This window comes from uncultured Marivita sp., assembly GCF_947488135.1.
Classification (GTDB): Bacteria; Pseudomonadota; Alphaproteobacteria; order Rhodobacterales; family Rhodobacteraceae; genus Marivita.
Genome location: NZ_CANKYW010000005.1, coordinates 1 through 110616 on the forward strand (window position 1 = coordinate 1; position 110616 = coordinate 110616).

Annotated in this window: 110 protein-coding genes, 2 tRNA genes and 2 riboswitches (1 of these 114 only partly in view); of the genes, 64 read left to right on the plus strand and 48 right to left on the minus strand. The window is 62.8% G+C overall.

The annotated features are described in order from the left end of the window. Positions 1 to 234: 234 nt before the first annotated feature. Both Q1B16_RS14185 and Q1B16_RS14190 read left to right on the plus strand, forming a co-directional pair. Positions 235 to 774 carry a YaeQ family protein gene (locus Q1B16_RS14185; RefSeq protein ID WP_299789927.1) on the plus strand — a complete coding sequence of 180 codons (540 nt, stop codon included), beginning with the start codon at positions 235 to 237 and terminating at the stop codon, positions 772 to 774. A gap of 183 nt (positions 775 to 957) precedes the next feature. Continuing rightward, a complete protein-coding gene (locus Q1B16_RS14190) occupies positions 958 to 1227 on the plus strand; it encodes a hypothetical protein (protein ID WP_299789930.1) in 270 nt (89 codons plus the stop codon). A gap of 200 nt (positions 1228 to 1427) precedes the next feature. Here the strand turns inward: Q1B16_RS14190 and Q1B16_RS14195 are convergent, their stop codons facing one another. Continuing rightward, the gene (locus Q1B16_RS14195; protein ID WP_299789933.1) at positions 1428 to 1562 is read right to left on the minus strand and encodes a hypothetical protein; all 135 of its coding nucleotides are present in this window, start codon (positions 1560 to 1562) and stop codon (positions 1428 to 1430) included. On the opposite strand from Q1B16_RS14195, the gene Q1B16_RS14200 reads away from it, so the two are divergent. Both Q1B16_RS14200 and Q1B16_RS14205 read left to right on the plus strand, forming a co-directional pair. Beyond that, the gene (locus Q1B16_RS14200; protein ID WP_299789936.1) at positions 1563 to 2285 is read left to right on the plus strand and encodes a Crp/Fnr family transcriptional regulator; all 723 of its coding nucleotides are present in this window, start codon (positions 1563 to 1565) and stop codon (positions 2283 to 2285) included. A gap of 241 nt (positions 2286 to 2526) precedes the next feature. Continuing rightward, positions 2527 to 3504, plus strand: a complete 978-nt coding sequence (locus Q1B16_RS14205) for a homocysteine S-methyltransferase family protein (protein ID WP_299789939.1) — start codon at positions 2527 to 2529, stop codon at positions 3502 to 3504. 139 nt (positions 3505 to 3643) lie between these two features. Here the strand turns inward: Q1B16_RS14205 and Q1B16_RS14210 are convergent, their stop codons facing one another. Together Q1B16_RS14210 and Q1B16_RS14215 are read right to left on the minus strand one after the other, a co-directional pair. After that, positions 3644 to 7087 carry a pyruvate carboxylase gene (locus Q1B16_RS14210; RefSeq protein WP_299789942.1) on the minus strand — a complete coding sequence of 1148 codons (3444 nt, stop codon included), beginning with the start codon at positions 7085 to 7087 and terminating at the stop codon, positions 3644 to 3646. An 81-nt stretch (positions 7088 to 7168) separates the two neighbouring features. After that, positions 7169 to 8317 (minus strand): alpha-hydroxy acid oxidase, encoded by a 1149-nt coding sequence (locus Q1B16_RS14215; RefSeq protein WP_299789945.1) that lies wholly within the window; start codon positions 8315 to 8317, stop codon positions 7169 to 7171. A gap of 151 nt (positions 8318 to 8468) precedes the next feature. Here Q1B16_RS14215 and Q1B16_RS14220 point away from each other — a divergent pair, with 151 nt between their 5' ends. The 7 genes from Q1B16_RS14220 to Q1B16_RS14250 all read left to right on the plus strand — a co-directional run bounded on the left by Q1B16_RS14220 (position 8469) and on the right by Q1B16_RS14250 (position 18349). After that, a complete protein-coding gene (locus tag Q1B16_RS14220; RefSeq protein WP_299789948.1) occupies positions 8469 to 10832 on the plus strand; it encodes a UvrD-helicase domain-containing protein in 2364 nt (787 codons plus the stop codon). Between the two features lie 143 nt (positions 10833 to 10975). Next, positions 10976 to 11052, plus strand: a riboswitch (SAM riboswitch). 56 nt (positions 11053 to 11108) lie between these two features. Continuing rightward, positions 11109 to 12287 carry an O-succinylhomoserine sulfhydrylase gene (metZ, locus tag Q1B16_RS14225; protein ID WP_299789951.1) on the plus strand — a complete coding sequence of 393 codons (1179 nt, stop codon included), beginning with the start codon at positions 11109 to 11111 and terminating at the stop codon, positions 12285 to 12287. Positions 12288 to 12407: 120 nt separating this feature from the next. Further along, on the plus strand, positions 12408 to 13505 hold the full coding sequence (gene folE2, locus Q1B16_RS14230) for a GTP cyclohydrolase FolE2 (RefSeq protein WP_299789954.1): 1098 nt from the start codon (positions 12408 to 12410) through the stop codon (positions 13503 to 13505). Between the two features lie 266 nt (positions 13506 to 13771). Next, positions 13772 to 14017 carry a hypothetical protein gene (locus Q1B16_RS14235; RefSeq protein WP_299789956.1) on the plus strand — a complete coding sequence of 82 codons (246 nt, stop codon included), beginning with the start codon at positions 13772 to 13774 and terminating at the stop codon, positions 14015 to 14017. A gap of 70 nt (positions 14018 to 14087) precedes the next feature. After that, positions 14088 to 15248: a benzoate/H(+) symporter BenE family transporter gene (locus tag Q1B16_RS14240; protein WP_299789959.1), complete on the plus strand. Its 1161-nt coding sequence runs from the start codon at positions 14088 to 14090 to the stop codon at positions 15246 to 15248. 57 nt (positions 15249 to 15305) lie between these two features. Further along, positions 15306 to 16754, plus strand: a complete 1449-nt coding sequence (locus Q1B16_RS14245) for a TrkH family potassium uptake protein (protein ID WP_299789962.1) — start codon at positions 15306 to 15308, stop codon at positions 16752 to 16754. Beyond that, the gene (locus Q1B16_RS14250) at positions 16754 to 18349 is read left to right on the plus strand and encodes a 5-guanidino-2-oxopentanoate decarboxylase (protein WP_299789965.1); all 1596 of its coding nucleotides are present in this window, start codon (positions 16754 to 16756) and stop codon (positions 18347 to 18349) included. Before Q1B16_RS14245 ends, Q1B16_RS14250 begins: the two co-directional genes overlap by 1 nt. A gap of 424 nt (positions 18350 to 18773) precedes the next feature. Here Q1B16_RS14250 and Q1B16_RS14255 read toward each other — a convergent pair whose 3' ends face one another. Both Q1B16_RS14255 and Q1B16_RS14260 read right to left on the minus strand, forming a co-directional pair. After that, positions 18774 to 21941, minus strand: coding sequence for a valine--tRNA ligase (locus Q1B16_RS14255; RefSeq protein ID WP_299789968.1), 3168 nt, complete (start codon positions 21939 to 21941; stop codon positions 18774 to 18776). A gap of 358 nt (positions 21942 to 22299) precedes the next feature. Then, positions 22300 to 22518, minus strand: coding sequence for a DUF1127 domain-containing protein (locus tag Q1B16_RS14260; protein WP_299789971.1), 219 nt, complete (start codon positions 22516 to 22518; stop codon positions 22300 to 22302). A 226-nt stretch (positions 22519 to 22744) separates the two neighbouring features. On the opposite strand from Q1B16_RS14260, the gene Q1B16_RS14265 reads away from it, so the two are divergent. Further along, positions 22745 to 23812, plus strand: coding sequence for an Mrp/NBP35 family ATP-binding protein (locus Q1B16_RS14265; protein WP_299789974.1), 1068 nt, complete (start codon positions 22745 to 22747; stop codon positions 23810 to 23812). 49 nt (positions 23813 to 23861) lie between these two features. On the opposite strand, the gene Q1B16_RS14270 is transcribed toward Q1B16_RS14265, so the two are convergent. Genes Q1B16_RS14270 through Q1B16_RS14300 form a run of 7 tightly spaced genes read right to left on the minus strand, consistent with a single transcriptional unit; the run spans position 23862 to position 28717 of the window. Further along, on the minus strand, positions 23862 to 24848 hold the full coding sequence (locus Q1B16_RS14270; protein WP_299789977.1) for a TonB family protein: 987 nt from the start codon (positions 24846 to 24848) through the stop codon (positions 23862 to 23864). After that, a complete protein-coding gene (locus Q1B16_RS14275; RefSeq protein ID WP_299789980.1) occupies positions 24848 to 25231 on the minus strand; it encodes a biopolymer transporter ExbD in 384 nt (127 codons plus the stop codon). The genes Q1B16_RS14270 and Q1B16_RS14275 overlap by 1 nt, the downstream gene beginning before the upstream one ends. Further along, positions 25228 to 25602 (minus strand): biopolymer transporter ExbD, encoded by a 375-nt coding sequence (locus Q1B16_RS14280; RefSeq protein WP_299789983.1) that lies wholly within the window; start codon positions 25600 to 25602, stop codon positions 25228 to 25230. Before Q1B16_RS14280 ends, Q1B16_RS14275 begins: the two co-directional genes overlap by 4 nt. Before the next feature lies 1 nt (position 25603). Continuing rightward, positions 25604 to 26224, minus strand: coding sequence for a MotA/TolQ/ExbB proton channel family protein (locus tag Q1B16_RS14285; protein WP_299789986.1), 621 nt, complete (start codon positions 26222 to 26224; stop codon positions 25604 to 25606). Continuing rightward, complete coding sequence (locus tag Q1B16_RS14290; protein WP_299789989.1) at positions 26221 to 27006, minus strand: cobalamin-binding protein; 786 nt, start codon at positions 27004 to 27006, stop codon at positions 26221 to 26223. The genes Q1B16_RS14285 and Q1B16_RS14290 overlap by 4 nt, the downstream gene beginning before the upstream one ends. Beyond that, a complete protein-coding gene (locus Q1B16_RS14295; protein WP_299789992.1) occupies positions 27003 to 27761 on the minus strand; it encodes an ABC transporter ATP-binding protein in 759 nt (252 codons plus the stop codon). Before Q1B16_RS14295 ends, Q1B16_RS14290 begins: the two co-directional genes overlap by 4 nt. Next, a complete protein-coding gene (locus Q1B16_RS14300; RefSeq protein WP_299790832.1) occupies positions 27758 to 28717 on the minus strand; it encodes an iron ABC transporter permease in 960 nt (319 codons plus the stop codon). Before Q1B16_RS14300 ends, Q1B16_RS14295 begins: the two co-directional genes overlap by 4 nt. A 127-nt stretch (positions 28718 to 28844) precedes the next feature. Next, positions 28845 to 29027: riboswitch (cobalamin riboswitch) on the minus strand. A gap of 654 nt (positions 29028 to 29681) precedes the next feature. Between Q1B16_RS14300 and mraZ the strand changes: the two genes are divergently transcribed. The 12 genes from mraZ (at position 29682) to Q1B16_RS14360 (ending at position 40761) form a co-directional block, all read left to right on the plus strand. Continuing rightward, a complete protein-coding gene (gene mraZ, locus Q1B16_RS14305; protein WP_299789995.1) occupies positions 29682 to 30191 on the plus strand; it encodes a division/cell wall cluster transcriptional repressor MraZ in 510 nt (169 codons plus the stop codon). Between the two features lie 6 nt (positions 30192 to 30197). Next, positions 30198 to 31190, plus strand: coding sequence for a 16S rRNA (cytosine(1402)-N(4))-methyltransferase RsmH (gene rsmH / locus Q1B16_RS14310; RefSeq protein ID WP_299789998.1), 993 nt, complete (start codon positions 30198 to 30200; stop codon positions 31188 to 31190). Continuing rightward, positions 31190 to 31543 carry a cell division protein FtsL gene (locus Q1B16_RS14315; RefSeq protein ID WP_299790001.1) on the plus strand — a complete coding sequence of 118 codons (354 nt, stop codon included), beginning with the start codon at positions 31190 to 31192 and terminating at the stop codon, positions 31541 to 31543. Before rsmH ends, Q1B16_RS14315 begins: the two co-directional genes overlap by 1 nt. Next, positions 31540 to 33327, plus strand: a complete 1788-nt coding sequence (locus Q1B16_RS14320) for a penicillin-binding protein 2 (RefSeq protein ID WP_299790004.1) — start codon at positions 31540 to 31542, stop codon at positions 33325 to 33327. The genes Q1B16_RS14315 and Q1B16_RS14320 overlap by 4 nt, the downstream gene beginning before the upstream one ends. Before the next feature lie 44 nt (positions 33328 to 33371). Next, entirely contained in the window at positions 33372 to 34856 is a 1485-nt protein-coding gene (locus Q1B16_RS14325) for a UDP-N-acetylmuramoyl-L-alanyl-D-glutamate--2,6-diaminopimelate ligase (RefSeq protein ID WP_299790007.1), read from the plus strand. Continuing rightward, complete coding sequence (gene murF / locus Q1B16_RS14330) at positions 34853 to 36295, plus strand: UDP-N-acetylmuramoyl-tripeptide--D-alanyl-D-alanine ligase (protein WP_299790010.1); 1443 nt, start codon at positions 34853 to 34855, stop codon at positions 36293 to 36295. The genes Q1B16_RS14325 and murF overlap by 4 nt, the downstream gene beginning before the upstream one ends. 7 nt (positions 36296 to 36302) lie before the next feature. Then, a complete protein-coding gene (mraY, locus tag Q1B16_RS14335; RefSeq protein WP_299790015.1) occupies positions 36303 to 37385 on the plus strand; it encodes a phospho-N-acetylmuramoyl-pentapeptide-transferase in 1083 nt (360 codons plus the stop codon). 187 nt (positions 37386 to 37572) lie between these two features. Continuing rightward, a complete protein-coding gene (locus Q1B16_RS14340; protein ID WP_299790018.1) occupies positions 37573 to 38793 on the plus strand; it encodes a Coenzyme F420 hydrogenase/dehydrogenase, beta subunit C-terminal domain in 1221 nt (406 codons plus the stop codon). A 68-nt stretch (positions 38794 to 38861) separates the two neighbouring features. Beyond that, entirely contained in the window at positions 38862 to 39341 is a 480-nt protein-coding gene (locus tag Q1B16_RS14345) for a UPF0262 family protein (RefSeq protein WP_299790021.1), read from the plus strand. Positions 39342 to 39344: 3 nt separating this feature from the next. Next, a complete protein-coding gene (locus tag Q1B16_RS14350) occupies positions 39345 to 39794 on the plus strand; it encodes a low molecular weight phosphatase family protein (protein ID WP_299790024.1) in 450 nt (149 codons plus the stop codon). Further along, on the plus strand, positions 39791 to 40186 hold the full coding sequence (locus Q1B16_RS14355; RefSeq protein ID WP_299790027.1) for a ketosteroid isomerase-related protein: 396 nt from the start codon (positions 39791 to 39793) through the stop codon (positions 40184 to 40186). Before Q1B16_RS14350 ends, Q1B16_RS14355 begins: the two co-directional genes overlap by 4 nt. Further along, on the plus strand, positions 40186 to 40761 hold the full coding sequence (locus tag Q1B16_RS14360) for a GNAT family N-acetyltransferase (protein ID WP_299790030.1): 576 nt from the start codon (positions 40186 to 40188) through the stop codon (positions 40759 to 40761). The genes Q1B16_RS14355 and Q1B16_RS14360 overlap by 1 nt, the downstream gene beginning before the upstream one ends. Positions 40762 to 40767: 6 nt before the next feature. Here Q1B16_RS14360 and Q1B16_RS14365 read toward each other — a convergent pair whose 3' ends face one another. Next, entirely contained in the window at positions 40768 to 41790 is a 1023-nt protein-coding gene (locus Q1B16_RS14365) for an endonuclease/exonuclease/phosphatase family protein (RefSeq protein WP_299790033.1), read from the minus strand. Positions 41791 to 41921: 131 nt separating this feature from the next. Here Q1B16_RS14365 and Q1B16_RS14370 point away from each other — a divergent pair, with 131 nt between their 5' ends. The 8 genes from Q1B16_RS14370 (at position 41922) to Q1B16_RS14405 (ending at position 47547) form a co-directional block, all read left to right on the plus strand. Then, entirely contained in the window at positions 41922 to 42806 is an 885-nt protein-coding gene (locus Q1B16_RS14370) for a carbon-nitrogen hydrolase family protein (protein ID WP_299790036.1), read from the plus strand. An 82-nt stretch (positions 42807 to 42888) separates the two neighbouring features. Continuing rightward, positions 42889 to 43107, plus strand: coding sequence for a translation initiation factor IF-1 (gene infA, locus Q1B16_RS14375; RefSeq protein ID WP_005978431.1), 219 nt, complete (start codon positions 42889 to 42891; stop codon positions 43105 to 43107). Positions 43108 to 43171: 64 nt separating this feature from the next. Beyond that, a complete protein-coding gene (locus Q1B16_RS14380) occupies positions 43172 to 43750 on the plus strand; it encodes a Maf family protein (protein ID WP_299790835.1) in 579 nt (192 codons plus the stop codon). Further along, complete coding sequence (locus Q1B16_RS14385) at positions 43747 to 44769, plus strand: ribonuclease E/G (protein ID WP_299790039.1); 1023 nt, start codon at positions 43747 to 43749, stop codon at positions 44767 to 44769. The genes Q1B16_RS14380 and Q1B16_RS14385 overlap by 4 nt, the downstream gene beginning before the upstream one ends. After that, complete coding sequence (gene yacG, locus Q1B16_RS14390; RefSeq protein ID WP_299790042.1) at positions 44766 to 44957, plus strand: DNA gyrase inhibitor YacG; 192 nt, start codon at positions 44766 to 44768, stop codon at positions 44955 to 44957. The genes Q1B16_RS14385 and yacG overlap by 4 nt, the downstream gene beginning before the upstream one ends. 38 nt (positions 44958 to 44995) lie before the next feature. Then, the gene (locus Q1B16_RS14395) at positions 44996 to 45742 is read left to right on the plus strand and encodes a carboxyltransferase domain-containing protein (RefSeq protein WP_299790045.1); all 747 of its coding nucleotides are present in this window, start codon (positions 44996 to 44998) and stop codon (positions 45740 to 45742) included. Beyond that, on the plus strand, positions 45739 to 46761 hold the full coding sequence (locus Q1B16_RS14400) for a biotin-dependent carboxyltransferase family protein (protein WP_299790048.1): 1023 nt from the start codon (positions 45739 to 45741) through the stop codon (positions 46759 to 46761). The genes Q1B16_RS14395 and Q1B16_RS14400 overlap by 4 nt, the downstream gene beginning before the upstream one ends. 3 nt (positions 46762 to 46764) lie before the next feature. Continuing rightward, positions 46765 to 47547 (plus strand): 5-oxoprolinase subunit PxpA, encoded by a 783-nt coding sequence (locus Q1B16_RS14405; protein ID WP_299790051.1) that lies wholly within the window; start codon positions 46765 to 46767, stop codon positions 47545 to 47547. On the opposite strand, the gene Q1B16_RS14410 is transcribed toward Q1B16_RS14405, so the two are convergent. After that, positions 47523 to 48788 carry a DUF4147 domain-containing protein gene (locus Q1B16_RS14410; RefSeq protein ID WP_299790054.1) on the minus strand — a complete coding sequence of 422 codons (1266 nt, stop codon included), beginning with the start codon at positions 48786 to 48788 and terminating at the stop codon, positions 47523 to 47525. The genes Q1B16_RS14405 and Q1B16_RS14410 overlap by 25 nt on opposite strands. Before the next feature lie 90 nt (positions 48789 to 48878). Further along, positions 48879 to 48962, minus strand: a tRNA-Tyr gene (locus tag Q1B16_RS14415). A 121-nt stretch (positions 48963 to 49083) separates the two neighbouring features. Here Q1B16_RS14415 and rlmB point away from each other — a divergent pair. The 6 genes from rlmB to Q1B16_RS14445 all read left to right on the plus strand — a co-directional run bounded on the left by rlmB (position 49084) and on the right by Q1B16_RS14445 (position 53040). Beyond that, positions 49084 to 49863 carry a 23S rRNA (guanosine(2251)-2'-O)-methyltransferase RlmB gene (gene rlmB / locus Q1B16_RS14420; RefSeq protein ID WP_299790057.1) on the plus strand — a complete coding sequence of 260 codons (780 nt, stop codon included), beginning with the start codon at positions 49084 to 49086 and terminating at the stop codon, positions 49861 to 49863. A 49-nt stretch (positions 49864 to 49912) separates the two neighbouring features. After that, positions 49913 to 50254: a hypothetical protein gene (locus tag Q1B16_RS14425; RefSeq protein ID WP_299790060.1), complete on the plus strand. Its 342-nt coding sequence runs from the start codon at positions 49913 to 49915 to the stop codon at positions 50252 to 50254. Positions 50255 to 50457: 203 nt separating this feature from the next. Further along, positions 50458 to 51585, plus strand: coding sequence for a 3,4-dihydroxy-2-butanone-4-phosphate synthase (gene ribB / locus Q1B16_RS14430; protein ID WP_299790063.1), 1128 nt, complete (start codon positions 50458 to 50460; stop codon positions 51583 to 51585). Further along, positions 51585 to 52133 (plus strand): 6,7-dimethyl-8-ribityllumazine synthase, encoded by a 549-nt coding sequence (locus tag Q1B16_RS14435; RefSeq protein ID WP_299790066.1) that lies wholly within the window; start codon positions 51585 to 51587, stop codon positions 52131 to 52133. Before ribB ends, Q1B16_RS14435 begins: the two co-directional genes overlap by 1 nt. Further along, complete coding sequence (gene nusB, locus Q1B16_RS14440; RefSeq protein WP_299790069.1) at positions 52130 to 52633, plus strand: transcription antitermination factor NusB; 504 nt, start codon at positions 52130 to 52132, stop codon at positions 52631 to 52633. Before Q1B16_RS14435 ends, nusB begins: the two co-directional genes overlap by 4 nt. Positions 52634 to 52710: 77 nt before the next feature. Further along, the gene (locus Q1B16_RS14445; RefSeq protein WP_299790072.1) at positions 52711 to 53040 is read left to right on the plus strand and encodes a hypothetical protein; all 330 of its coding nucleotides are present in this window, start codon (positions 52711 to 52713) and stop codon (positions 53038 to 53040) included. A 200-nt stretch (positions 53041 to 53240) separates the two neighbouring features. On the opposite strand, the gene Q1B16_RS14450 is transcribed toward Q1B16_RS14445, so the two are convergent. From Q1B16_RS14450 to Q1B16_RS14460, 3 genes are read right to left on the minus strand one after another with little or no spacing between them, the layout of a single operon-like run. Further along, positions 53241 to 53984: a hypothetical protein gene (locus tag Q1B16_RS14450; protein ID WP_299790075.1), complete on the minus strand. Its 744-nt coding sequence runs from the start codon at positions 53982 to 53984 to the stop codon at positions 53241 to 53243. Then, positions 53981 to 55276, minus strand: a complete 1296-nt coding sequence (locus Q1B16_RS14455) for a hypothetical protein (RefSeq protein ID WP_299790078.1) — start codon at positions 55274 to 55276, stop codon at positions 53981 to 53983. Before Q1B16_RS14455 ends, Q1B16_RS14450 begins: the two co-directional genes overlap by 4 nt. After that, positions 55255 to 55467: a hypothetical protein gene (locus Q1B16_RS14460; RefSeq protein WP_299790854.1), complete on the minus strand. Its 213-nt coding sequence runs from the start codon at positions 55465 to 55467 to the stop codon at positions 55255 to 55257. The genes Q1B16_RS14455 and Q1B16_RS14460 overlap by 22 nt, the downstream gene beginning before the upstream one ends. Between Q1B16_RS14460 and Q1B16_RS14465 the strand changes: the two genes are divergently transcribed. Continuing rightward, complete coding sequence (locus tag Q1B16_RS14465) at positions 55384 to 55863, plus strand: MmcB family DNA repair protein (RefSeq protein ID WP_299790081.1); 480 nt, start codon at positions 55384 to 55386, stop codon at positions 55861 to 55863. The genes Q1B16_RS14460 and Q1B16_RS14465 overlap by 84 nt on opposite strands. Before the next feature lie 19 nt (positions 55864 to 55882). Here the strand turns inward: Q1B16_RS14465 and Q1B16_RS14470 are convergent, their stop codons facing one another. After that, on the minus strand, positions 55883 to 56077 hold the full coding sequence (locus Q1B16_RS14470; protein ID WP_299790083.1) for a DUF6324 family protein: 195 nt from the start codon (positions 56075 to 56077) through the stop codon (positions 55883 to 55885). 86 nt (positions 56078 to 56163) lie between these two features. Between Q1B16_RS14470 and Q1B16_RS14475 the strand changes: the two genes are divergently transcribed. Both Q1B16_RS14475 and Q1B16_RS14480 read left to right on the plus strand, forming a co-directional pair. Beyond that, positions 56164 to 56649, plus strand: a complete 486-nt coding sequence (locus tag Q1B16_RS14475; protein WP_299790085.1) for a GNAT family N-acetyltransferase — start codon at positions 56164 to 56166, stop codon at positions 56647 to 56649. Positions 56650 to 56701: 52 nt separating this feature from the next. After that, positions 56702 to 56778, plus strand: a tRNA-His gene (locus Q1B16_RS14480). A gap of 888 nt (positions 56779 to 57666) precedes the next feature. Here the strand turns inward: Q1B16_RS14480 and Q1B16_RS14485 are convergent. Continuing rightward, positions 57667 to 57972 (minus strand): DUF6476 family protein, encoded by a 306-nt coding sequence (locus tag Q1B16_RS14485; RefSeq protein WP_299790087.1) that lies wholly within the window; start codon positions 57970 to 57972, stop codon positions 57667 to 57669. Between Q1B16_RS14485 and Q1B16_RS14490 the strand changes: the two genes are divergently transcribed. The 3 genes from Q1B16_RS14490 to Q1B16_RS14500 all read left to right on the plus strand — a co-directional run bounded on the left by Q1B16_RS14490 (position 57971) and on the right by Q1B16_RS14500 (position 61107). After that, positions 57971 to 58996, plus strand: a complete 1026-nt coding sequence (locus Q1B16_RS14490) for an RluA family pseudouridine synthase (protein ID WP_299790089.1) — start codon at positions 57971 to 57973, stop codon at positions 58994 to 58996. The genes Q1B16_RS14485 and Q1B16_RS14490 overlap by 2 nt on opposite strands. Before the next feature lie 154 nt (positions 58997 to 59150). Next, a complete protein-coding gene (gene rpoH, locus Q1B16_RS14495) occupies positions 59151 to 60047 on the plus strand; it encodes an RNA polymerase sigma factor RpoH (protein WP_299790092.1) in 897 nt (298 codons plus the stop codon). Between the two features lie 91 nt (positions 60048 to 60138). Continuing rightward, positions 60139 to 61107, plus strand: coding sequence for a Gfo/Idh/MocA family oxidoreductase (locus Q1B16_RS14500; RefSeq protein ID WP_299790095.1), 969 nt, complete (start codon positions 60139 to 60141; stop codon positions 61105 to 61107). Between the two features lie 577 nt (positions 61108 to 61684). Here Q1B16_RS14500 and phaZ read toward each other — a convergent pair. Then, positions 61685 to 62962, minus strand: a complete 1278-nt coding sequence (gene phaZ / locus Q1B16_RS14505) for a polyhydroxyalkanoate depolymerase (RefSeq protein ID WP_299790098.1) — start codon at positions 62960 to 62962, stop codon at positions 61685 to 61687. Between the two features lie 112 nt (positions 62963 to 63074). On the opposite strand from phaZ, the gene phaC reads away from it, so the two are divergent. The 3 genes from phaC (at position 63075) to phaR (ending at position 66212) form a co-directional block, all read left to right on the plus strand. Further along, positions 63075 to 64868, plus strand: a complete 1794-nt coding sequence (phaC, locus tag Q1B16_RS14510) for a class I poly(R)-hydroxyalkanoic acid synthase (RefSeq protein ID WP_299790101.1) — start codon at positions 63075 to 63077, stop codon at positions 64866 to 64868. A gap of 136 nt (positions 64869 to 65004) precedes the next feature. After that, positions 65005 to 65454: a phasin family protein gene (locus Q1B16_RS14515; protein WP_299790104.1), complete on the plus strand. Its 450-nt coding sequence runs from the start codon at positions 65005 to 65007 to the stop codon at positions 65452 to 65454. A gap of 179 nt (positions 65455 to 65633) precedes the next feature. After that, on the plus strand, positions 65634 to 66212 hold the full coding sequence (gene phaR, locus Q1B16_RS14520) for a polyhydroxyalkanoate synthesis repressor PhaR (RefSeq protein ID WP_299790107.1): 579 nt from the start codon (positions 65634 to 65636) through the stop codon (positions 66210 to 66212). Between the two features lies 1 nt (position 66213). Here phaR and Q1B16_RS14525 read toward each other — a convergent pair whose 3' ends face one another. The 12 genes from Q1B16_RS14525 to rlmJ form a co-directional block, all read right to left on the minus strand. Further along, the gene (locus Q1B16_RS14525; protein ID WP_299790110.1) at positions 66214 to 67518 is read right to left on the minus strand and encodes an FAD-binding oxidoreductase; all 1305 of its coding nucleotides are present in this window, start codon (positions 67516 to 67518) and stop codon (positions 66214 to 66216) included. Between the two features lie 102 nt (positions 67519 to 67620). Further along, the gene (locus tag Q1B16_RS14530) at positions 67621 to 68985 is read right to left on the minus strand and encodes a glutamine synthetase family protein (protein ID WP_299790113.1); all 1365 of its coding nucleotides are present in this window, start codon (positions 68983 to 68985) and stop codon (positions 67621 to 67623) included. Then, a complete protein-coding gene (locus tag Q1B16_RS14535) occupies positions 68982 to 69665 on the minus strand; it encodes a type 1 glutamine amidotransferase (RefSeq protein ID WP_299790116.1) in 684 nt (227 codons plus the stop codon). The genes Q1B16_RS14530 and Q1B16_RS14535 overlap by 4 nt, the downstream gene beginning before the upstream one ends. Positions 69666 to 69728: 63 nt before the next feature. Beyond that, positions 69729 to 71063, minus strand: a complete 1335-nt coding sequence (locus Q1B16_RS14540) for a glutamine synthetase family protein (protein ID WP_299790838.1) — start codon at positions 71061 to 71063, stop codon at positions 69729 to 69731. An 83-nt stretch (positions 71064 to 71146) separates the two neighbouring features. Further along, positions 71147 to 71953 (minus strand): ABC transporter permease subunit, encoded by an 807-nt coding sequence (locus Q1B16_RS14545; RefSeq protein ID WP_299790119.1) that lies wholly within the window; start codon positions 71951 to 71953, stop codon positions 71147 to 71149. Beyond that, positions 71950 to 72834 carry an ABC transporter permease subunit gene (locus tag Q1B16_RS14550; RefSeq protein ID WP_299790840.1) on the minus strand — a complete coding sequence of 295 codons (885 nt, stop codon included), beginning with the start codon at positions 72832 to 72834 and terminating at the stop codon, positions 71950 to 71952. The genes Q1B16_RS14545 and Q1B16_RS14550 overlap by 4 nt, the downstream gene beginning before the upstream one ends. Positions 72835 to 72916: 82 nt before the next feature. Next, on the minus strand, positions 72917 to 73645 hold the full coding sequence (locus Q1B16_RS14555) for a transporter substrate-binding domain-containing protein (RefSeq protein ID WP_299790122.1): 729 nt from the start codon (positions 73643 to 73645) through the stop codon (positions 72917 to 72919). Positions 73646 to 73671: 26 nt separating this feature from the next. Further along, complete coding sequence (locus Q1B16_RS14560) at positions 73672 to 74445, minus strand: ATP-binding cassette domain-containing protein (RefSeq protein WP_299790125.1); 774 nt, start codon at positions 74443 to 74445, stop codon at positions 73672 to 73674. Between the two features lie 122 nt (positions 74446 to 74567). Further along, complete coding sequence (locus tag Q1B16_RS14565; RefSeq protein WP_299790128.1) at positions 74568 to 75305, minus strand: PhnD/SsuA/transferrin family substrate-binding protein; 738 nt, start codon at positions 75303 to 75305, stop codon at positions 74568 to 74570. After that, a complete protein-coding gene (locus Q1B16_RS14570) occupies positions 75302 to 75739 on the minus strand; it encodes a TerB family tellurite resistance protein (RefSeq protein ID WP_299790131.1) in 438 nt (145 codons plus the stop codon). The genes Q1B16_RS14565 and Q1B16_RS14570 overlap by 4 nt, the downstream gene beginning before the upstream one ends. Positions 75740 to 75795: 56 nt before the next feature. Next, positions 75796 to 76482, minus strand: coding sequence for a hypothetical protein (locus Q1B16_RS14575; protein WP_299790134.1), 687 nt, complete (start codon positions 76480 to 76482; stop codon positions 75796 to 75798). Beyond that, a complete protein-coding gene (rlmJ, locus tag Q1B16_RS14580; RefSeq protein WP_299790137.1) occupies positions 76479 to 77246 on the minus strand; it encodes a 23S rRNA (adenine(2030)-N(6))-methyltransferase RlmJ in 768 nt (255 codons plus the stop codon). Before rlmJ ends, Q1B16_RS14575 begins: the two co-directional genes overlap by 4 nt. A gap of 280 nt (positions 77247 to 77526) precedes the next feature. On the opposite strand from rlmJ, the gene Q1B16_RS14585 reads away from it, so the two are divergent. Next, positions 77527 to 78606: a sugar-transfer associated ATP-grasp domain-containing protein gene (locus tag Q1B16_RS14585; protein ID WP_299790140.1), complete on the plus strand. Its 1080-nt coding sequence runs from the start codon at positions 77527 to 77529 to the stop codon at positions 78604 to 78606. A gap of 186 nt (positions 78607 to 78792) precedes the next feature. On the opposite strand, the gene Q1B16_RS14590 is transcribed toward Q1B16_RS14585, so the two are convergent. From Q1B16_RS14590 to Q1B16_RS14600, 3 genes are all read right to left on the minus strand, one after another. Beyond that, complete coding sequence (locus tag Q1B16_RS14590) at positions 78793 to 80436, minus strand: CTP synthase (RefSeq protein ID WP_299790143.1); 1644 nt, start codon at positions 80434 to 80436, stop codon at positions 78793 to 78795. Between the two features lie 224 nt (positions 80437 to 80660). Further along, entirely contained in the window at positions 80661 to 81035 is a 375-nt protein-coding gene (secG, locus tag Q1B16_RS14595) for a preprotein translocase subunit SecG (protein WP_299790146.1), read from the minus strand. Positions 81036 to 81264: 229 nt separating this feature from the next. Continuing rightward, entirely contained in the window at positions 81265 to 81660 is a 396-nt protein-coding gene (locus Q1B16_RS14600) for a DUF6524 family protein (RefSeq protein WP_299790149.1), read from the minus strand. A gap of 250 nt (positions 81661 to 81910) precedes the next feature. Here Q1B16_RS14600 and Q1B16_RS14605 point away from each other — a divergent pair, with 250 nt between their 5' ends. Genes Q1B16_RS14605 through Q1B16_RS14615 form a run of 3 tightly spaced genes read left to right on the plus strand, consistent with a single transcriptional unit; the run spans position 81911 to position 84056 of the window. Next, a complete protein-coding gene (locus tag Q1B16_RS14605) occupies positions 81911 to 83206 on the plus strand; it encodes an adenylosuccinate synthase (RefSeq protein WP_299790152.1) in 1296 nt (431 codons plus the stop codon). 16 nt (positions 83207 to 83222) lie between these two features. Then, on the plus strand, positions 83223 to 83444 hold the full coding sequence (locus Q1B16_RS14610) for a DUF2842 domain-containing protein (RefSeq protein ID WP_299790155.1): 222 nt from the start codon (positions 83223 to 83225) through the stop codon (positions 83442 to 83444). Between the two features lie 24 nt (positions 83445 to 83468). Further along, on the plus strand, positions 83469 to 84056 hold the full coding sequence (locus tag Q1B16_RS14615) for an HAD-IA family hydrolase (RefSeq protein WP_299790158.1): 588 nt from the start codon (positions 83469 to 83471) through the stop codon (positions 84054 to 84056). Positions 84057 to 84155: 99 nt separating this feature from the next. Here Q1B16_RS14615 and Q1B16_RS14620 read toward each other — a convergent pair whose 3' ends face one another. Continuing rightward, positions 84156 to 86540 (minus strand): hypothetical protein, encoded by a 2385-nt coding sequence (locus Q1B16_RS14620; protein WP_299790161.1) that lies wholly within the window; start codon positions 86538 to 86540, stop codon positions 84156 to 84158. A 139-nt stretch (positions 86541 to 86679) separates the two neighbouring features. Here Q1B16_RS14620 and Q1B16_RS14625 point away from each other — a divergent pair, with 139 nt between their 5' ends. Further along, complete coding sequence (locus tag Q1B16_RS14625) at positions 86680 to 87363, plus strand: thiamine diphosphokinase (protein WP_299790164.1); 684 nt, start codon at positions 86680 to 86682, stop codon at positions 87361 to 87363. Here Q1B16_RS14625 and Q1B16_RS14630 read toward each other — a convergent pair. Then, complete coding sequence (locus tag Q1B16_RS14630) at positions 87287 to 88231, minus strand: DMT family transporter (RefSeq protein ID WP_299790166.1); 945 nt, start codon at positions 88229 to 88231, stop codon at positions 87287 to 87289. The two genes, Q1B16_RS14625 and Q1B16_RS14630, sit on opposite strands and share 77 nt — an antisense overlap. A 100-nt stretch (positions 88232 to 88331) precedes the next feature. After that, positions 88332 to 89705, minus strand: a complete 1374-nt coding sequence (locus Q1B16_RS14635; RefSeq protein ID WP_299790169.1) for an L-serine ammonia-lyase — start codon at positions 89703 to 89705, stop codon at positions 88332 to 88334. 326 nt (positions 89706 to 90031) lie between these two features. Here Q1B16_RS14635 and Q1B16_RS14640 point away from each other — a divergent pair, with 326 nt between their 5' ends. Both Q1B16_RS14640 and rpiA read left to right on the plus strand, forming a co-directional pair. Continuing rightward, entirely contained in the window at positions 90032 to 90244 is a 213-nt protein-coding gene (locus Q1B16_RS14640) for a hypothetical protein (protein ID WP_299790174.1), read from the plus strand. Between the two features lie 220 nt (positions 90245 to 90464). After that, positions 90465 to 91247: a ribose-5-phosphate isomerase RpiA gene (gene rpiA, locus Q1B16_RS14645; RefSeq protein WP_299790177.1), complete on the plus strand. Its 783-nt coding sequence runs from the start codon at positions 90465 to 90467 to the stop codon at positions 91245 to 91247. Positions 91248 to 91256: 9 nt separating this feature from the next. Here the strand turns inward: rpiA and Q1B16_RS14650 are convergent, their stop codons facing one another. Continuing rightward, positions 91257 to 91718 carry a GNAT family N-acetyltransferase gene (locus Q1B16_RS14650; protein ID WP_299790180.1) on the minus strand — a complete coding sequence of 154 codons (462 nt, stop codon included), beginning with the start codon at positions 91716 to 91718 and terminating at the stop codon, positions 91257 to 91259. A gap of 72 nt (positions 91719 to 91790) precedes the next feature. On the opposite strand from Q1B16_RS14650, the gene Q1B16_RS14655 reads away from it, so the two are divergent. The 5 genes from Q1B16_RS14655 (at position 91791) to Q1B16_RS14675 (ending at position 97321) form a co-directional block, all read left to right on the plus strand. Next, positions 91791 to 93233, plus strand: a complete 1443-nt coding sequence (locus tag Q1B16_RS14655) for an FAD-dependent oxidoreductase (protein WP_299790183.1) — start codon at positions 91791 to 91793, stop codon at positions 93231 to 93233. A 71-nt stretch (positions 93234 to 93304) separates the two neighbouring features. Further along, on the plus strand, positions 93305 to 94480 hold the full coding sequence (gene hflK / locus Q1B16_RS14660; RefSeq protein WP_299790186.1) for an FtsH protease activity modulator HflK: 1176 nt from the start codon (positions 93305 to 93307) through the stop codon (positions 94478 to 94480). Then, entirely contained in the window at positions 94480 to 95511 is a 1032-nt protein-coding gene (locus tag Q1B16_RS14665; RefSeq protein WP_299790189.1) for a protease modulator HflC, read from the plus strand. Before hflK ends, Q1B16_RS14665 begins: the two co-directional genes overlap by 1 nt. Then, the gene (locus Q1B16_RS14670; RefSeq protein ID WP_299790192.1) at positions 95511 to 95699 is read left to right on the plus strand and encodes a DUF2065 domain-containing protein; all 189 of its coding nucleotides are present in this window, start codon (positions 95511 to 95513) and stop codon (positions 95697 to 95699) included. Before Q1B16_RS14665 ends, Q1B16_RS14670 begins: the two co-directional genes overlap by 1 nt. 203 nt (positions 95700 to 95902) lie before the next feature. After that, positions 95903 to 97321, plus strand: coding sequence for a DegQ family serine endoprotease (locus tag Q1B16_RS14675; protein WP_299790842.1), 1419 nt, complete (start codon positions 95903 to 95905; stop codon positions 97319 to 97321). Positions 97322 to 97478: 157 nt separating this feature from the next. Here the strand turns inward: Q1B16_RS14675 and prpE are convergent, their stop codons facing one another. The 3 genes from prpE to Q1B16_RS14690 form a co-directional block, all read right to left on the minus strand. Next, the gene (gene prpE, locus Q1B16_RS14680) at positions 97479 to 99371 is read right to left on the minus strand and encodes a propionate-CoA ligase PrpE (RefSeq protein ID WP_299790195.1); all 1893 of its coding nucleotides are present in this window, start codon (positions 99369 to 99371) and stop codon (positions 97479 to 97481) included. A gap of 230 nt (positions 99372 to 99601) precedes the next feature. Next, positions 99602 to 100117 (minus strand): peptidoglycan-binding domain-containing protein, encoded by a 516-nt coding sequence (locus Q1B16_RS14685; RefSeq protein WP_299790198.1) that lies wholly within the window; start codon positions 100115 to 100117, stop codon positions 99602 to 99604. A gap of 42 nt (positions 100118 to 100159) precedes the next feature. After that, positions 100160 to 100567 carry an OB-fold nucleic acid binding domain-containing protein gene (locus tag Q1B16_RS14690; protein ID WP_299790201.1) on the minus strand — a complete coding sequence of 136 codons (408 nt, stop codon included), beginning with the start codon at positions 100565 to 100567 and terminating at the stop codon, positions 100160 to 100162. A 225-nt stretch (positions 100568 to 100792) separates the two neighbouring features. Between Q1B16_RS14690 and Q1B16_RS14695 the strand changes: the two genes are divergently transcribed. Next, a complete protein-coding gene (locus tag Q1B16_RS14695) occupies positions 100793 to 101116 on the plus strand; it encodes a 2Fe-2S iron-sulfur cluster-binding protein (protein ID WP_299790204.1) in 324 nt (107 codons plus the stop codon). A gap of 4 nt (positions 101117 to 101120) precedes the next feature. Next, the gene (locus Q1B16_RS14700) at positions 101121 to 101867 is read left to right on the plus strand and encodes a VCBS repeat-containing protein (protein WP_299790207.1); all 747 of its coding nucleotides are present in this window, start codon (positions 101121 to 101123) and stop codon (positions 101865 to 101867) included. A gap of 76 nt (positions 101868 to 101943) precedes the next feature. Here Q1B16_RS14700 and Q1B16_RS14705 read toward each other — a convergent pair whose 3' ends face one another. Continuing rightward, entirely contained in the window at positions 101944 to 102693 is a 750-nt protein-coding gene (locus tag Q1B16_RS14705) for a YebC/PmpR family DNA-binding transcriptional regulator (protein ID WP_299790209.1), read from the minus strand. Between the two features lie 123 nt (positions 102694 to 102816). Here Q1B16_RS14705 and Q1B16_RS14710 point away from each other — a divergent pair, with 123 nt between their 5' ends. Next, positions 102817 to 103551 carry a glutamine amidotransferase gene (locus tag Q1B16_RS14710; protein WP_299790211.1) on the plus strand — a complete coding sequence of 245 codons (735 nt, stop codon included), beginning with the start codon at positions 102817 to 102819 and terminating at the stop codon, positions 103549 to 103551. Positions 103552 to 103567: 16 nt separating this feature from the next. Here the strand turns inward: Q1B16_RS14710 and Q1B16_RS14715 are convergent, their stop codons facing one another. The 4 genes from Q1B16_RS14715 to xseA all read right to left on the minus strand — a co-directional run bounded on the left by Q1B16_RS14715 (position 103568) and on the right by xseA (position 108746). Continuing rightward, complete coding sequence (locus Q1B16_RS14715; RefSeq protein ID WP_299790844.1) at positions 103568 to 105283, minus strand: SLC13 family permease; 1716 nt, start codon at positions 105281 to 105283, stop codon at positions 103568 to 103570. An 85-nt stretch (positions 105284 to 105368) separates the two neighbouring features. After that, complete coding sequence (locus Q1B16_RS14720) at positions 105369 to 106292, minus strand: DMT family transporter (protein WP_299790213.1); 924 nt, start codon at positions 106290 to 106292, stop codon at positions 105369 to 105371. Further along, positions 106292 to 107104 carry a TIGR00282 family metallophosphoesterase gene (locus Q1B16_RS14725; protein ID WP_299790216.1) on the minus strand — a complete coding sequence of 271 codons (813 nt, stop codon included), beginning with the start codon at positions 107102 to 107104 and terminating at the stop codon, positions 106292 to 106294. Before Q1B16_RS14725 ends, Q1B16_RS14720 begins: the two co-directional genes overlap by 1 nt. Positions 107105 to 107195: 91 nt before the next feature. After that, positions 107196 to 108746 carry an exodeoxyribonuclease VII large subunit gene (gene xseA / locus Q1B16_RS14730; RefSeq protein ID WP_299790219.1) on the minus strand — a complete coding sequence of 517 codons (1551 nt, stop codon included), beginning with the start codon at positions 108744 to 108746 and terminating at the stop codon, positions 107196 to 107198. A 73-nt stretch (positions 108747 to 108819) separates the two neighbouring features. Between xseA and purD the strand changes: the two genes are divergently transcribed. Together purD and Q1B16_RS14740 are read left to right on the plus strand one after the other, a co-directional pair. Continuing rightward, positions 108820 to 110082, plus strand: coding sequence for a phosphoribosylamine--glycine ligase (gene purD / locus Q1B16_RS14735; protein WP_299790222.1), 1263 nt, complete (start codon positions 108820 to 108822; stop codon positions 110080 to 110082). Further along, positions 110083 to 110616: the 5' portion of a LysE/ArgO family amino acid transporter gene (locus Q1B16_RS14740; RefSeq protein ID WP_299790225.1), read on the plus strand. It continues 60 nt past the right edge of the window; only the first 534 of its 594 coding nucleotides appear in the window; it begins with the start codon at positions 110083 to 110085; the stop codon falls past the right edge of the window.

Consider the following 110616-nt stretch of genomic DNA (forward strand, 5'->3'; position numbering starts at 1 on the left):
CGGGCGAGGCGATTCGAACGCCCGACCCTAACCTTGGCAAGGTTATGCTCTACCCCTGAGCTACGCCCGCGCTGCCAATCTGGTACGGGCGGATTTAGTGCGTGTCGGGACAGGGTGCAAGAGGAAAATTCGGGCCAATGCGCCCGGCCATGTGCGCCTGCAACGGCTTTATCTGCTTTCGCCCCGCCCCCGGACTCGCTAGGCATCCCAATCCTTGAACAGCCGGGGCCTATCATGGCGCAGAATGCCACCATCTACAAAGTCGACCTCACCGTGTCGGACATGGATCGTCACTATTACGAAACCCATAAACTGACCGTCGCCAAACACCCGTCCGAAACCGACGAACGCTTGATGGTGCGCCTTTTGGCCTTTGCGCTCAACGCGCATGAGCATCTGGAGATGACCAAAGGCCTGTCCACCGATGATGAGCCGGACATCTGGCAAAAAAGCCTGAGCGGAGAGCTGGACGTCTGGATCGCCCTCGGCCTGCCGTCCGAGAAAGTGCTGCGCCAGTCCAGTGCCAAGGCGGGCAAGGTCATCGTCTACGCCTATGGCGGCCGCCCGGCCGAGATTTGGTGGGACAAGGTCAAGGGCAGCACTACCCGGTTCGACAACCTGTCGGTGATCGGCCTGCCCGAAGCTGAGACCACCGCGCTGGCAGGCTTGGCCCGCCGCGCGATGCAGATGCAGGTCAACATCCAGGACGGCGATGTGATGGTGAGCGTGGACGAGGGGATGGTCTACGTGACGCCGGAAGTTTGGAAGGGGTAGGGCGTCACAGACAGCGCCGTCCGCGTCCTCGGATCCTCTGAGACGCTCCATAGCGTCCGGTCAGGATGTTTTTCCCGTGCCCTGTGACCCCGTTCACAGCCAAAAGCGCGCGCTTGCGGCAAGATGGTGATGTGGCACGATGACGAGCCCGCAAATCGCCATTCTATCCGGAGGAGTCTCATCATGACGTATTTCGCATCTGCTCTGACCGGGGTTGCGCTTTTGTGCGCTGCAAGTGCGACTGCCAACACGACCGGAGATATGCCAAACCAGTATTTCGACGGCATGGCGGCAAAGCTCATCATGGTTGGTTTTCGGGATATCCACATGGTGGATGAAAAGACAAATACGCTTTCGGCTTATGATCAGGATGGCGGCGAAGTTCTGATCGTGGTCCATCCCACAAACCGTCAGATTTTGCGCCAGAGTTTCGTTCACGGCGGCGACGAATAGGAATTTCAAGCAGTTATTGACCAAAAATCAATTTAGGCGATGCGGGTCAAACCGCATCGCCACCTTCATTTCAAATTGTTCTCGCTTCGGTTCGCCTCGGTCCTCGCTTTGCTGCTGCGGCGCGGGATTGCGCTCATGTTAAGCTGCGACCCACCACAGTGGGTGCCCCAATCTGTCAGCCTGCGCTGTGACGAAAGCCGTCACGATCCGTGATCCTTCTGCATCTTGTCCTGAGCCATGCTGCCCCCGTCAGCAGCCTCGGTCAAAACGCTTTGGATCAGTGCCATGTCGCGATACGGTGGTCCTTCGGGATGCGTCGAGACGGGGAGGATCACATGACCGCGCTTCGGGACGAACGGGAGACCGCGCTGCGCAAGTGTTACCTCTTTGCGGGCCTCGCCCCGGAAAGCCTTGCACCCCTCGCGCAGGCCAGTTCGATTCAGGTCATTGAACCGCACACCGATATTTTCGCGGCGGGAGATCCCGTCGACGGGCTGCGCGTCGTGATCTCGGGGCAGGTGCGCCTTTGGATCGCAGACCGGGACGGTCGGGAACTGACGCTGCACTTTGCGGAACCCGGGGACTCCTTCGGAGAAATTGCGCTTCTCGACAATCTGCCCCGCACAGCGGCCGCCACGGCTTCCGAGACGACGCGCTGCCTGCTGCTGCCGGTGAACGCCGTCGAGACCGCCCTCGCGGCCGACCCGGTTCTCTCGCGGCACCTTATCCTGTCGCTATGCGAAATCCTGCGACGCAATGTCGACACGATCAGCGGATTCGCGTTCTCCGCGCTCGATGCGCGGCTCGCCCGCCAGCTCTACGATCTGGCCCTTGATCATGCCGAGATCACCGGACACTCCGCACAGTTCACCCGCCGCTTCTCCCAGACCGACATCGCCAACCTGATCGGCGTCACGCGCGAGGCCGTCAACAAGAAGCTCCGCGCGCTGGAACATGATGGGCTTGTCCTGCGCGCGGGCGGTCTGCTGACCCTCCCCAACCTCCCCGCACTCGCCGCCCGCGCGGAGATCGAAAGCACTATGGATCCGAGAACCTGACCAAATGCCAAGCGCGCAACATCCGTGCGCGCGATGCAGATGCAGGTCAACGTTCAGGACGGGGCGGTCAGTGTGGATTAGGGGGTGGTCTATGTGGCGGCGGTGGGGTGAAGGGGGTGGGCGGATTGCGGACCTTCGCTGCGCGACGCACCAAGGTCCGGTGTGCGGACAGTTAACCTTCGCTTCAGTTGCGCCAACGACCTCTCTTGAGAGATTGCATAAGTGACGCAAGGTGCATCGCATGTTACGTTTCGGGGAGATTGAAACTGAGAGGTCCGGTTCGATGGTTGTTTACCGAGACTCTTTTCCTCCCGAAAGCGCTGATTTATTTCTGGCCTATACCGGCATGGAAACCGACTTGATATTCAATAAGGGCGTCGAACTGCAGGGCTTTGCCTCCTACCCACTTATGGAAACCGCTGAAGGTCGGGAGCTTCTCAAAGGTTATCTGAAGGATTTGATCGCACTCGGGAGTGAAACGGATACCGGAGTTATTCTTGAAAGTCCGACATGGGTTGCAAACCGAGACCGAGGGGCGGTAATCGGGTATTCTCCAAATGAACTGAAAAGGCTCAACCAAGACGCCATCGCCATGATGGCAGCGTTGCGGGCCGAGAGCGATCATGCACCGACGGTTATCAGTGCGAATATTGGTCCGCGCGAAGATGCCTATGCCCCGGAAGCACAAATGAGCCCGGAGGAGGCAGAGCACTATCACACAGAACAGCTTTCGGTTCTGGCAGAAACAGATGTGGATGTTATCAGCGGATATACTCTGGCGTACCCATCCGAAGCGATTGGAATTGTACGCGCCGCCCGCCGGTTCGGGCTTCCGGTTGTCATCGCCTTCACAGTCGAAACCGATGGACGGCTGCCTACTGGTGCGTCCTTGCAGGAGGCAATTTCACAGGTCGATGACGCGACTGACAGCTATGTCGCCTACTTCATGATCAACTGTGCGCATCCAGAGCACTTTTCCTCGGTTCTTGAAAATGCGCCATGGATGCAGCGCATCAAAGGTATCATTGCCAACGCCTCACGCTGTAGCCATGCCGAACTTGACGAAGCTGAGGAGCTTGACGATGGCAATCCAACCGAGCTGGGAAGGCAATTGTCCGATATTAGGCGAAGGTTTCCCCACATTCAGGTCTTGGGAGGTTGCTGCGGAACCGACATGCGCCACATGAAAGAGATCGCGACTGCCGCTCGCGGAAACTAAACCACCATTCGCTTGAAGCGCAGCATTTGCTAACGAAGCCTCGGAGATGGTATTCGCTGCGATTGGCATGAAAGACAGTTGAGGGCCGATTTCGGCCAATAGCAGGACAGGCCCAAAGGCCTACACTTCTCCTTAACCTTCACTCCAACTCCACCAACAGATCCTTCGCGTCGATCTGCCCCCCCGGCGACACGTGCACGGCCTTCACCACCGCATCCCGCTCGGCGTGTAGGCCGGTTTCCATCTTCATCGCCTCGATGGTCAGGAGCAAGTCGCCCTCCTTGATCTTCTGGCCGACCTTGACCGCGACCGAGGCGACGACCCCCGGCATGGGCGCTCCGATATGGTTCGGGTTGCCGACCTCGGCCTTGGGCCGGGCGGCGGTCACGGCCTTGGCCTTGCGGTCGGGCACGCGGATCGTGCGCGGCTGGCCGTTCAGTTCGAAGAACACCCGTACCTCGCCATCGTCCTGGGTGTCGCCCACGGCGATCAAGCGGATTTCGAGCGTCTTGCCGGGGTCGATCTCGGCGCTGATTTCCTCGCCCTGTTCCATGCCATAGAAGAAGGTCCGCGTCGGCAGCACCCGCACCGGGCCGTACACCCGGTGGCGGCCCATGTAGTCGAGGAAAACCTTTGGATACATCAGGTATCCGTTCAGATCCTCGTCATCCACCGCCTTGCCTTCCATCTCCGAGATCACCTTGGCGCGGGTCTCTTCGATGTCCACCGGGGCGGCGTGCGCTCCGGGGCGGTCGGTGAAGGGTTTTTCGCCCTTGAGGATCTTCTTCTGGATCGCCTTGGGCCATCCGCCCGGAGGCTGGCCCAGAGAGCCGCGCATCATGTCCACGACGGAGTCGGGGAAAGATACGTCGATATCCGGGTTCTCCACATCCGCGCGGGTGAGGCCCTGGCTCACCATCATCAGCGCCATGTCGCCCACCACCTTCGAGGATGGCGTCACCTTCACGATATCGCCGAACATCTGGTTTACGTCCGCATAGGTCTGCGCGACCTCGTGCCAGCGCTCCTCGAGCCCCATGGAGCGCGCCTGCGCCTTGAGGTTGGTGAATTGCCCGCCGGGCATCTCGTGCAGGTACACCTCGGAGGCGGGGGCCTGCTGGCCGCTTTCGAACGCGGCGTATTGCCCGCGCACCGCTTCCCAGTAGTTGGAGATCTCGCGGATGGCGGAGATATCCAGCCCGGTTTCCCGTTCCGTGTGGCGCAGCGCCTCGACCACCGATCCCAACGTCGGCTGCGACGTGTTGCCCGAGAGCGCGTCCATCGCCGCATCCACCGCATCGACGCCCGCCGCCGCGGCGGCCATGATCGTGGCGATCCCGGCCCCCGAGGTGTCATGCGTGTGGAAATGGACGGGCAGGCCGACCTCTTCCTTCAATGCTTTGATGAGCGGCCCGGCAGCGGCGGGTTTCATCAGCCCGGCCATGTCCTTGAGACCGAGGATGTGCGAGCCCGCGTCCCGCAATTCCTTGCCCATCGCGACATAGTATTTGAGATCGTACTTCGATCGCGCCGGATCGTTCAGGTCGCCGGTATAGCAGATCGTGCCTTCGAGAATCTTGTCGGTCTCCAGCACCGCATCCATCGCGACGCGCATGTTCTCGACCCAGTTGAGGCTGTCGAAAACGCGGAACACGTCCACGCCGGTCTCAGCCGCCTGTTTGACGAAGAACTGCACCACGTTGTCGGGATAGTTGGTGTAACCGACCCCATTCGCCCCACGCAGCAGCATCTGCGTCATGATGTTCGGCATCCGTGCGCGCAGATCGCGCAGGCGTTGCCACGGGCATTCCTGCAAGAACCGATAGGCCACGTCGAAAGTGGCCCCACCCCAGCATTCGACGCTGAACAGCTGCGGCAGGTTGGCGGCATAGGCCGGGGCCACGGTGATCATGTCGATCGACCGCATCCGCGTCGCCAGCAAGGATTGGTGCCCGTCGCGCATCGTGGTGTCGGTGATCAGCACTTCCTTTTGCGCCGCCATCCAGTCGGCCACGGCCTGCGGGCCTTTTTCGTCCAGCAGTGTCTTGGTCCCGGCGGGCGGCGTCTCGACCCGGGCTTTCGGAGCCTTGGCTGGCTTTAGATCGGGATGCGGCATCGCGCGACCCTGCACCTCGGGGTGCCCGTTTACGGTGATGTCCGCGATATAGGTCAGCACCTTCGTGCCCCGGTCGCGCCGCTTGGCGAAATGGAACAGCTCGGGCGTCTCGTCGATGAACTTGGTGGTGTATTGGTTGTTCAAAAAGGTCGGGTGCTTGAGCAGGTTTTCCACAAACGCGATGTTGGTCGACACACCGCGCACCCGGAATTCGCGCAGTGCTCGGTCCATGCGAGCGATGGCCTTTTCCGGCGTCGGTGCCCAAGCCGTCACCTTTGTCAGCAGTGAATCGTAGTAACGCGTGATCACGCCGCCCGCATAGGCCGTGCCACCATCCAGACGAATGCCCATGCCCGTGGCCGAGCGATACGCGGTGATGCGGCCGTAATCGGGGATGAAATTGTTTTGCGGGTCTTCGGTTGTGACGCGGGTTTGCAGCGCGTGGCCGTTCAGGCGGATGTCGTATTGCGACGCCTTGCCGGTGGCCTCGGCCAATGACTTGCCCTCGGCAATCATGATCTGCGCCTGGACGATATCGATACCGGTCACTTCTTCGGTGACGGTATGTTCGACCTGAACGCGGGGGTTCACCTCGATGAAGTAGAACTTGCCGTCATCCATATCCATCAGGAATTCGACCGTGCCCGCGCATTCGTATTTCACATGCGCACAGATCTTGCGGCCCAACTCGCAGAGCTCTTCGCGCTGCGCCTCGGAGAGATACGGGGCAGGGGCGCGCTCCACGACCTTCTGGTTTCGGCGTTGGACCGAGCAATCGCGCTCGTAGAGGTGATAAATGTTGCCCTGCTTGTCGCCGAGGATCTGCACCTCGACATGGCGGGCGCGGATGATCATCTTTTCGAGATACCCCTCGCCGTTGCCGAACGCGGCCTCGGCCTCGCGACGGCCTTCCAGCACTTTCTCCTTGAGCTCTTTCGGGTCGTTGATCGGACGCATACCGCGCCCGCCGCCGCCCCAGGATGCCTTGAGCATCAGCGGATAGCCGATCTCTTCGGCCTCCTTGGCGATGGCTTTAAAATCGTCGCCCAGAACTTCGGTCGCCGGGATCACCGGCACGCCGGCTTCGATGGCGACCCGCCGCGCGCTGGCCTTGTCACCAAGCGCGCGCATGGTTTCGGCGCGCGGGCCGATGAAGGTGATGCCGTTGGCAACGCAGGCGTCCACCAGATCGGGGTTTTCCGACAATAGGCCATAGCCCGGATGGATCGCGTCCGCGCCCGACTGCTTGGCGACGCGGATGACCTCTTCGATGCTCAGGTAAGCGGCCACCGGGCCAAGCCCTTCGCCGATCCGGTACGCCTCGTCCGCCTTGAAGCGGTGGAGGCCCAGCTTGTCCTCTTCGGCATAGACGGCCACCGTCGCTTTGCCCATTTCGTTGGCGGCCCGCATGATGCGGATGGCGATCTCACCCCGGTTGGCGACGAGAATTTTCTTGAAATCTGGCATGGCAGCAGTCCTGACGTGAAAGGGTTGCGCGAGGCTTAGTAAGAATTCGTTACAATCTCAACTGGTCTGGACGGCAAAGCGTCAGGGGATGGCACCGTCGACCCACGCCTTTCCGCGCAGATCGGTCGGCCTCGTGACCCCCAACTGCCCCAAATTTGCGACCATGTCCTTTTGCAGGATCTCTACCAGATGCGCGGGCCCATCCGTGTCCAGAGCGCCCAAGGCGTAATGCCACGCCCGGCCCAGCATCACGAAATCCGCGCCCATCGCGATGGCGCGCAGGATATCGAGACCGCCCTCGATCCCGCTGTCGAAAATGATCGGCAATTTTGTCTCTGCCCGGAATTTGGGCAGAACCTCGATCGGCGCGGGCGAGGCATCGAATTGCCGTCCCGCATGGTTCGAGAGCCAGATCGCATCGACCCCGGCTTTCTCGAGACCGGGCGCATCGTCGGGATTCAACACGCCCTTGACGAAAAACGCCCCGTCCCACGCGTCACGCAGCCATTTCACATAGTCCCAATCGGGTGAGGTGCGCAGCAGATACCCTGCGTGCTGGGTCGAGCTCAGGCCCGTCACCTTGCCCGCGTAATCGTCGATCAGCCGCATCCGGGGCATGCCCATCTGCGCCGTTGCCATCGCCCAGGTCGGGCACATCGCGACTTGCGCCAGAAGGCGTGGCGTGAGTTTCGGCGGCGTGGTCAGCCCGGATCGCACCTGCCGCTCGCGCCGTGATGGAACGGGCACATCGACCGTCAGGATCAATGTCGAAAACCCCGCATCCGTCGCGCGTTTGAGCATATCGGTGCGGATGCCCTCATCGCGCGGCGGGTACATCTGGAACCAGCCATTCCCGTTCAGTCGCGGCGCGACCTCTTCGGGGGTGCGGGTCGCGACGGTCGAGATGCTGTAGGGAATCCCCGCCTTCGTCGCCGCCCGGGCCAGCTTGCGCTCCGCATCCGGCCAGATCAGCCCCGACATGCCCACCGGGCTGATGCCGAAGGGCAGGGGGTAATCGGTGCCGCAGAGCGTCGTGCTCAGATCGACGGGCAGTTCGCCATGCAGGATCGACGGCATGAACAAGACCCGATCCAGCGCCGCGCGGTTGCGGTGCAGCGTCGCCTCTTTGCCCGTGGCCGAGTCGAGATATTCCCAGACGAACTTGGGAATACGCCGCCGGGCGCGGGCCTTGAGGTCTGAAATGGCGGGGTATTTTGCGTGATGGTCCATGATCTGCATTTGTGGCCAGTTGTCGGGAATTGTCCAGAAGCGGATTTTTCGAAAAATCCGACGATTTCCTGCGCAGGAAATCCGCCCGTGACCACGTGAACATTATCGGAACATCTTTATCTCTGGTGTCTCCGGCGCTATCTTGGCGCGCATGAGCAGTTTTGATGAAATGGAGGCGTTCGAGAACGCGTCCCTCTCCGCCCGCGCAATGGCAGCGCGCCCGCAGCCCTATCTGGACGATCTCAACCCGGCGCAACGCAAGGCGGTCGAGACGTTGGATGGCCCTGTCCTCATGTTGGCGGGGGCCGGAACCGGCAAGACCAAGGCGCTGACCACCCGGATCGTGCACCTGCTGAACACGGGCCGCGCGCGTCCGAACGAGATTCTCGCCGTGACCTTCACGAACAAGGCCGCGCGCGAGATGAAGGAACGGGTGGGACGGCTTCTGGGCCAGACGGTCGAAGGCATGCCGTGGCTCGGCACCTTTCACTCGATCTGCGTGAAACTCCTGCGCCGCCATGCAGAACTGGTGGGGCTGAAGTCGAACTTCACCATTCTAGACACCGACGATCAGTTGCGGCTCCTCAAGCAACTCGTGTCTGCGGCGGGGATCGACGACAAGCGCTGGCCCGCGCGGCAACTCGCCGGGATCATCGACAACTGGAAGAACCGCGCGATCACCCCCGACAAGGTGCCCGCCGCCGACGGTGGCGCGTTCAACCATCAGGGTCCGAAGCTCTATGCGCTCTACCAAGCGCGGCTCAAGGAGTTGAACGCGGTGGATTTCGGCGACCTGCTTTTGCACGTGGTTACGATCTTTCAGGCGCATCCGGATGTGCTCGACCAGTATCAGCGCTGGTTCAAATATATCCTGGTGGACGAGTATCAGGACACAAACGTCGCGCAGTATCTCTGGCTGCGGCTGCTGGCCTCGGGCCACAAGAACATCTGCTGCGTCGGCGACGATGATCAGTCGATCTATGGCTGGCGCGGGGCCGAGGTGGGCAACATCCTGCGGTTTGAAAAGGATTTCGAGGGCGCGCATGTGGTGCGGCTCGAGCAGAATTACCGCTCCACCCCGCATATCCTTGCCGCTGCCTCGGGGGTGATTTCCGGCAATCAGGGCCGTCTAGGCAAGACGCTCTGGACCGACGCGCAGGAGGGCGAAAAGGTCCGCCTGATCGGTCATTGGGACGGTGAGGAAGAGGCCCGCTGGATCGGAGAAGAGGTCGAGGCGATGCAGTCCGGCACGCGCGGGATGCGGGCGTTTTCGCTGGATGACATGGCGATCCTCGTGCGGGCGTCGCACCAGATGCGCGCCTTCGAGGACCGCTTCCTGACCATCGGTCTGCCCTACCGCGTGATTGGCGGCCCGCGCTTTTACGAGCGGATGGAGATTCGCGACGCCATGGCCTATTTCCGCCTGGTCGTGTCGCCCGACGACGATCTGGCGTTCGAGCGCGTCGTGAATACCCCGAAACGCGGACTTGGCGACAAGGCGCAGCAGACAATCCAGACGGTCGCCCGCGCCAATGGTGTGTCTTTGGTCGAGGGGGCGCGGCTTGCCGTCGAACAGGGGCTGATCAAGGGCAAGGGCGGCACCGAGCTGGGCCAGTTCGTGCGCGATCTCGACCGCTGGGGCCACATGGCCGACGACACGGACCACGCCGAGCTCGCGGGCATCGTGCTGGATGAGTCCGGCTACACGACGATGTGGCAGAACGACAAAACGCCCGAGGCGCCGGGGCGGCTCGAAAACCTCAAGGAACTGGTCAAGGCGCTGGAGGAATTCGAGAACCTGCAGGGGTTCCTCGAGCATGTCAGCCTGATCATGGACAACGACAAGGGCGGCGATGGCGAGAAAGTGTCGATCATGACCCTGCACGCCGCCAAGGGGCTTGAGTTTCCAGCCGTGTTCCTGCCGGGGTGGGAAGACGGCCTCTTCCCGTCGCAGCGCAGCATGGACGAATCCGGTCTCAAGGGTCTCGAAGAGGAACGCCGTCTTGCCTATGTCGGCATCACCCGCGCCGAGGAAGTCTGCACGATCTCATTCGCCGCCAACCGCCGCGTGTTCGGCCAGTGGCAATCGTCGATGCCCTCGCGCTTTATCGACGAACTTCCCGAAGAGCATGTCGAGGTTCTGACCCCGCCGGGCTTGTACGGCGGCGGTTACGGAGCGGCGGCGATGGCGTCACCGGCGGCGCAGATGATGGCGGGCTCTGACCTGCACGAAAAGGCGGCCGAGGCGAATGTCTACAATTCCCCCGGCTGGCGGCGGCTTCAGGCCCGCTCTCAGCAACGCCCCGTCAGCCAACCTTCCGAGGCGCGCAACACGGTGATCGACGCCACGGCGATCAGTTCCTACGCGCTGGGCGAACGCGTGTTTCACCAGAAATTCGGCTACGGCGCGGTGATGGGGATCGAGGGAGACAAGCTCGAGATCGAATTCGACAAGGCCGGGACAAAGAAGGTTGTCGCGCGATTCATCTGTGCGGCAGACGACGTGCCGTTCTAGGCGGGCGGACGCGTCGACGCGTCCGGGATTTTCAGTCGACTGAAAATCCGGGGGCTCTGCCCCCGGCCTGCGGCCTCCCCCGAGGTGTTTTGGGCCCAAAGAAGCAGGGACGCGGATATTGACCGATCCGTGCCAAGAGCTTAAAGCGGTTCCGTGGCGATTTGTTACCGGATTGCGGGCCACGTTAAACATGCCGCTAAAAGGTCAGCCGAAAGCCCCTTTCGCTTGGCCGGAACGGGGCTTTTTTGATGGGCCGAGGCCCACGCAGGTGAAGACATGAAAGACAAGAAACCACGCACGAAACTGGTCCACGGCGGCACCAAACGCAGCCAGTGGGGCGAGGTCAGCGAAGCCATTTTCCTGACGCAGGGCTTCGTCTATGACAGCGCGGAACAGGCCGAACAACGCTTCATCAAGTCCGGCCCGGACGAATACATCTATGCCCGATACGGAAATCCGACCGTGGCCATGTTCGAAGAGCGGATCGCGATGCTCGAAGGGACCGAGGATGCCTTCGCCACGGCCAGTGGCATGGCAGCGGTCAACGGCGCGCTGATGTCCATGCTCAAGGCGGGCGATCACCTTGTGTCGGCGCGCGCGCTCTTCGGGTCGTGTCTTTACATCGTCGAGGACATTCTGCCCCGTTTCGGTGTTGAGGTGACGCTGGTGGACGGCGCCGATCTGGACCAATGGCGGGCCGCTGTGCGCCCTGACACCAAGGCGGTATTCTTCGAATCCATGTCGAACCCCACGCTGGAACTGGTTGATATCGCAGGCGTTTCCGAGATTGCCCACGCGCGAGGTGCGCTCGTGGTGGTGGACAACGTCTTTTCCACGCCTGTGTTCTCGGACGCTCTGGGCCAAGGTGCGGATGTCATCATCTATTCCTCGACCAAGCATATCGACGGGCAGGGCCGCACGCTGGGCGGTGTAATCCTTGGGACGCGGGATCACATCCGCAAGGTGGTCGAACCCTTCATGAAACATACCGGCGGCTCCATGTCGCCCTTCACCGCCTGGGTGCAGCTCAAGGGGCTGGAAACGCTGGACCTTCGCGTGCGCGCGCAGGCGCAATCGGCGCAGGCCATTGCCGAGGCGCTGGATGGCCATGAGAAGCTGAACAATGTGATCTATCCCGGCCTCCCGTCACACCGACAGTCCGCCTTGGCCGAGCGGCAGCTGGGGTCGGGCGGGACTATGCTCGCGCTGGAGCTTCGGGGCGGGAAGGACGCGGCCTTCGCCTTTCTGAACGCGCTCGATGTGATCGTGATCTCGAACAATCTCGGGGATGCGAAAAGCATCGTCACCCACCCCGCCACCACCACCCATCAGCGGCTCAGTGCCGAACAGCGCGAAACGCTCGGGATAACCGACGGTTTGGTGCGGCTTTCCGTCGGAATCGAGGACACGGGCGACCTGATCGAGGATATTCTGGCCGCGCTCGATGCCGTTTGATCCGGGGGTTTCCCCTTAAAATTGATCTGTCTTCCGCGTTAGGACGTATGCAAGGTTAGTGGAAATGATTGGGCAGATGCTTATCTTGAGGGCATGTCCAACAGGCGAGGGGGCCTGAGTATGAATATCCATACACCTGAGATCGACCGTAAACCAAGCCGTCAGGAGGCCGAGGCGGCACTGGCGCTGCTGCGTCAATGGGCGGGCAAATCGCATGACGCCGAAATCGACCTTGTCGATCCGGTGCTGCGCCGGTTGGTCGATGACGGCTCCGACACCTATCCGGTTTTGTCGCGCGACTATCCGCAGGGGTTTTCGGTCGATGAGGCGTACAAGGCGTCGATGCCTGATCTCCAGAACGGCCCCTCCGCGCTCATTCGCGGGGCCAATCGGGGCATTCAGCACGTGGGCATTTCGAACTTCCGCCTGCCGATCAGCTATCACACCCGCGACAACGGCGATCTGACACTGGAAACCAGCGTCACCGGCACGGTCAGCCTCGATGCCGACAAAAAGGGCATCAACATGAGCCGCATCATGCGGTCCTTCTATGTTCATGCCGACAAGACCTTCAGCTTTGGCGTGATCAAGGCGGCGCTGGACGATTACAAATCGGATCTCGACTCCTTCGACGCCCGCATCAACATGCGCCTGTCCTTCCCGATGAAGGTCGAAAGCCTGCGGTCCGGCCTGTCGGGCTACCAGTATTACGATATCGCGCTGGAATTGGTGGACATGGGCGGCGTGCGCCGGTCGATCATGCATCTGGACTATGTCTACAGCTCGACCTGCCCCTGTTCGCTGGAACTGTCGGAACATGCCCGCCGCGAGCGCGGGCAACTGGCCACGCCGCATTCGCAGCGGTCGGTCGCGCGGATCTCGGTCGAATTGAAAGAGGGCAAATGCCTGTGGTTCGAAGACCTGATCGACATGTGCCGCCGCGCCGTGCCGACCGAAACACAGGTCATGGTCAAGCGCGAGGACGAACAGGCGTTCGCCGAACTGAACGCCGCCAACCCGATCTTCGTCGAGGACGCGGCGCGGCTCTTTGCCGAGCAGTTGCAGGCGGATCCGCGCATCGGCGATTACCGGGTGCTGGCCAGCCATCAGGAAAGCTTGCACAGCCATGACGCGGTGTCAGTCCTGACAGAAGGCGATCTTTTTGCAGCCGACAGCCTTGATCCCAAGCTGTTTTCGACGCTGTTCCACGTCGGTTGACGCGCGGTTCGCAAGTTATTCAAAAGACGGCGGCTTCGGCCGCCGTATTCATGTTTGGGCGGACCACGCCCGATCCGCGCTTTGATCAAAACCGTGGCACCGTGTCCGATCGCTGGGCAATCGCGGCGCATCTTGCGCGCCATTTGTCGTCGTAATCCCACATTCGGCAGGGATCCGCAGACAGACACGCTTTCTTTACCGACGCGCAAACAGTGTGACCTACATTTGTCTGCGGGAGGAAACCGTAACGATCAACGAGGTTTCCAATGTCGTTTGAACCACTGAACCTGAGCTTCGTGCGCCCCGGACTGCGATCCCGGATCGACCTCTACTTTGCGCAGAAGGGGCAGGGCTTCAATCCCTCCGCCTTTGTCCGCCCCCGGCTGCCAAGCATCCTCAGGCTCGAGGCCATGAGCGATGCCGAACTGGCGGAATTGGGATTAACCCGCGACGATATTCTGCCCTTTGTCTTCGAAGATTGTTTTGACGAAGACCTGCACTTTGATGCGTGACCGCCATCCGCCTTGCTAAGGGCGGGTGCGCTGGGTAAGCCACGGCATCGACGTTTCGCAAAGGCCAGCCGTGCGCCCTCCGATCCAGACAGTTTCGACCGGATGCGTCGTCGCGATTGTGGGCTTTTTCAGCTCTTTTCCCATCGTGTTGAAGGGTCTCGACGCCGTCGGGGCCACGCCCGGTCAGGCAGCATCCGGGCTGATGTTCGCGGCACTGGCGATGGGTGTCACAGGCATGGTCCTCGCGCTTTGGACGCGCCAGCCCATCAGCGTGGCCTGGTCGACCCCGGGCGTGGCGCTTCTCGCGATCACGCCCCTTGCGGGGGCCGGGTTTTCCGAAGCGGTGTTCGGGTTCATCGTGGCAGGGCTGCTGACGCTCTTTGCCGGGCTATGGCGGCCGCTGGCACATCTGGTCACGAACATCCCGCCCGCGCTGGCGCAGGCTATGTTGGCGGGCGTGCTGGTATCGCTCTGTATCGTGCCGTTTCAGGCCTTGGCCGAAACGCCTTGGACGGCGGGGCCGATCGTGGCCACGTGGTTCGCGGCGGGCCTCGTCAACCGGCTCATCGCTGTCCCGGCCGCAGTGATTGCGGCGCTTCTGGTGGTCGGGGTGGCGACCGGGTTCGAGATCCCCTTGCCGGATGGCGCGTTCACCGCGCCCGTTCTGATGCGCCCGGAGCCGAGCCTCGCGGCCATCGTCAATATCGGACTGCCGCTTTTCCTCGTGACGATGGCCACCCAGAACGTGCCGGGGATCGCGGTTCTGCGCAGCTACGGCTACACACCCGCGCCGCGACCCTTGCTGGCGGCGGTCGGGGGTGCGAGCGTTCTGACCGCGCCATTCGGGGCGCCCGCGACCTGTCTTGCGGCGATCACGGCGGCGATGTGCGCCAACCCCGACTCCCACCCTGACCCTGCGAAACGGTACTGGTCGGCGGTGGTTGCGGGCGCTGTCTATTGCCTGTTCGGCCTCTTCGCCGCAATGATCACCGCCGTCGCTTCTGCCGCGCCGCCACTGGTCCTGGGCACGCTGGCGGGGGTTGCCCTGATCGGCGTCTTCATGAACTCGGCCAACGCGGCGCTGTCCGATGACGCCAACCGCGAGGCGGCGGCCATCACCTTTCTGACCACGGCCTCGGGCATGGCCCTCCTCGGGCTGAGCGCGGCGGTATGGGGGTTGGTGCTGGGCGGAGCGGTGTATGCGATCAAGTCGCGGATGCGCCGGTCGTGACCCGCTCTGCGCGCGCGATACTTGACACCCCGGCGGTCCGGGGCCAACGGTAGCGCCATGTTCGACATTCGCCCCGTAGCTTACGTGATCGGCCTTCTGGTCGCTGTCCTCGGGGCGACAATGCTGTTGCCGATGCTGGTCGATCTGGCCGAGGGCCGGGGTGAATGGCACGTCTTCCTGCAAAGCTCTGTTCTGACGATGTTTTCCGGCAGCCTGATCGCGCTCGCTTCGGCCAACGGAGTGCAGGAGCGGTTGTCGATCCAGCAGACCTTCCTTTTGACCACCGGCGTCTGGGTGGCGCTGCCGATCTTCGGCGCGATCCCCTTTGTTCTCGGCGACACCGACGCCCGCTTTGTGGATGCGTTTTTCGAAGCCATGTCGGGGCTGACGACCACCGGTTCAACGGTGCTGACAGGGCTTGACGATCTGCCCAAGGGTATCCTGCTGTGGCGCGGGTTGCTGCAATGGCTGGGCGGGATCGGCATCATCGTCGTGGCGATGGTGTTCCTGCCCGAACTGCGGGTCGGCGGCATGCAAATCTTTCGCACCGAAGCCTTTGACACGATGGGCAAAATCCTGCCGCGCGCCACCGAGATCTCGGCCTCGATCTCGACCATCTACATCGCGATCACGATCGCCTGTGCGACCTGCTACTACGTGGTCGGAATGAACTTTTTCGACGCCACCGTGCACGCGTTGACGACGGTTTCGACCGGTGGGTTTTCCAATTACGATGCCTCTTTCAGCACGTTCCAGGGCCCCGCCGAATACGTGGCCGCGGTGTTCATGATCGCCGCGGCATTGCCCTTTGTCCGCTTCGTGCAGATGACCAAGGGCAGCTATCAGGTGCTTTGGAAAGACAGCCAGATCCGCGCCTTCGTGGCGACCATCGCGGTGTTGGTTTTGGTTGCGGCTTTCACGCTGACCCAGATCTTTCCGCATCACCCCGAACAGGCGTTCCGCGAGGCGCTGTTCAACATCGTGTCGATCATGACCGGCACGGGATATGCCAGTGTCGATTATATGGGCTGGGGGCCGTTCCTGATCTCGATCTTCTTCTTCGTCGGCCTCATCGGCGGCTGCGCGGGATCGACCTCCTGCTCGATCAAGATCTTCCGCTACCAGCTTCTTTTTGCGTCGATCAAGGTGCAGCTCCGCAAGATCCGCTCGCCCCATGGCGTGTTCCTGCCGCGTTATGCCGGGCAGCCGGTGGGCGATGATGTCCTGAACTCGGTGATTTCGTTCTTCGTGTTCTTCGTGATTTCCTTGGGGGTGCTTTCCGTGGCCCTCGGCATGACCGGGCTCGATCTGATCACCTCGGTCTCGGGCGCGGTCTCGGCGCTGGGCAATATCGGCCCCGGGCTTGGACCCGAGATCGGACCGGCGGGCAATTTCGCCGGGCTGAACGACACCGCCAAGTGGATGCTGTCCATCGGGATGCTTCTGGGCCGTCTCGAACTGCTCGCGGTCTACGCCATTTTCACCGTCAGTTTCTGGAGAGCCTGATGTCGCAACAACCGCTCGGCGCGCAAATCTCGCAAATGCTCAAGGATCGGGGTGTCGATACGATCTTCGGCATCCCAGGCGTGCACAATGTGGAGCTGTATCGCGGCATCGAACAGGCCGGGATCACCCATGTTCTGGCGCGCCACGAGCAGGGGGCGGGCTTCATGGCCGACGGCTATGCGCGCGCAACGGGCAAGCCAGGCGTGGCCTATGTCATCACCGGGCCGGGTCTGACGAACATCCTGACACCGCTGGGCCAGGCCTATTCGGACAGCGTGCCGGTGCTGGCGATCTCGTCCGGCCTTGACGAAACCGCAGCACGGCGCGGGCAGCTGCACCAGATGCGCGACCAGCGTGCGGCAGCCGAAACGGTCTGCGCCTGGTCGGAAGAGGCCCGCAGCGCGGACGCCGCCTATGCCTTGGTCGACCGGGCCTTCGATCAGTTCGCCAGCGCCCGACCGCGGCCCTGTCACATTCAGGTGCCCATCGCCACCTTGGGCGCACTGGCCGACGCCGCACCCCCGCCGCCAGACACGCGCCCCGCGCCACCGGCGGCGTCTCACGCGGATGTCTACACCGTGGTGGAGGCCGTTCTCGCGGCGAAGAAACCCCTTTTCGTCTTCGGCGGCGGGGCCGTCGCCGGGGCGGCCTCTGTTCCCGATCTCCTGCGCCAGACCGGGGCGGCAAGCGTTGTGACCTATGCCGCACGTGGCGTCGTGCCCTCCGATCAGCCGCTCTACCTGGGCAGTTTCCTCGCCCGCGCCGACAGCGCCGAGGTTGTGGCGCAGGCCGACCTCGTGATCGCCGTCGGCACCACCTTGTCCGAAGTCGATCTATGGCGCCCAACGCTGGGCCATAACGCGCCGATGATCCGCGTCGATATCGACCCCGAGGTGTTCGGGGGTATGGGACCACGCGACACCGCGATCCTTGCCGATGCGACCGCGTTCCTGCGCGCCATGACCATCGCCATCCCGGCCCGAACGCAGGACCAGCCCCCGAAATGGGACGCTGCCACCATCGCCCGCAAACGCGCCGCCTGGCGAGCCGAGGTCGCCACCGAACGCCCCGGCATCGTCCCGGTCTGCGAGGCGCTGCAACAGTTGCTGCCGGATGACACGATGATCTATTCCGACATGACGCAATTTGCCTATGGCGCGAAAGAGATCTGGGACATGCCGCGCCCCGGCCATTGGCACCATCCCTACGGTTTTGGCACGCTGGGCTATGCGCTGCCCGCCGCCATCGGCGGGGCCGTGGCGCGCAGGGGCAAGCCGACCCTCGCCATCGCGGGCGATTACGGGCTGCAATACACGATCCAGGAGCTTGGGACGGCGGTGGAGCTGGGGCTTCGGCTACCCATTCTTGTCTGGGACAATGGCAAGCTGGGCGAGATCGAGGACAGCATGGTGCGCAGCCAGATCGCCCCGAACGCCGTGATGGCGCGAAACCCGGATTTCCTCGCTCTGGCGCGGGCCTATGGGGCAGGGGCGGTAGCACCCACCAGCCTGTCAGAGCTGCAAGACGCGGTTGGTGCTGCCTTGTCCGCCAATGCGCCGACACTGATCCGCGTCACACCTGCCATCGCAGGCTGACCCGTTCCTTCGAAGGAACGGGCAAAACTCTCCGAAGAGTTTTGGCGCACCCGTTCAAACGCCCGCGCGCCGCGCGGTCCATTTCGGATGTGTTAACCGCAAATCGCCAAAACCCCTCGCACGATGCGCATCGAGCGGACAGGGTCACTCCCACACCGCGACACCATGACGACGTTCTTCATGCCCCGGCGACGGGGACGACCATGACAGACCGGTCACTCAGACCCCGTGGCGGGGGTACAGGTCCGGGGCAATAGCCCCGCAGCAGATGGAACGGTCACGGCCCAACGGGGCGGCGCCGCTTCTCTCACTTGCAGAGGGATCACTGACATCCCAAATGATCGAACGCTCCCGGCGGGTTTCGACCCGGCCGGGCGTCCGGCGTGGGTCGGGCAGGCCGTTTCGTCCTGTCCGACCCTTTTCGTCAGCCCAGTTCCGCCAGACGGTTCATCGCGTCCTGCAATTTCGCCGCTTCGTCCTCGCGTGCGGCAAGATTGGCGCGGGTTTCCTCGACCACCTCTTCGGGGGCGCTTTCGACGAATTTCGGATTGTTCAACCGCCCCTTCATGCCGCCGATTTCCTTGGCGAGCTTTTGCAGGGACTTGTCGAGCCGTGCCTTTTCCTCGTCCACGTCGATGATATCCGCCAATGGCAGGCCAAAGGTCGCGCCATCCATCGGCACCGTTGCGCAGCCCTTGGGGAAGGCGTCCACAACCGTCAGATCGTCGATCCGGGCCAAGCGCTTGATCAGCACTTCGTTGCGCTCCCACGCGGCCTTGGCGGTGTCGTTCATGTCCTTGACCACCAGAGGCAGGTAGAGACCCACCGGCACATGCATCTGCTGCCGGGCCGAGCGGATGCCCTCGATCAGCCCGATCACCCAGTTCATCTCGCGGTCGGCCTCGGCGTCGATCAGATCGGTGCCGTAGGTGGGCCAATCCGCATGGATCAGCATCTTCGACCGGTCGCCGGTCACGGCCCACAGTTCTTCGGTGATGAAGGGCATGATCGGATGCAGCAGGATCAGGCATTGGTCGATGACCCAGGCCATCACCGCCTTGGTTTCGGCCGTTTGCGGGCCCTCATCCAGCAGAAGCGGCTTGGAGAATTCCACGTACCAATCGCAGACCTTGCCCCAAACAAATCGATAGAGCGCTGCCGCCGCGTCGTCGAAGCGGTAGGCGTCCAATGCCGCATCCACTTCGCCGCGCACGCGGGCGGTTTCGCCGATGATCCACTGGTTCACCGTGGCAGTGGCCTTGGGAATGTCGGCGCTCGGGGTCCGGTTCTCGAACACTCCGTTCATCTCGGCAAAGCGGACGGCGTTCCAGAGCTTCGTTCCGAAGTTCCGGTAGCCCGCGATCCGTTGCATGTCGAGCTTGAGCACCCCACCAAGCGAGGCCATCGCCGCATTGGTGAACCGCAGCGCATCGGCGCCGTATTCGTCGATGATCTCCAGCGGATCGACCACGTTGCCCAGTGATTTGGACATCTTCTTGCCCTTGGCGTCGCGGACGAGGCCATGCAGGTAGACATCCTTGAACGGGATCTGATCGACCACGGCCAGTTGCATCATCATCATCCGCGCGACCCAGAAGAAAAGGATGTCCTGTCCGGTCACGAGAACCGAGGTCGGGAAGTATCTTTCCAGTTCCGGCGTCTGCTCGGGCCAGCCCAGAGTGCCGATGGGCCATAGCCCGGAGGAGAACCAGGTGTCCAGCACGTCGGGATCGCGCCAGACCGGGAAGACCAGCCGCGTCGGGTCCTGATTGTTGGCCTCGTAGTCCGCAAGGCTCGCCGCGAGCATATGCGCGGCTTCGTCCCGGTTTTCGACCTCAACGACCCGCGCATGGTTGAGCGGTGTCGGCAAACCGCCCAGCACGTCGCCGAACTGTGCCTGCACGTCCTCGAAACTCGCGGCCGCATGGTGACGCTCGTTGCCTTTCAGCAGGCTTTGCGCATCGAGCAGCCGGCCCATTTCCACCAGGTCGAGCGCGCCGTCGCCTTCATCGTCACGGAAACCTTCGCGCGCCAGGTCGAAGCCGTACCAGACCGGAATTTGATGCCCCCACCAGAGCTGACGCGAAATGCACCAAGGTTCGATATTCTCGAGCCAGTGATAATAGGTCCGCTCGCCCGACTCGGGCACGATCCTGACCTCACCTGAACGCACGGCCTCCAGTGCGGGGCCGACGATCTTGTCGGCATCCACGAACCACTGGTCGGTGAGCATCGGCTCGATGACAACTTTGGAGCGGTCACCGAAGGGCTGCATGATCGGTTTGGCCTCGACCAGCGGCACCAGCGTGTCCTCGCGCGCCTCGCCACCTTCTTCGGGCGCAAGCGGCGCTTTTGGGGACCCGAGGCGCGGATCGGTGACGGGCACCATCACCGCGAGACCTTCGGCGGTGATTTCCTCCACCACCCGCTTGCGTGCCTCGAACCGGTCGAGCCCGCGCAGGTGATCCGGCACGAGGTTCAGCGTATCGGTTTCCGCCTCGGTCAGCGTGCGTTCGCCGCGCGCCACGGCACCGGCCACCTCTGCCGCCTCGGCATAGGGAGCACCATCGTCGCGCATATGCGCTTTGGTGTCCATCAGGCGGTAGCAGGGGATGTTGCCGCGTTTGGCGACGCCGTAATCGTTGAAGTCATGCGCGCCGGTGATCTTCACCGCGCCCGAGCCGAAATCGGGGTCGGGGTAGTCGTCGGTGATGATCGGGATCAGGCGGCGGTGCTCTTTCGGACCAACAGGAATTTCGCAGAGTTTTCCGACGATTGGTGCGTAACGCTCATCCGTTGGGTGAACCGCAACCGCGCCGTCGCCAAGCATGGTTTCGGGGCGCGTTGTGGCGATGGAGATATAGTCGCGCTCTTCCTCAAGCACGACGTTCCCGTCCTCGTCCTTTTCGACATAGGTATAGGTCGCGCCGCCCGCGAGCGGGTATTTGAAGTGCCACATATGACCGGGCACTTCGGTGTTCTCGACCTCGAGATCGGAAATTGCGGTCTCGAAATGCGGGTCCCAGTTGACCAGCCGCTTGCCGCGATAGATCAGGCCCTTGTTGTACATATCGACGAAGACCTTGATCACCGCATCATGGAAATTCGGCGCACCTGACCCTTTGTCGGGATCGCCCGCAGCCCCGCCCATCGTGAACGCCTCGCGCGACCAGTCGGCGGAGGCGCCAAGGCGCTTGAGCTGCCCGATGATGGTGCCGCGGGATTTGACCTTCTGCTGCCACACCCGGTCGAGAAACGCCTCGCGCCCCATCTCGCGGCGCGACGGCTCGCCATTGGCGGCCATTTCGCGTTCGGTCACCATTTGCGTGGCGATGCCCGCGTGGTCGGTGCCCGGCTGCCAGAGCGTGTCGAAGCCGCGCATCCGGTGCCAGCGCACAAGAATGTCCTGCAAGGTGTTGTTGAACGCGTGACCCATATGCAGCGAGCCGGTGACGTTGGGCGGCGGGATCATCACGCAGAACGTCTCGTCGCGCGAGGCATTTGCTCCGGCCTTGAAGGCCCCGCTGTCTTCCCACGCTTCATAAAGCCGCGCCTCGGCCGCTTGGGCGTCGAATGTCTTTTCCATCGCCATGGGGTCAATTCCCGCTTTTGTGCCGCCCGAACGGGCCGCAGGTGTTCCGTTGCGCCTCATCTAGCGAATGGGCGGGAAAAGGAAAACCCAAGCGGGCTGCGAAACTGTTGGAGACCCCCGAAAAAGAAAAAACGGTGATGCCAAGGGAGGAGAGGCATCACCGTTTCCAGTTCACGACATCCAGGGAGGAGGAGAGGATGCCGATCTCTTGTGAGTCCGAAGACCCGAAATTTGTGACGGTGACACGAGGGAGGAGGAGACGTGCCACCGTCGATCTCGGAACACCCAGGGAGGAGGAGAGGGTGCCCGATCCGTGTTGGCGAGGGGCCCGTGCGGGGCCATGCTCACCGAATATCGTTCAGCTTTCGTAAGCTGCTTGATACGCAACGCGCTTGATCTCGGAATGGTTCAAACCCAGATCACACAATTCGCGATGCGACAGTGCGCTCAGTTCGCGCAGCGTGTTGCGGTAGATCTTGCGGCGCGCTGCTTTGGCGCGGTATTCTGTGATAAGCGCATTGACCCGATCCAGGATACCGGAGCCGACGGCGCCAAGTGTGTTTGTTTCGTATGCCATGTTTCTGCTCTTTTCGAATTTGCGTGTTTCCGTTCGCTTGAGACAAAGATAGGGAAATGCTGCGCCTGCACAATGGTAAAATCCTTCAATGCTGCCATGCAGCAATTGCATAGGCCAAATGGTTCAAATTTGTGCGTTTTGCTCTAGGGCCGCTATTTTTCGGGCAAGGCGTTGAAGCCCGCCTGCTGGACTGCCATCTCAGTTACGGAACGGTGAAAGGTTGAGCATGTCCGTAACATCTGAGCAGATTCGCGCAGCTTTGGACCGCGTGGCGATTCCGGACGGAAAAACCCTCATTTCAGCCGATCTTGTCCGGGCCATCCAGATCGACGGCGGCACGGTGCGGTTCGTCATCGAGGCACCAACCCCCGAAGTCGCCCGTCTGATGGAGCCGGTGCGCAAGGCGGCTGAGGCCGTAGTGCGCGATTTGCCCGGTGTGTCCGATGTGTCCGTCGCCTTGACCGCGCATGGTCCAGCGGCGACACCGCCCAAGGGGTTGAAGATCGGCGGGCATCCGAAACCGCAGGCCGGATCGCTCAAACCGTCCGGCGTGGCGCGCATCGTGGCCATCGGGTCGGGCAAGGGCGGTGTCGGCAAATCGACGGTGTCCTCGAACCTCGCCGTGGCGCTGGCGCGGGCCGGGCGCAAGGTCGGACTTCTGGACGCCGATATCTACGGCCCGAGCCAGCCGCGCATGATGGGCGTGTCGCAAAAACCCGAAAGCCCGGACGGCCAGACGATCATCCCGCTTCAGGCGCATGGCGTGACGGTCATGTCCATCGGTCTGATGCTGCCCGAAGACAAGGCCGTTGTCTGGCGCGGACCGATGCTGATGGGCGCGTTGCAGCAGATGTTGTCGCAGGTGGCCTGGGGCGATCTGGACGTGTTGCTGGTCGATTTGCCGCCGGGGACCGGCGATGTCGCAATGACGCTCTGCAAGAAGGCGCAACCTTCGGGGGCCATCGTGGTCTCCACGCCGCAGGACGTGGCGCTGCTCGATGCGCGCAAGGCGCTGGATATGTTCGACACGCTCAAGACGCCCGTGCTGGGCCTGATCGAGAACATGGCCGTCTTCACCTGCCCGCATTGCGGTGGCGAGAGCCATATTTTCGGTGCCGGCGGCGTGGTTGACGAAGCGGAGGCGCGCGGCGTCCCGATCCTCGCGCAACTGCCGCTCGATCTGGACACGCGTCTGGCCGGGGATGGCGGTGCGCCGGTGGCTGCGGGGGATGGGCCGATGGCCAAGGCCTATGCGGCGCTGGCGGATCGGTTGATCGAGGGCGGCATGGCCTGAAGCCGGGCGTCGATGCGTTGACGCATCGCACCGCTCGGTCGACCGAGCGTCAGCGCGCCACGGTCAGGCGTTGGCTGAAGCGGTAGGTGCTGTTCGTAAGACCTTCCGGTGCGCGTGGAAACCGCGCGCGGTTCACCGCCGCGAGGGCCGATTGGTCGAGGCGGCTGTTGCCCGAGGACGCCGCCACAGACACCCCCGCGACTTGCCCTGCGGGCGTGATGGAAATCACCAATTGCACACTGCCCCGAACCCCACGAGGTGGCCGATGCGCGCGCCGCAGGGCCGAAGTGATCCGCGCGCCCCATTGCTGTTCCAATTGCGCCAGTTGTGCCTTCGAAGGGCCTGTCGCCACAGGCGCGGCGCGGGCCGGGGCTGCCGCCGTCGCAGGCTTGCCACCCGTTCCCTCGGCTCTTTGCGCGGGTTTCGGCGCGGCTTGTTCCTGTCGCGCGGGGGGCGGCGCTGCGCGGTCAATCGGACGCGGCTCGGGGCGCAAGGACGCGATCGGGGCGATCGGGCTGGCTTCGGGCGTGGTGTCCACTTGGGGCGGCGCGCTTGCGTCCGGCGAGACCGCGTAGAGCGATGGCGCAACAGGGCGCTGCGCGTTTTGCTCCACCGACACCGGAGGCGCTGTCACGGCAGGCAAATCCGGTGCGCTCAGGCTCCCCGGCGCCGTCTGCGCCAACGGTTCGGGCGGCGCGGGAAGCCGGGTTTCGGCACGCGGTCGCGTCGGGGTCGGGGCTGGATCGGGCAAAGCGGCGACGCGCGGTGCGTCGGCGACCGCTTGTTCGGGGCCGGGGCGGTCCGGAATGTGCGCCGCGGACGGCTGCGCGAGGACCGGCGCATCGCTGATCTCTGGCGCACGGTCCCAGTCCTGCACCAGTGCCGCGAGCGTCGGGCTGGCGGCGTGCAATGTGACCTCCGACGCGCCTGAATGTCCGCCGCTGCTGCCTCCCGGAAGTACAGGGGCCACGGCCAGGGTGGCAGCGTGAAGCGCACCCGAGAGGGCTATGAACGCGGTGAGTTCGAGAAGCCGCATCACCCGCCCTCCGTCACAAGCTCGATCCGCGTCGCGCCGAGCGTCGAGAGTTGCGCCAGAACCCGCGCGAGGGTCGCGGCGGGCAGGCTGGCATCGGCGTGGAGGCGCAACGGGCCGTCGCTCTTTGCCGCCTGCATCACGGCCGCGTCGCCGCGTGCGGCCTCGAACGCGATCTCTCCGTCGGCGCTGATATAAAGCGCGGCCTGACCGCTGTCTTCATCACCTGTGGCGCGGGGTAGGGCGACGTCGAGCGGCACGGGTGGGGCGATCTGCGCGGTCATGAGGAAGAAGATCAGCAGCAGGAACACCACGTTGATCATCGGCACCACGGGCTCGCGTGGGGCACGCCGGGGCGGCAGGGCAACGAGCGGACACCGTCTCATTCCAGCACCACGAGGTTTGACCAGCCCGCCGCGCGCAGGGGGATCATGGCATCCAGCAGATGCTGGACCGAGGCGTTCTCGCGCGCGCGCAGGAGGATGATGTCGTCGTCCTTGCCCATCAGCGGGCTCAGCGCCGCGACCGGATCGGTCACGTCGATGCCGTTCACGCGAACCCCATCCGGCAGAACGGTGACAAGGCGCGGCGGGCCATCATATGTCTGAGCCGTGCCGCCGGAAAGGGTCACAGGAATCGCGTCGGTGACGCCGAACCGGGCGGCCAGCATGAAGAACACCAGAAGCAGGAATACAACGTCGATCATCGGGGTCAGCCCGATGCGCCGTCTGCGTGTCTGATGCGTGAGCCCCAGCATGTCAGTCGCGCGTACCCCGTGTCAGAACCCGCGTCACCAGATCGTCGAAATCATGGGCGAGGCGATCATTGATGCTGTCGAACCAGCTCAGCGCCATCGACGCGGGGATCGCCACGGCCATGCCGGCGGCGGTGGTCAGAAGCGCCTCCCAAATGCCTCCCGCCAGCGCGGACGGATCGGCCCGCGCGCCGCTGTCCTGCAACGCCTGGAACGCGTCGATCATGCCCAGAACCGTGCCGAGGAGACCCACAAGCGGCGCGATGGTGGCGATGAGGTCGAGCGCACGCAGACCGCTGCCCGCGTCCATCAGCGCGCCACGGGCGACGCGGGCGGTCTCGTCGCGGGCGTCCTCGGGGGGCAGCGTCTGGCTGGCCTGCATCGCGACTTTGACCACCCGGGCGCGCAATCCTGTTCGATTGCGCAAACTGGCAAGCGCGGTGTCGAATTGGCCAGCTTGCCAATCCCCAACCGCCGCTTCGGTCGCGTCGCGCCGCCATGCCCCCATGATCGACAGCCGCCACAGTTTCCACAGGATCAGGGCGAGGGTGACGATACTCAGCCCGGCGATGACCCAGAGTGCGGGGCCGCCGATGTTCAGGAAGGCTGTGATGTCGGTCATCATGCGGAAACGTCCTCGGGGCAGAGTGCGGCGATCAGGGCGTCAAGCCCGTCGGTCAAGGCGGCGGGGCCGGGTTGCAGGATCAGCGGCGATTTGATTTCGACGATGCGCCCGTGTGTGACCGCCGGGATCGCCTCCCAGCCGGGCCGCGAGGCGATCTTTTCGGGCCTCACCTTCTTGCCGCACCATGACGCGACAATCACATCGGGTGCGGCGACGATCACATCCTCAGGCGTCACAATACGGTCCTTGGCCGACGCCTCGTGCCGCAAATGGGCAAAGCAATCGGTGCCGCCTGCGATCTCGATCAGGTCCGACACCCATCCGATGCCGGTGATCATCGGATCGTCCCATTCTTCAAAATAGGCACGGGGGCGGTGGTCTGGCGCGCGGGCGCGCAGGTCGGCGATGCGGGACTCGTAGCCTGCTGCCAGCGCCTCGGCCCGGTCGGTGCAGTCGATCAGGCGGCCCAGGGTGCGGATCATGCGAAGGATGCCCGCCACGTCGCGCTGGTTGAAGGCCATGACCTCGATGCCCTCGCGGATCAGGGCGGCGGCGATGTCGGCTTGCAGGTCGGAGAAGGTGAGCACCAGATCGGGCTGAAGCGCGATGATCTTGGGAATGTCGGCCGAGGTGAAGGCCCCGACGCGCGGCTTTTCCTGCCGCACGCGTTTCGGGCGTACGGCATAGCCGGTGACGCCGACGATGCGGTCCTCCTGCCCAAGCAGGTAGAGCGTCTCGACCGTTTCCTCGGTCAGGCAGACGATGCGCTGCGGTGCCGTCACGTCAGTACTCCCATCGCCTGAACAAGAGGGCCCGTGGGCGTGGGCACGATCGTGGCGCGCAGGCGGAAGACATCGGCCAGCATGTCTTCTGTGAGCACGTCGTCGCAGGGTCCATCCGCAACGATCCGGCCCTGGTGGATTACCACCAGACGGGTGCAATAGCGTGCGGCAAGCGACAGGTCGTGCAGAGAGGTGAACACGGCGCGGCCTTCCTGCGCCAGCGTTTGAAACACCTCGAGCGTGGCGATCTGTGCCGCCGGGTCCAGACCCGCGATGGGTTCATCGGCCAGCAAAAGTGGTGTCTCCTGCGCCAGGGTGCGGGCGATCAGGACGCGGGCCTGTTCGCCCCCCGACAGTTGCGTTGCGATGCGGGTGCGGAAATTGGTCAACCCCATGCGGGACATGGCGGCGTTTACGGCTTTTTCATCTTCCGTGCCTAAAGATGCGCCTCGGGCAAGATACGGAAGGCGCCCCAATGCGACGACACGTTCCACGGACATAGGCCACGCGATTTCGCGTGTCTGCGGCAGCCAGGCGGCCTGGGCGGCGCGGTCCCTGGCGGGCAGATCAGACAGGGTGCTGCGCCCTCCGTGTGGAAGAAGGCCAAGTGCACCGCGCAGGAGCGAGGTCTTGCCCGCGCCGTTGGGGCCGATCAGGCCGACACATTCGCCTTGGGCGATAGAGAAGGAGGCATTGTCGACAACCGGGCACTCACCGCGCCTGACCGTCAGGTTGTGCACCGACAGGAGGGTCATGCGATTTCCCTCCGTGTCTTGTAGATGAGGTGCAGGAAGAGCGGCGCGCCGATGAGCGCCATGACGACCCCGAGTTTCAGGTCGCGCTCAGGCAGGACCAGCCGGGTCACGAGGTCGGCGGCCAGCACCATCGCCGCGCCGCCAAGCGCCGAGGCCCAGAGCAGAGTCGAGGGGCGGCCTTGGGCAAAGCGGCGCAGGAGGTGCGGCACGACGAGGCCGACAAAGCCCACAGCCCCGGCCACGGCGGTCGCCGCGCCCACGGCAGCGGCTGTGCCGAAGAGAAGTTGCAGGCGCAGGCGGGAGAGCGAGATGCCCATTGCCTCTGCCGCGTCCTCGCCCAGGGTCAAGGCGTCGAGGCCGCGACCGAGACCAGCCAGCGCGGCCCAGCCCAGCGCCATGATCGGCAGCGCAAGCCAGACATGGGTCATCGCCCGATTGGCGACCGAGCCCATCATCCAGAACATGATTTCGGACGCGGCATAGGGGTTGGGTGACAGGTTCAGTGCGAGCGAAGTCAGCGCCGCGGCAAAGGCTGAGATGGCGATGCCTGCGAGGATCAAGGTCAGTGACGATCCGCGCGGACCGGCCAGTATCAGGATCAGGCCGACGGACAGTGCCGCGAAGGCCAATGCTGTCACTGGGAGGGCGAGAAGATATAGAGAGGCAAAGCCCGTTTGCAGCGCGATCACCGCGCCCAACGCCGCCGAGCCTGACACGCCGATCAGCCCCGGTTCGGCCAAAGGGTTGCGCAGAAACCCCTGCATCGCCGCTCCGGCCAGACCCAGCGACAGGCCGACCATCGCGGCCAACAGGGTGCGGGGCAGGCGGATCTCCTGCATGATGGTGACGTAGAGCGGATTGCCCTGACCAAAAAGCGCGGCAATGCCTCGGGGAAACGAGATCGCGGCATAGCCCACGAAGAGCGATGCCAGGAACATCGCTGCCGTCAGGACCATCAGCGCAATAAAGAGCTTCACCGCTCTGCCTCCCGCGCATCGAACATATCAAGCCTTCGGGTCAGACCCAAAGACGGTGACTGTCACCACACCGGAGTACCGTCACATCCCGCGCACCCCGCGCGAGTGTAGGGTGATCTGTCACGGCAGGTCTCCTGACTTGCGGGTCGGGGCGTGTGTCGGGCCTTCCCGGTTTCCCAGTGGCATATGCCGAACACGCTCGCCGCTTACAGTTGCGGGGGCAGTCGTGGGGTTTCACCACGTTCCCTTTTCACCGGGGTTGGCCCGGACCATGACGCATCCGGCGTACAACCGGGCAGATCGCAATGCAAGCTTTGACGATCCGTGGTGGGGCATGGGAAACGATGGGACGTGCTGCTCGATTCAGGTTTGGTGACTCGAATCAAAGTGCTGATTCTGGCCGATTCAGGGGGTAATCGGCATAATCGCGCAGTCAAAAATCTTGCCGAGCCTTGATGTTCTTGGTTTGTTTGTTGCCCCTGTGGGAAAATATGGGCAACAATGGTGCGCGGATCACATGACTATATCTAGTATGTGATCTGGCGTGAATTGGCCTATTTGGCAAAATTCCGCCCGATTTGGCACAAGATGCTGTTCTGTGGCTGTGTCCGAAACAGCATGTAGACGCGAATTCCCATAAAAAACTGTTGCGACCCATGCTTTCCCATGGCATCCCTACTTCACGAGATGAGAGCAGGAACAGCAAACGAGGCGCACAGACCTCGACGCGGTATCCAAATAATAAAAAAAGCAGGTTTCATACAGGCACCCGCTTTCATCAAACACAGAGATCCGGCGCGCGGGCGAGCAGACATCCCCCCAGGTGGCGCGCGCAGTCGGACTTCCCGGACACGGGACTCGGACGGCGGGTTGATCAGTGGCAGCAGATCAACCCGCCGTTTCCGTTTCCAGGGCTTAGAGATTTGAAAGGACCGGTTGGGCAGTGACCCGGAAGCTGAGGTTCAGAGGTGAAAGTCATCACAAGGTTGATGGCAAGGGTCGGGTGTCCATCCCGGCCTCGTTTCGCCGTGTCCTCGAAGCCGGTGATCCGAATTATACCGAAGGTTTGAACCCCGAACTGGTCATCGTCTACGGCGACAAGCGCCGCAAATACCTTGAATGCTACACGGTCGAGGCCATCGAAGAGGTGGACGAGAAGATCGAGGCGCTCCCGCGTGGATCGGTCGAGCGCCGGATGCTGCAACGTCTGTTCAATACACAATCGCACGCCACCAGCGTGGACGAGACCGGGCGTCTGGTCCTGCCGGCAAAGTTGCGCGAGAAGATCGGGCTGTCCTCCGAGGCCCTGTTTACCGGGGCGGGCGACACGTTCCAGATCTGGGAGCCGTCGACCTACGAGGCCGAAGAGCTGGCAGCGACGGAGGAGTGGCTTGACGAGTTGCCGGACGATGTCGATCCGCTCATCTTCCTGGACCAGCAGCCGGGGGGCTGATCGGATATGTCTGCTGCCGCTGCCACACCTTCCCACGATCCTCACATTCCCGTCCTCCTTGCTCCGCTGTTGCGGGCGGTGGCGCCGGTCGCAGGTGTCTGGATCGACGGCACCTTCGGCGCGGGCGGTTACGCACGCGGGCTGATCGAGGCCGGGGCCGACACCGTCATCGGGATTGATCGCGACCCGCTTGCGCACGAGATGGCGGCGGAATGGTTGCCGAAGTTCGAAGGCCGGATCGTGCTGCACCAGGCCAATTTCGCCGAGATGGACCAGATCGCGTCGGATGTGGACGGGGTCGTGCTGGACCTGGGCGTGTCGTCGATGCAGCTCGATCAGGCAGAGCGCGGGTTTTCCTTCATGAAGGACGGCCCTCTCGACATGCGAATGGGGCAGGACGGGCCGTCCGCTGCGGATATCGTCAACACCGCGGACGCGTTCGATATTGCAGATATTCTCTACACTTACGGCGAAGAACGTGCCTCGCGGCGGATCGCCAAGGCCATCGTCGCGGCGCGCACGATCAGCCCGATCACCCGCACCCTGCAACTGGCCGGGATCATCGAAACCTGCCTGCCGCGCCCGAAGCCGGGGCAGTCGCACCCGGCCACGCGCAGTTTCCAGGCGTTGCGCATCGCGGTGAATGACGAATACGGCGCGCTGATGGAAGGTCTCATGGCCGCCGAGCGGGCGTTGAAGCCGGGCGGGCTTCTGGCGGTGGTGAGTTTTCATTCGGTCGAGGACCGGATGGTCAAACGGTTCATGCAGGCCCGTGCCGGGCAGACCGGGCGCGCCAACCGCTATGCGCCCGAGGTCGAGGCCGAAACACCGGCCTTCGAGATCGTGACCCGCAAGGCCGTCGGGCCGGACGATGACGAACTGGCCGTGAACCCGCGTGCGCGGTCGGCCAAGCTGCGCGTGGCGCGGCGCACGGATGCGCCTGCGGGCGAGATCGATGCAGGGCAGATCGCCCTGCCGCAACTGAAGGAAGATCGCTGATGCGTTCCCTGCTTTATGTCCTGACGTTCCTGACCGTCATCGGCGCGGCGTTCTGGGCCTATCACGAGAACTACAAGACTCAGGCTGCACTGGGCGAGGCGCAGACGGTGCGCGCGAATATCGCGGATGCGCGGGCGCGGCTGTCCGTTCTCAAAGCCGAGTGGGCCTATCTGAACCGCCCCGACCGGTTGCGCGACCTAGCCGAAGTGAATTTCGAACGGCTGGGGCTGATGCCGCTGGAGCCTGACCAGTTCGGGCGTGTCGACCAGATCGCCTATCCGCGACCTCCCGAACTGCCGATCACCGACCCGATCGAGCTCTCGAGTGCCGGGGCCGAGGAGCAAGAGCCATGATTCGCACGCCGCTTCGCCCTCTGGCCCGCATCCTCGACGCCCGCCGCAAGGGCGAAAATCCGGACGCCATCGAGCGCGAGAACCTGCGCATCCGGCACGAACAGATGCGCGACAAGGCGAGATCGCGCGCCGAAGGGCGGTTATTGATGATGGCGGTGATGTTCTTCTGCGCATTCGGGGTCGTGGGCGCGCGCATGGGCACGCTGGCTGCGTCAGAGCCGGAAGAGCCGCGCGCTCAGTCCACCGGCGCGTCGATCATCGCGAGCCGGGCCGATATCGTGGACCGGCAAGGGCGCATCCTGGCCACCAACATGGAGACCTATTCGCTTTACGCGCATCCGCAGCAGATGGTCGATCCCCTTCGCACGGCACAGGAATTGGTCAAGATATTCCCGGAGCTTAGCGAAGAACGTTTGCGCAAAGACTTCACTGGCAAGCGCAAGTTCATGTGGGTACGCAAGAAATTGAGCCCCGAGCAGAAGCAGCAGGTGCATGACATCGGCGAACCGGGCCTCTTGTTCGGCCCGCGCGAGATGCGGCTTTACCCCAATGGCGCGGTGGCGTCGCATGTGCTTGGTGGGGCGTCCTTCGGGCGTGAAGGCGTGCATTCCGCCGAGGTGATCGGAACGGCGGGGATCGAGAAATACTTTGACGCCCAATTGCGCGATCCCGCCCGCGAGGGTGCCCCGCTCGAGCTGTCGCTGGACCTGACCATCCAGGCTGCGACGGAACGGGTGCTGCTGGGTGGTATGAAGCTGATGAATGCCAAGGGCGCCGCGAGCGTCCTGATGGACGTTCATACCGGCGAGGTGATCGCCATCGCGTCTCTGCCGGATTTCGATCCGAACGATCGGCCCCGGCCGTTGACGCAGGGCGAGGCCGCCGACAGCCCGCTTTTCAATCGCGCGGTTCAGGGCGTGTATGAGTTGGGCTCGACCTTCAAGATCTTCACCTCCGCACAGGCGCTCGAACTTGGGCTGGTGCATCCCGAAACGGTGATCGACACGTCCGGGCCGATGAAGGTCGGCGGGTTCCGGATCGGTGAATTCGGCAACAAGAATTACGGCCCGCTTTCGGTGTCTGACATCATCGTCAAAAGCTCCAACCGGGGAACCGGGCGGCTGGCGCTCGCCATCGGCAGCACCCGTCAGCAGGAGTTCCTGTCGAGCCTTGGCTTCTTCGAGCCGACCCCGCTCGAGATCGTGGAGGCGGAAGGCGGCAAGCCGCTCTTGCCGACGCGCTGGCAGGAACTGTCGAGCGTGACGATCTCCTACGGGCACGGGCTGTCTTCGAGCCCGCTGCACCTTGCCGCCGGGTATGCGGCGATCGCCAATGGTGGCTACAAGGTTGAGCCGACGCTGCTCAAGCAAGCGGGGCCGAAGCTCGGGCCTCGGGTGATGTCCGAACGGGTCGCGCGGCAATCGCTGGATATGCTGCGGAAAGTCGTGACCGAAGGTACGGCGAGCTTTGGCGAGGTGCCGGGCTATTCCGTGGGCGGCAAGACCGGCACGGCGGACAAGCCCAAGGCTCGTGGCGGTGGGTATTACAAGGACAAGGTCATCAACACCTTCGCGTCGGTCTTTCCCACAAACGATCCGAAATACGTGCTGATCGTCACGCTGGACGAACCGGTCGAAACCAGCGGCACCGAGCCGCGCCGTACCGCTGGGTGGACCGCCGTTCCCGTCGCCGCCGAAATGATCCGCCGCATTGCCCCGCTTCTGGGCTTGCGCCCCGAGGTCGAAACGCGGCATTTGGAGCAGATCATCAACACCTCGAACTGAGGGCGCAGGCCCCCGGCGAGGCACAAGATACGAGGGAGTGCGTCATGGGGGCAGACGCCAAGAGCCTGACAGACCTTGGTCTGACGGCGCGCGGTGGGGCCGAGGCCTTTGTCACGGGGTTGGCCGTGGACAGCCGCGACGTGAAAGAGGGCTATCTTTTTGCCGCCTTGCCGGGCACCAAGATGCATGGCGGTGAATTCATCCAATACGCCTTGCGCATGGGGGCTGCGGCCATCCTGACCGACGTCGAGGGGGCCGAGATCGCCAAGGAAGACCTAGCGGCCTCGACCGCCGCGGTGGTGATCGCCGCCGATCCGCGCCAGACGCTGGCCTTCACCGCAGCGCTTTGGTTCGAAAGCCAGCCCGACATCATGGTCGCGGTGACCGGCACCAACGGAAAGACCAGCGTGGCGAGTTTCGTGCGGCGCATCTGGCAGTTGCTGGGGCATCCGGCTGTCAATCTGGGCACCACGGGTGTCGAAGGGGATTGGCAACTGCCGTTGATGCACACCACGCCGGAACCCATCACCCTGCACCGCGCGCTTGCGGGGGCGGCTGCGGCGGGCATCGACCATGCGGCGATGGAGGCGTCCTCGCACGGGCTGGCGCAGCGGCGACTTGACGGGGTCAATCTGCGCGCGGCGGGATTCACCAACTTTACGCAGGATCATCTGGATTACCACGAGAGCTTCGAGGCGTATTTCGACGCCAAGGCGGGTCTTTTCGCGCGCGTGCTGCCCGAGGACGGGATCGCGGTGATCAATATCGACGACGCGCGCGGGGTGGACATGGCGTCGATCGCGCGGGCCCGCGGGCAGGAGATCATGACCGTCGGGCGCGATATCGGGGCGGACATGACGCTTCTGGGACAGCGTTTTGACGCCACCGGACAGGACGTCCGCATTCGCTTTGGCGGTGAGACGTTCCAGACGCGGTTGAACCTGATCGGCGGCTTTCAGGCCGAAAACGTTATGGTGGCGGCGGGTCTTGTGATCGCCAGCGGTGCTGCGCCGGACCGGGTCTTCGCGGTGTTGCCCGAGCTTGAGACCGTGCGGGGCCGCATGCAGCTTGCCGCGACACGCAGCAACGGGGCGGCGGTTTACGTGGATTATGCCCACACGCCCGATGCCGTGGCGACCGCCTGTCAGGCGATCCGCCCGCATGTGATGGGACGCTTGGTGGCGATCATCGGCGCAGGCGGTGACCGCGATCCGGGCAAGCGGCCCTTGATGGGTGCAGCGGCGGCAGAATTCGCCGATCAGGTCATCGTCACGGACGACAACCCGCGCACCGAAGACCCCGCGTCGATCCGCGCGGCCGTTCTGGAAGGCGCGCCCGAGGCGACCGAGGTGGGCGACCGGGCCGAGGCGATCCTGCGCGGCGTCGATGCCGTGGGGCCGGGCGACGCGCTCTTGATCTGCGGCAAGGGGCACGAGACCGGCCAGATCGTCGGCACGACCATCTACCCCTTCGACGATGCGGAACAGGCCAGCGTGGCGGTGGCGGCGCTGGACGGGAAACTGGCATGACCTTGTGGACCAGCGCAGAGGCCGTTGAGGCGACGGGTGGGACGTCAACGGCTGACTGGACGGCAACGGGGGTGTCCATCGACACACGCACGATCCAACCCGGAGACCTGTTCGTGGCATTGACCGCGGTGCGCGACGGGCATGATTTCGTGGCGCAGGCCTTGGAAAAGGGGGCTGCGGCGGCCCTGGTCAGCCGGGTGCCCGACGGCGTGGCAAAGGATGCGCCGCTGCTGATCGTGGACAAGGTACAGACCGGGCTTGAAGCCTTGGGCCGTGCGTCGCGCGCACGGACGGCGGCCAAGGTGGTGGGTGTCACCGGATCGGTTGGCAAGACCTCGACAAAGGAAATGCTGCGCACGGTTCTGGGCGCGCATGGCCGGGTGCACGCGGCCGAGGCCAGCTACAACAACCATTGGGGCGTGCCGTTGACGCTGGCGCGGATGCCGCGCGACGCCGAGTTCGCGGTGATCGAGATCGGCATGAACCATCCCGGTGAAATCGCGCCGCTGAGCAAGCTGGCGCGTCCGCACGTGGCTTTAGTGACGATCGTCGCGCCAGCGCATCTGGAGGCGTTCGAGAGCATCGACGGGATCGCGCATGAAAAAGCGTCGATCTTCGACGGGCTGGAACCCGGCGGCGTGGCGATCTGGAACGGGGATTTGCCCACCAGTCCGATCCTGAAGGCGCGGGCCGAGGAGAAGGCGGCGCTCAGCGTGTCGTTCGGCGAAGGCGCGGGCCGCGACATGCGCGTGACCTCGGTACGGGAGCTCGATGGCCATAGCGTTGCGCAGGCCGAGTTTGACCATGGTCAGCTGCTTTACAAGATCGACGCGCCGGGTCGGCATTTCGCCATCAACGGGGCTGCGGTTCTGGCCGTGTGCGAGGTGCTGGATCTGGACCGGGCGCTGTCGCTGGCGGCGATGGGGCGCTGGCACCCCGGTGCGGGGCGCGGGGCGCATGTGACGATCCAGCTTGACGCGGCGGACCCGAAGGCAACGCTGTCGCTCTTTGACGATGCCTATAACGCGAACCCGGCCTCGGTCGCTGCGGCTTTGGCCGTTCTCGCGGCAGCACCGGTGCAGCATGACGTGGGCCGGGTCAGCCGGGGGCGGCGCATCGCCGTTCTGGGCGACATGAAGGAACTGGGGCCGACCGGACCGGAGCTCCACGCGGCGCTGGCCGATCTGGATGCGACACGGGTTCTAGACAAAATACATTGCGTCGGTCCGCTGATGCGGCACCTTCACGACGCGCTTCCCGAAGAGCGCCGTGGCCTGTGGTTCGAAACCTCCGATGACATGGCCGCCCGGCTGCCCCGCCAGCTTGACGCAGGGGACGTGGTGATGGTCAAGGGATCGCTCTCCATGCGGCTGGCCCGCGTGGTTGACGCCATCCGCAATATGAGCCAAGGCAACGCGCGCGACGAGGCGGAAGGATAAAGATCTCATGTTGTACTGGTTGACCGCGCTGTCGGACGGGGGCGATTTCTTCAACCTCTTTCGCTATATCACCTTCCGGGCGGGCGGTGCGTTCCTGACGGCATTGCTGTTCGGGTTCTTCTTCGGCAAGCCGCTCATCAACGTGCTGCGCAAGCGTCAGGGCAAGGGGCAGCCGATCCGCAGCGACGGACCCGAGGGGCATTTCTCCAAGGCGGGCACGCCGACGATGGGGGGGCTTCTGATCGTCGGAGCGCTTTTGACCTCGACCTTGCTTTGGGCGCGGCTGGACAACCCGTTCGTGTGGATGGTGCTCTTCGTCACCATGAGTTTCGCGCTGATCGGGTTCGCCGATGATTATGCCAAGGTCAAGAAGCAGAACACCGCAGGTGTGTCCGGTAAGGTGCGATTATTGCTTGGATTTCTGATCGCAGCCATCGCCGGGTACTGGGCCGCGCAATATCACCCGTCGGAACTGACGAACCAGTTGGCGTTCCCGGTGTTCAAGGACACGCTGCTGAATCTCGGCTATCTTTTCGTGCCTTTCGCGGTGATCGTCATCGTGGGTGCCGCCAACGCGGTGAACCTGACCGATGGGCTTGACGGGTTGGCGATCATGCCGGTGATGATCGCGGCCGGCACGCTTGGCGTTATTGCCTATGCGGTGGGACGGGTCGACTTTACCGAGTATCTCGACGTGCATTACGTGCCCGGAACCGGCGAAATCCTGATCTTTACCGCAGGCATCTTCGGCGGCGGGCTTGGCTTTTTGTGGTACAACGCGCCGCCTGCGGCGGTGTTCATGGGCGATACCGGGTCTCTGGCGCTTGGCGGCGCCCTGGGCGCAATCGCGGTGGCGACCAAGCACGAGATCGTGCTGGCCATCGTTGGCGGCCTGTTCGTGGTCGAGGCGCTGTCGGTGATCATCCAGGTGCTCTATTTCAAACGCACCGGCAAGCGCGTGTTCCTGATGGCGCCGATCCATCATCATTACGAGAAGAAGGGTTGGGCCGAGCCGCAAATCGTGATCCGGTTCTGGATCATCTCGCTCATCCTTGCGCTGATCGGGTTGGCGACCTTGAAGGTGCGCTGACGCGCGCGGATTGCCTCGTCCTTACGCCTTCGGCGACGTCCTCGGGCCAATGGTGGGGGGACGCCCGTGCCACACGGCGCGCAGGTTGCAGCGGCGCGTTTGCATATTTGGAAAAAGAAGAAGCAAGGACTCGCTTTCTCTTAATGTGTCAACTAAAATTGACACATTGCCATAAGTGGAGTCGGACATGGATGGTGGTCGCATTGGCTTGACGATGCCGGAAATCGGCGGCGCGCCGCGGGCGGGTCTGTGTACCGATTGCGGTGTGTCGCGCATGGGGGATGGCCGTGCCTGCGGGCGGGCCTGCCAGTTCATTCAACCGGATTACGAGAGCCTTGAGACGTCGGTTCATGGCCGTTTGGCCGGAGACGGCGACGAGGCGTTTTTCGGGGTCACGCAGGCCATCTATCGCGCGCGGCTGGAGCCTGCGGCGGAGGGCGCGCAATGGACCGGGCTGACCACGGCATTGGCGGCGGAGTTGCTGCGGGCAGGGGCCGTGGACGCGGTTCTGGCAACGGCGCCGGACCCGGAGGACCGCTGGAAGCCGCTGCCGGTGATCGTGACCCAGGCCGAGGATATGGCGCAGTGCCGGGGGATGCGGATGGGATACGGGCCGCTTCTGGCGCTTTTGGAGCCTGCGCGGGCGGCGGGGCATCGGCGCATTGCGGTGGTGGGGATCCCGTGTCAGGTCTATGCCCTGCGGGCGTTGGAGGCAGAGCTTGGGTTCGATGAGATCACGGTGATCGGCACGCCCTGTTCGGACAACACCACGACCGAGAATTTCCATGCATTCCTGGCGCGGTTGGATGACCGGCCCGAGACGGTGTCCTATCTCGAGTTCCGCGCGGATTACCGGGTCGAGTTGCGGTTCGATGACGGGCGCAAGCCCCGGTTCATTCCGTTCCTCAAGCTGCCGCTGTCGGACCTGCCTGCGGATTTCTTTCCAATGACCTGCAAGACCTGTGTCGACTACACCAATCGCCTTGCCGATATCACTGTTGGGTACATGGGCGGCGACGGTGACCAGTGGCTGATCGTGCGCAATGCGCGGGGGGCGGCGGTGCTGGATCGACTGGGTGACCGGGTGGTCCGGCGGGGCCTGACGGACAGGGGGAAGCGCGACGCGGCGGTCAAAGGCTTCATGGCCAATACCGAACGCGCGGCTGGCGGATTGCCGCTCCGACGGATGCCGGATTGGGTGCGGCCCATCGTGGCGTGGTTGCAACCGCGGACCGGCCCCCGTGGTCTGGAATTCGCGCGCGCACGGGTCGAAATGAAGGCGATCGAGACGATTTTGCACCTTCGACGGGCACATCCCGCGCGGATCAAGAATATGGTGCCCGCCCATGTCTGGCGTGTGGCTGCGCGCTATGGTCTGATGCCCGAAAAGGACGAGACGCGCGGTTGACCGAAAGGTCAGATTGCGCGCCATATCAACGCGCGTTAGGGAGGTGCGCAGATCGAGGAACACCGCCCATGACACGCATTGCCCATATCGAACTGGACGACGGCAATCTGCCCCCGCCCACGCCGGAGATCGAACAGGAACGCCGTGTGGCGATGTTCGACCTGATGGAGCACAACACATTCGAATTGCCTGACCGCGACGGCAAGCCGGTTCCGCCGGGGCCGTATAATGTCGGTCTGTCGATCCGGGACAAGCGGCTGGTGTTCGACGTGACCACGGAAAGCCATGAAAAGGCGGCGGAATTTCACCTGTCCCTGACCCCGTTTCGGCAGGTGGTGAAGGACTATTTCCAGATCTGCAAATCCTATTTCGACGCGGTGAAAACCCTGCCACCCAGCCAGATCGAGACCATCGACATGGCGCGTCGCGGCATCCACAACGAAGGCGCGCGCATCCTGCAAGAGCGGCTCGAGGGCAAGGTGACGGTGGACGACGACACCGCGCGGCGCCTGTTCACGCTCGTCTGCGTGTTGCATTTCGGGGGCTGATCGTTGGGGGTGTTGCCGCAATCGATTCTGTTTTGCTGCGATCACAACGCCGTTCGATCCCCGATGGCCGAGGGGATCATGAAAAAGCTCTACGGCTTCAAGACCTATGTGCAGTCCGTGGGTGTGGTGAACGATCTGGAGATCGACGGCTTTGCGATCGCAGTCTGTGACGAGATCGGGATCGCGCTGAACCGTCACCGGTCGCGCAGTTTCGATGAACTGGAAGAGAACGGCGAAGCGCTGTCGGGGTTCGATCTTGTCGTGGCCTTGTCTCCGGCGTCGCAGCGGCGGGCGCTCGATTTGACGCGGTTCTATCATCTGACGGTGGAATACTGGCCGATTATGGACCCGACGGGCCTTGGCGAAACGCGCGAACAGAAGCTCAACGCCTATCGGCAGACACGTGACCAGTTGGTCGATCACATCAAACGGAAATGGGGAGGGCAGATATGAGCCGTGCAACACTGGAGCGGTATTTCGATGCGTTCAATCGCAAGGATATCGCCGGCATGCTGGATTGCCTGACCGATGACGTGGCGCATCATGTCAACGAAGGCGATGTTCGGATCGGGCGCGAGGCTTTCGAGGCGTTCTGCCAGCACATGGCGCGCTGCTATGACGAGACGCTGACCGAATTGGTGGTCTTCGTCGCGGAAGATGGCGGGCGCGGCGCGGCGGAGTACATGGTCAACGGCACCTATCTTGCCACCGATACGGGGCTGCCCGAGGCCAAGGGCCAAGGCTATCGCCTGCCTGCCGGATCGTTCTTTTCTCTCGATGACGGCAAGATCAGCCGGGTCGTGACCTATTACAATCTGAGCGATTGGATCAGACAGGTGTCGTGATGCAGGTCGACGCGCTGACCGGAGAGGCGCTGGATGCGGCGCTTGCCGATCTGGCGGCCCTGCGCATCGAGGTGTTTCGCGCGTGGCCCTACCTCTACGAAGGCGATCCCGGTTATGAGACGCATTACCTGCGGTCCTATCGCGACAACCCGCGCGCGGTTCTGATCGCGGCGCGGGACGGGGGGCGGATCGTGGGGGCGGCCACGGGCATGCCGCTTGCCGATCACGCCGACGCGTCACAGATGCGCGGGCCTTTGCCCCCGGTCGAGCAGGTCTTCTACTGCGCGGAGTCGGTGCTGTTGCCCGACTATCGCGGGCGGGGGCTGGGCCATGTGTTCTTCGACCGGCGCGAAGCCTTCGCGCGTGAGGCCGGCTTTGCCTTCAGCGCGTTCTGCGGAGTGGTCCGGCCCGACGATCATCCGTTGAAACCTGCGGCGTATCAGCCGCTGGACGGGTTCTGGCGCAAACGTGGTTATGCTCCGGTCGAGGGGGCGGTGGCGCGGTTTTCCTGGCAGGATGTGGATCAGGAAACCGAGACCGAAAAGCCTTTGCAGGTCTGGCTGCGGCGTCTTTAAAGGGCGTCAGGCGCCTGTCACGAAACGGCGCAGGTAGTCGTCCGAGTAATCGGTACGGATTTCGACCCAGATCGGCAGGTGATCCGACATCTCGAAACTGCTGAAATACCGCTCATAGGCGTCGTCCCAGTCGGAATAGGGCACGGCGCGTTCGGCATCGGATATCGCCCTGTAATGATCCTTGTCCGCCGCGCCGAACACCGCATCGCGCCAGTCGAAGCTGCCCGATTGCAGGAAATTCGTTCGCGTGTCCTCGCCGGTGAAGGCGATCTGGTCGTAGTATTTCGTGCCGCGCAGGTTGGTCGGGCCGAAATAGGGAGCCGTCAGGCCGTGATCGGTCAGCCCTTGCATAATGCTGTCATTGCGCGCCTCGATATTCATGTCGCCGATCATCACGTAGACCTCGTCCTCGCGGCGGGCGCGGTCCGCGACACGTCGGGCGAGCGCCGAAATCTCGGCTGCGCGTCGGGCCTTGGAGGCGGCATCCGTCCCGCCGTAGAGGATGTGGACGCTCATCAACGTAAACCTGAACCATCCGGCCTGAAATGCGGCGAAGAAGGGCGTGCGGGCGATCTGGTTGCCGTCGATCAAGGCGTCCCGGGGCAGGGTGACTTCGCCGACAAGATTGCGGAATCGCACGCGGTTGGTGTCGTAGAGAAATGCCTGCCGTTCATTGTTGCCGGGCCCGCCTTCGGTCACGTCGGTGACGAAATAATCCCAATTCGGGCCGAGCAGGGTCATCAGTTTGCGCAGCGGCTCAAGATCACTCTTGATCTCCTGCACCGCGCAAATGTCGAAATGGTCGATGATTTCAGCGATGTAATGAAAGCTCTCGTCCCGGCGCGGCTTGCCATCGTCGAAGGCGCGGATGTTCCAGGACCCGATGATGAGGCTTTTCGGATCCCTTTTGCCAAGCCCGCTCTCCCGGAGCGATTGCCGCAGCGCCAGAAGCCGAGTCGCGATCCAGTCGGCTTTGCCGGGATCGGACAGGTCGTGTTGGTATCGTTTCAGCCAGTGGTAGAAGGCCATGGGGAGTATCCTTCTTTGAAAATGCGATTGAACAAGCGGGAACGGAGTGATTTGAATGAGGTCGAAGGTAACATTCCGGCACTGACCTGTCGACGCGCGGCAGGGTCGCCGAAGCAAATCACGAGAGCATCATGAAAGTCGCAGCCGCTGCTTATCCAATGGATTTTATCGCCTCTTTCGGCGCTTACGAGGAGAAGCTCACAAAATGGGTGAGCGAGGCGGCTGAGGCGGGAGCCGACCTTCTGGTCTTTCCGGAATACGGTGCGATGGAACTGGCGACGCTCGCGGGGCGCGAGGCGGCGATGGATCTTGAGGCGTCCCTGCGCGCCGTGTCCGACCGCGTGCCAGAGGCGGATGACCTGCACGCGACATTGGCGCGGCGGTACGGGGTTCACATCCTCGCGGCCTCGGCCCCCGTTTTCGATGCGAATCTCGGCGACCGACCGGTGAACCGGGCGCGATTCTTTGCGCCGGACGGAAGCATGGGCCATCAGGACAAGCAGATCATGACCCGTTTCGAGCGCGAGGAGTGGGGCGTGATCGGCGGTGGACCGCTGCACCTCTTCGACACAGCGCTTGGACGGATCGGCATCCTGATCTGCTATGATGGCGAGTTTCCACTGCTCGGGCGGGCGATGGCGGAGGCCGATCTTCTTCTGGTGCCGTCCTGCACAGAGGCGTTGACCGGCTATTCCCGTGTCCGCATCGGAGCCATGGCGCGCGCCTTGGAAAATCAGTGTGTTACAGTCATGTCTTCAACTGTTGGATCATGTGATTGGTCCTATGCGGTGGACGAAAACACGGGGATGGGCGGCATATTCGGGCCCCCTGACACCGGCTTTCCGGCCACTGGGGTGATCGCGGAAGGCAGCTTGAACGTGCCCGGCTGGACCTATGCCGAGGTCGATCTGGAACGGATCGCCCATGTGCGCAAGGACGGAGTCGTGCTCAATCGGCGCCACTGGGACGAGCAATCGGGACGGGATCGGATTGCCGCACTGCGGAAACTCGGCTGAATAGGCCTTGATAAATTGGCCGTTTGCCCCCATTTAATAGCGCGCCTCGCACTATGACGGGGACGTTAACTTAGGAGAAACCATGGCCAAGGAAGATACGCTCGAATTTCCCGGTGTCGTTAAGGAACTCCTGCCTAACGCGACGTTTCGGGTCGAGCTTGAGAACGGCCATGAGATCATCGCGCACACGGCAGGCAAAATGCGCAAGAACCGCATCCGCGTTCTTGCCGGCGACAAGGTGCAAGTGGAAATGACGCCCTACGATCTGACCAAGGGTCGGATCAACTACCGCTTCAAGTAAGCGGGATGCCCGCATCTCGAAATGAAGTGCCCGGTCTCCGGGCACGATGCGGACTCACATGACATTGCGACTGGTTCTTGGATCCGGCAGCCCGCGCAGGCGGGAACTGCTGGCGCAGATCGGCGTCGAGGCGGATGACATCCGTCCGCCCGACATAGACGAAGAACCCCGCCCCGGTGAATTGCCGCGTCCTTATTGCGTGCGCCTTGCCCGTGAAAAGGCTTTGACGATTCCTGCCGGTGACGACGAGATCGTCTTGTCCGCTGACACGACAGTCGCATTGGGTCGGCGCATTCTCGGAAAACCCGCCGATGCGGCCGAGGCGGCGCAATTCCTGTACGCTCTGTCCGGCCGGCGGCACCGTGTCGTGACGGCGGTGGCCGTGCGGCGCGGCCCGCAGCTTTGGGAGCGGGACGTGGTCACGCAGGTCAAGATGAAGCGACTGAGCGATGCAGAGGTCAATGCCTATCTCGCCAGCGACGATTGGCGCGGCAAGGCGGGTGGCTATGCCATCCAAGGCCCGGCGGGCGCCTTCGTGCCGTGGATCAGCGGCAGTTTCAGCGCCGTTGTGGGGTTGCCCCTGGCAGAGACCGCGAACCTGTTGGTGGCAGCAGGGTATCCGCTTTACGAGGTGTCGGCATGAAGGGCCGCTTAATCGCGCTGGATCATATCGGCGAACGCGAAGTCGCGGCGCTGATGGTGGACGGGCAGGTCGAAGACCTGTTTCTGGACACCGATCTGCCCGCGCCCGGCACCATCTACCGTGCCATCGTCGAACGCCCGATGAAGGGGCAAGGGGGGATGTTCCTGCGCACGCCCGATGGCTCGGCCTTCGTACGGCAGGTCAAGGGCCTGTCGCCCGGCCAAACGTTGCTGGTGCAGGTCACGGGCTATGCCGAGCCGGGCAAGGCCATTCCCGTCACGCACAAGGTGCTGTTCAAGAGCCGCTATGCCATTGTCACGCCGGATGCGCCGGGGATCAACGTGTCGCGTCGGATCAAGGATGACGACGCGCGCGAAAGCCTTTTGGAGATCGCACACGATATCATGGACGCGGATGGATTCGGTCTGATCCTGCGGTCGTCGTGCGAGGGTGCGGATGCGGGCGAGATCGCAGACGACATTGCCGCGATGGCCGATCTGGCGACAACGGTGATGGCGGATGCTGCGGGGGACGCGGAAGTGCTGACCCAAGGCGACGGGCCGCATCTGCTCGCATGGCGCGAATGGACCGACATGGCCGAGATCGACAGCGCCGATGGCAGTTTCGAACGGCACGGCATTCTGGATGTGCTTGACGGGTTGCGGGCCCGCGATGTGCCGCTGGGCGGACAGGCGTCGATGGCGATCGAGCCGACCCGCGCGCTTGTCGCGGTGGACGTGAACACGGGCGGCGACACCAGCCCTGCCGCCGGTCTCAAGGCCAATCTTGCGGCGGTCAAAGACCTGCCACGCCAGTTGCGGCTGCGCGGGCTGGGCGGGCAGATCGTGATCGACCCCGCGCCCACCGCCAAGAAAGACCGCCGCCAGATCGAAAGCGCCCTGCGCGGTGCCTTGAAACGTGACAGCGTGGAAACCGTCTTCGTGGGGTGGACTCCGCTGGGGCATATCGAGTTACAACGCAAACGCGATCGACGTCCGCTGAGCGAGGTATTGATATGAGCTGTCCGATCTGTGGCAAGGAAACCAACCCCGAGATGCGGCCGTTCTGTTCGAAACGCTGCGCGGATGTGGATCTGGCGCGCTGGTTGAACGGTCAATACGCGGTGCCGTCGGAAGACCCGGACGATATCGAGGCGGCCATTGAAGCTACGGAGCAGGCCGAGGCCGACGCACGGAAGATCCACTAGCGGCTTGTCTTGCCCGGTCCGCATGGTACGGCTTGGATATGCACGGGACGAGCACTTCATCCTTCGAACCGATGATCCGCGCGGCGGGTCTGGACGGCGTTCTGGTGAGCTTTGGCGACCACCTGTCGGAACCCGCCAACCGCGCAGCCTTGGCCTTGGCCGCGGCGGTGTCACGTGCGGACATTGACGGGATCGAGGAATGCGCGCCGTCGCTCGTGTCGGTGTTCCTGCGCTTCGATCCGTTGCACTTGGGCCTCGATGCGCTGATCAACCATCTCGAGTCGCTGCTATCCGATCGCGACTGGTACGCGGCCCCCTTGCCTGAGGGGCGCAGGTTCATCCGCGTGCCGACGGTCTACGGCACCGACCTCGCGCCCCAGCTCGAAGAGGCGGCGCAGGCGGCGGCGCTGTCGGTCGAGGAGGCGGTCGCCTCGTTGTCCAAGGCGCGGGTGCGGGTGCAGACCATCGGCTTCGCGCCGGGTCAGCCCTATCTGGGCCTCTTGCCCGACGCTTGGGATATTCCCCGCCAGACGGCGCTGACCAAGGCTGTGCCCGAGGGCGCGCTGGTGGTCGCGATCCGGCAACTGGTGCTGTTTTCCGTCGCCAACCCGACAGGCTGGCGGCATGTGGGGCAAACGGCGCTCAAGCTCTTTCGTCCGGAAAGCGACACGCCGTTTTTCCTGCGTCCCGGCGACGAGGTGCAATTCGTGCAAGCATCACCCGATGTGGTTGCGCGCTACGCCGACGACCCCGATGGCGGGGCCGAGATCGAGGTGATCCGGTGAGCCGCGCGCTCAAGGTGCATCGCATCGCGCCCGGTGCGACGGTGCAGGATCAGGGGCGGATCGCATACCGCGCGTTCGGCGTGTCACGCGGCGGAGCGATGGACCGGCTGGCCCTGGCGGAGGGTGCGGCCTTGCTGGGCCAACCCGGTGACAGCGCGGCGCTGGAACTGCCCGGATCGGGCGGCGTGTTCGAGGCGACCGAACCCTTGCGCATCGCCCTGACGGGGGCACCGATGCGGGCCACATTGGACGGTGCGCCGCTGGTCTGGAACGCGTCTCACGCCATGCCAGCAGGCGCGCGGCTTGAGATCAGGGGCGCGACCGCTGGCAGTTACGGGTATCTGCATGTGGGCGGCGGGTTCGACACGCCGGTTCTTTTGGGCGCGCGCTCGGCGCATCTGGCGGCGGGGATCGGTGCGGTCGTTCAGGCGGGCGATGCTCTGCCGGTTGGACCTGACACGCGCGGCGATGTGGGATGGACCCTGCCACAGGACAGTCGGTTCGAGGGAGGCACGCTGCGCCTGATCATTAGTTTCCAGACCGATCTGTTCGACGCAGGCACACGGGACCGCTTTTGCGAGACCGCGTTCACCCGCGATGCGCGCGCCAATCGGATGGGGATGCGGCTCAATTCGGACGGTGAGGGGTTTTCGGCCAGCAAGGGTCTGAACATCCTGTCGGAAGCGATCCTGACCGGCGATATCCAGATCACCGGCGACGGTACGCCGTTCCTGTTGCTGAGCGAGAGCCAGACCACGGGCGGTTATCCACGGATCGCCACGGTGATCCCCGCCGACCTGCCGCGCGCCGTGCAGACCTCGCCGGGCGGCACGCTGCGCTTCACCTTCGTGACACGGGACGCCGCTCTGGCGGCAGAGGCGCGGATGCGGGAGCAGCTTCGCAACCTGCCCAAGCTGCGCACGCCGCTGGTGCGTGATCCGGCGCAGATGCGCGATCTTCTCAGCTATCAACTCATCAGCGGCGCCACGGCAGGTGACGCGCCCTTGCAGGAGGACTAGGCCATGCATGTCGATCTGAATGCCGATATGGGCGAAAGTTTCGGTCCCTGGCCGATGGGGTCGGATGCGGAGCTGCTGGAGATCATCACCTCGGCCAACGTGGCCTGCGGGTTTCATGCGGGTGATTGGGACGTGATGTCCGAGACCATGTCGCTTGCGGTCGCGAATGACGTGGGCATCGGCGCGCATCCCGGCTTTCCCGATCTGCAAGGCTTCGGCCGGCGGCGGATGCAGCTGAGCCACGACAGCCTGCGCAACCTCGTGCGGTATCAGTTGGGTGCGGCGCAGGCGATGGCGCAGTCGGTGGGCGGCACTGTGCGGCACTTGAAGCTGCACGGCGCGTTAGCGAACATGGCGTCCGAGGATGCCGCGATGGCGACGGCCTGCTACGAAGGCGCGTTGTCGGTGAACCCTGACATCATCATCATGGTGCTGGCCGCGACTCAGCAGCAGACGGCGGTCGAGGCTTTGGGATGTCGCTGGGCCGGCGAGATTTTCGCGGACCGCGCGTACAACGACGACGCGACGCTTGTGGACCGCAGCCTGCCCGGCGCGGTAATCCACGATGCCGAGGTTGCGGGGCGCCGCATGGTCGAGATGGTTAAGGCGGGCGCCATCATCACCGAGAGCGGCACACACATTCCGGCAGCGGTCGACACGATCTGCCTGCATGGCGACGGCGCAACGGCGGTGCAGATCGCGCGCGCCGTGCGGGTCGCCCTGGCCGGTGCAGGCGTGTCGTTGCAGCGGTTCGCAGGGCGTCAGGGCGCGATCAGCAAGACCTGAACATCGGCGACATTGGTGCCCGTGGCGCGGGTCATGAGCAAATCGCCCGCCGCCGCGAGCGCCGCGTAGCTGTCGTTGTTGGCCAGAAGCCTGTGAACGTCCTGGCCCGCCGCCTTGATCCGGGGCAGGGTGCCTGCGTCCACCAACCCGCCTGCGGCATCGGTCGGCCCGTCGCGGCCATCGGTGCCGCCCGAGAGGAACACCCATGTTGCAGTGATCTCGGGCGCTTGGCTCGCAACGCGCAGGGCCAGTTCCTGATTGCGCCCGCCGCGCCCGGTGCCGGTGAGTTTGACAGTGGTTTCGCCACCGAACAGGAGCGCCGTGGGTTCGGGGCGTGCAATGAGTTCGGACAAGACCTTTCGGGCGGCATCCTGCACGTCCCCGGTCAGCGCATCGGTCACGATCCTCGGGGTCAGGTCGAGCCGGTGCGCCTCTTGCTCCATCGCTTCGAGCGACAGGCGGTTCGATCCGACGAGCGTGTTCGTGGCGTCTGGCAGCGGCGCAAGGTCCTGATTTTGCACGGTTTCCAGGTGTCTGCGGATCGACGCGGGCACCGAAGACCAGATGCCCGCAGTTTTCAGCGTGGCAATGGCCTCGGACGCGGTTCCGATCGGGCTGACCGTGGGACCCGAGGCGATGGCGCGCAGATCGTCGCCGATCACGTCCGACAGCAGGTAGGCATTGACCGGGGCCGGGGCGGCAAGGCGGACGAACCCGCCGCCCTTGAGCAAGCTTACCTGCTGGCGCACCAGGTTCACTTGCACGATGTCCAGCCCGGCCGAAAGAAGCAGATCGTTCAGCCGCGCCTTTTCGGTGAGGCTGACGCCCGGAAGCGGCGCGGGCAAGAGCGCGGACCCGCCGCCGGAAATCAGCGCGACAACGCGGTCATCCTCGCCTGCTTGCGCCAGAAGCTCCATCACGCGCTGTGCGGCGCGGGCCCCGGCCTCGTCCGGGATGGGGTGTCCCGCGCGGAGGATTTCTGCGCCCTGCACCGTGGTGTCGTTTTCGTGATGGGTCACGGCAAGGGCAGCGTCGGCGTCCGGGATGGCCTTCATCGCTTCGGCCAGCATCGCAGGGGCGGCCTTTCCGATGGCGATCAGGAAGGTGCGCCCGCCCGGTTCCTGCGGTGGCAGTGAAGATTGCGCCAATCCGCGTCGGACCGCACGCGCAGGATCGGCGGCGGTGATGGCGGCATCGAACAGCAGGCGCGCCTTGGTGCGAAGATCGTCGATCCGTGTCATGCCGGGATTAGTTCTGCAAAGACGTTGAAAGTCAAACGCTTGCGCATCGCCGCTCATGCAGCGCATTCAAATGATTGCATTTGGAGAAAGTGGTGGGCGACCCTGGAATCGAACCAGGCGTGCGTCTCCGCGAGGGAGTTACAGTCCCCTGCCACACCTTGCGGCCTGTCGCCCACTTACGCCCAAAGCCCTGCTTTCGGCGTGAGCGGGTGATTACAATTGCCCCCTTGCGGCGTCAACAGGAAAATCCCATCAAGCGGGAGGCGAATTTTGCAAGGCGAACAAGGGGGCTGTGATGGTCAAAAAACCGAAATGGGTGGTGGCCAAGGAACAGTCCAAGAAGGCGGCGGCTGCCGAAACGGTGTGGTTGTTCGGGTTGCACGCGGTGCGCGATGCGCTGGTCAATCCGAACCGCGAACGGCTGCGGCTGGTGGTGACGCGCAACGCAATGGACAAGCTGGCCGATGCCATCGAAGTCGCTGGAATCGAACCGGAAATGAGCGATCCGCGCAAGTTCGCGGCCCCCATTGATCCGCAATCCGTGCACCAAGGCGCTGCGTTGGAGGTGAAGCCACTCAACTGGGGGCGGCTCGAGGACGTGGCGCTTGGGCAGGGCGAGGGTCCGCCGCGTGTGGTGCTGCTCGACCGGGTGACGGACCCGCACAATGTGGGAGCGATTCTGCGATCCGCGGAAGTCTTCGGCGCGTCCGCCGTGGTGGGGACATTGCACCATTCGGCACCGGAAACCGGGGCGTTGGCCAAGACGGCGTCCGGCGCGTTGGAGCGCCAGCCCTATCTGCGCGAACGCAATCTTGCAGATGCGATGGAGCGTTTGCGATCAATGGGTTACATGATCTTCGGGCTTGACGGGGAGGCGGATCAGACGCTTGACGACGCCATCGGTCCGGTGCGGGATCGACCGATCGCGCTGGTGCTGGGGGCCGAGGGACCGGGGCTTCGGCCCAAGACCAAGGACACGTGCGATGCGCTGGTGAAGATCCCGTTTGCGCGGGCGTTCGGATCGCTCAACGTGTCGAACGCGGCGGCGGTGGCGCTTTACGCCGCACGGGCCTGAGCTTGCGGTTGGCGGGTCGCGTGCCAATATCCTGAGCAAAGGAGAGGCCATGCCACACGGAACGAAGATTGTCACCTGCTGCTATTGCGGAACCCGCGCGGCCCTTGTTTTACGGGGGGAAAGCCGTCACGAGTTGAGTTGTGCCGCCTGCGGCGCACCGCTGCACGACATGAAGTTGCTGCGCGCGGATGCTGTGGAGACACCGGTGTCCAGCACCAAGGTCAACACGCATCGTCCCGTTCCAAAGCAGAGGCGCGGCGCGGTGACTCCGATGCCGGTCTGGGAGCGCGAAGTGGGCTATTCCAGGAAGAAGAAAAAGAAGAAGCGCAAGACGCTCGCCAAACGGTTCTTCGAGGAAGCCTTCGACGTGCTCGAGGACATTTTTGACTGAATTGTACGGATCGGCCGTACGATCCGTGCGGTTCAAGCCGGGAAATCAGTGATTTTTGACCCGATGCGGGTCCGTTCACAGGGTTTGGTCCGGAACCGTACAGATGAGGGGCCCGAACCGTACGGATCAACCGTACGGGACGTTTCACTGGTCAATTCCGGCGACCTGTTCTAAGTGCGCAGGTGCAGTAACGGAGGCCCCGTGTGACGACATTTGAAAATCCCGGTCCGATCGAGGAAAACTGGAAAGACGCGATTTCGTCGGTGGAAGAAATCATCGAGGACGCGCGCAATGGCAAGATGTTCATTCTTGTCGATCACGAGGACCGCGAGAACGAGGGCGACCTGGTGATTCCCGCGCAATGGGCGACGCCCGATGCGATCAACTTCATGGCGATGCACGGGCGCGGGCTGATCTGTCTGGCGATGACGTCGAAGCGGATCGGCGAATTGGGGCTGGAGTTGATGTCCACCAACAACTCGTCGCGTCACGAGACGGCCTTTACGGTGTCCATTGAGGCGCGCGAAGGGGTGACGACAGGGATTTCGGCAGCCGACCGGGCGCGGACGGTGGCGGTGGCCATCGACGGGACCAAGGGCGCGCAGGACATCGCGACGCCAGGGCACGTGTTTCCGCTGCGGGCCAAGGATGGCGGTGTGCTCGTCCGGGCGGGCCATACCGAGGCGGCGGTGGATGTGAGCCGTCTTGCGGGGCTCAACGCGGCGGGTGTGATCTGCGAGATCATGAACGAAGACGGGTCGATGGCGCGGTTGCCCGAGCTGGTGGCGTTCGCACAGCGGCATAATCTGAAAATCGGCACGATCAGCGACCTGATCGCCTATCGCCGCCGCAATGACAATCTCGTGCGGGTGCGCAAGCAGGAAACGATCACGTCGGAATTCGGCGGCCAGTGGGACATGCGGATCTATACCGACGAAACCCACGGCGACGAGCATATCGTTCTGACCAAGGGCGATCTGTCCGGGGACGATCCGGTTCTGGTGCGGATGCACGCGATGGACCCGATGCTGGACGTTGTGGGCACCGGGCCGAAGGGACGGGCCGACGAGTTCCAGCACGCGATGCAGGCGGTGGCGGCCGAAGGGCGGGGCGTCGTGGTTCTGCTGCGCGACACGTCGATGAAGCTGGATGTGGGCGATGAGATTTCGCCCAAGACGCTGCGCCAATACGGGCTGGGGGCGCAGATATTGTCGTCTCTGGGCCTGTCGAAGCTGACGCTTCTGACCAATTCGCCGACGCCAAAGGTGGTCGGGCTCGAGGCCTATGGCCTTGAAATCGTTGGCACACGCAAAATCTCGGAGTTGGGGTGATGGCATCCATTGAACATTACACGCTGGACCGCCCGGTTTTCGACCGTCCCGTTAAGATTTTGATAGTGGTTGCGCCCTATTACCGGGACATCGCGGATCAGCTGATCGCTGGCGCGCGGGCCGAGGTGGAGGCATGTGGCGGGACGCATGACCTGGTCGAGGTTCCGGGCGCGCTCGAGGTTCCGACGGCAATCGGGATTGCCGAACGGATGTCGAATTTCGACGGCTATGTCGCGTTGGGATGTGTCATCAGAGGAGAAACCACGCATTACGAAACGGTGTGCAATGACAGTTCGCGCGGCATCACCCTTTTGGGGTTGCAGGGGCTGTGCATCGGCAACGGGATACTGACGGTCGAAAACATGGCGCAGGCGCAGGCCCGTGCGGAGGTTGCGGGACAGAACAAGGGTGGCGGTGCTGCGGCTGCGGCCTTGCACCTGATCGCGCTCAGCCGTAAGTGGGGCGCGGCCCGCAAGGGTGTTGGATTTGTCCCCGCCAAGGACGAATACCAGATCGCCGGTGACACCAAGGACCCGAATATCGCATGAGCCACGCTGCCAAGCCTCCTCGCGGATCGTCCACGCGCAAGGTGGACGAGAAACGCCAGAAGCGATCCGCATCGCGGCTTTATGCCGTGCAGGCGCTGTTCCAGATGGAGCAATCCGGGCAGTCGGTCGACCGCGTTGCGGTGGAGTTTCTGGATCACCGATTCGGATTGGCGCAGATCGAGGGCGAGGCGATGGTCGAAGGCGATGTCGACCTGTTCCGGCGCATCTGTGACGAGGCGGTGAACTGGCAGGCGAAGATCGACCAGATGACGGACCGTGGATTGGTGGCGAAATGGCCCATCGCGCGGATCGACCCGACGCTGCGGGCGCTGTTCCGGGCGGCCGGGGCCGAGCTGGTGGCGACGGAAACGCCGCCCAAGGTCATCATCAATGAATATGTGGACGTTGCGCGGGCGTTCTTTCCCGAGGGCAAGGAGCCGCAATTCGTCAACGCGGTGCTCGACCATATGGCGCGCGAGGCCCGGCCAGAGGCGTTCTGACGCGGGCTGCGCGCATTGGGCGCTTTGAAACCAAAACGATGCGGCTTAGGTTAGGTTAGGGAAAGCGAGGTGCTGTCATGCCCGATCTGATCAAGATGTATATCCGTCAAACCGCCATCGGCTTTGTCCTGTCCGCGATTTTCGTGACGCTTCTTCTCTATTTCAACGTCGTCAACCTGTGGCATCTGGTGACGCATACCGATGTCGGATTCCTGGCCGTTTTCCTGCTCTGGCTGTTCAACGGGATCGTGTTCGCCGGGGTGCAGTTCGGCATTTCGATCATGTTGATGAAATACGATGATGACGATGATGACGATGACCATCGCGGTCGGCCCATCACACTGACGCCGATCCGGGTGGAAGCGATGGCGCCGCGCGGCAACGTTCGGAATTTTCAGAGGAAATAAGCGGCGGGAACCACGCCAACCGTGTGGTTCTCTCATTCCCGAGGACCTGTATGTACAGGTGGGCGTCAGGTAACCGGACCAGGGCCCGGACAGAGCCAACTCCCTCGGAATTGCTTAAGGCCACCGGAATGCAACCTAGCACGAGAAGGGCAGAACCCGCCTAAGCCTCAGATAAGGCGGCGACCCCCGTCCGACAAGGGTCAGTTTGTGTCTGTGATGAATCCGTAGTCCTGCAATTCCTCGGGCAGGAGGACGTAGATTTCATCCGACGGCGTGGTGAGCGCGTGTTGCATCACCAGCGGATCGATTCCCATCTCATCGAGATAGACCATCACCTCGCCCTGGCCGCGCTGGATGTCTTCGACGGCAACGAAGGCGGGGAGCAGCGTGTTTTCGCCGAAATAGTGTTGGTGTACGCCGATGGCGGCGCCGTCTTCGGCGCTGCGGGTGATGCCGCCGGCGAAGAGGTAGGGGCAGGCCGAGAAGCAGTATTCGCCTTGCAGGACGCGGGTGCCGATTTCGCGCGTGCGCAGGGCGCGGCCAAGGGTCAGCGCATCGCGGACCGAGCCGCCCGGGCTTTGCAGGATGAGCGTGTCGAGCGGTTGTTCGGCTTTGGCGATCTGGTCGAGAATCCGCTCTGCATCGCCGTCGTCGATGGCCCCTTCGAGCCGCCAGAGCCCGGACGTGTCGGTCTGCGTCAGGGTGAGCCGTGTGGGCAGATCGCCCGGATCCCGTTCGGGGTCGAGACGGGGCATGTCGCGCGCCGGTTCGAATTGGCGGCGCTGGTCGCCGGGGCGCACGGGTTCGCTGAGGCGCGGGGCGTCGGGGCCGAAGCTGGGCAGGCGGAAATTGCCCTGCATGTCGCCAAGGATCAGCAGCACGCCGATGCCAAGTTGGAAGATCAGCACCCCCATCAGGACGCGGGAGACGGAGGAGCGGTTCATTTTTTCGTGCCTGTCAGCGGTGTGACCTGGCTGTCGGGCTGACGCTCTTCTGGCGGGGTGACGACGCCTTCGGCCACTTGTTCCACGTCGCGCAGGGCTGTCACGGCGGCGCGCAGTTCGGCGAGCGTGAGCGTGTCCTCGACCGCGGCCCCTTCGCGGCCCTGGCGGATGGCGGCGTGGGTCACGGCGAGGATCAGGACGAGCACTGCCGGAAGCAGGTCGATGGCGATGGCACCGGCCCAGGAGGGCAGGAAGTTGCGCGCGTAGAGGATGACCGCATCGGCCGAGGAAATGGGCGCGTAAGTGACATCGGGCGCGGGGGTGAGGGCCAGCACATCGCTGGCGGCGTTTTCGAGCGTGGTGGCACGCTGGGCCAGCACGTCGAGCACCGAGGTGATGGTGGCGGCCTGATCGCCCCGGTTCTCCGCCGTGCGCCCGTCGAGTTCGGGCAGAACGACCGAGGCGGCGAGATCTTGTGCCGCGCGTTCCACGAGGGCGGCGACGGAGAGCTGGCGCATCTGCGAGATCAGGCCCTGCAATTCGACGGCGGCGGTGGAAAACTCGACCGAGCGGGCCTGCACGGGCCCCTGTTCGACAGTGAGGGCGCGCATGCGGGAGAGGATCGCGTTGCCCCGTTCGAACGCGGTGTCGATTCGCGGTGTTTGAAGCGCGATCTGGTCTTCGAGGGCCGAGAGTTCGGCGGCCTTCTGGCGCAGGACGCGGAAGACGGCGCCGCGCCCGGCAAGGCCCGAAAGGGTGCCTTCGGCTTCGAGTTCGGAGAGATCCTCGAAACTTTGCCGCACGCGGGCGACGTCGCGTTCCAGCGATTGCGCCGAGAGCGCGATGTCGTGGGTGCGTTCGAGCGAGGTCTGGTAATCCTGCACGGTCTTGGCGAGGTGCTGCTCTACCGCCGCCGATCCGGCAAGGGCCGCGGCGTTGAGCCATGAGGACATGGCGACGATGGCGAGGCTGCCGAGGCCCATCGCGACCAGCAGCCCGATGCGAGCCTGGGCAGTGCGCACGGCTGGAAAGAGGCGCATCAGGTAGGACCAGAAGACGAAGATCCCCACCGACACGGCGACGGAATAGGCGATGGCGGCAAAGACCGACATGGCGCCGTTCTCATCGAGCAGCGAGGACACGCCGAGATAGGTGTAGATGCCAGAGGCCACAGCGAGGACGCCCAGCGCGGTGCCGGAGAAGGTGTCGAGCCAGCCGAGATGGCCTTCGAGTTCGCGGGCATAGCGGACGCCGCGTGCTTCGGATCGGGTCAGGCGGTGGTCTTCGGCCATGGGATGTCCTTTTGCGTGATTTCCTCCAAGGTATGTTTTTTGGCGGGGGAATGAAGGGCCGGGCGGCTGGACTTGATTTTGTTCACGAAATGTTCATATTTTCCCGCATGAGCGTTTTGACTGATCTTCATCGCGCCGAGGCCGGCGTTCTTCAGCCCGGGCAGGTGTTGGCGCGCGGCGTGTGCCGCCATCTGGCGAGCCACGGGTTTTCGGTGATCGAGGAGTTCGTGCCGGATCGGGGGCTGCGCGTGGATGTGATGGCGCTTGGTCCCAAGGGCGAGATCTGGGTGGTCGAATGCAAATCCTCGCGCGCCGATTTTCAGTCGGACTGCAAATGGGAGGGGTATTTGGACTGGTGCGACCGCTATTTCTGGGCGGTCGATCTGGACTTCCCCACCGACCTGCTGCCGATGGAAACGGGGTTGATCATCGCCGACGGGTACGATGCCGAGATCGTGCGGATGGCCCCCGAGGACAAGCTGGCGGCGGCGCGGCGCAACAAGCTGATCCGGAAATTCGCGATGCACGCGGCGCGGCGGTTGCACGCGCTGCGTGATCCGGAGGCGATGCTGGCGGCCTGGGGGTAAGGCGGTCCGCGTGTCGCGGTTATCGCTTGGGTTTGACCTTGCGTGCGGCGGTGGCGGCGAGTTTGATCTCTTCGGCGATTTCGTCGGCTTCCTCGGGCGAGAAATCCATCGGGATCTCGATCCCGTCGGCCAGCACGAAGAGGCGCACCATGCCCAGATCGGTCGGGCCGATTTGCAGGTTGGCTTCGATGTCGCGTTCGGTGTTGATGCCCATGATCGTGCTCCGGGATGTGCGGTTCAGGGCCGAGGGCATAGACCCGGTGGGGTTGTTTTGCAAGTTCCGCCGGGTATGCTGCGTGGATGGCGGACAAGACCACCTTGCGTCTTTTCGGAGCGGCGGATCACGATTGGTTGGTCGATCTGCACGCACGACACTACGCCGAGGCCGAGGGGTTCGACGACAGTTTCGGGCAGCTTGTCGGGTCGATCCTTCGTGACTTCGAGGCCCGGCACAATCCCGATTGCGAGAGGGGCTGGGTGGCCGAACGCGAGGGCGTGCGGCTTGGCAGTATTTTCTGCGTTCGGTTGGAGGGGCGGACGGCCAAGCTGCGGCTGTTCCTGCTGGACCAACCGGCGCGGGGGCAGGGCCTGGGGCAGCGGATGCTGACCACCTGCATGGATTTCGCGCGCCAGAGCGGCTACCGGAAGATGCAGCTTTGGACCCATGAAAGCCACGCGGCGGCCTGCGCGCTTTACCGGCGGAACGGCTGGAGCTGCACATCGTCGAAACCGGTGCACAGCTTTGGGGTCGATCTGGTGGAACAGGCGTGGGAAGTCACGTTATAGGGGCAGATGGGTCTTGCAATGGCGGAACCGTCCCGTTATTTCGCCCCTCAGTGCCGACATAGCTCAGTAGGTTAGAGCGCTTGATTGTGGATCAAGAGGTCCCCCGTTCGAGCCGGGGTGTCGGTACCATCATCCAAGACGAACGATGAGACCTAGACGCGCGCTCTAGAGGCGGTTGTCGACCTACGCTCTTGAGTGGTGGAGGGGCTCTGAATCAATGAGGGTGTCAAGGACACGCCTCGTCACGTTCGCAGCATAGCCATCTTCGGAGAAACCCGCGACTAACAATGGGGATATGTTGTTTCCATTTTGGAAACAGCCTGTTTCCAATGCTTGTGTAGATATCGAAAGGCTTTTTCGTGACTCTGTCCCGCGTGGAGATGTCGGTTTGTTACCAACAACGCTTTCCTAGTACCAATTCGATTATTGGAACTGGCGTCTCCACACGATGATCGACTGTGATCTTCCATGCGGACCTGATTGATCCGGCCAAGTCACTCAAGACACGGTGTTTTTTGTGCTTAGGACACTGAATTATTAAGGCGGTAATGAGGCCCGGATAAGAAAAAATGTGTCCGTTGCCATATTTTTGACAAATTTTGCCGCAATTTGGTCACTTGGGGCGGGGGCCTCAACCAAGGTGATACGATGCCATTTTTTCTAGGTATTTATAACTCGGACATTATTGAATCGGCGCTTGGTCACCAGAGCGCGAACACCACGCCCGGTGCGGTTGTTTCCGGGTGCCGCGAAACAGAGCGTGCCGAATTGGCTCAGGACTGGGCAGGTCTCGTTGATCGATTTTCCTGGCGAGAGCACCCCTGCGTTTCGGCTCAAATTCGCGAAAACACGAAGAATCGATAAGGATTCCAAGCCTCGGCATCCTGCAAACCGGCGCATTTCGTCGTTGCCTTCATTCAAGGCAAGCGGGTTCTCGCGAAGGTTGGACGCCTGACGCTGATAATGTCCGTATTGAGTGAGACACTCCCGTTTAGGCCGGGGGTGTCTTGAGCAGTCTCACTCTGTTTCGATGTCGATGGTTTGCAGCAAGCGGCCCGTGTCGCGGGCGAAGATCAGGATTTGGTCGTCTTCTGTCACAACCGCATACCAGTTGCGCGCCTGGGTGAAGGCGGTGGCCGTGGTGCCGTCCGGAAGGGTGATCGTGTCGGGCAGCGGAGTGGCCGATTGATTGTAGCGGATGACAATCAGTGCGGTGATGAGTATGACGCCCGCGATCATAGTCGCGGTCAGGACTGTCACCAGCCGCCGCAGAAAACGCAGGTTGGCCGGTTCGACGACCTGATCCTCGGGGGCGTTGTCCATGTCTGAGTCCATCATAAGCGTCATCATCGGCGCGTCACCGCCCAATCGCCTTGATAAGGCCTTGGCGCGGGACGTGCCAGAGGAAGCCGCCCTGTCGCGGACGCGGCTGTCCAAGCTGATCGAAGAGGGCGCGGTGCAGCGCGGGGGGGAGGTTTTGAGCAACCCCAAGGGACTGGTGTCCGAAGGCGACGTGATCGAGATTGCGGTTCCCGAGGTGACGGAGAGCCATATCGAGGCCGAAGACCTGCCGTTGGACGTGCGGTTCGAGGATGATGACCTGATCGTGGTGATGAAGCCTGCGGGCATGGTGGTGCATCCGGCGCCGGGCACGCCGTCGGGCACCTTGGTCAATGCGCTGTTGCATCATTTCGGCGGGCGCTTGTCCGGGGTCGGGGGCGTGGGGCGTCCGGGGATCGTGCACCGGATCGACAAGGATACGAGCGGGCTTTTGGTGATCGCCAAGTCCGACCGGGCGCATCACGGGCTGGCCGACCAGTTCGCGGCGCATACGGTGGAACGGGCCTATCAGGCGCTGGTCCACGGGCATCCCGATCCGGCCGATCCGCGGTTGCGCGGGGTGCGGGGCGTGTCCATCGAACCCGGCGCGGTGATCAAGATCACCAGCGATCTGGCGCGGCACAAGACGGACCGGCAGAAACAGGCGGTGTTCTTCGGCCACGGCAAACACGCGATCACCCGCGCGCGGGTGCTGGAGGTCTACGGCACTCCGGCGCAAGTGTCGCTGGTGGAATGTCGGCTGGAGACAGGGCGCACGCATCAGATTCGGGTGCATATGGCGCATGCCGGGCACGGGTTGATCGGCGATCCGGTCTATGGTGGGCGGCGTAAGGTCGCGAAGGGGGCGCTGTCGGATGCCGCGATGGCGCTGCTGGGCGCGTTCGACCGACAGGCGCTGCACGCGGCGGTGCTGGGTTTTGACCATCCCGTGAGCGGCGAAACCCTGCGGTTCGAGGCTGCGTTACCTCAAGACATGGCGGATTTGATCTCGGTTTTGCGTGAGTGAAACAATGGTCCCATGTGCGTGAGTGCACTGACACTCGGGTTACATGGCGGTTATTGTGCGTTAAATTGAGGTCAACACACGCCACAGGACTTGAAACTGGCGGGCAACATCCCAGATTAAATGTTAAGCCCGTAAACATTGGAGGGACAAGGGTATGGCCAATTATGCGAATCTCCCGGCCCCGTCACCGGAAGCCGGACTGAGTCGCTATCTTCAGGAGATCCGGAAGTTCCCGCTTCTGGAACCGGAGGAAGAGTACATGCTCGCCAAGCGTTGGGTCGAGCAGGAAGATACCGAAGCCGCACACAAGATGGTCACGAGCCACCTGCGGTTGGCGGCGAAGATCGCCATGGGCTATCGCGGCTACGGATTGCCTCAGGCGGAGGTGATTTCCGAGGCCAATGTCGGCCTGATGCAGGCGGTCAAGCGGTTCGATCCCGAAAAGGGATTCCGTCTGGCCACATATGCCATGTGGTGGATCCGTGCGTCGATCCAGGAATATATCCTGCGGTCGTGGTCGCTGGTGAAGCTGGGTACGACTTCGGCGCAGAAGAAGCTGTTTTTCAACCTGCGCAAGGCGAAGTCGCGCATCGGTGCGCTTGAGGATGGCGATTTGCGGCCCGAGCACGTGGCCAAGATCGCGCATGATCTGGGCGTGAACGAGGACGAAGTGATCTCGATGAACCGGCGTCTGTCGGGGGGTGACGCGTCGCTGAATGCGACTGTCGGCTCCGAAGGCGAAGGCACGATGCAGTGGCAGGACTGGCTCGAGGACGAGAGTGCGGACCAGGCCACGGATTACGAGGAAAAGGACGAGCTTGACGCGCGCCGTGCGTTGCTGACGCAGGCAATGGATGTTCTGAACGACCGCGAGAAAGACATCCTAACGCAACGACGTCTGGCCGAAAAAGCGGTGACGCTCGAAGAATTGTCGGGCCAGTACGACGTGAGCCGCGAACGCATCCGCCAGATCGAAGTGCGGGCGTTCGAGAAGCTGCAAAAGCGGATGCGCGACCTTGCGAAAGAGCAGGGGCTTGTGACGGCAAGCTGAACGCGTGTCACGACGTGAGACTGGTAACGCCGGGCCTGTGCCCGGCGTTTTTTCGTGTTAGGCGGGACCTAGCAGTCAGGAGGAGGTCAGCATGTCGGTCATTCGGTGGGGTATCCTTGGTGCGGCCAAGTTTGCGCGGGAACAGATGGCCCCGGCGATCCACGCCGCGCGGCAGTCGAAATTGGCGTTGTTGGCCACGTCCGACCCGGCAAAGGCGGCGCCATTTCAGGCCATCGACGCAGACTTGCGGGTGGTAAACAGCTATGAGGCCGTGCTGGCCGATCCGGAGATCGATGCGGTTTACATTCCGCTGCCGAACTCTTTGCATGTGGAGTGGACACGCAAGGCGTTGGAGGCGGGCAAGCATGTGCTGTGTGAAAAGCCGATCGCGATGCGGGCGGATGAGATCGACGATCTGATCGCGCTGCGGGATCGGACGGGGTTGGTGGCGGCAGAGGCCTACATGATCGTGCACCATCCGCAGTGGCACCAGGTGCGGACCTGGGTGCAGGACGGGGCCATCGGCGAGCTGCAGCGCATCAATGCGATCTTCACGTATGACAATTCCGGCGATCCCGGCAATATCCGCAACGCGGTCAAGACCGGCGGCGGGAGCCTGCCGGATACCGGGGTCTATACGCTGGGCTGCGCGCGCTTCGTGACCGGGCAGGAGCCCTTGCGCGTTCTGTCGGCGGATATCCGGCGCGAAGACGGGGTCGAGGTGCGGGCCGAAGCGATGGTGCAGTTCGACGGGTTCACGCTGACCTCGTTCACGTCGATGCGGATGCAGCGGTATCAGTCGGTGACGTTGCAAGGCACGCGGGGCGTGATCGAGGTGCCGGTGCCGTTCAATCCGCTGGGCTATGGCGACGCCGAGATACGGTTGATGCGCAAATCCGGGCCGGTGGAAGTGTTCCGCTATCCCGGCGTTAACCAATATGTGCGGCAGGTCGAAGCGTTCGGCGCGGCGGCGCGCGGGGAGGCGGCCTACCCGTGCCCGTTGGAGTTCAGCAAAGGCACGCAGAGCCTTATCGACATGATCTGGGCTGCGGAGGGCTGACGAAGGTGCGGGAGGTTCGGACGCCTGCATCGGCGCTCGGGGTCTGTCGCGTGAAAAGATGTTTCAAAAGCGACAAGAAGTGATCCAAACCGGATCGGCTGCGTATACCCATAAAAGACTTGGGGACACGCAAATCCATGGACATCAAATCAGTAGAGTTTTCTGCTGCGTTTCTTAATTCTTTGGGTGGCAGTAGCGAGGGCGAAACTGAGAGCCTCATCGACGGCATTGCGCTTGAGGTCTCGGAAGGTCCCGTAGACCCATCCGCACCGCTTGCAACAGACGACGGAGTCGTTGGTCGGCTTGTCGTCCGTCGCGAGGACGGTTCCACCGCAGTCTTCGCACTCAAAAGTGACGCGTATTAGGTCCATGATCGTTGCCGTTACCCTGTAGTCTTTAGTGTATCTATGCAAGGGAACGCATGTGTCAACGTTTGGCGATGCATGACGCCCCGGCAGGCCTTGCCGGGAACACTTTGTTTCGATCCGTCAGACCCGCGCAGTGTTGTGCTCTGACAGGGTGAACCACACGCAGATATAACGAAAATGGGCCGATCCCTTGGATCGGCCCGTTTTGGTCACGCGGCGTTGGTGTTTGCCGGTTTGGCTTTTTTCGCGCGGGACGGGCCGCTGTTGCTGTCGATGAAATCGAGCACCAATGGCCGGATGTTGTTCCGCCAGCTCTTGCCCGCGAAGATGCCGTAATGGCCGGCACCCGGTTCGACATGGCTGGCCTTCATCTCGTCCGGCAGACCGGTGCAGAGACCGAGGGCGGCAAGGCATTGACCGGGGGCGGAGATATCGTCTTTTTCGCCTTCGACAGTCTTGACCGCCACCTTTGTGATGGCTCCGAAATCAACCTTGTGGCCCGCGACGACAAATTCGTTCTTCGCGATCTCGCGTTTCTTGAAGATGCGGTCCACGGTGGAGAGGTAAAACTCGGCGGGCATGTCCATCACGGCGAGGTATTCGTCGTAGAACCGGTTATGCGGATCGTGATCCGACGCTTCGCCGCGCATCACGTTCTGGATCTGGTTGGTGAAGGCATCGGCGTGACGTTCGCCGTTCATCGAGATGAACGAGGCCAACTGCAACAGGCCCGGATAGACCATGCGGCCGACGCCCTTGTACTTGAAGCCGACGCGCTGGATCATGGTTTCTTCGAGCTGGCCCATCGTCACGCGGCGACCGAAGTCGGTCACGTCGGTCGGGGTCGCGTCGGGATCGACCGGACCGCCGATCAATGTCAGCGTCCGCGGCTGTGCGTCGGGCTCAAGCTCGGCCAGATAGGCGGTGGCCGCGAGGGTGAGCGGAACGGGCTGGCATACGGCGACAACGTTGATGTCGGGTCCCAGCTCTTTCATGAACTCCATGAGGTAGAGCGTGTAATCCTCGACATCGAACTTGCCGGCGCTGACCGGAATGTCACGCGCGTTGTGCCAGTCTGTCACGTAAACTTCGCAATTCACGAGTAGGGATTTGACAGTGGAGCGCAGGAGGGTCGCGTAGTGACCGGACATGGGGGCCACCAACAGGATCTTGCGGGGCTGTTCCTCGCGTCCGACCACGTTGAAGTGGATCAGATCGCCGAAGGGACGTTCGACTATAGTCTCAATCTCGACGAGGTGATCCTTGCCGTCTTCGTGGGTGAATGTGCGAATCCCCCAGTCGGGTTTGACCACCATCCGCTCGAATGTGCGTTCGGTCACTTCACCCCAGGCCGCCATCCACTGCATGGCTGGGTTTGGCATCATCGCCCAGGCGGGGTAGGAGGCCATCGTCTTGGCGGTTGCGCCAAGCCATTGATTTGTATTGCGAAATGTCTCCATGAGATCGTATGTCATCATGTAGCGCATAGAGGCGTCTCCTTCGAAGTCGACCCGGAAAACCGGGCTGTTTCGTCGCTTTGCCTCCCACCGCTAGCGACTGTATTCTGCATGGCAGCATACTTAGGGGGGAATATTGGCCATGACAACTGAAGACGTCACCGCACCGGAAATCAGCGCGGAACTTGAGGCCAATTTGCAAAAGATAGAAACCTTGACCGGACGGTTGATGACGGCTCTATCCAGCAAGAAGCAGATCAATTCGTCCCTGCACTCGCCCGACGCGGCACTGTTCGGTGAGGCGATCCAGGCGTATTGGCAGGAGTGGTTTCAGAACCCTGCCAAGATCCTGGAGCACCAGATCGAATACTGGGGCAAGTCGGTTACGCATTATGTCGAGGCGCAGCGCGCTTTGGCCAAGGGCAAGTTGCAGGCGCCGGAAAATCCCGGACCGAAGGACCGCCGGTTCAAAAATCCGCTTTGGGACGAGCATCCGTATTTCAACTTCATCAAGCAGCAATACCTGATCAACGCCGAGGCGATCCGCACCGCGGTGGAGGATATCGAGGACATGGACGCGACCGAAAAGAAGCGGTTGCGTTACTTTGCACAGCAGATCGTCGATATGTTCGCGCCGACCAACTTCCTCGCCACCAATCCGGATGCGTTGCAAAAGGCGTTGGAGACAGAGGGCGAAAGCCTTGTCAAAGGGCTCGAGAACCTCGTAGCGGATCTCGAAGCGAACAATGGAGAATTGGTCGTACGGCTGGCCGACGAAAAGGCGTTCGAGATCGGCACCAACATCGCCACCGCCGAGGGCGAGGTGGTCTATCGCAACCACATGATGGAAGTGATCCAGTACAAGGCCACAACGGAAAAGGTCCACGAGACGCCGATCATCCTGTTCCCGCCCTGGATCAACAAGTTCTACATTCTGGATTTGAAGCCGGAAAATTCGTTCATCCGCTGGGTGGTTGATCAGGGCTACACGCTTTTTGTGGTGAGCTGGATCAACCCGGACGAAAGCTACAAGGATGTCGGTCTCGATACCTATATCGAAGACGGGTATCTGCGGGCGATCAACGAAGTGAAGGCGATCTGCAATGTCGAGAAGATCAACGCGATCGGCTATTGCATCGCAGGCACCACGCTTAGCCTGACACTGTCGTTGCTGAAGCAGCGCGGTGACACCTCGATCAAATCGGCCACGTTCTTTACCACGCTGACGGATTTTGCCGATCAGGGGGAATTCACGCCCTTCCTGCAAAACGACTTCATCGACGGGATCGAGGCCGAGATCGGCGATACCGGGATCCTCAAGTCCTTTATCATGGCGCGCACGTTCAGCTATTTGCGGTCGAACGACCTGATCTACGGCCCGGCGATCAAGAGCTACATGATGGGCGAAACGCCCCCTGCCTTCGATCTGCTTTATTGGAACGGAGACGGGGCGAATTTGCCGGGGCGGATGGCGATGCAGTATCTGCGCGGATTATGCCAGGCCAACAAGTTCGCCGAGGGTGAGTTCGAACTGCTGGGGCATACCCTGAGCCTCAAGGACGTGGACGTGCCGCTGTGTTCCATTGCCTGCGAGACGGACCACATCGCGGCCTGGAAAGACTGCTATCGCGGCGTGCAGACGATGGGGGCAAAATCCAAGACCTTCATCGTCTCCGAGTCGGGTCACATCGCCGGGATCGTCAATCCGCCGTCGAAGAAAAAATACGGCCACTACACCAATGACGACCTGTCGCTATCGCCCGAAGACTGGCTGTCATCGGCCGAATACACCGAAGGATCGTGGTGGCCCGTGTGGGAAAAATGGATGGCAAAGCGGGCAGGGAAATGGATCAAGGCACGGGAAATAGGGGATAAATCCCATCCCTCTCTCGGTCCCGCCCCGGGCACGTATGTGCAGATCAAGGCAACCGCCTGACGGTCAGCTTCCCTAGGGAAAACTTTTTTGCTGCACCGCAGAAAAAGGGTTGAAATGCTGCACTGCGGCATGTATATATTCTGCATCTGCACAAGACAGCGGGGTGGGCCCGCAAAGCAGGAAAGGATTTTGAACAATGGCTAAGACACCCGACATGACAGCGACCCTGAAAGAAATGATGGGCGCGTTCCCGGTCGACACGAAAGCAATGGAAGACGCTTTCAAAACCACAGCAACTCTGAACGAGAAGCTGTCCCACGTTGCGATCGAAGCGGCTGAAAAGTCGTCCGAGATCTCCGCAAAGTGGACCAAAGACACGCTTGCCAAGCTGGGCGAAATGTCCAAGGCAAAAACAGAGCCTGCGGATTACGCAAAAGCGATGACCGATTTCGCATCGGCCCAAGCTGAAGTTGCTGCCGAAAACATGGCCGCCTTCGCTGAAATCGCGAAGAAAGTCCAGATGGACACAGTTGAGCTGATGATGGCGGCTGGCAAGGACATGTCCGAAGACGCAACAGCTGCGATGAAGAAAGCAACTGCTGACGCGACAAACGCTGCCAAGAAGGCAACTGCTGCTGCGAAGTAAGCTTCTTACGAACTAGCGTTCTCTCCTCCCAAATTGGAACGCTAAACTTAGGCCGGGTCCATTCGTGGATCCGGCCTTTTTTATTGTCAAATGCCGCACGGGTGTCAGCAACGCTTTCTTTTTGTGCTGCATGTGCTTAGGCTGCAATGCAGCACAGACATTCCGAGGGAGGGGACACCTTGGCCGACACTGAAAAACCGCTGTTGATCAAGCGCTACGCGAGCCGGCGTCTCTACAATACCGAAACATCCGATTACGTGACGCTGGAAGATATCGCCGGGTTCATCCGGGGCGGGCGCGAGGTGCAGATCGTCGATCTGAAATCCGGCGACGACCTGACGCGGCAATATCTGCTCCAGATCATCGCGGAACACGAAAGCCGGGGCGAAAGCGTACTGCCGACCAACGTGCTCAACGATTTGGTGCGCAGCTACACCACCACCGCCACCAGTGCGGTACCGCAATTCCTTGCCGCCAGTTTCGAGATGTTCCGCGACAGCCAGTCGAAATGGATGGAGAACATGGGCAAGGCCAACCCGATGACAGGCGTGCCCGGCTTCGAGGCGATCCAGGCGCAGCAGGAGGCGTTCCTCAAGGCGATGACCGGCGGCATGGGCAGTCAATGGTCGGGGCCGTCGCCGGACGAGACGGACGAAGCACCGAAAAAGAAAGAGGCGGCGTCGGAGAGCGAGGATCTCGACGCGATCAAGACGCAACTGGCCGAACTTCAGAAGAAGCTGTCCAAGCTGGACAAGTGATCTAGACCCCCAGCCGGTCGCGCATCGCGTACCACGACATGGCAAGCGACAGGATCGGCGTGCGCAGGAGGCCACCGCCGGGAAAGGGCGTGTGCGGGATGGTCTTGAAGGCGGCAAAGCCTTCGGACGGGCCACGCACCGCTTCGGCCAGCAGCTTGCCCGCCTGAATGGCATTGCCGACACCGTGACCCGAATAGCCAGAGGCGGACAGGATATTCGGCCGCACCCGCGCGAGATAGGGCATACGTTTGATCGTGATGGCCAGCGTGCCACCCCAAGCGTAGTCGATCGTCACGTCCCGCAGGTGCGGGAAGATCACGCTCATCGGTTTGCGCACCAGCGCGGCGATGTCGGATGGGAACCGGTAGCCATAGGTCTCCCCGCCGCCGAAGATCAGCCGCTTGTCATGGCTGAGGCGGAAGTAATTGACCACGAAGCGCGAATCCGCGACCGCGACATCCTGCGTGAGCACCTTCGCCGCCTCCTCGCCCAGCGGTTCGGTGGCGATGACGTAATTGTTGATCGGCATGACCCGCGCTGTCACCTGCCGATCGAGCCCGCCGAGATAGCCATTTCCGGCAAGGATCACCTGCTCCGCAATGACATGGCCTGCATCGGTGCGCACGGTCACCTTGCTGCCGTGCTGGATGTCATGCACATGGCTGCGCTCGTGAATGCGCGCCCCGGCCTGTGCGGCGGCCTTGGCCAGTCCAAGGGCCAGCCGCAGGGGATGCAGATGCGCGGCTCCCGTGTCGAGCGTGCCGCCCACGTAGTCGGGCGACGGGCACAGCGCGTGAAAAGCATCGCGGTCCAGCGCCGTGATCTGATCGTACCCATAGTGGCGGTTCAGATGCGCCGCGTAGTCATGCAGGTCGGTCACATCCGCGGGGCGCGAGGCGGCCCAGGCGATGCCGTCTTTGAGGTAACAGTCGATCCCGTGTTTCGCGATCAACCCGCGCACCAGCGCCTTGGCATCTTCGCCCAGATCCCAGAGCTGTCGGGCGGCGTCAATGCCCACCATCTTTTCCAGCGTGATCTGGTCCTGCCGCTGGCCGGACCCCAGTTGACCGCCATTGCGCCCGGATGCCCCGAAGCCAACACGATGCGCGTCGAGCAGCACCACATCCGCCCCCATCTCGGCCAAATGCAGTGCCGCCGACAGCCCGGTATAGCCGCCGCCGACGATGCACACATCGGCGCGAGTCTCGCCCTGCAACGGGGCGAAGGGCTCCAGCGGAGTCGCCGTCGCGGCGTACCAGCTTTTGGGGTATTCCCCACGTGTGTCATTGCTGAACAGAAGGTTCAAATCGCGGTCCTGATCTTCTTCTTTTTCCAAATATGCCGGGGAGCGCGAGGGGCAGCGCCCCTCGCATCGGTCGGACCGGCGCAGCCGGTTCGACACACAGAGTTACACGTTGAGCAAGAGATGCTCGCGCTCCCACGGGCTGATCACTTGCAGGAATTCCTCGTATTCGGTCCGTTTGACGATGGAGTAGACGCGGCAGAAATCCTCACCGAGGATCTCGTGCAACTCGGTCGCCTCCTCGAACATCTGCAACGCCTGGCCCAACACTTGCGGAATGTCCGCCTCACCTTCGTAGGCGTCTTTCTTGAGCGGCTTCGACGGCCATTTCTCGTTCATCAACCCCAGATAACCGCAGGCCAGAGAGGCGGCGATGCCCAGATACGGGTTGCAGTCCATGCCTGCGAGGCGGTTCTCGACCCGGCGGCTGGCGGGACCCGAGAGCGGGATGCGGATTCCGGTGGTGCGGTTGTCGCGGCCCCAGGCCAGGTTGATGGGGGCGGCGTGTTCCTTCACATAGCGGCGGTAGCTGTTCACATAAGGCGCCAACACGGCGATGGCGGCGGGGGTGTAGGTCTGCAACCCGCCGATGAAGTGGAAAAACGCGTCGGTTTCGCCACCTTGGGGTCCGGAAAAGATGTTTCGCCCGGTTTCGATATCCATGATCGAGTGGTGGATATGCATCGCGCTGCCGGGTTCGTTCTCGATCGGTTTCGCCATGAAGGTGGCAAAGCAATCGTGGCGCAGGGCGGCTTCGCGAATGAGGCGCTTGAAATAGAACACCTCATCGGCAAGCTTGACCGGATCGCCGTGGCGCAGGTTGATTTCCAGCTGGCCCGCGCCGCCTTCCTGGGTGATGCCGTCGATTTCGAAGCCTTGCGCTTCGGCAAAGTCGTAGATGTCGTCGATCACCGGGCCGAATTCGTCCACGGCGGTCATCGAATAGGCCTGACGCGCTGCGGCGGGACGGCCTGAGCGGCCCATCATCGGCTCGATCGGCTTGGCGGGATCGAGGTTGCGGGCGGTGAGGAAGAACTCCATTTCCGGGGCGACCACCGGCTCCCAGCCCTGATCACGGTAAAGCTGCACCACGCGCTTGAGCACATTGCGGGGGGCGTAGGGCACGGGTTTGCCCTTGCGGTCATAGGCGTCGTGGATAACCTGCAAGGTCCAGTCGCCGGTCCAGGGCGCGGCGGTGGCGGTGCTCATGTCGGGGCGCAGGATCATGTCGCGTTCGATAAAGCCGCCATCGTCTTCGTCGGCGGCCTCGCCCCAATCGCCGGTGATGGTCTGAAAAAAGATCGAGTCGGGCAGGTGAAAATACTCCTGCCGCGCGAATTTCGACGCGGGCACCGCCTTGCCGCGAGCGATGCCGGGAAGGTCGGCGATGATGCATTCTACCTCGTCGAGCCTGCGCCCATCGAGAAAGGTGCGGGCGGGGTCGGGAAGGCTGTCGGTCCAGTCGGTCATGCGATGGTTCCTTCGCGGAAAAACTTGGCGAATTGGTCCGCCATGCGCGCGCTGTCGAGCGGTTGACCCATGCGCGACCTGGCGTCTTGCATCAGATCCTCGGGAACCACGCCCGGCCCGCGGGTTTCGATCAGGCCCGCGATGAAATCATCGCCGTATTCGGGGTGCGGTTGCACGGTGAACGCCTTGCCCGGATAGAGCAGCGCCGCGTTCGCGCAATGATTGCCGCTGGCGACGACCTGCGCGCCTTCGGGGGCTTTCACAACCTGGTCCTGGTGCCAGGCATTGATGGTCATGGTCTCACCGCCGAAATCGTAGTCCTGCTGTCCCACGACCCAGCCGCCTTCGTATTTTTCGACCTTGCCACCCAGCGCCTGCGCGATGATCTGGTGCCCGAAACAGACGCCGATCAGGGGGCGCTCTGCCGCCACGATATCGCGGATCAACTGTTCCAGCGGCGGGATCCACGGGTGGTCTTCGTAGGCGCCGTGTTTGGACCCGGTGATGAGCCACCCGTCGGCATCTTCCGGTCCGTCGGGAAAGACGTTTTCCACCACCGACCAGCTTTGGAAGGTGAAGCCTTTGCCCGCGAGCAGACGTTCGAAGAATCCGGGATATTCGCCGAACGTGCCTTTGAGCTCGTCCGGTGCCAGACCCGTTTGCAGTATTCCGATTTTCATGAAGCACCAAGGTGTTTGTGGTCGTAAGCTATGCTGTCGCGGCGCGCACAGCAAGGGACGCGGTCAGACCGTGTCGAGGTATATTTCGACCCGTTCCGCGTCGGTCAGCTCGTCCATGTAGTGACGTTCCTGCTTTTTGGTCAGAACGAGATTGCGGATCAGCTCTTCGTGGAAGATGCGCGGCATGATCTTGCTGGTCTCGAAAGCGGAGATGGCGGTCGCCCAATCGCCCGGGATCTGCGGCAGATCGAGCGCGTAGGCGTTGCCCTTGACCGGATCGGGCGGGGCTTTGCCGTCTTCGATGCCGGTGAGGGCCGCGCCCAGAATGGCCGCCAAGGTCAGGTAGGGGTTCACATCGCCGCCTGCGACACGGTGTTCGATGCGCCGCGCCGCCGGGCTGCCCGAAGGCACGCGGATCGCGGCGGTGCGGTTCTCGTAGGCCCATGCGATGCCGGTGGGGGCGTGGGCTTCGGGAACCAGCCGGTCGTAGCTGTTCCAGTGCGGCGCAAAGAGCAGCGTGCTGTCATACATGCCATTGAGACACCCCGCGATGGCGTGATGCAGCATGTCGGTGCCGCGCGGGCCGCCATCGTCGAAGACATTGTTGCCGCGCTCGTCCAGGACCGAGAAATGCGTGTGCATTCCCGAGCCGGAGTAGTCGGGATAGGGTTTGGCCATGAAGGACGCGGCAAAGCCGTGGCGGCGGGCCAGCCCCTTGACCAGCATCTTGAAGAGCCACGCATCGTCGGCGGCGCGCAGCGCGTCGTCGCAATGCATGAGGTTCATCTCGAACTGGCCCAGTCCGGCCTCGGAAATCACCGTGTCTGCGGGAATGTCCATCGCTTCGCAGGCGTCGTAGAGATCGGTGAAGAAGCGGTCGAACTGGTCAATGAGGCGGATCGACAGGATCTCGCCCGCTTTGCGGCGTTTGCCGGATCGGGGCGAAGCGGGCACCTGAAGGTTGCGGGTGCTGTCGTCGATCAGGAAGAACTCCAGCTCCATCGCTACCACGGGGGTCAAGCCGCGCGCCTTGTAGCGTTCGACCACGGCGTTCAGCGCATGGCGGGGATCGCCCTCGTAGGGTTCTCCGGTTTCGCGGAACATCCAAAGCGGCAGCAGCGCGCTGGGCGCTTCGAGCCACGGCATCGGAACAAAGCCGCGCCCGGTGGGCCAGAGCACGCCATCGGCGTCGCCCGCCTCGAAGACCAGCGGGCTGTCGTCGATGTCTTCGCCCCAGATGTCGAGGTTCAGAACCGAGAGTGGAAATCGGGTGCCGCCGTCCAGCACCTTGTCGGCAAAGCGCGCGGGCACGCGTTTGCCGCGCGCCTGTCCGTTCACGTCCGAGGCTGCGACCCGGATGGTGCGGACCTGCGGGTTCTTGCGAAGCCAGTTGCGAATATGGGAGTCCATGGAAGCGCCGTTTTCAATAATTTGATCAAATTTAGAAATAGGCGGTGTAACCGTATCTTAGCAAGCGGAATTCACCGGATGACGTTCAGCTTGAGCTTCATCTTCGCCCGCGCCTCTTGCGGCAGGTGCCGGTTCAGGCGGCGATTGATCAGACCGAAAAGGCTGATGATGCAGAGCGTCAGCAGGATGAAGTAGAAGGCCAGAATCGGGTAGGGGATGAACGGGTTGAACGTCTTGTCGGCAAAGAAATTCGCGTAGTAGAGCGCATCGCCCCGTTGTTGCCAGGCCGGGAAGCCCGAGAAATAGACCAACGTTGTGGCGTGGAAGAGAAAGATCGCCTCGTTCGTGTAGGCGGGCCAGGCGAGGCGCAGCATGGTGGGCCATGTGACCCGTTTGAACCGCGCCCAGCCGCTCATCCCGTAGGCGTCCGCCGCCTCAATATCGCCGCGCGGCACGGATTGCAGAGCGCCGTAGAAGATCTCGCCCGAATAGGCGGCCGTGTTCAGGAAGAGCACGATCAGCGCCCCCAGCCATGCCGAGGTAAACGGGTCGAAGATCGGAGAGATGGGTTTGAGCGCGAGGAAGAGGAAATAGGCGAAGAAGAACTGGATGAAGAGCGGTGAGCCGCGGAAGAGAAAGATGAACCACGCGCTGCTCTTGCGGATCACCACGTTGTTCGATGCTTTGCCCAAAGCCACGGCGGTGGCGAGGAAGAACCCCGCGGACAGGGCCAGCACGCCGAAATAGATGTTCCACAGCATGCCCGAGCCGATCAGCGTGAATTGCTGGCACAGCGTAAAGCCTTCGCGGGGCAGCACGCGCTCTCCGATCCCGAGGGACCGCAGCCCGTAATCGGCGATGGTTTCCCAGCAGCTCATGCCGCCGCCTTACGCTGCGCTTCGCCGGCCATGGTGGCTTGTCCGTGGGTGAGCTTGCGCATCACCTTGTCGAGTACGATCTCCGACACGCGGGTGAAGGCGAGGTAGAAGATCAGCAGACCGAGGAAGTACCACACGCGCCAGTCGCCATGCGGATAGTCGGTAAAGCGCGGGGTCTTGGAGCCGCCGAGTTCGCGGGCCCAGTAGACGATGTCCTCGACCCCGAGCAGGAACAGGAGCGGCGTCGCCTTGATGAGTACGAGCCAGAGATTGGACAGGCCGGGCAGGGCGAAGACCCACATTTGCGGCACCAGAATGCGCCAGTAGACCTGCCGGCGCGACATGCCGTAGGCCTCGGCGGTCTCGAGCTGGTTGTGGGGCACCGCGCGCATCGCGCCGTAGAGCACGTTGGCGGCGAAGGCACCGAAGACGATGGCGAAGGTCAGAACGGCAAGGAAGAAGCCATACGTCTCGTGTATCCACTGAGGCGCGTTGTTCATGGGCAGTTTCGCGACGTCGCAGACGACGAAGTCATTGCCCTGCCAGATGCTGTCGGTCCAGTCGGGGCATTTGATCTCGTGGCGGATCCATTCGAAGAAAATGTCGAGCGCCAGCACGAAGAACAGGAAGAACGCGATGTCGGGCACGCCGCGCACGATGGCGATGTAGCCTTTGCCGAACAAGCGCAGCGGCGCGATCCTGGAACGTGCGGCGGAGGCACCGCCAAAGCCGAAGGCGAGGGCCGTGGGCGCCGTGATCGCAAGCAGAAGCAGGACCGTGCCGAAGGACCAGTAGAGGCCCATATGCTTTCCGGTCGTCAGGTAACACGCGAACCACTGAAATGTGCCGAGCGTGTCGGGATCTGTGCAAAAACTGAAGATGGCGCGCCTCTGGTGGGCTTGGATATGAGTTTATTTTGCAAGATGAAGGGGGCAGGTGGGCCGCCCCCTTCGAAGATCGCGCTTAGAAGGTTGCCGAATCCGGCAGCCATTTTTCGATCAACGCGTTGAGCGAGCCGTCTTCCTTCATCGACTCGATCGCGGCGGTGAACTTGTCGCGCAGTTCGGTATCGCTTTCGCGGATGCCCATGCCGATGCCACCGCCCAGCAGAACGTCCTCACCAACGAGGGCGACGTCGGCGTTTTCCTCGGCAATGGGCTGGAGATAGGCCTTGTCGGCCAGAACCGCGTCGGCCTCACCGCTGCGCACGGCGGCGATGGTTTCGTCGGGTGTGGCGAATTCCACCAGCGTGGCACCGGACGAGGCGATATGGGCTGCCTGGATCGTGCCCGCCTGCGCGGCGATCACGCCGCCTTCGAAATCCACATCCGCGCCGTCGAGGGCGAGGTAGGCCGAGGGATCGGGCTGGGTGTAATTGGCCGTGAAGTCGATCACTTCGTCGCGTTCGTCGGTGATCGACATGCCGGCGATGATGACGTCGTAGTTGCCGGCAACGAGGTTCGGGATGATGCTGTCCCATTCGTTGGTGACCCATTCACAGGTCAGCTCGGCGCGGGTGCAGAGCTCATCGCCCAATTCGCGCTCGAAGCCGTCGACCTCGCCCGCGTCATTGATGAAGTTGTACGGAGGGTAGGCGCCTTCGGTGCCCAGACGGACGACCGAGTGGCTTTCCGCGAAGGCCATCGAGGCGGTCAGCGCAAGGGCGGCTGTGCCCAGGATGATCTTTTTCATGTTTGGTACTCCCAGTTCTTGGTTGGTTAATCGGCCATTGTGGAGGACAGAAACCCCCGCAGCCGTTCTGATTTGGGGGCGCCGAACAGATTGTCCGGCGCGCCTTCTTCTTCGATCAGGCCCTGGTGCAGGAACACCACGTGATCGCTCACGTCGCGGGCCATTTTCATGTCATGGGTGACGATCAGCATGGTCCGGCCTTCGGAGGCGAGATCCTTGATGACGCGCACCACTTCCTGTTCGAGTTCGGGATCAAGCGCCGAGGTCGGCTCGTCGAAGAGCAGCGCCTCGGGTTCCATGCACAGCGCGCGGGCGATGGCGGCGCGCTGTTGCTGGCCGCCGGAAAGTTGCGCCGGATAGGCGTCGCATTTGTCGCCGATGCCCACCTTGTCGAGATAGCCGCGGGCGGCTTGTTCGGCTTCGGCGCGGTCGCGGCCGAGCACAGTGACCGGCGCTTCCATCACGTTTTGCAGGATCGTCATATGGGCCCAGAGATTGAACTGCTGGAACACCATCGACAGGTTGGTGCGGATGCGCAGCACCTGTTTCGGATCGGCGGGGTGACGGCCAAGGCCTTTGCCCTTCCAGTGCACCGCCTCGCCCTTGAACAGGATATCGCCCTGCTGGCTGTCCTCGAGCAGGTTGGCGCAGCGCAGGATTGTGGATTTGCCCGACCCGGACGATCCGATCAGCGACACCACGTCGCCGCGGTGGGCGGTGATGTCGACCCCCTTGATGACCTCAAGGTTCCCGTACTGCTTGTGCAGGTTGCGTATTTCGAGAACGGGCGTGTCGGTCACGGAGCGGCCTTGCGGCTGGTTCAAAGATGCGTCGCAAGATGAGGGCAAAAGGTGCAGCGATGCAATGCTCAAAACGCCGGAAAGAGGCGGTTTGGCGTCTTTAACCCTGCGTCAGGTGTCGTTCAGACCGGAGGCGGCGCGGGAATGGGCTGTGCGTGATAGAGCCCTTCGTCCAGCACGCAGAAGGACATGGGGCCGCCCATCGCGGCCGCATCCTCGGGGGCGAAGGCGTGGGTGGCCGCAGTGAGTGCCGCGCGCAACGGGGCGGGATCGGTGCCTTTGGCGGCGATCAGCGGCAATCCGGGCGTGGGGTCGGTTTGACCCACGATCCGCACCCGTGCCGCGTTCGGGTCGCAGCGATCCAGCAGGCGCCATGTGACCGCGTCGAGGCAGGCGATGTCGGCGCGTCCTTCGGCGACCGCTGCGAGCGATGCGGCGTGGCTTCCGGTCGGGATGTATCGGGTGACGGATGCGGTTTCTTGGCGGCCTTGCGCTGCGGCCCAGCCGGATTGGCTGTCGGCGCTGTTATAGGCCAGCGTTATCGCCGGGCCCTGGGTATCGGAACGGGTGATGATCAGGGATCGGTAATGGCCGGGCGGAGTATCGAGGCCGAAATCGAGTGTGCCGATATAGTGCACCTTGCTCTTGAGGGCCGAGCGAAAGGGCAGGCCGCAGGTCATCGACATTGCGAGATCGGGGGACAGCCAATGCGCGTACCAATCGGCGGGCAGGGTTTCCGGCGGCGTGAGATCGGGGAGCGACACGCCTTCATAACGCGCGCAGTCCTGTGCGATCGACCAGAACGCGCGCCAGAGACCCGCATTTTCCGCCCGCCAGTACATCGGCAGGCTAACGATCATGCCTTATCGACGCGTTGCCGGGCCAGCGCGCTGTCGCGGTCGTTGATGCCGAGAAGCTTGGAGACCAGGCGAAGAAGCGCGTCTTCTTCGGCTTCGCGCACGCCATCGGCCAGCACCACTTCCCAGAGCGCCTCGATCACCGCGATCCGGTCCTCGTAAGGCACCGCATCCTTGATCGCGGAGGTGAAGCGCACGGTGTCCGGGGCCTCGGATTCCAGCGTCTCGGCTTCGCTCCGCAGCTTGGAGGCTTCGAACGGTGACAGGCCGTAGCGGGTGGCCGCGATGCGGTCGATGCGGGTTTTCTCGCTTTCGTCATAGTCACCATCGGTCCGGGCGACGCGCACGAGAAGCGCCGTCAGCGCGAGACGCGCATCGGTGTCGGGAAGCGGGGCGGGGTCGGGAGCGGTGAGCCGCTTGAGGAAATCTGCAAACATGGGGAACGATATATGCCGGGGTGGGCCGTTCGCCAATGGCAGATCGCACGCGGCGCTTATCCGGACAGATCCTCGACCTCGTAGAGGATGTCGTCGATGGCAATGCCGCCGGGGTCGGTGTTTTCGATCGTGACCGCGGCCACGCCGTAGCCGCTGCGCCAAGCGAGAGAGATGACACCGCGCCCAAGCGGCAGGACGAAATCGGTGATCGGGCGGGCGTTGACGTCGTAGAACACGATCTCGGCCGCGCGCGGCATCGGGCGCTGACCCAGAGGGTCGGGGTATTCGGCGTGAAGGCGCAGGCCGAAGGCGAATTGCGGATCGTCAAAGGTGAACGCGATGCTGCCCTCGCCGCGCCCGTCCGCGCCGGCAAGGCCCACCGGGCCAAGCGGGAACAGCGCGTTGGAGCCGAAACCGGCGTGATGGGCGATGGTGAAGTTCTGGCCGGAGGTCCCGGGGATCACGCGGGGCGGCGCGCCCGGCAGACCGTCCAGCGCATCGAAGCGGCCATAATCGGTGTCGATCTCGGCCAATCCCTGGCCCAGCAACCGCTCCGCGATCGACAGTCCAGGGGCGCGCCAGTGATGGTCGAAATTGATGCCCGGCTCTGTCACGGGCGGCAGGCTGTCGAAGGTTTCGATCCGGTGCGGGACGGATTTCAGGCTGTCGTACGGCACCTTCCGCAGCTCGTTCGCGGCGGCGAGGCCGGGCAGGCAGAGCAGTGCTAGTGCTGTGCGGATCATGACGTGTCCCGGAACAGCGCCGAGAGCGATTTCAGCTCCGGCCCGAGGCCGAATGGCGGGTTCACGATGAAGAGCCCGGATCCAATCATGCGATGGCCGTCGCGCGCGGGCGGGAACCGGACCTCGTGGGTGAGCGCCTCTGGCTGATCGGCTTGCAGGCTGCGAAGCATCGGGCGGTGCGCGCCGGAGGTGAGGATCGGATACCAGATCATCACCACGCCGACATTCCATTTCTTCGTGAGTGTGGCCAGCCATTTGGGGATCTGCGCGTACTCGGCCTTGATTTCGTAGCTGGGGTCGACCAGCATCAGCCCCCGGCGCGGCGTGGGTGGGCAGAGGCTCTGGGCCAGCGCCAGACCGTCCTGCGGATAGGTGTGGATGCTGGGACCGCGCAGGTTGGTCCTTAGGGCGGTGTATTCCTGCGGGTGCAGTTCGGCGAGGTGCAGCGTGTCTTGTTCGCGCAACAGGGCGCGGGCGATGGCGGGGGAGCCGGGGTAAAGCCCGTCCGGGATCGCGGCCAGCGCCTTGAGGTAGGGATGGTTTTGGGGAAACCGGTCTCGGAGCCGTGTGATGCCCTGCGCCGCCTCGCCGGTTTTGACGGCCTCCGGTGCCGTCAGATCGTAGAGACCGCGCCCGGCATGGGTTTCGATATAGCTGAGCGGCTTGTCCTTGCGCGTCAGGTACTCGAGCGCGACCGCGAGGGCGGCGTGCTTGTGGACATCGGCGGCGTTGCCTGCGTGGTAGAGGTGTTGGTAGGACAGCATGGGCCGTTGATAGGCCAGATGCGCGGCGCCGGATAGAGGTCAGCCGGTCGCGGTGGCGTCGATCCAATCAAGGAAGCTGTCGGAGCCGTCCGCGCTCCAGCACGGCAAGCAGCCGAGGCTTGATTCCACCGATCCGGCGCGTTTCACAAGCCGTAGACACCGCTCAGGACGGAAAACGGTTGATCTGGTGGCTCCGTCAAGCGATCTTGACGCCAGAGGACAATGCACATGGGGAATGTCGCTTAGATCACTTTAATTATTCCGTACAGGAGACCAGATTTTGTATACTGCCGCCATCAGGGAGCTCAACCGCGCTCGCTCGATTCTTCATTCAAAACGATTTCATCGCAGTAATAGGTTGCAGGCCCAAAAGGCTTTAAAGCACGTTGAAAACGAAAAAGGCGCGCTCGGAAAAAATCACCGGACGATGTGTGATGAGTACGCAAGTGACGTATTGGGCGGTCGGGAATACGCGCCATGGCTATATGTCTATTCCGCCGTATCTGGAGGTTTCAAGGAAGGTTGGATACCAGAAAATTTTTATCGCAAAACTGTAGCCCCGGAAATTAAAGGGCCATATGGGCCAATATCAAGGTTGAAGCCACTCAATCGAGTCTTTTTTGGGCAGGGATACTTTCCAGATTTGGCATCTCACATACACGGTGTTTTTGTCGATTCTGAGCATGGCGTCCTTCGGAAAGAACAAGTAAAGCCGATGCTTTTTGCCCGAAGCGAACGAGTTATTTTCAAGATAGATCAATCGTCAAGAGGTAGAGGAATTTATATCTTTGAAAAACACGAATTTGATATTGACGAGGTGATGTTATTGGGAAACGGTGTGTTCCAGAGTTATATAGAACAACACGACAGCCTAGCTGAATTCACAAATTCAGCAGTGGCCACTTTGAGGGTGACCACGACCACTGAACCTGATGGAACTCCACGCATTCGGGCATGCCGTTTACGGCTTGGCCGGGATGGCGATTCACATCTGAAAGTGGCTAATCAAATCAAAATTTCGGTGAATTTGGATGACGGCCAGTTGGCCCAATACGGTTACTATCCAAACTGGACAACGACGCCTGTGCATCCTGATAGTAGGAAATCTTTCTCGGGATTTTTCTATCCGAAATTTGATGAGGTCTGTCAAATAGCTCTGAAACTCCACGCAATGGTTCCATATGTGCAATGTGTCGGATGGGATATTTGCGTAGATAGGTTTGGCGAAGTAAAAGTTATGGAGTGGAACGGTGCCGAAAATGACATAAAATTCGACGAAGCCACCCAGGGACCGTGTTTCAAAGGGCTTGATTGGGAAAGATTTGCCAGAGGCGGTGCCTTTAATCGCAATAATCCCTAAAAGCTTTTGGGTAGTCCTGCGCGGAGCGATAATAAGTCAAGTTACGTTCACCATAACATTTGGTCTTAAATCTCGCCCCAGCTTTATATTCGGCTATTGGTCTGCACCCAAATGCCCAATAGTCTTTCCGTCGACTATCGCGCTCGCAGCTCGCGTCATCTATTGGCTTTGAGTCCTGGAGTTATCTCAAACCAACCTCGACACATCCTTCGCCGCCCGCACGAAATCCTTGAACAGCGGATGCGGAGCAAATGGTTTCGACTTTAGCTCCGGGTGGAACTGGACGCCGATGAACCACGGGTGGTCGGGCCATTCGACGATCTCGGGCAGGCGGCCGTCGGGGCTCATGCCGGAAAAGCAGAGACCCGCGTCTTCGAGCTGTTTGCGGTACTGCACATCGACCTCGTAGCGGTGGCGGTGACGTTCGTCGATGGTGGTGGTGCCGTAGGCTTTTGCCACTTTCGACCCTTCTTTCAGCACCGCGTCATAGGCGCCTAGGCGCATGGTGCCGCCCTTGTCGTCGGCGACGGAGCGGTTGACGGTCTGGTTGCCCTGCACCCATTCCTTGAGGTGATACACCACAGGGGTGAAACGCTTTTTCCCGGCCTCGTGGTCGAACTCCTCTGACCCGGCATCGGGGAGCTTGGCGACATTGCGGGCGGCCTCGATCACCGCCATCTGCATGCCGAGACAGATGCCGAGATAGGGCACCTGATGTTCGCGGGCGAACTGGGCGGCCTTGATCTTGCCCTCGGTGCCGCGCTCGCCGAAGCCGCCGGGGACCAGAATGGCGTGGAAGCCTTCGAGATGGGCGGCGGGGTCTTCCTGTTCGAAGATCTCGGCATCGACCCATTGGATGTTCACCTTGACGCGGTTGGCCATGCCGCCATGGGTGAGCGCCTCGGCGATGGATTTGTAGGCATCTTCGAGCTGCACGTATTTGCCCACGATGGCGACGTTCACCTCGCCCTCGGGGTTGTAGATGCGGTCGGCGACGTCTTCCCATTTCTCGAGGTTCGGTTTGGGCGCGGGGGTGATCTGGAACGCGTCGAGCACCGCCTGGTCCAGCCCTTCGCGGTGATAGGCGAGCGGTGCCTCGTAGATCGACTTGAGATCCTGCGCGGCGATCACGCTGTCCGGGCGCACGTTGCAGAAGAGCGCCAGCTTCTCGCGCTCCTTGGCCGGGATCGGCCCTTCGGAGCGGCAGACGAGGATATCCGGTGCCAGACCGATGGAGCGGAGTTCCTTGACGCTGTGCTGTGTGGGCTTGGTTTTCAACTCGCCCGACGCCTTGATGTAGGGCAGCAGCGTGAGGTGCATGAAGATGCACTGTCCGCGCGGTTTGTCCTGGGAGAACTGGCGGATCGCCTCGAAGAAGGGCAGGCCCTCGATATCGCCCACGGTGCCGCCGATCTCGCACAGCATGAAATCGACCTCATCCTCGCCGATGGAGATGAAGTCCTTGATTTCATTGGTGACGTGGGGGATCACCTGGATTGTCTTGCCGAGGTAATCGCCGCGCCGTTCCTTTTCGAGCACGTTCATGTAGATGCGCCCGGACGAGATGCTGTCGGTCTTGCGCGCGGGCACGCCGGTGAAGCGTTCGTAGTGGCCGAGGTCGAGATCGGTTTCCGCGCCGTCGTCGGTGACGAACACCTCGCCATGCTCGAACGGTGACATCGTGCCGGGATCGACGTTCAGGTAAGGGTCGAGCTTGCGCAGGCGGACCGAAAAGCCACGCGCTTGCAGAAGCGCGCCGAGGGCGGCAGAGGCGAGCCCCTTGCCGAGGGAAGACACCACGCCGCCGGTGATGAAGATAAAGCGTGCCATGTGTGGAAACCTCCCGCGAAGCGCTCCAAATCATGCAATCTGCGCGGCCCAAGGCACGCAGCATCACGGGATTTGAGCGGTAGAGGATTCGGCGGCAAAACGCAAGGCCGAACCCCAGATGATGTTACGTCAGATTTGCGCGCCTCAAGGGATGGTGGACCTTCGGCGCAAAGAAAAACGCGCGGTCGATGACGGCCGCGCGTTGCTTCGAAGCCCCGGTCGCGTCAGTCAGCGCGCGGCACCAGGGGTGCGTTCGGATCGACAGAGGACGGCGGCGGCAGAAGGCCGTCGGTGTCCAGCCCGTCGCTGTCGCTTTCTTCAACCGCATCGTCACCGCCGGTGGTCAGGCGATCCATGATCGAACTGCCGGACGCGTTCTGTGCCGCGATCACCGTGAGGGTGATGGATGTGCAGATGAAGGCGATGGCCAGAAGCCATGTCAGCTTGCCCAATCCGGTCGCCGCGCTGCGGGTGCTCACGGCCCCGCCGCCACCGCCGCTCATGGCGCCAAGCCCACCGCCATCGGAGCGCTGCAACAGCACGACGCCGATCAGCGCGAGCGCGAGGAGAAGGTGGATGATGAGAACGACGTTTTCCATGGCTGTCCCGGATGTCTTTCGTGAATGGGGGGTATCTAAGGCCAAGTGTGGCGTCGTGCAACCCGTGTTGGGTGATCGGTTCGTGCGCTGGCGCGCGCCGGTTTGTCTCGGCTGCGGCCTTGCGGCCTTTGCCTCGGGCGGGTGCGGGTGATGGGTGTCGCACGGTTTCGGACCGCGCGCGTTTGGGGAGGTGTATTTTTACGTATTTGGAAAGAGAAGAAGCAGGTGGTTATTCATCCACATCATCCACATCCGCCTGTCCCGAAAGCTTGCGGCGCACGATGGACCAGCTGAGACCGATGCCCAGCACCAGTGACAGGGCAAAGATGCCGATCCAGACGGTCAGGTTGCGGTTTTGCAAATCAAGCAGACCGAAATCATAGGCGACCCAGAGCAACGCCCCCACCAGCGCGAGGATCAGGATCATGCCGAAGGCTCCGATGGAGCGCAGGGTGGCGCGCAGATAGATGATGTAGCCCACGAGCAGAACCAGCCCCGCCAGAACCGTGATCGAGAGCCGGTCCTGCCCGTCAGTCAGCGCCCAGCGGGTGAAATTGTATTGCGTCGGGTTGTAGGTGGCGGCCACGAGGCAGAAGGCAAATAGCCAGCGGAGCAGGAATCCCATCGTGTTCAGCCTTTCGTAGTCGCGGGTCGTGTCAGATGGCCCAAAGCCGAGCGGGCTGTCCAGAGGGCGAGGAAATGATCCGTGCTCTTTTGTGGCAATCGGGCAGGTCTATCGACGGAACGGCCAGCCCCCGGCTTTCGATTTTCGAGACGCGTGCGCAATTTGATCGGAAAACCGGTTCCCACTCTTCGCTTTGCGCTCTATACGGGCGCGGGTTTGACGGATGGAACTCCAGCAAAGGTCTAAAGACATGGCGAATGTGGTGGTCGTGGGTGCCCAGTGGGGCGACGAGGGCAAGGGCAAGATCGTGGACTGGCTCTCGGAGCGGGCGGATGTGATCTGCCGCTTTCAGGGCGGGCACAATGCAGGTCACACGCTGGTGATCGATGGCAAGGTCTACAAGCTGCACGCGCTGCCTTCGGGCGTGGTGCGCGGTGGCAAGTTGTCGGTCATCGGCAATGGCGTCGTGCTCGATCCGTGGCACCTGATGAAAGAGATCGCCACGATCCGCGACCAGGGCGTGGAGATCACACCCGAGACGCTGATGATTGCCGAGAACACGCCGCTGATCCTGCCGATTCACGGTGAATTGGACCGCGCGCGTGAAGAAGCGGCGAGCAAGGGCACCAAGATCGGCACCACCGGCCGCGGCATTGGGCCGGCCTACGAGGACAAGGTCGGACGTCGTTCGGTGCGCGTCGCCGATCTGGCCGACCGCGGGACGCTTGAGGCGCGGGTGGACCGCGCGTTGCAGCACCACGATCCGCTGCGCAAGGGGTTGGGGTTCGATCCGGTGGACCGCGATGCGCTCTTGGCGCAACTGACCGAGATCGCGGATCAGATCCTGCCTTTCGCGGCGCCGGTCTGGAAGGTTCTCAACGAGAAACGCAAGGCGGGCAAGCGGATCCTCTTCGAAGGGGCGCAAGGTGCTTTGTTGGACATCGATTTCGGAACGTATCCTTTCGTGACCTCGTCCAACGTCATCGCCGGTCAGGCGGCGACGGGTGTAGGCCTTGGACCTGGCGCGATCGATTACGTGCTGGGGATCGTCAAGGCCTACACGACACGCGTGGGAGAGGGGCCGTTCCCGACCGAATTGCACGACGCGGACGGGCAACGTTTGGGCGAACGGGGGCACGAGTTCGGCACCACCACCGGGCGCAAGCGGCGCTGCGGCTGGTTCGATGCCTGCCTCGTGCGCCAGACCTGCGCGACCAGCGGTGTCAACGGGATCTCGCTGACCAAGCTGGACGTGCTGGACGGGTTCGAGACACTGAAGATCTGTGTCGGCTACGATCTCGACGGTCGGCGTTACGACTATCTTCCCACGGCCGCCGAAGAGCAGGCGCGCTGCACGCCGATCTACGAGGAAATGCCGGGCTGGTCGCAATCGACCGAAGGCGCACGGTCGTGGGTCGATCTGCCTGCGGAAGCGATCAAATACGTGCGCCGGATCGAGGAATTGATCGACTGCCCGGTCGCCCTACTTTCCACCTCACCGGAGCGGGAGGACACGATCCTCGTGACCGATCCGTTCGCGGACTGAGGAAAAGGGGGCGCGGATGGCGCTGAGTTACAAGGCTCGCAAACGTTGGTCACTGGTGATCCTGCTGGTCGGATTGCCCGCCTACATCGTGGCCTGCGTGACCGTAATCAACTGGCTGGACCGTCCGTCGCTGTTGGTCGAATTGCTGGTCTACATCGTTCTGGGTATCCTGTGGGCGCTGCCGTTCAAATTCGTGTTCAAGGGGATTGGACAACCGGATCCGGACGCGGAGAAGTAGGTGTCCCGGAGGGCGCGCTGCCTGATGCTGGACGTCGATGGGGTGGTGGTCACCGGGCGACCGGCGGATGGCGCGCATTGGTCGACCGGACTGGATCACGACCTAGGCGTTTCCCTCGAGCGGTTGCAGGACCTTGTATTCCGTCCCTATTGGTCGGACATCGTCACCGGACGGCGCGGGCTGCGCGCCGTTTTGGACAGATGCTGGCCAGAGATGTGCTGCGCGGTATCGGTCGATGACTTCCTGACCTACTGGTTCGAGACGGACGCACGGCTCGACCTTCAGGTGCTGGCCGACGCAGCAGAGTTGCGCAGCGCCGGGATGGCCGTCTGCTTTGCGACCAATCAAGAGCCTTTGCGCGCGCGGTACCTTTGGGAAGATGTCGGCCTGAAGGATCACGCCGATATGATGCTTCATTCCGCTGACCTTGGAGTGGCGAAACCGGATGCAGGGTTTTTTGCTGCATGCGAGGCGCGCTGTGGGTTCTCCAAGACCGAGATCGTTTTTGTGGACGATACGCCCGCGAACGTGGAGTCTGCGATCAGGGCAGGGTGGCGTGCCGGGATGTGGACGGGGGAGGAACGGCTGGGTGGTTTGATCGACCGCATCTGACCAGATCATTCCGGCTGTCCATCGTTGCGTGTAGAGCCCATGACGAAAAAGGCCGGACCTGACAGTCCGACCTTTTTGATGGCTTGCTGGTCGCCGGGATCAGCCGGCGGCGCGTTCGTTGGGCTTAAAGCCGATGTTTTCCGAGGCGGCAAAGCGTCCGCCGCCTTTTTTCTCGATCTTGCCGTCGCGCAGGAGCTGACCAAAGCTGCGCAGACGTTCCTCGCGCGAGCTGGCTTCGCCTTCGGCCTGGAGCAGCTTGGTCATAAGCTGCGGGCGCGAGAACTGGTCGCGGCCTTCGACGAAGGACATATAAGCAGCTGCCGCTTCGAGCAGTTCGGGCAGCGTGTGTGCGCCCTGGCTCTCGGCGAAATCGGCAAAGCCGGTGTCGTCGGCAGCGATGCTCTCGGGGGCCTCGGCTGTGTCGGCGCTGCGCAGGACGCGGCGCGGACGGACCGGGGCGCCTTCGTTGGCGCTTTCGACATCGATGCGTTGCTCTGCCACCAGCTTGAGAGGGGCAGGGCGAACAGGCGCCGGACGCGCCGAGCGGGCCTCGGTCACTTTTGGGCGGCGCGGACGCACTGCATCGGCGAGGTCTTCGCGATAGGGCTCTTCCTCGTTGACCGTCTTCTTGCCGAAGCCGAGAATGCGATCCGCTTTGGTCGCGGCAACGGCGGCGCGCAGATGCGCGATGGCGCTGCGACGGCGATTGCCTTCGGGCTCGTCCATTTCGGTCTCGGTCTTGTCGGCAAGACGTTCGACCGAGTCGTCATCCTCTTCGATCTTTGTGTCGGTCAGCATTGCGCGTCCCGGGCTGGTCATCTTGACGGCTTTGCGGATATTGGCCTGCGCGACCTCTTCCTCTTCTTCGGACAGGATCGGCGCGTCGTCGTCTTCGGCGCTGTCCTCGTCATCGTCGAAGTTCCAGTCGTCGTCTTCCTCGATCTCGGCGTGCAGATCGGCGAGTTCGCGGGCCAGCTCTGCTTCCTGTTCCGGGGTCAACGTGCTGCCTTCGCGACCGGGCAGAGGCTGGGATGCGGCGGCGGCGTCGCTTTCCTCGTCCTCGTCGTATTCCTCGATCTCACCGGCGGCGAGCGCCGCTTCGACATCGCTGCGCTTTGCCTTGGCGACACGTGCAACCAGCGGTTCACGGGTGTCTTCGACGGCTAGGGGGGCATCGTCGCTGTCGTCGTCCATCGCCGTCACGGCATCGTCGGTTTCAGCGAAGTCGTCGCTTTCGTCCGCCGCAGTCGGAGCCTTGGCCGCGGCCTGTGCTTCCAAGAGGGCGATCTTGGCGCGCAGGGTTTCCAACTCGCGCTGCGCGTCGGAGGGTTCGGACTGATCGTCACCGTCCGAAGATGCAGCCGGCAAGGTGGCGTCGTCTTCGTCGTCCTCTTGATCCGCGTCGATCTGGTCATTGACGACGGCCGCGATGGTGTCGGCGAAGAGATTGTCTTCGTCGTCGTCCAGATCATCGCCAAGCATGTCGTCATCAAATTCTGCGGCTTCGACGAAACCGGGAATCCCGGCCTCTGGGTCCATGGCATCGTTATCGTCGTTGCCGTCACCGTCGGGGCCGGACATCGCGTGTTCGTCTTCGATGTAATCCGGGGCGGCCTGTGCCTTGGAGGCGACAACGGCGCGAATGCGTTGCAGCTTGTCGGCGACGCTGTCCGTCACCACGGGGGCTTCCGCGACTTCCTCGACCTCCGACAGCGCGGGCTCGTCGATTTCGGCGAGTTCCGCTGCGTCGCGCGCCTCTTGCGCGGCGGCATCCGCCAGTCGGTCGGCCTTCACGCCCTGTTCCGCGATGAGATCGTCGATGCTTGACTCGACCGGGCTCGTGTCTTCGGCTGTCAGCACATCGTCGGCATGGACCGCGATGTCGTCTTCGGTGTCGAGCGACAGGCCGGACAGGTCGATGGCGATCTCCTCCACAGCATCGTCATTGTCGGACGCTGTATCGATGTCTTCGATCTCGGCCAATTCAACGCTGTCTGTGTCGACGGCGATGTCTTCGACATCCGGTTCAGCTTCGACGGTATCGTCGGCGTCCATGGTTTCATCACCCATGGCATCTTCGATCGCGGGCTCTTCGCGGTCATCGGTATCGACCTCATCCGTGGTGTCTGCGACAGCCGCAGAGCTGGCAGCCCCCCCGGCTGTCGCGCCCACGAGGGCTGCACCCGTCGATGATTTCGGCGCGACATCCCCATGCGGCGGCTCGGCGTCATCGGACGGGCGCAGAACCAGATTGCCCTTTTCGAAGCGGGCCTCGACCCGGCGCTCGATCTCGCGTTCGGCGATGCGGGCCAGCATTTCTGCGTCGGGTGTGGGCGGTTCGGCGCCAAAATATCGGTCGTCCTGCGCCAGATCGCGGAAGTATTCCGCAATCGCTTTCATGGTATCGAAGGAATTGTCGAAACCTTCGAGCGTACATGAAAAGGTACCGTAGGATACCGTGAGTATCTTGTTCGAACTCACCATAACATCACTCGCTTTCCAAAATTCTGCGATGGTCTGAGTAACATGGTTACCAAGACCAAAGCGCATCGAATCTGTGCCTAGCACGGTATCATTTCATGACCTGATTGTGATCTGTTTCGCGTTTCGCCATTAATCGGCCATGAATCACGCAATTGTTTTCTCTGACGAACCAGTTTTGCTTGTCGGTGGCGCCGGTGGCGACAATCGTCAGCTTTTGCAGCTATTGGATGAGATCGGGATCGCGATTGCGGCGGACAGTGGTGCGGACTGGCTGCGGTCGGTCGGGCGGATACCGGACGCTCTGATCGGTGATCTGGATTCGGTGTCAGACGACACCCGCGCTGCGATGCCGCCCGGTGCGGTGCATCACATCGCAGAGCAGGACAGCACGGATTTCGACAAGGCGGTCCGGTCCATCGCGGCGCCGGTGATCGTCGGGATCGGGTTTCTCGGCGGTCTGGTGGATCACCTTCTTTCTGCGATGACGGTTCTGGCACGGTATCCGGACCGCGCGATTGTTCTTGTCGGGGAAACGGATGTCGTGGCGCATCTTCCGCCGCAGATCGATTTGCAGCTGGCCTCCGGGACACGAGTGTCGCTTTATCCTTTGCGCGAGGTGATGGGGATGTCGTCGGGGCTGCACTGGCCCATCGACGGCCTGAAGTTTTCACCGGCCACGCGGACCGGCACGTCCAACCGGGCTGACGGGCCGGTGACGCTGTCGATGCAGGGGGCGGGGATGCTGATTATTCTGCCGGTGTCGCAGCGCGGGGTGTTGCAACGGGCACTGACACAAGCTGACGGCTCATGGCCTGCTCTCTGAAGACGATGTAGAGGCCCGAGGCGATCACGATGGCGATGCCGACTGACGCCATCGCGTTGGGCAGGTCTCCGAACACCGCGAAGCCGATGATCGTCGCGATCGGGATCTCGAGGTATTGCATCGGTGCCACGGTGGCCGAAGGTGCATAGCGCAGCGACCACGTCATCAGCAGATGCGCCAACGTGCCAAGCAGTCCGATCGTCAAAAGAAGCGTCCAGGTGGTGCCCGGCAGCGCCGTATCCCACGAGAGCATCGGAACAGCGGTTGATGGGATAAGGACGATCAGAGGCAACATGAGCGCCACCGCCATGACACCGGACACGGCCTGCAACCCGATCGGGTCGGTTTCCTTGGCAATCTTGCGCGTCACCAGCATGAACAGCGCGAAATTGACCGCAACGCCCAAGGGCAGCAGCGCGGGCCAGCCGACCTGCTGGAACGATGGCTGGATCACCAGCAACGTTCCGGCAAAGCCGACGGCGCAGGCGATCATCCGGCGCATCCCGACCTCTTCCCCGAGAACATAATGCCCGAGCAGGAGCATGATGAAGGGCATGACGAAGGCAATGGCGATGGCGTCCGCAAGTGGCAGGTAATAAAGCGCCGAGACCATCATCCCGATGCCGAGGATGTGCATGATCGTTCGCAGCAGCGTGAAGCCGAAGATGCGCCGGTTCATGCGCCAGATGCGCCCCGTCATCGCGATGATCGGGATCAGAACCAATGCCTGAACACCGAACCGCAGCAACAAAAGCTGACCGAGCGCAACCTTGTCCGACAGGATCTTGGCAATCGCGTCACCCACCGGAGCCACGACGCAAAAGCCGAGCATGAGGGCGATACCGATTGTGGGACGATCCTGAGTCATACGGAACGCTACTCTTGGTTGTATCGAGGTGTCAACGCTCTCTTTTTGCAACTATAGCGCGCGTAAAATTGGCCCGGTTATGGCTTGATCCGACGTGTATTTAGCAGTTCGGAATGTTGACTGCCAACCCGCCCAGCGACGTTTCCTTGTACTTCTCATGCATGTCCGCGCCGGTCTGGCGCATGGTTTCGATGGCCGAATCAAGCGGCACAAAATGGGTGCCGTCCCCGCGCAGCGCGAGGCTGGCTGCCGACACCGCCTTGATCGCGCCCAACCCGTTGCGTTCGATACAGGGCACCTGCACCAGCCCTTTGACCGGATCGCAGGTCATGCCGAGGTGATGCTCCAGCGCGATTTCGGCGGCGTTCTCGATCTGCTCGGGGCTGCCGCCCAGAACGGCGCAGAGGCCGGAGGCGGCCATCGCGCTGGCGCTGCCCACTTCGGCCTGACAGCCAGCTTCTGCCCCGCTGATCGAGGCGTTGAACTTCACCAATCCACCGATGGCGGCGGCGGTCAGAAGGAACTCCGGTATACGCTTGGTCGATGCCCCCGGCACATGATCGAGGTAGTAGCGGATGGTCGCGGGCACCACACCGGCGGCGCCGTTCGTCGGCGCGGTCACGACCTGGCCACCAGCGGCGTTTTCTTCGTTCACCGCCATGGCGTAGACGCTCATCCAGTCGTTGATCGTGTGTGGCGCGCTGAGGTTCATGCCCCGTTCGGCCAGCAGTTTCTGGTGGATGCCCCGCGCGCGACGTTTCACGTTCAACCCGCCGGGGAGGATGCCGTCGTTTTCAAGGCCCCGGTCGATGCAGTCGTTCATCACCTCCCAAAGCCGCTGGATCCCGGCGTCGAGATCGGTGACCGACCGGCGCGACAGCTCATTGGCGCGCTTCATTTCGGCGATGCTCAGCTTGGCCGCTTTGGCCATATCGAGCATTTCTGCCGCGGATTTGAACGGGTAGGGCACCGGTGCGCCATCGTCGGTGTCCTTGCCGGCGTCCAACTCGGCCTGCGTCATCACGAACCCGCCGCCGATGGAGTAGTAAGTCTCTTGCAGGATCACGTCGCCCTGCGCGTCGGTCGCGCTCAGGATCATGCCGTTGGCGTGGCCGGGCAGGCTGGGCCCGAAATCGAAGGTCAGGTCGGTTTCGGGGTCAAAGCGCAAGGTGGGCAAGCCATCGGGTGTCACTGTCTTGCTCTCTTTGATCCGGGCAAGGGCCGCATCGGCCTTGTCCCGGTCGTAGCTCTCGGGGACAAACCCCGCCAGACCGAGGATCGTCGCGCGGTCCGTGGCGTGGCCCACCCCGGTGAAGGCCAGCGAGCCGTGTAGCGATGCCCTGACACCCGCCGCGCTGAACGGGGCTGTGCGCAGGCGGTCGAGAAAGCGCGCGGCGGCGACCATCGGGCCCATCGTGTGCGACGAAGACGGGCCGATGCCGACCTTGAACATGTCGAAGACGGACAAAAACATGGGTGACGCGCGCTCCCTCTAGGTGACGATGCAGGATGTTAGGCGGGCCTCGGTGCCTTGGTGTGGGCCTTTGCCATCGGTTCGATGCCACTGTCGCAAGCCGCGACCGGGTGGGCAAGGGCGGCGCGTTCTTCGTTGGGCCATCATTGGCGTTAGATTGAAGACAGGATGCGGGGAACCGAGTGCCATGACGCTGATGTAACCCGGCTCAGGACCGTCACAGGTGGCGAAAGCGGCGGGTTGAGACGAAAAAGCGATCCACTTTACGAGGCCTTTACCCTTTGTCGCGCAGGATGCCCGAACATCAACTCAGAAGGAGTGGTTTCATGGTGGATCGGTTAAATTGGCTCGCATGGCTGGTCGCAGCGGCGGCGATACTCGCGTGGGCGTTCATGCCCAGGTCGGCACAGGCTGGAACGGTCATCGTCCCCAAGGCGCCGACGGTCGAGGTGACTGTTCTTTCTCCGCCGGTCCTGTTGCCTGAGGAAAAAGGACTTGTGCAGCCCGGATCGCAGCGGAGGACAGCCAAAGGCGGCTGATCCTTGCTTGGCGTGTGACATGCAGCAGGGCAGGCGGATGGCGCCGGGCCGCATAGAGATATCGGCATCATTTCCGACGGCGACCTGATTGAACATGATCCTAGACCGGTTCGATGTTTGACGAGCCATCAAGCGGGGAAAGGCGAGCAGACTCGAATTCGGTCTCGCCCCTCGTTGCGCGACATCCTATAAGACGGCAAGACTGCCAAGGAGCCTTGCCATGACCGGAGAATTGTCGCCCATCGACAAAGCCAAGTTCGTCGCCGCGAAGCGTGCGGCTGACATGGTCGAGGATGGCATGCGCGTCGGCCTGGGCACTGGATCGACCGCTGCCTGGCTGGTGCGGCACCTTGGCGATCGGGTGCGTGACGAGGGTCTCCGCATCAAGGGCGTGCCGACATCGGCCCGCACGGCGCAACTGGCCCGGGATGTTGGGATCGAGGTCATCACGTTGAACGAGGCCGGCACGCTCAGCATCACGATCGACGGTGCCGATGAGTTCAACGCCAACCTGAACCTCATCAAGGGCGGAGGCGGCGCGTTGCTGCACGAGAAGATCGTCGCGGCGGCCAGCGAAGAGGTGGTGATCATCGCGGACGCGGCCAAGGAAGTCGGCACGCTGGGTGCGTTCCCTCTTCCGATCGAGGTGATTCCGTTCGGTTGGACCACGACCCAGATGCTGGTGGAGGAACTCCTCGTGTCGGCGGATGTCATGGGCCGGCGGATCACGCTGCGGATGAACGGCGATCAGCCGTTCCGCACCGATGAGGGCAACCACATCCTCGACCTGCATCTCAGCCGGATCGGCAATGCCCGCCAATTGGCGATGGCGCTCAATCAGATGCCGGGCGTCGTTGAGAACGGACTGTTCGTCGATCTGTGCGACAAGGTCATCATCGGCTACGGTGACGGTCGCGTTGAGACGCGCGACATCAACGAAGGCACGGTCAGCGAGGATCACATCAATCTCGTGGAGACCGACAACCTTTTTTCCGACATCTGACGCGCAGGGTCATAGTCGCTTTTCGAAATAGACCCGGTCAAACCCGTCTTCGATCCGGCGATCGGTCTGAACGTAGCCAAGGCGGGGATACAGGCTGAGGTTCGCCGCCATCGCGGCATTGGTATAAAGGCGGACAGTATCGAACCCTGTATCCCGCGCTTGGTCTTCGAAAAAACCGTTCAGTTTCGGACCGGTGCGTTGGCCTTGGAATTCGGGATGCACGGCGACGTTCTCCAAAAACATATCGTCGGCGCGAGGGTAGAACACGATGTACCCGGCGATGCGGGTACGGGTGGGGGCCACCCAGACCCAGCCCCGCGCGATCTGCGACGCGAAATCGGCAACCATCGGCGCGGGTGCGCGTCCGATTGCGGGGATGTATCCAAGATATGCCTCCCGCGCGCAGGATCGGATCGCCGCCAGATCACCGGATTCGGCCGGACGGATCGAATCGTGCGGATCGGCGGTCATGCGCGGCATCCCTCTCTGGCGTTCTGCGCCTCCTTATGAAATATCTTTGCGCGCAATCAGAAGGAACCCGGCATGAGCGAATTCGACTACGATCTTTTTGTCATTGGTGGAGGGTCCGGCGGTGTCCGTGCCGCGCGGGTCGCTGCGGGTGAGGCGGGTGCCAAGGTCGCGCTGGCCGAAGAGGATCGTTACGGCGGAACCTGCGTGATCCGGGGCTGCGTGCCGAAAAAGCTCATGGTCTTCGCCAGCGGCTATGCCGGGATGGCCGAGGAGGCGACGCATTACGGGTGGGACTTGAAGAATGACGGGTTCGACTGGACCACCTTTTCCGGGCACCTGCAAAACGAGTTGAACCGGCTCGAAGGAGTGTATCGCAAGCTGCTGGCCGGATCCGGCGTGACGACCTATGACGCCCGTGCCCGGCTGAAAGACCCGCATTCGGTGGAGTTGTCCACCGGTGAGACCTTTACGGCCAAGCATATCCTCGTGGCCACGGGCGGGCGTCCGGTGCGCCCGGACATGCCGAACGCGCATCTCGGCATCGTGTCCGACGATATTTTCAATCTCGAAACGCTGCCGAAATCCATCCTGATCATCGGCGGCGGTTACATCGCCTGCGAGTTTGCCTGTATTCTTTCGGGCCTCGGAGTGGAGGTGACGCAATATTACCGTGGTGCGCAGATCCTGCGCGGCTTCGATGAAGAGGCGCGCGGCCTGATCGCGGAGTCGATGCGCGAACTTGGGGTCGATCTGCACACCGGGACCAACATCGTCGAAATGGAGTGTCATCGCGAAGGCGAGGACGAGAACGGTTTGGATGCGCCCGTGGAGGCGATGCAATACGCCATGCCCGCCAAGGACGGGCCGCAGGACGGGCCGCTCAAGGTCAAGTCGACCAATGGTCACGTCAAGGTGTTCGACAAGGTGCTCTTCGCCACTGGTCGTCGTCCGAACACCGATGACATGGGTCTCGAGGAGGTTGGGGTCACACTGGCACGTGGCGGTGCGATCGAGGTGGATGAATACAGCCAGACCAAGGTGCCGTCGATCTACGCTATCGGTGATGTCACCGACCGAGTGAACCTGACGCCCGTGGCGATCCGAGAGGGCATGGCTTTCGTCGAAACGGTTTTTCTTGGCAAACCCACACCGGTGGATCATGAATTGATCCCGTCGGCCGTGTTCACCCAGCCTGAACTGGGCACCGTTGGCATGACCGAGGAAGAGGCCCGCGACAAGGAACCGGTCGATATTTATTGCACCTCGTTCCGACCGATGCAGTCTGCCTTCGCCGACAAACCGGGCCGCGTGCTCATGAAACTGATCGTCAGCCAGGAAAGCGGCAAGGTTCTGGGCTGTCACATCGTCGCGCCTCAGGCGGGCGAGATGATCCAGATGGCGGGCATCGCGATCAAGATGGGGGCCACGAAAGAGGACTTCGACCGCACGGTTGCGGTTCACCCGACGATGGCCGAAGAGATTGTGACCATGCGCAAACCAGTGAGGACGGCTTGAATTTCCGAGCTTTGCCCACAGGTATGAGTGTGAGATGAAGGACCGAATGTTCCGAGAGGGGAAAAGACCAGATGGCAGGTAACAGTGGCGGCCCGTGGGGCGGCGGCGGCAACAACGGTGGTGACCGTGGCGACGATCGCCCGCGCGGCGGCAACAATGGCGGAGGGCGTCGCCCCGGCGACGGCAACCAGCCGCAGATACCCGAGATCGATGAGCTGATGAAAAAAGGCCAGGAGCGCCTGCGCGTTCTGATGGGTGGCCGCGGCGGCAATGGCGGGACCAACGGGTCCGGCGGCGGCGGTGGCGGTGACGGCTTCAAGCTGACCCGCGGAACCGTTGGAATCGCGGCGTTGCTTGCCGTGGGCCTTTGGGCATTCACGAGCTTTTATACCGTGCGCCCCGAAGAACAATCGGTCGAGCTGTTCCTTGGTGAATACTATTCCACCGGCAATCCCGGTCTGAACTTCGCACCGTGGCCTTTCGTGACTGCCGAGGTGGTCAACGTGACGTCGGAACGGACGGAAAATATCGGTGGCGGTCGCGGGGCCGGGGGCGATGGCCTCATGCTGACGACAGACGCCAACATCGTGGATATCGACTTCCAGGTGGTCTGGAACATCAACGACCCGGCGAAACTGCTGTTTAACCTGCGCGATCCTCAGGTCACGGTTCAGGCCGTGTCTGAAGCGGTGATGCGCGAAATCATCGCGGCGACGAATTTGGCGCCGATCCTCAACCGGGATCGTGGTCTGATCGCGGACACCGCACGTGAGAACATTCAGGCGACCCTGGACGAGTATGAGAGCGGCATCACCATCGTGCGTGTCAACCTCGACACCGCCGACCCGCCCAGCGAAGTGATCGACGCCTTCCGCGAAGTTCAGGCGGCTGAACAGGAACGGGACCGCTTGCAGCGTCAGGCCGACGCATATGCAAACCGTGTTCTCGCCGAGGCCCGTGGTTCCGCCGCGCAGATCCTCGAAGAGGCTGAAGGCTACCGCGCCCGCGTCGTCAACGAAGCCATCGGTGAGGCAAGCCGCTTCATCGCCGTGGCTCAGGAATTCAACGAAGCGCCCGAAGTCACGCAGCGTCGTCTTTATCTTGAAACGGTGGAGCGGACCTTGGGCGACATGGACAAGATCCTGCTCGACGAGGCCGGTGGCGCCGCTGGACAGGGCGTCTTGCCCTATCTGCCGATCAACGAACTGCGCCGCTCCGGCCAGTCCACCACGGGAGGGTCGAACTGATGCGTAAATCCGCTTTCCTTTTGCCGATCGGCGTTCTGGCCTTCGTCGGTGTGCTGTCTTCGATCTTTATCGTTGACGAACGTGAAAAGGCGCTTGTGCTGCAATTCGGTCAGATCAAGCAGGTGGTCGAAGAGCCTGGTCTCAACTTCAAGCTCCCGATCATTCAGGAAGTCGTCCGGTACGATGGTCGGATCCTGTCGCTCGATACCGAAACCATCGAGGTCACACCGTCGGATGACCGTCGTCTGGTCGTCGACGCCTTCACGCGTTACCGGATCGCCGATGTGGTTCAGTTCCGTCAGGCCGTCGGCATCGGCGGCACGCGGGTCGCCGAAGACCGTCTGTCCTCGGTTCTGAACGCGCAGATCCGGGAGGTTCTGGGTGCCGATCAAGTGACATCGGACACCATCCTCTCGCCACAGCGGCGCGATCTGGCCCTGCGTATTCGGGACCAGGCGCGTACCAGCGCGGCGGGGCTCGGGCTCGAGATCGTGGACGTTCGACTGAAACAAACCAACCTTCCCGAACAGAACCTCGCCGCGACATTCGCGCGGATGCGGGCCGAACGGGAACGGGAAGCCGCGGACGAGATCGCCCGTGGTAACGAAGCGGCGCAGCGTGTGCGTGCGGCCGCGGACCGGACCGTGGTCGAGACCGTGTCGAACGCAGAACGTGAAGCCGACATCACCCGTGGTGAGGCGGATGCGGAACGGAACCGGATTTATGCCGAAGCTTACGGCAACAACCCTGAATTCTTCGCCTTCTATCGCTCGCTCGCGGCGATGGAGCGGTCGCTGAACAAGGACAATTCGACCCTTGTGTTCTCGCCCGACAGCGAATTCCTCGGCCAGATGTTCGGAGCGATCCGCGCCGACGGTCTGGGACAGATCGAGGTGCAGGAGTTCGATATCGAAAGCCTTCGGGAAATGGCGCCCGAAGCGACCATCTCGCCCAACCTGCCCGAAGCCGAGCGGGAACGTCTGGAGCAACAGCTCGAAGAGCAGGCACCCACTGAGGACGCGACAAACTGATGGACACCGTGATCCAAGGGATTGCGCTTGTTCTCATTATCGAGGGGCTGGCCTATGCGCTGGCCCCTTCGCTTGTGGAGCGCATGCTTGAAGCCATGCGTATGATGCCGCTGGATTTTCGTCGGCTCATCGGCGGCTCTGCCATCGCGGTTGGTATCGCCATGCTCTGGATATTGCAGGCATTTTGAGACCGGCGGTTCCCAAGGGTCACGTCACGTTCAAGTCACATCCGCTTGAGCCGATGTTTTCCTGTTTGCGTGTTGCGTCCGCGCACCTACATTGTGGCCATGACAGACAGGTGTCGGGCGATGCACCCACACCCAAGACGAAGGAGTTTCCCTTGACCTCACAGGCAAAAACGATCGAACGGGACCGGAGCACGCCATTTCGCATGTTCTGGCTGACCTCGCTTTCGATGATCCTCATTCTCGCCCAATCGCTGGTGGCCCAATCGCAGGAAAGCTTTGCGAACCTTGCGGAACAAGTCAGCCCGGCGGTTGTGAACATCACCACCTCGACCACGGTGGCCGGCCGCACCGGCCCGCAGGGCATCGTGCCCGAAGGCTCGCCATTCGAAGATTTCTTTCGTGAATTTCAGGACCGTAACGGTCAGGGCGACCGTCCCCGGCGCTCCTCCGCGCTCGGCTCCGGTTTTGTGATTTCCGAAGACGGGTTCATCGTGACCAACAACCACGTCATCGAAGGAGCCGATGAGATCCTCATCGAATTCTTCGAAGGCTTCGAACTGCCGGCCGAAATCGTCGGCACCGACCCCAACACCGACATCGCGCTTCTCAAGGTGGAAAGCGAAACGCCGTTGAAATTCGTCAGCTTCGGCGACAGTGATACCGCCCGTGTGGGAGATTGGGTCATGGCGATGGGCAACCCGCTGGGCCAGGGCTTTTCGGTCTCCGCCGGGATCGTGTCGGCCCGCAATCGCGCGCTGAGCGGCACCTATGACGATTACATCCAGACCGACGCGGCGATCAACCGGGGCAACTCGGGCGGCCCGCTTTTCAACATGGATGGTGAAGTCATCGGCGTAAACACGGCGATCCTGTCGCCCAACGGTGGATCCATCGGCATCGGTTTCTCGATGGCCTCCAACGTCGTGACCCGCGTGGTCGACCAGCTTCAGGAATTTGGCGAAACCCGCCGCGGCTGGCTCGGTGTGTCCATTCAGGATGTGACCGACGACGTCGCCGAGGCGCTGGGTCTTGAAGAAGCACGTGGTGCGCTGGTGTCCAATGTGCCGGAAGGTCCGGCCAAAGAGGCCGGCATCGAAGCAGGCGACGTGATCGTAAACTTCGACGGTCGCGAGGTTGAGGACACACGTGGCCTCGTCCGCCAGGTCGGCAACACCGAAGTCGGCAAGGCTGTGCGGGTGGTCATCAACCGCGATGGCGCCACCCAGACGCTTCTGGTGACGCTCGGTCGTCGCGAGGACGCGGAAACCGCCGTACCGGCATCGCAGCCCGGCCCGGACGAGGAAGAGACACCGCAGTCAATGGACCTCATGGGGCTGACGCTCAGCCCGCTGACTGGCGAAATCCGCGAGCAGCTCGAACTGCCGGAAAGCGCCAAGGGTTTGGCCGTCATGGATGTCGACGAGACCTCCGAGGCCTTTGAGAAGGGCCTGCGCGCCGGTGACGTGATCACCGAAGCGGGTCAGGCACAGGTCTTGGCGCTCAGCGATCTGGAAGACCGTATCGCCGAGGCACGGGATGCCGGTCGCAAGTCGATCCTTCTCTTGGTGCGTCGCGGTGGCGATCCCCGTTTCGTGGCTTTGACGATCGCTGAAGATCAGTAATCACCGCTTTCATGACATTGAAAAAGGGCGTCCTTATGGGCGCCCTTTTTGCATGACCGATGCGGTCTTGGTTTTGTTTGGCCGAAAGTGCCTTCGGAGGCGCGATTTTTCCGTTAACGGAAAAACCGGATGCGTCAACGCATCCGCGCGGCTGCCATCAGCCTTTCGCGTAACCCAACCCTTGCAACGCCACCTTGATCTCGTCGAGGATCGCCGGATCGTCGATCGTGGCGGGCATCTTGAAGTCTTCGCTGTCGGCGATCTTCACCATTGTCGCCCGCAGGATCTTTCCAGACCGGGTCTTCGGCAGACGGTCCACCACGGCGCAAAGCTTGAAGGCTGCGACCGGGCCGATCTTGTCGCGCACCAGCTTCACACATTCCTTCGTGACCTCTTCGTGCGGCCGGTTCACTCCCGTGGTCAGGCAGACGAACCCCATCGGCAATTGTCCCTTCAGCTCGTCCGTCACACCGATCACGGCGCATTCGGCCACGTCCGGGTGGGCCGCCAGCACCTCCTCCATGCCGCCGGTGGACAGGCGGTGGCCCGCGACGTTGATCACGTCATCGGTGCGCGCCATGATATAGAGGTATCCGTCCTCGTCGATCATGCCCGCGTCGCCGGTCTCGTAATAACCTGGGAAATGCGACAGGTAGGATTTGCGGAAACGGTCCTCGGCATTCCAGAGCGTCGGCAGGGTACCGGGGGGCAGGGGCAGCTTGACCGCAATCGCGCCAAGCTCGCCCGGTTTCATCGGATGACCAGCCTCATCGAGGATTCGCACATCGTAACCCGGCATCGGCACTGACGGAGAGCCGATTTTGACGGGCAGCGCCTCGATCCCGGCGGGCATGCCAGCGATGGTCCAGCCGGTTTCGGTCTGCCACCAGTGGTCGTAGATCGGCTTGCCCGTGACCTTCTGCGCCCATTCGATCGTATCGGGATCCGCGCGTTCCCCGGCGAGGTAGATCGCGTTGAGGCAGGAGATATCGTATTTCTTGACGAACTCGCCCTTGGGATCGTCCCGCTTGACCGCCCGGAACGCCGTTGGTGCGGTGAAGAAGCTGCGCACCTTGTGCTCGGAGATCACCCGCCAAAAGGTGCCTGCATCAGGTGTGCCCACCGGTTTGCCCTCGAACACGATTGTGGTGTTGCCGTGGATGAGCGGCGCGTAGCAGATATAGCTGTGGCCGACGACCCAGCCGACATCCGACGCCGCCCAGAACACGTCGCCCGGATCGACATTGTAGATGTTCTTCATCGTCCAGTTCAGCGCCACCAGATGCCCGCCGGTGTGGCGGATCACGCCCTTGGGCGCGCCCGTGGTGCCGGAGGTATAAAGCACATAGGCGGGGTGGTTGCCTTCCACAGGCACGCACTCGGCGGGTTCGACCCCGTACTGGAAGCCGTGCCAGTCGACATCGCGTCCGTCTTCCAGACGCGCGACTTCCTGCTCGCGCTGGAAGATGACGCAGAAATCGGGCTTGTGCGTGGCAAGGTCAATCGCGCCGTCCAGAAGCGGTTTGTAATGCACCACGCGCCCCGGCTCGAGCCCGCAGGAGGCAGCAATGATCGCCTTGGGCTTCGCGTCGTCGATGCGCACGGCGAGTTCGTTGGCGGCAAACCCGCCGAACACGACCGAATGGATCGCGCCGAGCCGGGCGCAGGCCAACATCGCCTCGAGCGCCTCGGGCACCATCGGCATGTAGATGATGACGCGGTCGCCTTTTTCGATCCCCTTGGCGCGCAGGGCCCCGGCAAGCCGCGCGACGCGGTTGCGCAGTTCCGAATAGGTGATCTTGTGCAGCGTGCCGGTGATCGGGCTGTCATGGATGATCGCCACCTGTCCACCGCGCCCGGCCTCGACATGGCGGTCCACGGCGTTCCAGCAGGTGTTGGTCAGACCATCGGCGAACCATTCGTAAAGGTCGTTGCCCTTATCGAAGAGCGCCTTGCTGGGCTTGCGATCCCAGTCGATGGCCTCGGCCTGCTGCATCCAGAACCCCTCGGGGTCGGATTTCCAGCTCTGATACACCTCTTGGTAGCCCATCCCGATCTCCTCTCGTATGTTGCCCATGGCGTACGGCGCAGGCGACGCTGCGGCAAGTCTCTGGATCAACCGCGCGGCAGAAGGCCGCAAAAACTTTGCAGTTTGGGCGCTACCAAATTGCAAACTTTTGCAAACTCGCGCCCATTATGCAGAGTTGATTTTCCGAATGGTCGATTTTGCAAAACTGCAAACCCAGGTGTGCAAAGTTTTCCGCGGCACCGAGTCGCCGGTCACAGCTGATCGCGTGGGGTCGCCAGAAGGCCGAGGCTGCGGGCCGACTGGATCGACAACAACCCGCTGGGCAGGCCACGGGGGTTCTGGTAGCGCCGCACGGCAAGGCGGGTGGGGACATCCATCACCCCGGTGATCGGCCCGCGATAGAGTCCCCGCGCGTCAAGCGCGCGTTGCAACGTCGCGATCAGGTCTGGCGTGAGCGCGTCGGGGCAGGGGGTTTCGAAGATCACTTCCTGCCGTTCGCGCTTGATGACCTGCACCGTTTCTGTGCGGAACCGCTTGGGGGCCACTTCGATCTGGCGGGTGATCGTTTCGATCTCGGCAGGTGCCACGTCGCGAACCCAGCATCCATCCGGGCTGACCCCGGGGGGCGGCGCGATCTGGGCAGAGGCGAAATCCGGCACAGGTGCGGCCAGTGCATCCGCCTCATCATCCGCAAGGTCGGCGCATCCCGTCACTGCGGCCAAGGCCACGGCAGACAGAGCCCGGATCACTGACGGGAGAGGGGTCACTGAGAGGGTGCGCCTGTTTGCCTGTTTCTGCTCTGGCGTAGTTTAACCTGTTTGCCCGCCTGGCGAAAGCGCCTCTGGGCGTTGCTTGGGCGTGGGGGCCAGAAGCTGATCCAGAAGTGGCGAGATATCCTCGATCACTTCGGCGATGACGTGGATCACGTCGCCTTCGCTTTGCAGCCGCCCGGTGACGCGCAGCATCCGCCCTGCGATCACCGCGCGTCGGTAGCGTTCGTAAAGCTTGCGCCAGACGATGACGTTCACCACGCCGGTTTCGTCCTCGAGCGTGAGGAAGATCACACCCTTCGCCGTTCCCGGACGCTGCCGCAGGATCACGAGCCCCGCCACCGCGATCCGCGCATTGTCGGGCGGCAGGCGCAGTTGGTCGGCCCGCAGGCAAGACGGTGGCCGGGGCCAGTCGGGACGGGTAGGGCTGGGGGGTACAACACGCATGGGAACAAAAATAGAACATTTGCCAAGACGCGCAAGCCCCAAGCCCAAAGCCCTGATGCCCGCCACTCGGCATTCATCGACCGGCTGCGCGCGTGCGAATTGCGCCTCACCTGTCGACCGGATGCACCTGCGGCATTGCGTGGGTCACTTCCTGCGAAAAGGGGCTGGCAGGCGGGGCTTGGCCAGACTAGGTATGACACGATTTATGTGACGGAGAGCGCTGGAATGGCAAAGATCACCTATATTGAGCATGGCGGCACAGAGCATGTCGTTGACGTGGCCAACGGTCTGACCGTGATGGAAGGCGCGCGCGACAATGGGATCCCGGGCATCGAGGCCGATTGCGGCGGAGCCTGTGCCTGTTCCACGTGTCATGTCTACGTGCATCCCGATTGGGTGGCCAAGCTGCCGCCGAAGGAAGACATGGAAGAGGACATGCTGGACTTCGCCTATGAGCCCGACCCGGAGCGGTCGCGCCTGACATGCCAGCTCAAGGTGAGCGATGCTTTGGACGGATTGGTCGTGCAGATGCCCGAAAAGCAGATCTGATCCGATGCGGGCGCCGCGTCGGCTGTCAGGCACGTGGCGTCGGATCACCCGCGGCGCGGGTCTTGCGATGGCGCTTGTGATGGCGTCGCAGGCGGCAGCGCAAGAGATCGTGTCGGCGCGCTATGACGGGCCGACCACCCGCTATCCCCACGGCGTTCTTGGGGATGACATCGAATATGACACGCTGGTTGTCCGGCTAAGCGATGGGCGCGAGTTTTCTGCACGCTGGGCGGTGGACGTCGTCTTCGAAGACTTGGCTCCCCGCGTCGTGGATGTGAATGGCGATGGTGCGCCTGAAGTTGTGACCATCGAAAGCCACGAGCGCTTGGGCGCACGGCTGGCGATTTGGGAAGTGCGGGACGGCACGCTTGCACAGCTTGCCGCGACACCTCATATCGGCACCCGGTTCCGCTGGCTCGCGCCCGTGGCGATTGCCGACCTGGATGGCGATGGGGTGGTCGAGCTTGCCTATGTGGATCGCCCGCACCTGGCCAAGGTGTTGCGGGTCTGGCGGTATACCGGTCAGGGTTCGCTGACTCAGGTGGCCTCTCTTGACGGTCTGACCAACCATCGCATCGGCTGGAATTATATCGCCGGCGGGCTGAGGGATTGCGGGCAGCGGCCGGAGATGGTGGTGGCGAATGCCGAGTGGACCGAAATCGTGGCTGTGACCTTTGACGGTGAGACCCTGTCGCGGCGATCACTCGGAGACTATTCTGCCGACGCCTTGAGGCGCGCTCTGGACTGTTGAGCGGAAAGCGCCGTCGACGGCGCTTTCCCGCATTTTTCGAAAATGCAGCTGCGGGCTTTCGAAAGCCCGCCCCGCCTCAGGCGTCTTCGAGTTGGGCCATCACCTCGTCGGAGGCCTCGAAATTCGTCGTGACGCGCTGCACGTCATCGTCGTCTTCCAACGCATCCACCAGCTTCATCAGGGACTGCATCCCGTCGAGATCGAGCTCGGTGGTGGTGGTCGGTTTCCAGACCAGCTTGGTCGACTCGGATTCGCCCAACTCGGCCTCGAGCGCGGTGGCGACCTCGTTCAGGTCGGTGTCGGCACACCAGATCACATGGCCGTCCTCGGTGCTTTCCACGTCCTCGGCCCCGGCTTCGATCGCAGCCATCATGACGGTGTCGGCATCGCCCACATCCGCGGGATAGGTGATCTCACCCTTGCGGTCGAACATGAAGCCGACAGAGCCGGTTTCCCCGAGGTTGCCGCCGTTTTTGGTGAAGGTGGAGCGCACGTTCGAGGCGGTGCGGTTGCGGTTGTCGGTCATCGCCTCGACGATCACCGCCACGCCATTGGGGCCATAGCCCTCGTACCGGATTTCCTCGTAATCCTCGCCCTCGCCACCGGACGCCTTCTTGATGGCGCGTTCGATATTGTCCTTGGGCATGGATTGCGACTTGGCTTCCTTGACCGCGAGGCGCAGGCGCGGGTTCTTGTCGGGATCGGGGTCGCCCATCTTGGCGGCGACGGTGATTTCCTTGGAAAGCTTGGAAAAGAGCTTGGCCCGCATCTTGTCCTGACGACCCTTGCGGTGCTGGATGTTTGCCCATTTGGAATGGCCGGCCATGATGTCTGTATCCCTGATTGTCGGATGTAGAGAAGTTGCGGCGTCTTTAGCGCAGAAGGCGGGTCAGGAACAAGTTGCGTTTTCGAGGTTTGCGCGCGGGATGGCTTTGGGTATGAGACCGTCATGAAACCCTTTCTCATTCTGCAATTGCGTCCCGAAGCCGAAGCCAGCGATGGCGAATACGCGGCCTTTCTTGCCAAGGGCGGATTGGACGCGGCGCACGTGCATCGCGTCTGCCTGGATCGCGAGCCGTTGCCGGAGGGGTTGAAGCTCGAGGATTACGCGGGTGTCATTGTCGGCGGAGGGCCGGGCTGCCTATCGGACGATCCCGCGACCAAGGATCCGGTCGAAGCGCGGATCGAGGCGGATATCCTGTCGCTCATGCCCGAGATCACGGCGCGGGATGTGCCCTTCATGGGGTGTTGCTACGGGATCGGCATTCTTGGCCATCACCTCGGCGCCGACGTGTCCAAGCGGCGTTATGGTGAGCCGGTCGGTCCTGTCACCTGTCGCGTGACCGAAGCGGGGAGCGATGATCCGCTTTTGGCAGGGCTGCCGGACGCCTTTGACGCATTTGTCGGGCACAAGGAAGCGGTGCAGGACTTGCCCAGCGGATGCGTGCATCTTCTGGCCTCGGACCCGTGCCCGTTCCAGATGATCCGGTACGGGCAGAACGTCTATGCCACGCAATTCCACCCCGAGGCCGATGCGGGCGTGTTCGAGGATCGGATCCGCATCTACAGGCACAAGGGATATTTCGCCCCGGACGAGGCGGACGACCTGATCGAGATGTGCCATGCCAGCGACGTGACCGTGCCGGTGGAGATCCTGCGCCGCTTCGTGGCGCGCTACGGCTGATGGGCGTTCGGCCCGGTCAGAGCGGGAAGAAGATCGGGATCATCATTGAAGCCACGACCCCGATCATGATGTTCATCCCCAGCCCGACACGCAGGAAATCGGTGAACTTGTACCCGCCCGGCCCATAGACCAGTGTGTTGGTCTGGTAGCCGATGGGGGTCGCGAAGGCGCAGGAGGCGGCGATCATCACCGCCACGACCAGCCCGCGCGGATCGACACCCACCGCCTGTGCAAGCCCGATGGCGATGGGTGTGACCACCACCGCGACCGCGTTGTTGCTGACTGCCTCGGTCAAGGCTGAGGTCAGGAAGAACACCGCCGCCACCAGGAACACCGGCGACAGGTTCATGAGGTACGGCGCGATGGCTTCGACCAGAAGACCCACCGCGCCCGACGCCTCGAGCGCGGCACCGATGGCCAGCATCGCGAAGATCAGCGCGAGAAGCTGTCCTTCGATGAAGGAAAACGCCTCGTCGGCGTCGATGCAGCGGGTCAGCAACACCACCGCCACGGCGATCACCGCCAGTGCCAGGATCGGAGCTACCCCCAGCGCCGCAAGAACCACGAGGCCGACCAGCGCTCCGATGGCAATGGGTGCGTGGCGGCGGCGGTAGGCGCGGGCCGAGGGCTTGGCCACGTCGACGAGGTTCAGGTCCTCGGCCATGCGCTGGATGTCCTCGGGGGCGCCTTCCAACAGCAGCGTGTCGCCCACGCGCACCACCAGATCGTCAAGTTGCCGACCGATGTTCTGGCTGCGCCGGTGAACCGCCAGCGGATAGACGCCGTAGCGCCGTCTGAGGCGCATCGCGCCCAGCCGCCGACCCACCATCTTGCAGACCGGCGTGATAAGCACCTCCACCGTCGTCGTTTCGACCGCGGACACCTGATCGACGCGCCGCAACTCCTTGTTGTTCTGCAAGCTCAGAAGTTCGGTCATCTGGGTGCGCAGCACCACGCGGTCGCCCACTTGCAAGGTCACGCCTTCCAGATTGCGCCGCAGCGATGTGTCGCCCCGGACCACATCGATCAGCCTAACGCCCTCGCGCTTGAACAATTGCACGCCCAGCACCTCGCGCCCGATCAGGTTGCTGTCCGGGGGGATCACCGCTTCGGTGAAGAATTTCATGCGCGAGCGATCCGACAACATGCCCGCCATCGACGTGCGCTCTGGCAGCAGGTAGGGTCCGGCCAGCGCAAGATAGGCCATGCCGCACAGCACCAGAACCGCCGCCAGCGGCGTGACTTCGAAGATGGTGAAGGGTTCAAGCCCGGCACCGCGCGCCACGCCATCCACGAGCAGGTTGGTCGAGGTGCCGATCAGCGTTGTCGTGCCGCCGAGGATCGCGGCATAGCTCAGCGGGATCAGCAGCTTGGACGGCGAGGTGTCGAGCGTCTTTGCGATCTGCACGAAGATCGGCAGCATCACCACCACCACGGGTGTATTGTTCATGAAGGCCGAGGCCACGACGACCATCGCTAGGATGCCCGCCAACGCCCTGCGCGGGCGCACCGCCACTTGCGCCTGTGCCACAGTGGTCAGCGTGTCCAATGCGCCTGTGCGCACCAGCGCTCCCATCACCACGAACATCGCCGCAATGGTCCAGGGCGCCGGGTTCGACAGCACCGCGAGCGCATCGTCATAGGGCAACACGCCGCTGACCAGCAAGACCGCGACCCCGCCGATGGCGACAACCTCGGTCGGGTATGTCTCACGCACGAACAGCACGAACATCACCACCACCGTTCCCAAGGTCAGGAACGCCTGCGTGGTCTGGTCAAACTCTATCAATGCGCTGAGCACGTGCGATATCCTTGTCTCAGGAAAGCCTAGTCTGGCCGGGTTGCGGTGCGGGAACAAGGACTGCTTTCGGGCGCGGTTGAACCAACATGAGACCGGCCAGCATCACCGTCAACGCCGCCCAGAAATAGGGCGAGTAGGTTTCGTTCAGGAACAGCATCGCCCAGGTCACGCCGAACAGCGTGACGAGATAGCTGATCTGTACGGCGAAGACCGGCCCGGCGCGCCCGACCAGCCAGACATAGCCGGTATAGGCGAAGGCATGGAGCACCGAGGACGCGACGATGGCCGCATCCGGCACGCCCCACGGACCGCGCGGATCGATGAACTGCCCGGAGGCGAGGGCGAGCGGCAGGGTGATCACGGCACCAATCAGAGACGCGCCGCAAAGCACCTGCACCGGATCGAGCCCGTTGGTGCCCATGGTCGCCACCAGGTTACCTTCGAGCGCGTAGAAAAGCGAGGACAGCAGGGCGACCAACACCCAGATCGCGGCGACCTCGTTCGGCAGGCTGGCTTCGGGGAGGATCAGCAAAAGGATGCCGCAGAACCCAAGGCCCAGACCCCCCAGCCTGCGCCAGCGGAACCCTTCGTGTCCCAACGCGAGGGCCATGGGGAAGGCCAGCATGGGTACGGTGCTGAGCAGGATCGACAGAACACCGGACGGAAGATGGACCGCTGCCGAATAGGACGAGATACCGGGGAGAACCGTTCCGACCAGGGCGATGATCGTGAACAGTCGCAGATCGCCACGGCCAAAGCGCATCGGCAGGCCCCGGATCAGGCAGACGAGTCCCAGGACCGTCGCGCCGATGACCAGTTGCCAGAACAGGATGCCGACATGGCGATAGCCTTCGCTCACGGCGGTCTTGGCCAGCGGCTGGGTCGCGCCCCAGGCCGCCCCGCCGAGGATCAGCACGAGCAGCGGCAGGATACGGTGCATCAGGGAGCGCTTGGTTGCAGGCGGCCACCATCGCGGATCATGTGGATGGCGTTGGCCTTGCCGGTCCGGTCATCGGTTTCGACCAGCACGCCCGACAGGGTGGCTTCGCCCAGTGCGGGTTGGAACCGGGTCTTGCCCATGCCGGTGACGAAGCGGCGCATCGGTTCGGTCTTTTCCATCCCGATGACCGAGTTGTAATCGCCGCACATCCCCGCATCGGTGAGGTAGCCTGTGCCGCCTGGCAGAACTTGCGCGTCCCCCGTGGGCACATGGGTGTGGGTGCCGACGACAAGGCTCGCGCGGCCATCGCAGTAATGACCCATTCCCATCTTTTCCGATGTGGCCTCGCAATGCATGTCCACAAGGATCATCTGCGCCTGACCACCGAGCGGATGCGCGCGCAACACGGCGTCAACGGCCGAAAACGGATCGTCGAAAGCGCGCTTCATGAAGACCTGGCCCAGCACCTGAAGCACCAGAACCTTGCGCCCACGCGCGTCGGTGAAGAGCCGATGTCCGCGACCGGGCGCTTGTTTGGCGAAATTCAAGGGCCGCAGAATGCGCGGTTCGCTTTCGATGAAGCTCAGCATGTCTTTCTGGTCGAAGGCATGATCGCCCAGCGTCAGGCAATCGACCCCGGCCTCCAGAAGCGCCGTGGCATGGGGGCCGGAAAGACCCACGCCGCTGGAGGCGTTTTCGCCGTTCACGACGCAGAAATCCACTTTGAGCCGCGTCTTGAGGTCGGCCAACCGCTCGATGATCGCGGTGCGGCCCGCGCGGCCCATGATGTCGCCTAGAAAGAGTGTTCTCATGGCTTTGGGCTTAGTGCGCGGGTTGGAGCGGGGCAAGAGCCTTCGAAGGCTCTTGCAAGCGTTTTCGAAAACGCTTGCCCGTCGCGCCCGGTCAGAACAGCGTTCCCTGTTCCGGCGGTTTGCGCTTGGATTTCGGCGCGGATTTCGCGCCCGCCGCACCCACTGTCAGGCGTCCGTCGGCGAATTCGATTTCCAGCGCAGTCGCGTTCTGTGCGGCCTTCTGCGTCGTCACCACCTCGCCGTCGCCCCGCACCACCGCATAACCGCGTTTGAGCGTTTCCTTGTAACCCAGCGTTTCGCGCAGGCGGTCGAGTGCGGTCAGGCGGCTCTGCCAGTCGCGGACCTGCGCCTGACCGGCTTTCGAAAGCCGGTGGGCCATGTCCTCGAGCTTGTCGCGTTTGACGGCAAGGTCGCGATTGATTTGAGACGGACTTAATTGATCCGCGCGTCGTGACAGCGAGTCGCGTTTCCTTTCGAGCAGCCGGACCATGCCCGGTTCCAATCGCTCGCTTTTTCTCAGATACGCATTCCGATGCTCGGCAATGGTCCGTCTCAGAAGCAAGGGGCGAAGCGAACCGGCGATTTCCGATAAAACATTCCTTCTGCGATCAACCGATCGAACAAGTGCGTATGGCAGTTTTTCGGACCAATAATCCAACCGCTGTGTCGGCCCCGACAGCAGCGTGTCGGGTCGGGGCAGGGCGCGCGCCAGATCGCGCAGGCGCTGATCGCGGGTCTGCATCCGCTGCGACACCGCGCGGGTCATGCGCGCCTGTTGGTCGCCGACCCAGCCCAGCAGTTCGAGCCGCACCGGCACCGCGATTTCCGCCGCCGCCGTGGGTGTGGGCGCGCGTTGGTCGGACACGTAGTCGATCAGCGTCGTGTCGGTTTCGTGCCCCACGGCCGAGATCAGCGGGATCTCGGACGCCGCCGCGGCGCGGGCGACGATTTCTTCGTTGAAGCCCCAAAGATCCTCGATGCTGCCCCCGCCGCGCGCGACGATCAGCAGATCGGGCCGGGGCAGGGCGCCGCCGGGCGACAGCGCGTTGAACCCCGCGATGGCGCGGGCCACTTCGGGGGCGCAGGCAGCCCCTTGAACTGCCACCGGCCAGACCAGCACCTTGCGCGGAAAGCGGTCGCGCAGGCGGTGCAGGATATCGCGGATCACCGCGCCTGATGGCGAGGTGATGACGCCGATGATATCCGGCAGGTAAGGCAGGACCTTTTTGCGCGCCGGATCAAACAACCCTTCGGCGGCGAGCGCTTTCTTGCGCTTCTCCAGCATCGCCATCAACGCGCCTTCGCCCGCAACGGTCACTTCATCGACATTGAGGTTATATTTCGACTGCCCGCCAAAGGCGGTCATCCGCCCAGTCACGACCACTTCCAGCCCTTCTTCGGGCACGACGGAAAGTTGCGAGACTTGGCCTTTCCACGTCGTGCAGGCCAGCACGTTTCGGTCGTCCTTGACGTCGTAGTATAGATGCCCGGACCGGGCCGTGAACACGCGGCCTACCTCGCCGCGCACGCGAATGCGGCCGAACTGGTCTTCCAGCGTTTTCTTCACCGCGCCAGAGACTTCGGAGACTGTGTATTCGGGCATGTTTTGCCCCGGGTGGGGATCGTCGATCAGATCGGACATCTGGCCTCGCTTGCGCTTCAGGTGCGGCAACCCTAGAACGCGCGCAACCGAAGGTGAAGACGGAGCGTGCGCCATGAACATTCTCATCCTTGGAAGTGGCGGGCGCGAACACGCGCTGGCCTGGGCCGCGCTGCAAAATCCGAAATGCGACAAGCTGATCGTGGCACCGGGCAATGCTGGCATCGCGATGATCGCGGATTGCGCCGCTTTGGACATCGAAGACGGCGGTGCGGTCGTCACCTTCGCCGAGGAGAACAGCATCGACTTCGTGATTGTCGGCCCCGAAGCGCCCTTGGCAGCGGGCGTGGCGGACCGGCTGCGCGACGCTGGTTTGCTGGTGTTCGGCCCGTCAGCCGAGGCGGCGAAGCTGGAAGCATCCAAATCCTTCACCAAGGAAATCTGCGACGCGGCAGGCGCGCCGACCGCTGCCTACGGTCATTTTACTGATGCTGACAGCGCCAAGGCGTATGTGCAGGCCCAAGGCGCGCCGATCGTGGTCAAGGCGGATGGGCTCGCCGCAGGCAAGGGTGTTATCATTGCCGAGACCGTGCCGGAGGCCGAAGCCGCCATCGACGACATGTTCGGCGGTGCGTTCGGCGGAGCCGGGGCCGAAGTGGTGATCGAAGAATTCATGCAGGGCGAGGAGGCGTCGTTCTTCGTGCTGTGTGACGGCACCGACGTGCTGCCCATCGGCACCGCCCAAGATCACAAGCGGGTGGGCGAGGGCGATACCGGGCCCAACACCGGTGGCATGGGGGCCTATTCCCCGGCACCGGTCATGACGGATGCCGTCACGCAAAAGGCGATGGATGAGATCATCAAGCCGACCATGGCCGAAATGGCGAAACGTGGCACACCGTTTCAGGGCATCCTGTTCGCCGGGTTGATGATCGAAAACGGCCAGCCCCGGCTGGTGGAATACAACGTCCGCTTCGGCGACCCCGAATGCCAGGTGCTGATGATGCGGCTGGGCGCGCAGGCGATGGACCTGATGCACGCCTGCGCCGAAGGCCGTCTGGCCGACGCCCGGGTGAATTGGGCCGACGACCACGCGATGACTGTTGTTCTGGCTGCGACGGGATATCCGGGCAGCTATGACAAGGGCAGCGTGATCGGCGGGCTAGACGGTCTGCCCGAAGACAGTTTCCAGATGATGTTCCACGCCGGAACAACCGAGGCGGACGGCAAGATCACAGCGACCGGAGGCCGGGTGCTGAACGCCACCGCCCGCGGCACGACGCTTCAAGAGGCGCGGGACCGCGCCTATGCGATGGTCGATCGTGTGGACTGGCCGGACGGCTTCTGTCGGCGCGATATCGGGTGGCGGGCGCTCTAGATGACGACTGCTCTGGCCGGGTTCGCGCTCGGGTTTTCGCTCATTCTTGCCATCGGCGCGCAAAACGCGTTTGTCTTGCGGCAGGGCTTGTTGCGATCACACGTGTTTGCGGTCTGCCTGACCTGCGCGCTTTCGGACGCGATCCTGATCGCCGCAGGTGTTGCCGGGTTCGGGGCGTTGACGCAGGCCGTGCCGGGGCTCGAACTCGCGATGCGCCTGCTGGGGGCGGCGTTCCTCATCTGGTACGGCGCGCGCACCTTCCTGAGCGCATGGCGCGGCGGGCAGGCGATGGAGGCCGGGCAAGCGGCGGGTTCGCTGCGCAAAGCCTTGCTGACCTGCCTTGCCCTGACCTGGCTCAACCCGCATGTCTATCTCGATACGGTTGTGCTTCTTGGCGCGGTCGCCGCGCAATATGACGACCGCCTGAACTTTGCGCTGGGCGCGATGACGGCGAGTCTCGTGTTCTTCTTCTCGCTCGGCTATGGCGCACGGCTTCTGGCGCCGCTGTTCGCCAAACCGCGCGCGTGGCAGGTG

Excerpts from the sequence above, each read along its gene's own strand:
- Q1B16_RS14185 (WP_299789927.1), top strand. The coding sequence starts at position 235 with ATGGCGCAGAATGCCACCATCTACAAAGTCGACCTCACCGTGTCGGAC.
- Q1B16_RS14190 (WP_299789930.1), top strand. The coding sequence starts at position 958 with ATGACGTATTTCGCATCTGCTCTGACCGGGGTTGCGCTTTTGTGCGCT.
- Q1B16_RS14200 (WP_299789936.1), top strand. The coding sequence starts at position 1,563 with ATGACCGCGCTTCGGGACGAACGGGAGACCGCGCTGCGCAAGTGTTAC.
- Q1B16_RS14205 (WP_299789939.1), top strand. The coding sequence starts at position 2,527 with ATGTTACGTTTCGGGGAGATTGAAACTGAGAGGTCCGGTTCGATGGTT.
- Q1B16_RS14210 (WP_299789942.1), bottom strand. The coding sequence starts at position 7,087 with ATGCCAGATTTCAAGAAAATTCTCGTCGCCAACCGGGGTGAGATCGCC.
- Q1B16_RS14215 (WP_299789945.1), bottom strand. The coding sequence starts at position 8,317 with ATGGACCATCACGCAAAATACCCCGCCATTTCAGACCTCAAGGCCCGC.
- Q1B16_RS14220 (WP_299789948.1), top strand. The coding sequence starts at position 8,469 with ATGAGCAGTTTTGATGAAATGGAGGCGTTCGAGAACGCGTCCCTCTCC.
- metZ (WP_299789951.1), top strand. The coding sequence starts at position 11,109 with ATGAAAGACAAGAAACCACGCACGAAACTGGTCCACGGCGGCACCAAA.
- folE2 (WP_299789954.1), top strand. The coding sequence starts at position 12,408 with ATGAATATCCATACACCTGAGATCGACCGTAAACCAAGCCGTCAGGAG.
- Q1B16_RS14235 (WP_299789956.1), top strand. The coding sequence starts at position 13,772 with ATGTCGTTTGAACCACTGAACCTGAGCTTCGTGCGCCCCGGACTGCGA.
- Q1B16_RS14245 (WP_299789962.1), top strand. The coding sequence starts at position 15,306 with ATGTTCGACATTCGCCCCGTAGCTTACGTGATCGGCCTTCTGGTCGCT.
- Q1B16_RS14250 (WP_299789965.1), top strand. The coding sequence starts at position 16,754 with ATGTCGCAACAACCGCTCGGCGCGCAAATCTCGCAAATGCTCAAGGAT.
- Q1B16_RS14255 (WP_299789968.1), bottom strand. The coding sequence starts at position 21,941 with ATGGCGATGGAAAAGACATTCGACGCCCAAGCGGCCGAGGCGCGGCTT.
- Q1B16_RS14260 (WP_299789971.1), bottom strand. The coding sequence starts at position 22,518 with ATGGCATACGAAACAAACACACTTGGCGCCGTCGGCTCCGGTATCCTG.
- Q1B16_RS14265 (WP_299789974.1), top strand. The coding sequence starts at position 22,745 with ATGTCCGTAACATCTGAGCAGATTCGCGCAGCTTTGGACCGCGTGGCG.
- Q1B16_RS14270 (WP_299789977.1), bottom strand. The coding sequence starts at position 24,848 with ATGCGGCTTCTCGAACTCACCGCGTTCATAGCCCTCTCGGGTGCGCTT.
- Q1B16_RS14275 (WP_299789980.1), bottom strand. The coding sequence starts at position 25,231 with ATGAGACGGTGTCCGCTCGTTGCCCTGCCGCCCCGGCGTGCCCCACGC.
- Q1B16_RS14280 (WP_299789983.1), bottom strand. The coding sequence starts at position 25,602 with ATGCTGGGGCTCACGCATCAGACACGCAGACGGCGCATCGGGCTGACC.
- Q1B16_RS14285 (WP_299789986.1), bottom strand. The coding sequence starts at position 26,224 with ATGATGACCGACATCACAGCCTTCCTGAACATCGGCGGCCCCGCACTC.
- Q1B16_RS14295 (WP_299789992.1), bottom strand. The coding sequence starts at position 27,761 with ATGACCCTCCTGTCGGTGCACAACCTGACGGTCAGGCGCGGTGAGTGC.
- Q1B16_RS14300 (WP_299790832.1), bottom strand. The coding sequence starts at position 28,717 with ATGGTCCTGACGGCAGCGATGTTCCTGGCATCGCTCTTCGTGGGCTAT.
- rsmH (WP_299789998.1), top strand. The coding sequence starts at position 30,198 with ATGTCTGCTGCCGCTGCCACACCTTCCCACGATCCTCACATTCCCGTC.
- Q1B16_RS14315 (WP_299790001.1), top strand. The coding sequence starts at position 31,190 with ATGCGTTCCCTGCTTTATGTCCTGACGTTCCTGACCGTCATCGGCGCG.
- Q1B16_RS14320 (WP_299790004.1), top strand. The coding sequence starts at position 31,540 with ATGATTCGCACGCCGCTTCGCCCTCTGGCCCGCATCCTCGACGCCCGC.
- Q1B16_RS14325 (WP_299790007.1), top strand. The coding sequence starts at position 33,372 with ATGGGGGCAGACGCCAAGAGCCTGACAGACCTTGGTCTGACGGCGCGC.
- murF (WP_299790010.1), top strand. The coding sequence starts at position 34,853 with ATGACCTTGTGGACCAGCGCAGAGGCCGTTGAGGCGACGGGTGGGACG.
- mraY (WP_299790015.1), top strand. The coding sequence starts at position 36,303 with ATGTTGTACTGGTTGACCGCGCTGTCGGACGGGGGCGATTTCTTCAAC.
- Q1B16_RS14340 (WP_299790018.1), top strand. The coding sequence starts at position 37,573 with ATGGATGGTGGTCGCATTGGCTTGACGATGCCGGAAATCGGCGGCGCG.
- Q1B16_RS14345 (WP_299790021.1), top strand. The coding sequence starts at position 38,862 with ATGACACGCATTGCCCATATCGAACTGGACGACGGCAATCTGCCCCCG.
- Q1B16_RS14355 (WP_299790027.1), top strand. The coding sequence starts at position 39,791 with ATGAGCCGTGCAACACTGGAGCGGTATTTCGATGCGTTCAATCGCAAG.
- Q1B16_RS14360 (WP_299790030.1), top strand. The coding sequence starts at position 40,186 with ATGCAGGTCGACGCGCTGACCGGAGAGGCGCTGGATGCGGCGCTTGCC.
- Q1B16_RS14365 (WP_299790033.1), bottom strand. The coding sequence starts at position 41,790 with ATGGCCTTCTACCACTGGCTGAAACGATACCAACACGACCTGTCCGAT.
- Q1B16_RS14370 (WP_299790036.1), top strand. The coding sequence starts at position 41,922 with ATGAAAGTCGCAGCCGCTGCTTATCCAATGGATTTTATCGCCTCTTTC.
- infA (WP_005978431.1), top strand. The coding sequence starts at position 42,889 with ATGGCCAAGGAAGATACGCTCGAATTTCCCGGTGTCGTTAAGGAACTC.
- Q1B16_RS14385 (WP_299790039.1), top strand. The coding sequence starts at position 43,747 with ATGAAGGGCCGCTTAATCGCGCTGGATCATATCGGCGAACGCGAAGTC.
- yacG (WP_299790042.1), top strand. The coding sequence starts at position 44,766 with ATGAGCTGTCCGATCTGTGGCAAGGAAACCAACCCCGAGATGCGGCCG.
- Q1B16_RS14395 (WP_299790045.1), top strand. The coding sequence starts at position 44,996 with ATGCACGGGACGAGCACTTCATCCTTCGAACCGATGATCCGCGCGGCG.
- Q1B16_RS14405 (WP_299790051.1), top strand. The coding sequence starts at position 46,765 with ATGCATGTCGATCTGAATGCCGATATGGGCGAAAGTTTCGGTCCCTGG.
- Q1B16_RS14410 (WP_299790054.1), bottom strand. The coding sequence starts at position 48,788 with ATGACACGGATCGACGATCTTCGCACCAAGGCGCGCCTGCTGTTCGAT.
- rlmB (WP_299790057.1), top strand. The coding sequence starts at position 49,084 with ATGGTCAAAAAACCGAAATGGGTGGTGGCCAAGGAACAGTCCAAGAAG.
- Q1B16_RS14425 (WP_299790060.1), top strand. The coding sequence starts at position 49,913 with ATGCCACACGGAACGAAGATTGTCACCTGCTGCTATTGCGGAACCCGC.
- Q1B16_RS14435 (WP_299790066.1), top strand. The coding sequence starts at position 51,585 with ATGGCATCCATTGAACATTACACGCTGGACCGCCCGGTTTTCGACCGT.
- nusB (WP_299790069.1), top strand. The coding sequence starts at position 52,130 with ATGAGCCACGCTGCCAAGCCTCCTCGCGGATCGTCCACGCGCAAGGTG.
- Q1B16_RS14445 (WP_299790072.1), top strand. The coding sequence starts at position 52,711 with ATGCCCGATCTGATCAAGATGTATATCCGTCAAACCGCCATCGGCTTT.
- Q1B16_RS14450 (WP_299790075.1), bottom strand. The coding sequence starts at position 53,984 with ATGAACCGCTCCTCCGTCTCCCGCGTCCTGATGGGGGTGCTGATCTTC.
- Q1B16_RS14455 (WP_299790078.1), bottom strand. The coding sequence starts at position 55,276 with ATGGCCGAAGACCACCGCCTGACCCGATCCGAAGCACGCGGCGTCCGC.
- Q1B16_RS14465 (WP_299790081.1), top strand. The coding sequence starts at position 55,384 with ATGAGCGTTTTGACTGATCTTCATCGCGCCGAGGCCGGCGTTCTTCAG.
- Q1B16_RS14460 (WP_299790854.1), bottom strand. The coding sequence starts at position 55,467 with ATGGCGGCACACGCCGCGCGCCAACACCTGCCCGGGCTGAAGAACGCC.
- Q1B16_RS14470 (WP_299790083.1), bottom strand. The coding sequence starts at position 56,077 with ATGGGCATCAACACCGAACGCGACATCGAAGCCAACCTGCAAATCGGC.
- Q1B16_RS14475 (WP_299790085.1), top strand. The coding sequence starts at position 56,164 with ATGGCGGACAAGACCACCTTGCGTCTTTTCGGAGCGGCGGATCACGAT.
- Q1B16_RS14490 (WP_299790089.1), top strand. The coding sequence starts at position 57,971 with ATGTCTGAGTCCATCATAAGCGTCATCATCGGCGCGTCACCGCCCAAT.
- Q1B16_RS14485 (WP_299790087.1), bottom strand. The coding sequence starts at position 57,972 with ATGGACAACGCCCCCGAGGATCAGGTCGTCGAACCGGCCAACCTGCGT.
- rpoH (WP_299790092.1), top strand. The coding sequence starts at position 59,151 with ATGGCCAATTATGCGAATCTCCCGGCCCCGTCACCGGAAGCCGGACTG.
- Q1B16_RS14500 (WP_299790095.1), top strand. The coding sequence starts at position 60,139 with ATGTCGGTCATTCGGTGGGGTATCCTTGGTGCGGCCAAGTTTGCGCGG.
- phaZ (WP_299790098.1), bottom strand. The coding sequence starts at position 62,962 with ATGCGCTACATGATGACATACGATCTCATGGAGACATTTCGCAATACA.
- phaC (WP_299790101.1), top strand. The coding sequence starts at position 63,075 with ATGACAACTGAAGACGTCACCGCACCGGAAATCAGCGCGGAACTTGAG.
- Q1B16_RS14515 (WP_299790104.1), top strand. The coding sequence starts at position 65,005 with ATGGCTAAGACACCCGACATGACAGCGACCCTGAAAGAAATGATGGGC.
- Q1B16_RS14530 (WP_299790113.1), bottom strand. The coding sequence starts at position 68,985 with ATGACCGACTGGACCGACAGCCTTCCCGACCCCGCCCGCACCTTTCTC.
- Q1B16_RS14535 (WP_299790116.1), bottom strand. The coding sequence starts at position 69,665 with ATGAAAATCGGAATACTGCAAACGGGTCTGGCACCGGACGAGCTCAAA.
- Q1B16_RS14545 (WP_299790119.1), bottom strand. The coding sequence starts at position 71,953 with ATGAGCTGCTGGGAAACCATCGCCGATTACGGGCTGCGGTCCCTCGGG.
- Q1B16_RS14555 (WP_299790122.1), bottom strand. The coding sequence starts at position 73,645 with ATGAAAAAGATCATCCTGGGCACAGCCGCCCTTGCGCTGACCGCCTCG.
- Q1B16_RS14565 (WP_299790128.1), bottom strand. The coding sequence starts at position 75,305 with ATGATCGTTAGCCTGCCGATGTACTGGCGGGCGGAAAATGCGGGTCTC.
- Q1B16_RS14570 (WP_299790131.1), bottom strand. The coding sequence starts at position 75,739 with ATGTTTGCAGATTTCCTCAAGCGGCTCACCGCTCCCGACCCCGCCCCG.
- Q1B16_RS14575 (WP_299790134.1), bottom strand. The coding sequence starts at position 76,482 with ATGATCCGCACAGCACTAGCACTGCTCTGCCTGCCCGGCCTCGCCGCC.
- rlmJ (WP_299790137.1), bottom strand. The coding sequence starts at position 77,246 with ATGCTGTCCTACCAACACCTCTACCACGCAGGCAACGCCGCCGATGTC.
- Q1B16_RS14590 (WP_299790143.1), bottom strand. The coding sequence starts at position 80,436 with ATGGCACGCTTTATCTTCATCACCGGCGGCGTGGTGTCTTCCCTCGGC.
- secG (WP_299790146.1), bottom strand. The coding sequence starts at position 81,035 with ATGGAAAACGTCGTTCTCATCATCCACCTTCTCCTCGCGCTCGCGCTG.
- Q1B16_RS14600 (WP_299790149.1), bottom strand. The coding sequence starts at position 81,660 with ATGGGATTCCTGCTCCGCTGGCTATTTGCCTTCTGCCTCGTGGCCGCC.
- Q1B16_RS14605 (WP_299790152.1), top strand. The coding sequence starts at position 81,911 with ATGGCGAATGTGGTGGTCGTGGGTGCCCAGTGGGGCGACGAGGGCAAG.
- Q1B16_RS14610 (WP_299790155.1), top strand. The coding sequence starts at position 83,223 with ATGGCGCTGAGTTACAAGGCTCGCAAACGTTGGTCACTGGTGATCCTG.
- Q1B16_RS14615 (WP_299790158.1), top strand. The coding sequence starts at position 83,469 with ATGCTGGACGTCGATGGGGTGGTGGTCACCGGGCGACCGGCGGATGGC.
- Q1B16_RS14620 (WP_299790161.1), bottom strand. The coding sequence starts at position 86,540 with ATGGTGAGTTCGAACAAGATACTCACGGTATCCTACGGTACCTTTTCA.
- Q1B16_RS14625 (WP_299790164.1), top strand. The coding sequence starts at position 86,680 with ATGAATCACGCAATTGTTTTCTCTGACGAACCAGTTTTGCTTGTCGGT.
- Q1B16_RS14630 (WP_299790166.1), bottom strand. The coding sequence starts at position 88,231 with ATGACTCAGGATCGTCCCACAATCGGTATCGCCCTCATGCTCGGCTTT.
- Q1B16_RS14635 (WP_299790169.1), bottom strand. The coding sequence starts at position 89,705 with ATGTTTTTGTCCGTCTTCGACATGTTCAAGGTCGGCATCGGCCCGTCT.
- Q1B16_RS14640 (WP_299790174.1), top strand. The coding sequence starts at position 90,032 with ATGGTGGATCGGTTAAATTGGCTCGCATGGCTGGTCGCAGCGGCGGCG.
- rpiA (WP_299790177.1), top strand. The coding sequence starts at position 90,465 with ATGACCGGAGAATTGTCGCCCATCGACAAAGCCAAGTTCGTCGCCGCG.
- Q1B16_RS14650 (WP_299790180.1), bottom strand. The coding sequence starts at position 91,718 with ATGACCGCCGATCCGCACGATTCGATCCGTCCGGCCGAATCCGGTGAT.
- Q1B16_RS14655 (WP_299790183.1), top strand. The coding sequence starts at position 91,791 with ATGAGCGAATTCGACTACGATCTTTTTGTCATTGGTGGAGGGTCCGGC.
- hflK (WP_299790186.1), top strand. The coding sequence starts at position 93,305 with ATGGCAGGTAACAGTGGCGGCCCGTGGGGCGGCGGCGGCAACAACGGT.
- Q1B16_RS14665 (WP_299790189.1), top strand. The coding sequence starts at position 94,480 with ATGCGTAAATCCGCTTTCCTTTTGCCGATCGGCGTTCTGGCCTTCGTC.
- Q1B16_RS14670 (WP_299790192.1), top strand. The coding sequence starts at position 95,511 with ATGGACACCGTGATCCAAGGGATTGCGCTTGTTCTCATTATCGAGGGG.
- Q1B16_RS14675 (WP_299790842.1), top strand. The coding sequence starts at position 95,903 with ATGTTCTGGCTGACCTCGCTTTCGATGATCCTCATTCTCGCCCAATCG.
- prpE (WP_299790195.1), bottom strand. The coding sequence starts at position 99,371 with ATGGGCTACCAAGAGGTGTATCAGAGCTGGAAATCCGACCCCGAGGGG.
- Q1B16_RS14690 (WP_299790201.1), bottom strand. The coding sequence starts at position 100,567 with ATGCGTGTTGTACCCCCCAGCCCTACCCGTCCCGACTGGCCCCGGCCA.
- Q1B16_RS14695 (WP_299790204.1), top strand. The coding sequence starts at position 100,793 with ATGGCAAAGATCACCTATATTGAGCATGGCGGCACAGAGCATGTCGTT.
- Q1B16_RS14700 (WP_299790207.1), top strand. The coding sequence starts at position 101,121 with ATGCGGGCGCCGCGTCGGCTGTCAGGCACGTGGCGTCGGATCACCCGC.
- Q1B16_RS14705 (WP_299790209.1), bottom strand. The coding sequence starts at position 102,693 with ATGGCCGGCCATTCCAAATGGGCAAACATCCAGCACCGCAAGGGTCGT.
- Q1B16_RS14710 (WP_299790211.1), top strand. The coding sequence starts at position 102,817 with ATGAAACCCTTTCTCATTCTGCAATTGCGTCCCGAAGCCGAAGCCAGC.
- Q1B16_RS14715 (WP_299790844.1), bottom strand. The coding sequence starts at position 105,283 with ATGTTCGTGCTGTTCGTGCGTGAGACATACCCGACCGAGGTTGTCGCC.
- Q1B16_RS14720 (WP_299790213.1), bottom strand. The coding sequence starts at position 106,292 with ATGCACCGTATCCTGCCGCTGCTCGTGCTGATCCTCGGCGGGGCGGCC.
- Q1B16_RS14725 (WP_299790216.1), bottom strand. The coding sequence starts at position 107,104 with ATGAGAACACTCTTTCTAGGCGACATCATGGGCCGCGCGGGCCGCACC.
- xseA (WP_299790219.1), bottom strand. The coding sequence starts at position 108,746 with ATGTCCGATCTGATCGACGATCCCCACCCGGGGCAAAACATGCCCGAA.
- purD (WP_299790222.1), top strand. The coding sequence starts at position 108,820 with ATGAACATTCTCATCCTTGGAAGTGGCGGGCGCGAACACGCGCTGGCC.